The sequence below is a fragment of the Providencia burhodogranariea DSM 19968 genome, assembly GCF_000314855.2.
Lineage (GTDB): Bacteria > Pseudomonadota > Gammaproteobacteria > Enterobacterales > Enterobacteriaceae > Providencia > Providencia burhodogranariea.
This window is the reverse complement of the sequence record NZ_KB233224.1, coordinates 351,097-454,908: the sequence shown is the minus strand read 5'-3', so window position 1 is coordinate 454,908 and position 103,812 is coordinate 351,097. Positions and strand designations below refer to the sequence as shown.

The 103,812-nt window shown below is 38.4% G+C and carries 87 protein-coding genes, 1 tRNA gene and 3 pseudogenes (1 of these 91 only partly in view); 57 read left to right on the top strand and 34 right to left on the bottom strand.

Annotated elements, in window-relative coordinates:
• Positions 1-953 precede the first annotated feature (953 nt).
• On the top strand, positions 954-1,382 hold the full coding sequence (locus tag OOA_RS15975; RefSeq protein WP_008913203.1) for a hypothetical protein: 429 nt from the start codon (positions 954-956) through the stop codon (positions 1,380-1,382).
• A 393-nt stretch (positions 1,383-1,775) separates the two neighbouring features.
• Here OOA_RS15975 and actP read toward each other — a convergent pair whose 3' ends face one another.
• The 3 genes from actP to acs form a co-directional block, all read right to left on the bottom strand.
• A complete protein-coding gene (actP, locus tag OOA_RS15970; protein ID WP_008913202.1) occupies positions 1,776-3,425 on the bottom strand; it encodes a cation/acetate symporter ActP in 1,650 nt (549 codons plus the stop codon).
• Complete coding sequence (locus tag OOA_RS15965; protein ID WP_008913201.1) at positions 3,422-3,733, bottom strand: DUF485 domain-containing protein; 312 nt, start codon at positions 3,731-3,733, stop codon at positions 3,422-3,424. The genes actP and OOA_RS15965 overlap by 4 nt, the downstream gene beginning before the upstream one ends.
• 192 nt (positions 3,734-3,925) lie before the next feature.
• Positions 3,926-5,881 carry an acetate--CoA ligase gene (gene acs / locus OOA_RS15960; RefSeq protein ID WP_008913200.1) on the bottom strand — a complete coding sequence of 652 codons (1,956 nt, stop codon included), beginning with the start codon at positions 5,879-5,881 and terminating at the stop codon, positions 3,926-3,928.
• Between the two features lie 686 nt (positions 5,882-6,567).
• Between acs and sodA the strand changes: the two genes are divergently transcribed.
• Complete coding sequence (gene sodA, locus OOA_RS15955; protein WP_008913199.1) at positions 6,568-7,194, top strand: superoxide dismutase [Mn]; 627 nt, start codon at positions 6,568-6,570, stop codon at positions 7,192-7,194.
• Positions 7,195-7,460: 266 nt separating this feature from the next.
• Positions 7,461-8,141, top strand: coding sequence for a 6-hydroxyaminopurine reductase (yiiM, locus tag OOA_RS15950; protein ID WP_008913198.1), 681 nt, complete (start codon positions 7,461-7,463; stop codon positions 8,139-8,141).
• Positions 8,142-8,148: 7 nt separating this feature from the next.
• Here yiiM and OOA_RS15945 read toward each other — a convergent pair whose 3' ends face one another.
• Complete coding sequence (locus OOA_RS15945) at positions 8,149-9,780, bottom strand: ATP-binding cassette domain-containing protein (RefSeq protein WP_008913197.1); 1,632 nt, start codon at positions 9,778-9,780, stop codon at positions 8,149-8,151.
• The gene (locus tag OOA_RS15940; RefSeq protein WP_008913196.1) at positions 9,777-11,459 is read right to left on the bottom strand and encodes an ABC transporter ATP-binding protein; all 1,683 of its coding nucleotides are present in this window, start codon (positions 11,457-11,459) and stop codon (positions 9,777-9,779) included. The genes OOA_RS15945 and OOA_RS15940 overlap by 4 nt, the downstream gene beginning before the upstream one ends.
• 345 nt (positions 11,460-11,804) lie before the next feature.
• On the opposite strand from OOA_RS15940, the gene OOA_RS15935 reads away from it, so the two are divergent.
• Together OOA_RS15935 and OOA_RS15930 are read left to right on the top strand one after the other, a co-directional pair.
• Entirely contained in the window at positions 11,805-12,710 is a 906-nt protein-coding gene (locus tag OOA_RS15935; protein ID WP_008913195.1) for a LysR substrate-binding domain-containing protein, read from the top strand.
• Between the two features lie 88 nt (positions 12,711-12,798).
• Positions 12,799-13,137: a nuclear transport factor 2 family protein gene (locus OOA_RS15930; RefSeq protein WP_008913194.1), complete on the top strand. Its 339-nt coding sequence runs from the start codon at positions 12,799-12,801 to the stop codon at positions 13,135-13,137.
• 59 nt (positions 13,138-13,196) lie between these two features.
• Here the strand turns inward: OOA_RS15930 and OOA_RS15925 are convergent, their stop codons facing one another.
• Positions 13,197-14,072: a pirin family protein gene (locus OOA_RS15925; protein ID WP_008913193.1), complete on the bottom strand. Its 876-nt coding sequence runs from the start codon at positions 14,070-14,072 to the stop codon at positions 13,197-13,199.
• 268 nt (positions 14,073-14,340) lie between these two features.
• Between OOA_RS15925 and OOA_RS15920 the strand changes: the two genes are divergently transcribed.
• Positions 14,341-15,018 carry a hydrolase gene (locus tag OOA_RS15920; protein WP_008913192.1) on the top strand — a complete coding sequence of 226 codons (678 nt, stop codon included), beginning with the start codon at positions 14,341-14,343 and terminating at the stop codon, positions 15,016-15,018.
• Between the two features lie 179 nt (positions 15,019-15,197).
• Here OOA_RS15920 and trpS read toward each other — a convergent pair whose 3' ends face one another.
• The 11 genes from trpS to pilM all read right to left on the bottom strand — a co-directional run bounded on the left by trpS (position 15,198) and on the right by pilM (position 25,199).
• Positions 15,198-16,235 (bottom strand): tryptophan--tRNA ligase, encoded by a 1,038-nt coding sequence (gene trpS / locus OOA_RS15915; RefSeq protein ID WP_008913191.1) that lies wholly within the window; start codon positions 16,233-16,235, stop codon positions 15,198-15,200.
• Between the two features lie 19 nt (positions 16,236-16,254).
• Entirely contained in the window at positions 16,255-16,947 is a 693-nt protein-coding gene (locus OOA_RS15910) for a phosphoglycolate phosphatase (protein ID WP_008913190.1), read from the bottom strand.
• Positions 16,944-17,618: a ribulose-phosphate 3-epimerase gene (gene rpe / locus OOA_RS15905; protein ID WP_008913189.1), complete on the bottom strand. Its 675-nt coding sequence runs from the start codon at positions 17,616-17,618 to the stop codon at positions 16,944-16,946. The genes OOA_RS15910 and rpe overlap by 4 nt, the downstream gene beginning before the upstream one ends.
• 34 nt (positions 17,619-17,652) lie before the next feature.
• Positions 17,653-18,537: an adenine-specific DNA-methyltransferase gene (dam, locus tag OOA_RS15900; protein WP_008913188.1), complete on the bottom strand. Its 885-nt coding sequence runs from the start codon at positions 18,535-18,537 to the stop codon at positions 17,653-17,655.
• 81 nt (positions 18,538-18,618) lie between these two features.
• Complete coding sequence (locus OOA_RS15895) at positions 18,619-19,515, bottom strand: SPOR domain-containing protein (RefSeq protein ID WP_008913187.1); 897 nt, start codon at positions 19,513-19,515, stop codon at positions 18,619-18,621.
• 317 nt (positions 19,516-19,832) lie between these two features.
• Positions 19,833-20,927, bottom strand: a complete 1,095-nt coding sequence (aroB, locus tag OOA_RS15890; protein WP_008913186.1) for a 3-dehydroquinate synthase — start codon at positions 20,925-20,927, stop codon at positions 19,833-19,835.
• Between the two features lie 305 nt (positions 20,928-21,232).
• Complete coding sequence (gene aroK, locus OOA_RS15885) at positions 21,233-21,754, bottom strand: shikimate kinase AroK (RefSeq protein WP_008913185.1); 522 nt, start codon at positions 21,752-21,754, stop codon at positions 21,233-21,235.
• Positions 21,755-22,259: 505 nt separating this feature from the next.
• Positions 22,260-23,297 (bottom strand): secretin N-terminal domain-containing protein, encoded by a 1,038-nt coding sequence (locus tag OOA_RS15880; protein ID WP_008913184.1) that lies wholly within the window; start codon positions 23,295-23,297, stop codon positions 22,260-22,262.
• Positions 23,287-23,838: a hypothetical protein gene (locus OOA_RS15875; RefSeq protein WP_008913183.1), complete on the bottom strand. Its 552-nt coding sequence runs from the start codon at positions 23,836-23,838 to the stop codon at positions 23,287-23,289. Before OOA_RS15875 ends, OOA_RS15880 begins: the two co-directional genes overlap by 11 nt.
• Complete coding sequence (locus OOA_RS15870) at positions 23,831-24,370, bottom strand: PilN domain-containing protein (protein ID WP_008913182.1); 540 nt, start codon at positions 24,368-24,370, stop codon at positions 23,831-23,833. Before OOA_RS15870 ends, OOA_RS15875 begins: the two co-directional genes overlap by 8 nt.
• Position 24,371: 1 nt before the next feature.
• Positions 24,372-25,199, bottom strand: coding sequence for a pilus assembly protein PilM (pilM, locus tag OOA_RS15865; protein WP_008913181.1), 828 nt, complete (start codon positions 25,197-25,199; stop codon positions 24,372-24,374).
• Between the two features lie 116 nt (positions 25,200-25,315).
• On the opposite strand from pilM, the gene mrcA reads away from it, so the two are divergent.
• Positions 25,316-27,847 carry a peptidoglycan glycosyltransferase/peptidoglycan DD-transpeptidase MrcA gene (mrcA, locus tag OOA_RS15860; protein WP_008913180.1) on the top strand — a complete coding sequence of 844 codons (2,532 nt, stop codon included), beginning with the start codon at positions 25,316-25,318 and terminating at the stop codon, positions 27,845-27,847.
• A gap of 80 nt (positions 27,848-27,927) precedes the next feature.
• Here the strand turns inward: mrcA and nudE are convergent, their stop codons facing one another.
• Positions 27,928-28,479, bottom strand: coding sequence for an ADP compounds hydrolase NudE (gene nudE, locus OOA_RS15855; protein ID WP_008913179.1), 552 nt, complete (start codon positions 28,477-28,479; stop codon positions 27,928-27,930).
• 304 nt (positions 28,480-28,783) lie between these two features.
• On the opposite strand from nudE, the gene OOA_RS15850 reads away from it, so the two are divergent.
• From OOA_RS15850 to OOA_RS15825, 6 genes are all read left to right on the top strand, one after another.
• A complete protein-coding gene (locus tag OOA_RS15850; RefSeq protein ID WP_040691702.1) occupies positions 28,784-30,877 on the top strand; it encodes an IgaA/UmoB family intracellular growth attenuator in 2,094 nt (697 codons plus the stop codon).
• A 54-nt stretch (positions 30,878-30,931) separates the two neighbouring features.
• Complete coding sequence (gene hslR, locus OOA_RS15845) at positions 30,932-31,330, top strand: ribosome-associated heat shock protein Hsp15 (RefSeq protein ID WP_008913177.1); 399 nt, start codon at positions 30,932-30,934, stop codon at positions 31,328-31,330.
• Between the two features lie 275 nt (positions 31,331-31,605).
• Complete coding sequence (gene hslO / locus OOA_RS15840) at positions 31,606-32,478, top strand: Hsp33 family molecular chaperone HslO (protein ID WP_008913176.1); 873 nt, start codon at positions 31,606-31,608, stop codon at positions 32,476-32,478.
• Between the two features lie 205 nt (positions 32,479-32,683).
• Positions 32,684-34,303 (top strand): phosphoenolpyruvate carboxykinase (ATP), encoded by a 1,620-nt coding sequence (pckA, locus tag OOA_RS15835; RefSeq protein ID WP_008913175.1) that lies wholly within the window; start codon positions 32,684-32,686, stop codon positions 34,301-34,303.
• 271 nt (positions 34,304-34,574) lie between these two features.
• Complete coding sequence (locus tag OOA_RS15830; protein WP_008913174.1) at positions 34,575-34,991, top strand: hypothetical protein; 417 nt, start codon at positions 34,575-34,577, stop codon at positions 34,989-34,991.
• A 318-nt stretch (positions 34,992-35,309) separates the two neighbouring features.
• Entirely contained in the window at positions 35,310-35,777 is a 468-nt protein-coding gene (locus OOA_RS15825) for a hypothetical protein (RefSeq protein WP_008913173.1), read from the top strand.
• A 501-nt stretch (positions 35,778-36,278) separates the two neighbouring features.
• On the opposite strand, the gene OOA_RS20925 is transcribed toward OOA_RS15825, so the two are convergent.
• From OOA_RS20925 to OOA_RS15800, 5 genes are all read right to left on the bottom strand, one after another.
• Positions 36,279-36,485: a hypothetical protein gene (locus OOA_RS20925; protein WP_236611250.1), complete on the bottom strand. Its 207-nt coding sequence runs from the start codon at positions 36,483-36,485 to the stop codon at positions 36,279-36,281.
• A 94-nt stretch (positions 36,486-36,579) separates the two neighbouring features.
• A complete protein-coding gene (locus OOA_RS20920) occupies positions 36,580-36,846 on the bottom strand; it encodes a hypothetical protein (RefSeq protein WP_008913171.1) in 267 nt (88 codons plus the stop codon).
• A gap of 13 nt (positions 36,847-36,859) precedes the next feature.
• Positions 36,860-37,333, bottom strand: coding sequence for an Hcp family type VI secretion system effector (locus OOA_RS15810; protein WP_040691771.1), 474 nt, complete (start codon positions 37,331-37,333; stop codon positions 36,860-36,862).
• A gap of 278 nt (positions 37,334-37,611) precedes the next feature.
• Positions 37,612-38,310, bottom strand: coding sequence for a pirin family protein (locus tag OOA_RS15805; RefSeq protein ID WP_008913169.1), 699 nt, complete (start codon positions 38,308-38,310; stop codon positions 37,612-37,614).
• Positions 38,311-38,742: 432 nt separating this feature from the next.
• Positions 38,743-39,939: a BaiN/RdsA family NAD(P)/FAD-dependent oxidoreductase gene (locus OOA_RS15800; RefSeq protein ID WP_008913168.1), complete on the bottom strand. Its 1,197-nt coding sequence runs from the start codon at positions 39,937-39,939 to the stop codon at positions 38,743-38,745.
• A gap of 378 nt (positions 39,940-40,317) precedes the next feature.
• Here OOA_RS15800 and pitA point away from each other — a divergent pair, with 378 nt between their 5' ends.
• On the top strand, positions 40,318-41,805 hold the full coding sequence (pitA, locus tag OOA_RS15795) for an inorganic phosphate transporter PitA (RefSeq protein ID WP_008913167.1): 1,488 nt from the start codon (positions 40,318-40,320) through the stop codon (positions 41,803-41,805).
• 154 nt (positions 41,806-41,959) lie between these two features.
• Here the strand turns inward: pitA and uspB are convergent, their stop codons facing one another.
• The gene (uspB, locus tag OOA_RS15790) at positions 41,960-42,295 is read right to left on the bottom strand and encodes a universal stress protein UspB (RefSeq protein WP_008913166.1); all 336 of its coding nucleotides are present in this window, start codon (positions 42,293-42,295) and stop codon (positions 41,960-41,962) included.
• Between the two features lie 567 nt (positions 42,296-42,862).
• Between uspB and uspA the strand changes: the two genes are divergently transcribed.
• Both uspA and gdhA read left to right on the top strand, forming a co-directional pair.
• On the top strand, positions 42,863-43,297 hold the full coding sequence (gene uspA, locus OOA_RS15785) for a universal stress protein UspA (protein WP_006657449.1): 435 nt from the start codon (positions 42,863-42,865) through the stop codon (positions 43,295-43,297).
• 265 nt (positions 43,298-43,562) lie between these two features.
• Positions 43,563-44,894: an NADP-specific glutamate dehydrogenase gene (gdhA, locus tag OOA_RS15780; RefSeq protein ID WP_008913165.1), complete on the top strand. Its 1,332-nt coding sequence runs from the start codon at positions 43,563-43,565 to the stop codon at positions 44,892-44,894.
• 71 nt (positions 44,895-44,965) lie between these two features.
• Here the strand turns inward: gdhA and rsmJ are convergent, their stop codons facing one another.
• Complete coding sequence (rsmJ, locus tag OOA_RS15775) at positions 44,966-45,730, bottom strand: 16S rRNA (guanine(1516)-N(2))-methyltransferase RsmJ (protein WP_008913164.1); 765 nt, start codon at positions 45,728-45,730, stop codon at positions 44,966-44,968.
• Positions 45,723-47,765, bottom strand: coding sequence for an oligopeptidase A (gene prlC / locus OOA_RS15770; RefSeq protein ID WP_008913163.1), 2,043 nt, complete (start codon positions 47,763-47,765; stop codon positions 45,723-45,725). Before prlC ends, rsmJ begins: the two co-directional genes overlap by 8 nt.
• A gap of 950 nt (positions 47,766-48,715) precedes the next feature.
• Here prlC and OOA_RS15765 point away from each other — a divergent pair.
• From OOA_RS15765 to OOA_RS20150, 13 genes and pseudogenes are all read left to right on the top strand, one after another.
• Positions 48,716-48,810, top strand: a tRNA-Sec gene (locus OOA_RS15765).
• Positions 48,811-48,954: 144 nt separating this feature from the next.
• Positions 48,955-49,136 (top strand): annotated as a pseudogene (locus OOA_RS15760) (Arm DNA-binding domain-containing protein); the annotation flags it as partial.
• A gap of 215 nt (positions 49,137-49,351) precedes the next feature.
• Positions 49,352-50,377, top strand: coding sequence for a virulence RhuM family protein (locus OOA_RS15755; RefSeq protein ID WP_008913161.1), 1,026 nt, complete (start codon positions 49,352-49,354; stop codon positions 50,375-50,377).
• Positions 50,378-50,387: 10 nt separating this feature from the next.
• Complete coding sequence (locus OOA_RS21405) at positions 50,388-50,624, top strand: DUF7079 family protein (RefSeq protein WP_419177171.1); 237 nt, start codon at positions 50,388-50,390, stop codon at positions 50,622-50,624.
• A gap of 161 nt (positions 50,625-50,785) precedes the next feature.
• Complete coding sequence (locus OOA_RS15750) at positions 50,786-51,169, top strand: hypothetical protein (RefSeq protein WP_008913160.1); 384 nt, start codon at positions 50,786-50,788, stop codon at positions 51,167-51,169.
• 17 nt (positions 51,170-51,186) lie between these two features.
• A complete protein-coding gene (locus tag OOA_RS15745) occupies positions 51,187-51,417 on the top strand; it encodes a hypothetical protein (protein ID WP_008913159.1) in 231 nt (76 codons plus the stop codon).
• Between the two features lie 915 nt (positions 51,418-52,332).
• Positions 52,333-52,644, top strand: a complete 312-nt coding sequence (locus OOA_RS15740) for a helix-turn-helix domain-containing protein (RefSeq protein WP_008913158.1) — start codon at positions 52,333-52,335, stop codon at positions 52,642-52,644.
• Positions 52,645-52,755: 111 nt separating this feature from the next.
• Complete coding sequence (gene ecpA, locus OOA_RS15735; RefSeq protein WP_008913157.1) at positions 52,756-53,376, top strand: common pilus major fimbrillin subunit EcpA; 621 nt, start codon at positions 52,756-52,758, stop codon at positions 53,374-53,376.
• 99 nt (positions 53,377-53,475) lie between these two features.
• Positions 53,476-54,159 carry an EcpB family pilus assembly chaperone gene (locus OOA_RS15730; protein WP_008913156.1) on the top strand — a complete coding sequence of 228 codons (684 nt, stop codon included), beginning with the start codon at positions 53,476-53,478 and terminating at the stop codon, positions 54,157-54,159.
• Between the two features lie 19 nt (positions 54,160-54,178).
• A complete protein-coding gene (locus tag OOA_RS15725; RefSeq protein WP_008913155.1) occupies positions 54,179-56,674 on the top strand; it encodes a TcfC E-set like domain-containing protein in 2,496 nt (831 codons plus the stop codon).
• A gap of 25 nt (positions 56,675-56,699) precedes the next feature.
• Entirely contained in the window at positions 56,700-58,289 is a 1,590-nt protein-coding gene (locus OOA_RS15720) for a hypothetical protein (protein ID WP_008913154.1), read from the top strand.
• 74 nt (positions 58,290-58,363) lie between these two features.
• Positions 58,364-59,041, top strand: a complete 678-nt coding sequence (locus tag OOA_RS15715) for a hypothetical protein (RefSeq protein ID WP_008913153.1) — start codon at positions 58,364-58,366, stop codon at positions 59,039-59,041.
• Between the two features lie 500 nt (positions 59,042-59,541).
• Positions 59,542-59,850: pseudogene (locus tag OOA_RS20150) on the top strand (integrase core domain-containing protein); the annotation flags it as partial.
• Between the two features lie 107 nt (positions 59,851-59,957).
• On the opposite strand, the gene OOA_RS15710 reads toward OOA_RS20150, so the two are convergent.
• Entirely contained in the window at positions 59,958-60,992 is a 1,035-nt protein-coding gene (locus tag OOA_RS15710; protein WP_008913152.1) for a methionine synthase, read from the bottom strand.
• A gap of 27 nt (positions 60,993-61,019) precedes the next feature.
• The gene (locus OOA_RS15705; protein WP_008913151.1) at positions 61,020-61,997 is read right to left on the bottom strand and encodes a DUF1852 domain-containing protein; all 978 of its coding nucleotides are present in this window, start codon (positions 61,995-61,997) and stop codon (positions 61,020-61,022) included.
• Between the two features lie 971 nt (positions 61,998-62,968).
• Between OOA_RS15705 and OOA_RS15700 the strand changes: the two genes are divergently transcribed.
• From OOA_RS15700 to OOA_RS15640, 13 genes are all read left to right on the top strand, one after another.
• Positions 62,969-63,826, top strand: a complete 858-nt coding sequence (locus OOA_RS15700) for a winged helix-turn-helix domain-containing protein (RefSeq protein ID WP_008913150.1) — start codon at positions 62,969-62,971, stop codon at positions 63,824-63,826.
• A 3-nt stretch (positions 63,827-63,829) separates the two neighbouring features.
• Positions 63,830-64,309: a FidL-like protein gene (locus OOA_RS21315; protein ID WP_083880298.1), complete on the top strand. Its 480-nt coding sequence runs from the start codon at positions 63,830-63,832 to the stop codon at positions 64,307-64,309.
• 752 nt (positions 64,310-65,061) lie between these two features.
• Positions 65,062-65,322 carry a helix-turn-helix domain-containing protein gene (locus tag OOA_RS15690; RefSeq protein ID WP_008913148.1) on the top strand — a complete coding sequence of 87 codons (261 nt, stop codon included), beginning with the start codon at positions 65,062-65,064 and terminating at the stop codon, positions 65,320-65,322.
• Positions 65,323-66,186: 864 nt separating this feature from the next.
• On the top strand, positions 66,187-66,531 hold the full coding sequence (locus tag OOA_RS15685) for a helix-turn-helix domain-containing protein (protein WP_008913147.1): 345 nt from the start codon (positions 66,187-66,189) through the stop codon (positions 66,529-66,531).
• A 146-nt stretch (positions 66,532-66,677) separates the two neighbouring features.
• Entirely contained in the window at positions 66,678-67,286 is a 609-nt protein-coding gene (gene ecpA, locus OOA_RS15680; protein WP_008913146.1) for a common pilus major fimbrillin subunit EcpA, read from the top strand.
• A 95-nt stretch (positions 67,287-67,381) separates the two neighbouring features.
• The gene (locus OOA_RS15675) at positions 67,382-68,062 is read left to right on the top strand and encodes an EcpB family pilus assembly chaperone (RefSeq protein ID WP_008913145.1); all 681 of its coding nucleotides are present in this window, start codon (positions 67,382-67,384) and stop codon (positions 68,060-68,062) included.
• Positions 68,063-68,081: 19 nt separating this feature from the next.
• Complete coding sequence (locus OOA_RS15670; protein ID WP_008913144.1) at positions 68,082-70,577, top strand: TcfC E-set like domain-containing protein; 2,496 nt, start codon at positions 68,082-68,084, stop codon at positions 70,575-70,577.
• A gap of 25 nt (positions 70,578-70,602) precedes the next feature.
• Positions 70,603-72,219, top strand: a complete 1,617-nt coding sequence (locus OOA_RS15665) for a hypothetical protein (RefSeq protein WP_040691692.1) — start codon at positions 70,603-70,605, stop codon at positions 72,217-72,219.
• Between the two features lie 35 nt (positions 72,220-72,254).
• Positions 72,255-72,932 carry a hypothetical protein gene (locus OOA_RS15660; protein ID WP_040691690.1) on the top strand — a complete coding sequence of 226 codons (678 nt, stop codon included), beginning with the start codon at positions 72,255-72,257 and terminating at the stop codon, positions 72,930-72,932.
• A gap of 1,018 nt (positions 72,933-73,950) precedes the next feature.
• Positions 73,951-74,934, top strand: coding sequence for an autoinducer 2 ABC transporter substrate-binding protein (locus tag OOA_RS15655; protein ID WP_008913141.1), 984 nt, complete (start codon positions 73,951-73,953; stop codon positions 74,932-74,934).
• A 91-nt stretch (positions 74,935-75,025) separates the two neighbouring features.
• Positions 75,026-76,507, top strand: a complete 1,482-nt coding sequence (locus OOA_RS15650; protein WP_008913140.1) for a sugar ABC transporter ATP-binding protein — start codon at positions 75,026-75,028, stop codon at positions 76,505-76,507.
• The gene (locus tag OOA_RS15645) at positions 76,500-77,474 is read left to right on the top strand and encodes an ABC transporter permease (protein WP_008913139.1); all 975 of its coding nucleotides are present in this window, start codon (positions 76,500-76,502) and stop codon (positions 77,472-77,474) included. Before OOA_RS15650 ends, OOA_RS15645 begins: the two co-directional genes overlap by 8 nt.
• A gap of 2 nt (positions 77,475-77,476) precedes the next feature.
• Positions 77,477-78,442, top strand: coding sequence for an ABC transporter permease (locus OOA_RS15640; protein ID WP_008913138.1), 966 nt, complete (start codon positions 77,477-77,479; stop codon positions 78,440-78,442).
• A gap of 81 nt (positions 78,443-78,523) precedes the next feature.
• On the opposite strand, the gene araC is transcribed toward OOA_RS15640, so the two are convergent.
• The gene (gene araC / locus OOA_RS15635) at positions 78,524-79,414 is read right to left on the bottom strand and encodes an arabinose operon transcriptional regulator AraC (RefSeq protein ID WP_008913137.1); all 891 of its coding nucleotides are present in this window, start codon (positions 79,412-79,414) and stop codon (positions 78,524-78,526) included.
• A gap of 318 nt (positions 79,415-79,732) precedes the next feature.
• On the opposite strand from araC, the gene OOA_RS15630 reads away from it, so the two are divergent.
• The 3 genes from OOA_RS15630 (at position 79,733) to araD (ending at position 83,791) form a co-directional block, all read left to right on the top strand.
• Entirely contained in the window at positions 79,733-81,409 is a 1,677-nt protein-coding gene (locus OOA_RS15630) for a ribulokinase (protein ID WP_008913136.1), read from the top strand.
• Positions 81,410-81,472: 63 nt separating this feature from the next.
• Positions 81,473-82,981: an L-arabinose isomerase gene (araA, locus tag OOA_RS15625; RefSeq protein WP_008913135.1), complete on the top strand. Its 1,509-nt coding sequence runs from the start codon at positions 81,473-81,475 to the stop codon at positions 82,979-82,981.
• A 114-nt stretch (positions 82,982-83,095) separates the two neighbouring features.
• Complete coding sequence (gene araD, locus OOA_RS15620; protein ID WP_008913134.1) at positions 83,096-83,791, top strand: L-ribulose-5-phosphate 4-epimerase; 696 nt, start codon at positions 83,096-83,098, stop codon at positions 83,789-83,791.
• Between the two features lie 382 nt (positions 83,792-84,173).
• On the opposite strand, the gene torD is transcribed toward araD, so the two are convergent.
• The 3 genes from torD to torC are packed head-to-tail and all read right to left on the bottom strand — an operon-like array spanning position 84,174 to position 88,500.
• Positions 84,174-84,791, bottom strand: coding sequence for a molecular chaperone TorD (torD, locus tag OOA_RS15615; RefSeq protein WP_008913133.1), 618 nt, complete (start codon positions 84,789-84,791; stop codon positions 84,174-84,176).
• A complete protein-coding gene (torA, locus tag OOA_RS15610) occupies positions 84,792-87,332 on the bottom strand; it encodes a trimethylamine-N-oxide reductase TorA (RefSeq protein ID WP_008913132.1) in 2,541 nt (846 codons plus the stop codon).
• Positions 87,322-88,500, bottom strand: a complete 1,179-nt coding sequence (torC, locus tag OOA_RS15605) for a pentaheme c-type cytochrome TorC (protein ID WP_008913131.1) — start codon at positions 88,498-88,500, stop codon at positions 87,322-87,324. Before torC ends, torA begins: the two co-directional genes overlap by 11 nt.
• 127 nt (positions 88,501-88,627) lie before the next feature.
• On the opposite strand from torC, the gene torR reads away from it, so the two are divergent.
• A complete protein-coding gene (gene torR, locus OOA_RS15600; RefSeq protein ID WP_040691688.1) occupies positions 88,628-89,329 on the top strand; it encodes a two-component system response regulator TorR in 702 nt (233 codons plus the stop codon).
• On the opposite strand, the gene torT is transcribed toward torR, so the two are convergent.
• Complete coding sequence (gene torT / locus OOA_RS15595) at positions 89,302-90,333, bottom strand: TMAO reductase system periplasmic protein TorT (protein ID WP_008913129.1); 1,032 nt, start codon at positions 90,331-90,333, stop codon at positions 89,302-89,304. The two genes, torR and torT, sit on opposite strands and share 28 nt — an antisense overlap.
• An 83-nt stretch (positions 90,334-90,416) precedes the next feature.
• Between torT and torS the strand changes: the two genes are divergently transcribed.
• Both torS and OOA_RS15585 read left to right on the top strand, forming a co-directional pair.
• Positions 90,417-93,173 carry a TMAO reductase system sensor histidine kinase/response regulator TorS gene (gene torS / locus OOA_RS15590; protein WP_071524245.1) on the top strand — a complete coding sequence of 919 codons (2,757 nt, stop codon included), beginning with the start codon at positions 90,417-90,419 and terminating at the stop codon, positions 93,171-93,173.
• A 172-nt stretch (positions 93,174-93,345) separates the two neighbouring features.
• Entirely contained in the window at positions 93,346-93,885 is a 540-nt protein-coding gene (locus tag OOA_RS15585; RefSeq protein WP_008913127.1) for a DUF2058 domain-containing protein, read from the top strand.
• Positions 93,886-93,911: 26 nt separating this feature from the next.
• On the opposite strand, the gene OOA_RS15580 is transcribed toward OOA_RS15585, so the two are convergent.
• The gene (locus OOA_RS15580; protein WP_008913126.1) at positions 93,912-94,610 is read right to left on the bottom strand and encodes an RluA family pseudouridine synthase; all 699 of its coding nucleotides are present in this window, start codon (positions 94,608-94,610) and stop codon (positions 93,912-93,914) included.
• 191 nt (positions 94,611-94,801) lie between these two features.
• Here OOA_RS15580 and OOA_RS15575 point away from each other — a divergent pair.
• The 9 genes and pseudogenes from OOA_RS15575 to OOA_RS21305 form a co-directional block, all read left to right on the top strand.
• Positions 94,802-95,168, top strand: a pseudogene (locus OOA_RS15575) (cold-shock protein).
• Between the two features lie 941 nt (positions 95,169-96,109).
• Complete coding sequence (rfbC, locus tag OOA_RS15570) at positions 96,110-96,643, top strand: dTDP-4-dehydrorhamnose 3,5-epimerase (RefSeq protein WP_008913123.1); 534 nt, start codon at positions 96,110-96,112, stop codon at positions 96,641-96,643.
• The gene (gene rfbD, locus OOA_RS15565; RefSeq protein WP_008913122.1) at positions 96,644-97,525 is read left to right on the top strand and encodes a dTDP-4-dehydrorhamnose reductase; all 882 of its coding nucleotides are present in this window, start codon (positions 96,644-96,646) and stop codon (positions 97,523-97,525) included.
• 1 nt (position 97,526) lies between these two features.
• Positions 97,527-98,306: an ABC transporter permease gene (locus OOA_RS15560; protein ID WP_008913121.1), complete on the top strand. Its 780-nt coding sequence runs from the start codon at positions 97,527-97,529 to the stop codon at positions 98,304-98,306.
• Positions 98,296-99,513 carry an ABC transporter ATP-binding protein gene (locus OOA_RS15555; protein WP_008913120.1) on the top strand — a complete coding sequence of 406 codons (1,218 nt, stop codon included), beginning with the start codon at positions 98,296-98,298 and terminating at the stop codon, positions 99,511-99,513. Before OOA_RS15560 ends, OOA_RS15555 begins: the two co-directional genes overlap by 11 nt.
• 2 nt (positions 99,514-99,515) lie before the next feature.
• Complete coding sequence (locus tag OOA_RS15550) at positions 99,516-100,469, top strand: class I SAM-dependent methyltransferase (RefSeq protein WP_008913119.1); 954 nt, start codon at positions 99,516-99,518, stop codon at positions 100,467-100,469.
• A 45-nt stretch (positions 100,470-100,514) separates the two neighbouring features.
• The gene (locus tag OOA_RS15545) at positions 100,515-102,479 is read left to right on the top strand and encodes an HAD family hydrolase (RefSeq protein ID WP_008913118.1); all 1,965 of its coding nucleotides are present in this window, start codon (positions 100,515-100,517) and stop codon (positions 102,477-102,479) included.
• Entirely contained in the window at positions 102,479-103,714 is a 1,236-nt protein-coding gene (locus tag OOA_RS21310; protein ID WP_008913117.1) for a glycosyltransferase family 4 protein, read from the top strand. Before OOA_RS15545 ends, OOA_RS21310 begins: the two co-directional genes overlap by 1 nt.
• A protein-coding gene (locus OOA_RS21305; RefSeq protein WP_008913116.1) for a glycosyltransferase family 2 protein crosses the window boundary here: on the top strand, positions 103,715-103,812 show its 5' portion. Its footprint extends 817 nt past the window's final position; the window shows 98 of its 915 coding nt (coding positions 1-98); it begins with the start codon at positions 103,715-103,717; the stop codon falls past the right edge of the window. It abuts the gene before it with no gap.

The window sequence follows — 103,812 nt, the reverse complement described above, 5'->3', positions numbered from 1 at the left end:
CTCTTATCCCTTATCCCTCATTCTGACTTATCTTTAATCCGTCATCCTATTTACCCGTGAATATTTAGCGTGTTACCCTGCTCGAATTAACAGCATGAATGGATTATCACGATGTAAACTAGTGAGTAACAGCTCACTTGTTTTGTTTTATCTATCGCGTGAGATTAATACGTTAGAAAAATCAAAACTAGCCCCATACTCAAGCTGAATTGGCGATATAAATGCATCATCATGACTCAAACTAGTGAGTAACAGCTCACTTATTTTCAGGTACTAATGCGTAGAGTTGTGGATTTGTGTAATTTGTATTGCCAATATATCGTTTGGTATGCTCGATAATAATAGTTTAGAGAGCCAAAGCTAGCATCCATACTCAGGTGAAATAGCTATGCCAATATGTATGCATCACTGTTATTCAAGCTAGCTAGTAACAGCTGACTTATTTTAGTTGATAGATTTTTATTTTTGAGTAAATAATAATTGATTAGCAAATTTGATGATTTTAACAATATATCTTTGTTAAGCAAATAAAGTTGAATATGTTATTTCATAGTCTGAATATGCCTTCTTTACGCTTACCATTTCTATCGCTAAAATAAATTATATCAATAAGATCAACTTATAAAGTAATAGCGTTAACAATCATCGACAAAAGATTTTCCTCCTTCTTTATTTCTTTTTCCTATTTTCTTTCTTATTTTCAAGCTATTTACGCATTTAAATAGATTACAAATGTTAAATTGATGTTGAAAAAAGTTAAATATATACTACTAATAAGTAATCTTGTTAAGGCTGGTAAGCTGGTTATTACAAGATTTAGATTTACAGAAAAATGGGCGCAGAAAGTAGTGTATGCAGTCTTCACTTTTTTTAGAAAATAAAAGCATATGAGTAAATCAATTTAATGCATTGTTTTACTAGAAAACACAATCTTGTTTATCAAGGTGGATAAAATGAAAAATAAAAAAATGATTAATAGCCAAGTGTTTAGCAAAATAATTTCAGTTAATGGGCAAAAAGAAGATGAATTTAATAATGGGCAAGATGGTGCAATCATTCTTTCGTTATTAGTCATGTTTTTTGTGCCATTCCTTTTTCTTAACTCAGTACGTCAATGGCTTCATATTGACTACAACCTAGCATCAGTGATTGGTATGCTTGTTATTAGTATTGTATTGGCATTTACTCTTTATAAAAAACTTAATCTGAATGAACGTTTTGCTAATAAAACAACGTCATTGAATGAACTTTTATCGAGTTATGTTCCTAATAATAAAGCTGAATTTGACAATTTAAAGGCTGAATCAAAAAATAATCCAGTTAAATTTCTCGATTTAGTCGACGAATGGGTAAAAGCAGAAAAAGTAACTTATGCCAAGTAAAGGTGGAAGGCCAATACTTAACAACAGCCATTTTGTTATAGCAAGATGGCTTTTTTATAGCCCAATTTATTAATTATTGCTATTTTAATTTTTATTTAATAACTTAATGTTTTATATGTAATAAAATGAAAATTGTGACATGTCACGTTGGTGTGATTTATATTGAAACTGATATTGTCTTCTTGTCTTCTTGTCTTCTTGTCTTCTTGTCTTCTTGTCTTCTTGTCTTCTTGTCTTCTTGTCTTCTTGTCTTCTTGTCTTCTTGTCTTCTTTAGTGATGAATGTCTAATATATTATTAGGTGGGTTAATTGCATTCGCTATAAGTATATTAAAAAAGCGGTTCATCCTAAAACGAACCGCTCTATTTATTGGCTATTTAGATAGCCTAATAACTAATGTGACTTACCTTTTTCGATACCCAAACCAATTTGAGAACGAACAAATTGTTCTCTAAAGCGTTCTATTTCCATTTTGCCTTGTGCTGAATTATCTGTGATTGAGAATAACCATGAAGCAACGAAAGCAACGATCATAGAGAAGAGTGCAGGGTATTCATAAGGGAAGATAGCCTTCTCATGATGAAGAATACCAACCCAAATGGTTGGGCCTAAGATCATCAGTATCACAGCGGTTGAAAGACCTAACCAACCACCAGCTAAAGCACCTCGTGTTGTTAGCTTTTTCCAATACATAGATAATAGAATGATTGGGAAGTTACAACTTGCTGCGATAGAGAAGGCTAAACCAACCATGAAGGCAATATTTTGGTTTTCGAATAAAATACCCAATCCAATCGCGACAAGCCCTAAAACAACCACTGTAATTTTAGATACGCGAAGCTCATCTTTCTCGTTAGCCTTACCATTCTTCACTGCCATAGCGTAAAGGTCATGAGAAACAGCAGAAGCGCCTGCTAGTGTTAACCCAGCAACAACCGCGAGTATGGTTGCGAATGCGACAGCAGAAATAAATCCTAGGAAGAAGTTCCCTCCAACAGCATCAGCAAGATGTACTGCTGCCATATTAGTTCCGCCGAGCAATTTTCCTGCTGCATCTTTAAAATCAGGATTTACACTGACGAGAACAATTGCACCGAAACCGATAATGAAGGTTAGGATATAGAAGTAACCAATAAACCCAGTGGCATAGAAAACACTTTTACGGGCTTCTTTTGCATCACTAACGGTGAAGAAACGCATGATGATATGAGGAAGACCCGCTGTACCAAACATCAATGCTAATCCGAGAGAGAGTGCGGATATTGGATCAGAGACTAATCCTCCTGGACTCATGATAGCGATGCCATTTTTATGGACTTCGACGGCTTCTTTAAAGAGTGTATTGAAATTGAATCCGACATGTTTCATGACCATAACGGCCATAAATGTTGCGCCGGATAGTAGCAGAATCGCTTTGATAATCTGTACCCATGTTGTTGCTAACATGCCACCAAAAAGGACATATAACACCATCAGGAGACCGACAATAATAACCGCTACATGGTAATCAAGACCAAAGAGTAACTGGATGAGCTTCCCTGCACCGACCATTTGAGCAATAAGGTATAGCGCGACGACAACTAAAGAGCCAACAGCTGAAAGTATTCTTATTGGTCTTTGTTTTAATCGATAAGAGGCAACATCAGCGAAGGTATAGCGGCCTAGATTACGTAATCGTTCTGCAATCAAGAAGAGGATTATTGGCCAGCCAATCAGGAAGCCGATGGAGTAGATGAGGCCATCATAACCCGACGTGTAAACTAGCGCGGAAATCCCAAGAAATGATGCCGCAGACATAAAGTCACCCGCGATCGCCATTCCGTTTTGAAAACCGGTTATTTTACCGCCAGCGGTATAATAATCAGAGCGAGAACGTGTTTTTTTAGATGCCCAATAAGTGATATAGAGGGTGAATCCAACGAATAACAAGAACATGATAATCGCTTCAATATTGACAGGTTGCCGCTCTACATCACCTGTCAGTGCATCTGAAAATGCCATTGAAGAGGCAAAAAATAAGATAATAGGAAGGAGTTTTATCATTGTTCAACCTCTTTCAAAATTTCAGCCGTTAAACGATCATATTCTCCGTTTGCTCTAATAACATATATGCCAGTGAGTACAAAAGAGATGACAATAAGCCCTACACCAACGGGAATACCGCGAGTGATATACGAGCCTTCAGTGATAGGCGTGCCAAGCCAGCTTGGGTCGAAAGCAATAAGAAAGATAAAACCGACATACAGTATTAATGTAATAGCTGATAGAAACCATGAAAATCGACCGCGTTTCCTTACCAATTCTTTAAAGCGAGGGTTATTCTCTACCTTTTCGTAAGCAGTAGCATTCATCAGAGTTCTCCTCTGTTATACTCGTCATACTTCAAGTTGCAGCTTTGTTGACTGCGCTCACTCACACTAGTCACATACTTATGTATGCTCCTTGTGATTCGTTTGCTTGTCGCCTAGCTGCACCTCGAATTATTTAGAGTAAACCATCTTGTTGGGATGTATGTAAGGTCGCCATTAAGGCGACCTTTTGAGTTATGACATACTCATTGATTGTTTTTCTTCGAGTAGTTTTTCGACAACACCTGGATCTGCTAGTGTGGAGGTATCACCAAAGTTACTAGTATCACCTGATGCAATTTTACGAAGGATACGGCGCATGATCTTGCCGGAGCGAGTTTTAGGAAGTGAATCCGTCCAATGTAAAATATCTGGCGTTGCAATTGGGCCAATTTCTTTACGTACCCAATTACGAACATCTGTATACAGCTCTGGTGAAGGTTCTTCCCCTGAAATTAGGGTCACATAAGCATAGATAGCCTGACCTTTAATATTATGAGGAATACCGACAACGGCAGCTTCTGCAATTTTTGGATGGGAAACCAATGCCGACTCTATTTCTGCGGTACCTAAGCGGTGGCCAGAAATGTTTAAAACATCATCAACACGGCCTGTTATCCAGAAATAACCGTCTTCATCTCTGCGGGCACCATCACCACTGAAATACATACCTTTAAAGGTAGAGAAGTAAGTTTGTTCAAATCTATCATGATCACCAAATAAAGTGCGTGCTTGACCCGGCCATGAATCCACAATCACGAGGTTACCTTCATTGATCCCTTCTAAAGGTTCACCTAGGTTATCAACGAGAGCTGGACGCACCCCAAAGAATGGTAATGTTGCTGAGCCAGGTTTCAACATGGTTGCACCAGGAAGTGGCGTGATCATGAAGCCGCCTGTTTCAGTTTGCCACCATGTATCGACCACTGGGCAACGACTATTACCAATTTTTTTGTAAAACCATTCCCATGCCTCAGGGTTGATTGGTTCACCGACTGACCCAAGGATGCGTAATGAGCTACGATCTGTTCCTTCAATCGCTTTATCACCTTCAGCCATTAAGGCTCGGATTGCTGTTGGAGCAGTATAAAGAATATTGACTTGGTGCTTATCAACCACTTGGCTCATACGATTAACTGCAGGGTAGTTAGGAACACCTTCAAACATCAATGTCTTCGCACCATTCGATAATGGGCCATAAAGAAGATAACTATGACCAGTTACCCAACCCACATCAGCGGTACACCAGTAAATCTCACCAGGATGGTAGTCGAAGGTATATTTAAATGTTAGCGTTGCGTAGACCAAATAACCACCAGTGGTATGCACCACGCCTTTAGGTTTACCCGTTGAGCCTGAGGTATATAGAATAAATAGTGGATCTTCTGCATTCATTTCTTCAGGCGGGCAATCATCACTGATACCTTCAATAACATCATGCCACCATAAGTCACGTCCTTCGACCCAACTTGGCACATTGCCTGTACGGCGGTAGACAATGACATTTGAGACGGTAGTGACATTCGGATTTTTTAATGCATCATCAACATTTTTCTTCAGAGGAATAGCGCGGCCAGCACGCAAGCCTTCATCGGCCGTAATGATGAGTTTCGCTTTACAGTCGATCACGCGGCCAGATACAGCCTCTGGCGAGAAACCAGCAAAAATGACGGTATGAATCGCACCAATGCGAGCACAGGCTAGCATTGCGACGGCTGCTTCAACCACCATCGGCATGTAAATTGCGACAACATCACCTTTACGAATACCTTGTTGCTTTAATACGTTAGCAAACTGACTCACATCATGATGCAGTTCACGGTAAGTAACCTGTTTTGATTGTGAAGGGTCATCGCCTTCCCAAATAATCGCGGTTTCATTGCCTCTTTCAGTTAGATGGCGATCTAAACAGTTAGCACTTAAATTAAGGGTACCATCTTCAAACCAGCGAATACTGACATGACCGGGGTCGAAGGAAGTATTTTTTATTTTGGTATATGGTTTAATCCAATCGATAATTTTCCCTTTCTCGCCCCAAAATCTTTCTGGGTCTTGAATAGAGAGTTGGTACTCATTGTTATATTCTTGTTCGTTTATTAGCGCATTTTCTGCAATTTCAGCAGGAACGGGGTGCTTAGTTATTTGAGTCATATTATTATCTCCTTGCAGATGTTAATACTATGTCAAAAAATAGTTAACTAAAGAGGGTGGTGTGAATTTGTTTTTCTTTTGCGCGGAAGATCACGTATTAACTGTAATGGATTTAACAGAATTATCATTTGATGCGAAATGCAAGCTTAGATTAATTATCTAACTATATTTAAAATTATAATATTAAAGAAAATCAAAGGTGTTAATATTAGTATTAGTTGCTAAATTAACTATCAATGATAGCTAATGAAAAAAGCCACACAAATCACATGGGTTTGATAATGATTTTCATTAACAGTAAAATAACTATAATGTAAATATTAATGAATGTATTTTTATAAAGTTTGACGTTACTGAAGTCTATACCTTATGTCTTTTTGTTATAGAATTTAGAGGCATAGCGTTAAATACCCTAAATAATTCAAGGTGTATGTAGGGGGCAAACGAAACTAGCTAGTAAACATACATAGGTATGTGACTCGGATAGCTGAAAGTCGCCAACAGTCATGCAATTTGAACTATTGTGGGGTAGACTAAATAATTCGAGTTGTATCTAGGTGAATAGCGATGCTATCCGGATATCATAGAAATTATAGTGAGTTGGATAGCAGGTTTAACTTATATACGCAGCCGAAGGCAACTTGAAGTATGATGGGTGTAAATTAATAGTCACTGGAGACAACACAATGAGCTACACATTACCTGCTTTACCTTATGCTTATGATGCGCTGGAACCTCATTTCGACAAGCAAACCATGGAAATCCATCACACCAAGCATCACCAAACTTACGTTAATAACACTAACACTGCGTTAGAAAAATTACCTGAATTAGCCGGTCTTGATATTGATGTGCTGGTTCAACAGCTGGATAAAGTTCCTGCTGACCAACGTACTTTTGTTCGCAACAATGCCGGTGGGCACTCAAACCATAGCCTATTCTGGAAAGGTCTGAAGTTAGATACAGAACTGAGTGGTGATCTAAAAGCGGCTATCGAACGCGATTTCGGCAGCGTTGACGCATTCAAAGACTTATTTGAAAAAGCGGCGGCTACACGTTTCGGTTCTGGCTGGGCTTGGCTGGTTCTGAAAGATGACGGTAAATTAGCTGTTGTTTCTACCGCTAACCAAGATAGCCCGCTGATGGGTGAAGCTATCTCTGGTGCATCTGGCTACCCAATTTTGGGTCTAGATGTGTGGGAACATGCTTATTACTTGAAATACCAAAACCGTCGCCCTGACTACATCAAAGCATTCTGGTCAGTGGTTAACTGGGATGAAGCGGCAAAACGCTTCGCAGAAAAAACCAAATAATCACCTTATTTGAAGAATGACTTAACAGGTGTTACCCTTTGGGGACACCTGTTTTTTATTGCGGATATCGCAACTCACTAGAATCCCTCTCTATTTCCGCCACTAACAGCTTAATTTTTGAATATCAAACACATCTATTCTACTTATCATGCCTACTTTAGCGGCTGAAGTTTTTTCTGAATTGGTCAAAATAAGATTATGATATTAACGTTGAATGGCTATTATGAATTAACTAAATTTAAAGCTCTTATTAAGGTATGTTATCAATGAAAATTCATCCCCAAGTCTATATTGGTAAAGTTGAACCCACGTTAGCATGCGGCAACAGTGCTATCTATAAACGTCAAGTTGATGGCTTATTGTCGTTAGGGCAATTAGGACTTGAGGGTGATGAACAAGCAGAGACACGCTTTCATGGTGGCTCTGACCGTGCTCTGTGCCATTATCCTGCGGAGCATTATCAATTTTGGGCCAATGCTTACCCTGAAATCGAGACATTATTCACGCCACCGGCATTCGGTGAAAATATCTCAACCCTCGGTATGACGGAAGATAATGTCTTTATAGGTGATATTTTTGCGTGGGGAGATACGCGTATCCAAGTGACTCAACCTCGTTCCCCTTGCTACAAACTTAATGGCTTAACTGGCGTTGAAAATTTTGCCCAAATGATGCAAGAAAACGGCCGTTGCGGTTGGTTATATCGAGTGATAAAAACGGGTTCTGTTAGCGCTGAAATACCAATCAAGTTATTGAGTCGTAATAGTGATGTGTCAGTCCAAGAGGCAATTATGATTGCTTTTCACGCACCATTTGATGAAGAACTTTATCAGCGTTTGCTAGGAGCAGCAGGTTTATCGGCAAGCTGGAGCCTGACGATGCAAAACCGTCTTGAGCATCGTCATATTGAAGAATTCAGCCATCGTCTGTTTGGTAAGCGTGGCTGATATCAAACTAAAAATTTCCATTGATAAACTGCTGATACCAAGGCGTCCGAGCCATTAGTTCATCATGTGAACCTTGGTCGATAACATCACCTCTAACCATGACAATAATATGGTCAGCTTGACGAGCTAACATCGGTTGATGTGTCACCACAATCCGTGTTTGCTCAATTGCTTTTCTCAGTACTTCAATCACGGCTGCTGTATTGATATGGTCAAGATTAGCGGTTGGTTCATCCATGAAAATAATATCAGGATGGCTCAATAGTAACCGAGCAATACATAAACGCTGCCGCTGACCGCCAGAAAAAATCTGCCCGTCTGAGCCGACATCCGCATCAAGTAATGCATTATCCGCGTTAATATTCAGCTCATTCAGTTGCTCGATAATCTCTCGGTCATCAATATTATTTGAGCCAGCCATTAAATTTTGGCGTAGGCTTCCTCGAAACAAATGACTATCTTGAAATAAAATTCCTCGTTTTCGGCAAAGCACTTCTTGTGATAACTGAGCAATATTTTTATCGCCATAATAAACAGCACCTTGAGTGGGATCTTGCAAGCGAGCAAGTAGGTTTAATAAGGTACTTTTGCCAGCACCGGACTCCCCAACAATTACCGTTAGCTTTTTTTCATCAAAGGTTAAATTGAGCGATTTTAATAACTGTTTTCCATCCTTCGTAAAGTGCGATAATTCTGCACAATTGACGATATTGTTGGATGGTGACTGTGAGCTACGCATAAATATGAGTTCAGGTGTGGATAATGCATCTATGAGTTGATTAAGCGATTTTTTTGCTTGGCGCAATGCTTGGTCCAAGTGGGACAGTAGCCACAATGGTTCTATAAAACGTGCGAGAAGCAGCATACCCGCTAACCACATATTGAGTGTGATCCCATTATGATTAACAGAGAAAAGACCCGCAGCAAGTAACCCAATAAAAGTGACTTGGATAGATAATGAGAAAAGAAGATGAAAAGGCAAGCTACGGCGTTGTAGTTGCTTTTGAGTTTGGTACTGCTGAGTCAAGTTTTGCTTGAGGCTCTGCTGCTCTTGATGGCTGATACCTGCTCGACGAATCAATGGCTGGTGGACGGCAAAGTGACCTAATGAATCCACCACCTGTTGTTGAGAAAGATGCATTTGTTTTTCAGCGAGTGAAACTTGGTTGGCAGAAAAACGTAAAATAACCAGTAAAGCTAACCCAATAACTAGCAATAATCCCCCCAACCAAAAATCATAAAGCAATGCGCCCATTATCACGGTTAAAGGTGTCACGACACCGCGAATAATCGGAGAAAGTAAGTGGGCAGGTATTGCCATCATATGCGTTACAGGTCCAGAAACTAGGCTACTTGCGGATGAAATGGGCCTTAGTGAGATGGGTAAATGGTGAATGAGTGCATTGGTCAAATAGCGCATCACAATGCCTCCAGCTAAATAGCCTTTTTGCGTGGCAATAAAGGTGACAGTCAATGAAACTAAACTACACACGATAAGCCAGAGTAATGGAGTTAACTCCCCTGATCCCCAATTGATAATTACAGGCACCAGCAGTAGCCCGCTTATACCCTCTAATATGGCAGCCAATAGCATCCATGAGAGAGCACCGCGAACGGTACTCAACAACAACCTCATCATACTATTTCCTCTAATGAGCCCAGTAACTGTTGATACTGTGGAACTCGTTCGGATAATTGGTGGTGTTTCCCTTGAGCAATCACTTTTCCGTTATCCATTAAGACCACTGAGTCTGATCGTGATAAACAAGTAAGATCGTGTGTGATCAAGATGCGTGTTCGTTTTTCATTTTCCAATAATTCAAAAAATAGCTCAGCATTTTGCGGATCAAGGGCTGAAGTGGGTTCATCGAGTAATAGTATGGGGGCTGTGGAGAGTAGGGCGCGTGCAATAGCTAATCTTTGAGCTTCCCCACCGGATAAGGTGATATCGTGGCCTACAATGCTATCTAATCGTTTTGGCAGCTGTTGAATGCGGGCTAAGAGATTCAATTTTTCGAGATAATCGATTATTTCGGCTTCTGTTGAATCTGGTGCGAACAATTGAAGGTTTTCTTTGAGTGAACAAGGCATAGGTTGAGTATTTTGCATCACAATCGCCACTTGTTGATTTAGCCCTATTAGCGATAACTCGGTAAGATTGATGGTATCCAACGATAAACTGCCGCTTGTTGGATCAAGAAATCGCGCCATCAGCTGTAGTAATGTGCTTTTACCTGCACCCGAAGCCCCGACAATAGCGATAAACTGGCCTTGTGGAATGGTGAGATTAATATCTGATAACAAGGTTTTATCTTGCAGTTGGAAACCCACATTTTTGATGTTCAGTGAACAATATGCACCTTGCAGTGACTTATCACCGTATTGCATTTCAGGTTGATTAAGAAAATGGCGAATACGTTCTGAGGCAGCCACAGCGTGATTTAATGCATCTGCGCCATGTCCCATTGCGGCAATAGGTGCTGTAATTGTGTGCATTAGTAGGATAAATAGCACTATCTGAGGCAACGAAACAGAGATAGGTAACACAAAAGTGCCTATGATCACCCACAGAGTGAGCAACGTCGTGCTAATCCCTATTTGAGTGAGTGAGCTGAATGCACCAATTTTATTTATCCAGCGATTAAATGCTTGCAAACAAGCTGATAGCGCTTGTGTCACTGAGCGCTCAATCGATCTACCTGGATATTGCCTTGCTAGAAGGGGATTATCCGCAAACTCAGTAAACTGTTGATATAAATGCCCCATGGTTTGATCGCGAGCGGTAAAAAGTGGCTGATAACGTTTAGCGCGTAGCTGGTGGAATAGATAAAACGTAATGGCTAGAGGTAGTAGACAAAAAAGCAGTAATAACCCATTCGACCACAGTAAAATCAATGACGCAGTGATAGGAACGACAATCAGTTGAGCTATATCAGCAGGCGCATGGGCGGTGAGCTGATGTAACAAACGCACATCGCGATCGACAATCTGTTGAATACCCTCTTTACCTGAATGTGTAAACTCGCTCAATGGCAGATTGTTAAGCTTATCGAGAATCTTGATTCGTAAATGGTAGCAAAGTTGGTTATCTGTTTGATGAGTCAGATGTAGTGCAAGGGTTTGGCAAATAAGCCAAATTGCTCCACCAAGAAACGCCATTATCACCCAAGTATTACTGTTCTCTGTGGGTGAAATCGCTATTTGGCTAATGGCAATCCATGGGACGAGTGAGCTAATGCCTGCAACCGTTTGTAGAATCAATGCTAAAGCTAAAACAAATTGATAAGGGCGAAGTAAAGCCCATAATGCGCGGTACATAGAAACCTCCATTGCCGAATAGCTACTGTAGTTGATTTTCCAGCTGAGCAGGCAACGAGTTGTTTCGATGGCGAGACTATTTGTTTGGTTAACGGGTAAGTGGCATCAAAACAATCAAAACAAAATGCAACGACCCTTATTCAAGTGATTTTTAACTGAGCATTGATTTAATCATCATGAAAATTATTCCGTAACGTAAATAAGCCTAATCACTTTTTTAGCGATGTTGCTTTATTTGGATGTTATCATTGATGTTATTAACTTATGTGATTGGTTTTATTTGTTTCATTTTCAGTGAGATAGCTGTTTTTTTGAGAAGTGTAGCTAAAATAAAGGATAATAATGATGCGATATGATCTCAATAACTTCTATTATTATGTCAAAGTGGTTGAACACGGTGGCTTTTCGCAAGCAAGCCACGCGCTTGGAATACCAAAATCTAAGCTCAGTCGTCGTATTGCTGACCTTGAACAAAAGCTCAATGTTTCATTGATTTACCGCTCGACCCGACAATTTCATGTCACTGAAATTGGGCAAATCTTCTATAAACAGTGCAAAAACGTGATTGAAGAAGCTGAAATTGCGGAAGAGTTGATTTGCTCTGTTCAAGTACACCCAAAAGGTACGATTAAATTATCTTGCCCAGTCGCCTTACTGCAAGTGTACATACAAGATTTGCTGGTGGATTTCATGGTGAAATATCCTGATGTCAAGATACACATTTTAGCGGTCAATCGCTCAGTTGATGTGATTAGTGAAGGGTTAGATTTGGCATTACGTGTTCGTTCATTACCATTAGATGATTCAGGGCTAACCATGAAAGTATTGGGTTATTCGCGGCGTATGTTAGTCGCTAGCCCATTATTGTTTAAACAACATGGGCAACCTCAACATCCTGAAGATTTAATGGATTACCCGATATTAGCGAATGCTGAACATTCAGAAAATTATACACTGACATTGAAAAATAGTGAGGAATTAACTTTTACACATCATTTTGAGCCTAAATTAGTCACAACGGATATATTGACCTTGTACAAGGCTGCATTGAAAGGATTAGGGATTACGCGTTTACCATTTGGTGTGGTTGAAGATGGGTTAAAATCGGGTGAGCTTATTGCTCTCTTGCCGCAATGGTATTTCCCTGAAGATATTATTCATGCGGTTTATCCATCACGCAAAGGATTACTACCCGCTGTTCAATTATTCCTAAATTATTTAGCTGATAATATTTCCTCTACGGTGAAATAGCGGCATCTATATTTGTCGAGATTAAATAGTTCGACAGCAGAATTTAAATGCTATATAAGTGAATAAAAACTCACTGGTGAGGTTCGGCATGTCTGTAGCGTTACCCGTTCAAGCACAGTTTGAAGCCTATAATGCCCATGATATCGACACCTTTATGGCATGTTTTAGTGAAGATTTTAAAGCCTATAGAATGCCAACTGAAATCGCGACAATGGTTGGTAAAGTGCCACTCAAAGAGTTTTATACGCAACACCGCTTTAATAACCCAAAGCTAAAGGCTGAATTAATCTCAAGAATGGTGTTAGGCAATAAAGTCTTTGATTATGAAAGGATTTATGGATTATCCTCTGAACCAATAGAGAGCGTTGCCGTTTTTGAAGTTGAAAATAATCTTATTAAAACAGCGTGGTTTTATTTTCCGTCTTAATAATGATTGAGTTATTAGCGAATGAGACTGACCCTAATTTCTTAGGGTCAGTGCTGAGGCTAATGAGTTTCTGCTATACGGCCAAACTTACCGCTATTGAAGTCATCGATAGCATCTTTAATATCTTGATGGCTATTCATGACAAAAGGTCCATGACCAACCACTGGCTCATCAATCGGGTCACCACTTAACAGCAGCACTAAAGCATCATCCGTGGCTTCTAGAATAATATTACTTTCACTATCATCTAGAATAATTAATTCACCTTCATTCAAATTCGCTCTTCCATCGACAATTATAGATCCTCGTAAGATGACCAGACCAATATGACGACCCACTTTGGTCTGTAATCCAACCGTTTTTCCTTTATTTAATTGCAGATCCCAAACATCAAGAGGTGTAAAGGTATGAGCAGCGCCTTGATGGCCTAAATAGTCACCTGCGATAACGCGCAATGTGCCAGCTTCATTTGGTAATGCAATATTCGGAATATCATTACTTTTCAGTAATTGATACCCCGGTGATGCTGATTTATCTTTTGCAGGTAAGTTAACCCACAATTGCACCATATCCAATGTTCCACCCGTTTTCATAAAGTCATCAGAATGGTACTCCTGATGCAAAATACCGGATGCTGCTGTCATCCATTGCACATCACCAGAGCCAATCACACCACCTTTACCGGTTGAGTCATGGTGTGCAACTTCACCGCTATAGACAATCGTTACTGTCTCAAAACCACGGTGTGGGTGCTCACCAACACCTCTATTTTTTTCAGTTGAAGGCGGGAAATCAGTTGGACCCGCTCGATCTAGCAGTAAAAATGGATTCAGATATTTCCCGTGGTTGCTGTAGCTAAACATTGAACTAACAGGGAAGCCATCACCTACCCAATGACCACGAGGTGCTTGATAAATACCAATGATTTTTTTCATGGTTATGCTCCGATAATCTGTTTTGATGAATGCAGAATAATCGAATAAAGCAATCAGCAGTAGTGTCAAAAGCAGGTTTTATTGTTTCATTAATAGAACAATGGTGGTTATTTTGATTATTCTATTTATAGAACAATGTTTCTTGAAATCCAGACTAATCAGCAATGAATCTATGCGTTACTATCAGTGGACAGAAAGCAGTCAGTTATTATTGTTCTATTATTATCTTTATCAATCGCTGTTTTTTAATTAATGAAGAGGTTTAATTATGAGTGCTCCTGCAAATTTTAATGGACAACGTCCTGTTATTAATCCTGATGACGCGGTAATGCTATTGATTGATCACCAAAGTGGTTTGTTCCAGACTGTTGGTGATATACCCACGATTGAACTTCGTACTAGAGCGGCAGTATTGGCGAAAGTGGCATCCTTGGCGAATATTCCTGTGATCACAACCGCTTCTGTACCACAAGGCCCTAATGGCCCATTAATCCCAGAGATTCATCAGAATGCTCCACACGCACAATATATTGCGCGTCGTGGTGAAATCAATGCATGGGATAATCCAGAGTTTGTTGCAGCTGTTAAAGCAACAGGTAAGAAACAGGTTATTATTGCTGGAACTCTCACCAGTATTTGTATGGCATTTCCAGCGATTAGTGCCGTTGCTGATGGTTACCAAGTGTTTGTAGTGGTTGATGCATCAGGTACTTACAGTAAAATGGCACAAGAAATCACCTTAGCTCGTGTTGTACAGGTGGGTGTAGTTCCTATGGATACTGGTGCTGTTGTTTCTGAACTGCAACAAACATGGAAAAATGGAGATCCTGCTGAGTGGGCGCAGGTTTATACGCAAGTTTTCCCTGCTTACCAATTGTTGATTGAAAGCCATAGCAAGGCGCAGGAAGTCTTAAAAAATAATGAACAATTAGATACACAACGTTGATTATTGAAATCTCGCTAGATTGGCTTATTTTATCTATTTTGAATTTAGCATAAGTTTTATATGCCCCATTCACTGAATGCGGGTGGATATATAAAGTATAGAACTGAAATGCTAAAAAAGACTGGCTATTTAATTGAAAAAGCAGGGGAGAAAGCTACCCCTGCTTTTAAATATTACAATTATGGGCGTTTAACAAAGCCGATAGCGTCGTAGACTTTATCCAATGTTTCTTGTGCACGAGCGCCTGCTTTAGTTGCACCTTCATGCATAATTTTATTGAGCAATGCTTCATCATTACGGAAGTGATGATAGCGCTCTTGTAACGTAGTCAGCATGTCAGAAACGGCATCAGCCACTGCACCCTTTAAATGGCCATACATCTGACCTTCAAATTCAGCTTCCAGCTCTGGAATAGCTTTGCCCTTGATAGCAGACAGAATATCTAACAGGTTTGAAACGCCTGGTTTGTTTTCGATATCATAAATAACACGAGGCGGCTCTTCTGAATCAGTCATTGCACGCTTGATTTTTTTTGCTGCAGATTTTGGATCTTCTAATAAGGCAATTCGGTTATTGCTATTTTCATCTGATTTAGACATTTTCTTCGTAGGGTCTTGTAATGCCATCACACGAGCACTACCACCAGTTGGGATGAAAGGGTCTGGTACAGTGAAAATATCACCATAAATAGCGTTAAAGCGTTGTGCAATATCACGGCTCAATTCAAGGTGTTGTTTTTGGTCAAAACCAACAGGTACTTTATTAGTTTGGTAGATCAGAATATCCGCAACCATCAACACTGGATAATCAAATAAACCTGCGTTAATGTTTTCTGAGTGGCGTGCTGATTTATCTTTAAACTGCGTCATGCGGCTCAGTTCGCCGAAATAGGTGTAGCAGTTTAATGCCCAACTCAGTTGTGCGTGTTGTGGTACATGTGACTGAACAAAGATAGTACTTTTTTCGTGGTCAATTCCGCAAGCAAGGTATAGAGCGAGAGTATCGAGAGTTCTTTTGCGCAGTTCTTGCGGATCTTGACGAACCGTAATCGCATGTTGGTCAACGATACAGTAGATGCAGTCATAATCATCTTGCATCTGTACCCACTGACGCAGCGCACCCATATAGTTACCGATGGTTAATTCACCGGAAGGCTGTGCGCCGCTGAATACGATAGGTTTCTGGGATTGCTTTTGTTTTTCAGTGGGTTTACTCATTTCTGTCTCGATCCTTTAATTATTTTGAGTCAGATAAGCCGATGATCGGCAGGATATCTGAAAATTGTGTTAATACACAGTCAGGCTCACTTAACGCGATGGACTCGCCATAGTTATAACCATAGGTCAGACCAACGCAGGGGCATTGTGCACTTTGTGCTGCGATAATATCATTACGGGAATCACCGACAAAAAGTAATTCCTCTTTACGCAAACCAAATTTACCCATAGTGAGATACAAAGGGGCTGGATGCGGTTTTTTTTCTTTAACGTCATCACCACCAAGCACGAGCGAAAAATAGTTTTCGATGCCTAATTTTTTAAGTAGAGGGGCGATAAACGGTGTTGGCTTATTTGTAACAATTGCCATAGGTAAGTCATGCTGAGCAAGCTTATCGAGGGTTTCTTTGACCTCAGGGAATAGTTCACTACCCGTTGTCACAGAGACTGCATAGAATTTATCAAAGCTTTGACGTGTTGCTTGGCGTAACTCAGGGGTAATAGTGGCACCTGCCCATGTTAGGGCACGTTCAACCATCACATCGGCACCATTTCCAACCCAAATGGAAACTCGCTCTTTACCAGCGGGAGAGAAACCTTGTTCTTCCAACGCCTTATCTAGTGCCTCAGCTAGCCCGCCCACACTATCTATAAGGGTGCCATCTAAATCAAAAGCGATAGCTTTAATGTTTTCTAAATTTGGTTGTGTCATTGAGATACCTTTTGTAATTCTTTACGCATTTTATCAATGACGGTCTTGTAATCTGGGTGACCAAAAATAGCTGATCCTGCAACGAAGGTATCTGCACCTGCTGCTGCAATTTCCGCAATGTTATCAATCTTAACGCCGCCATCAATTTCCAAGCGAATATCATAACCGCTCTCGTCAATCAATTTACGGACTTGGCGCAATTTATTTAGCGTCTCAGGAATAAATGATTGTCCACCAAAGCCCGGGTTAACCGACATGAGTAGGATCATATCGAGTTTATCCATTACATGCTCAAGATGGATAAGCGGTGTGGCAGGGTTAAAGACTAAGCCTGCGGTACAACCATGCTCTTTAATCAGCTGTAAGGTTCTGTCGACGTGTTCACTCGCTTCAACATGGAAGCTGATATGGTTTGCGCCTGCTTTAGCAAAATCAGGAATAATTCTGTCTACGGGTTTCACCATCAAGTGCACATCAATCGGTGCGGTAATACCATAGTCACGTAATGCTTTACAAATAGGCGCACCGAAGGTGAGGTTAGGGACATAATGATTGTCCATAACGTCAAAATGCACAATATCTGCGCCTGCAGCTAACACTTTTGCGGTATCTTCGCCTAAACGGGCAAAATCTGCAGATAAAATAGATGGGGCAATGAGAAAATCTTTCATTATTGTCTCCGATTATTTAAACGTTACCTGAGAGTCATTCCACACCGGACGATAGGCGCTTGGTGCTTGTCTTTTCAGTTTTTTTAGTCAGCTTATTAATGGGTTCTTCATTGTATAAAGCGAGTAATTCATTGACTTTATTACGGTTAAGTATATTCCGACTGATAGTTCGACGCACTTTGACTATATGTAATTTGGCTTGATGATACCATTCCCGTGTCGCGGGAGTATCATGATTTGAAATCAGAACTGGAATTTTGCGATCTGATGACAAATAGTGAGCCAATTTAGCGAGATTTTGTTGTTCTTGTGCACTAAATGAGTTTGTATGATACGCCGTAAAGTTTGCTGTTTCCGATAGTGGAGCATACGGAGGATCACAGTAAATAACGGAGCCTGACTCTGCTGATAACAGTGTGTTTTCATAGTTTTGAGTAACGAATGTGGCTTTTTGCGCTTTATCCGCAAACCATAATAACTCTTCTTCAGGAAAGTAAGGCTTTTTATAACGGCCAAAAGGGACGTTAAATTCACCTTTTGAGTTATAGCGACATAACCCATTATAACAATGTCGATTCAGGTATAGAAACAATACGCTGCGCTTGATAGGGTCAGAGGACAAGTTAAATTCGGTACGCCTAAGGTAATAATGTTCTGAGGTATTAAATTCAGGCGTAAAGAGTTGACGTACTTCTTCAATAAAGGGATCAGTACGGTATTTTACAGTGTTGTAGAGATTAATAAGGTCACTGTTGATATCAGCTAGGATATAAGAATCATAGCTGGTGTTCAGGAAAACAGAACCTGCTCCAACAAAAGGCTCGATCAGGCAATCACCTTGTGGAAGATGTTTTTTAATATCTTCCACAAGTGGGTATTTACCGCCAGCCCATTTCAAAAAAGCGCGTGTTTTTTTCATGCCGTCTTATTGTTACAAACGTTTAGAGAACCCATTGAGCTCTCTGTCAGGACAGCATAATGCGCCCGCGATAAAACGTTATTATTTTTGATCCTGTTGAACTTGCTTCATATTTCTTACCCATGGTTTTTTCGCTTGAATGTCTGCTGGAAGAGCAGATATTGCACTTTTAGCATCATTCACAGAGCGATAGTTACCGTGTATCAGAACATACCAAGTTTGCCCATTTCGGACTGTTTTATAAACTTTATAATTATTCAGTTTATGCTGTTTAGCGAAAGCTTCTAGTGTATCTGAGCGGCTTGCACTGCTTAATTGTAATGTGTAGCTACCTGCAGGAGCTACCATTAAATTTCCACTTTGATTATTTGTCGCATTAGTTGTTTTTGCCGGTTGCTTAGTTTGCACCGGTTGTTTTGTTTCTACAGGTTTTGTTGGTATTTTTTCCGGTTTCACAGGCGCTGTTTGTGGTTTTTGCACAGGTTGCGACGATGTTATCGGTGGTGGTGCGATATTCTGCTCTTGTGAGGTGCTTGCTACACCTTGGCTAGCCGATTGGCCTTGGTTCAGAGCATCTGCTACATCACCCGGAATTTCAATCCGTTCACCATAATTCTGTTGCGGTAGTGGTTCGCTTTGCGTTGGCGTTGAACTCACTGGAGGCATATTTATTTCTTGGGTTTGGCCTTGATTAGAGCTTAGCGATGAAGAACCTGATAAATCGATGTTACGTTCGGTGGATGACGTATCGATTTGTTGTTTTTCATGTTCTGTAGGAGCTTTTAAGGCAGAGCTAATGGCAATAATCAATAACAGTAATACCAGTACACCGACCCCAATCATAATATGTTGGCGTGAGAGTGTTAGCTTAGGTTTTACTGAAGGTGATGGACGGCTCCGACCTGTTGGTCTGTCGGATGTATCAGGCCGTAAATCATTTTGCGCTTTAGGCTGATTATCTGGTTTAAATTCGTCCATTTTGCCCTCCCGAATAAATATTGCCTTGTAATTGAGATAAAATATCTCTTTTCATTACAGTCTCTTCACGAGTAAATAGTGTATACCTGCAATCTAGTAAAGGATAGTTCCTTTAGCCATATCGTTTTTACGTGATTAACATCTTCTCGACATTGCAAGCTTAAAAGTCTAAGTGTTTGAGCGAATGTTGTAACTCGAAACTTTAGACGCGACCTATAATTTAACGATTTTAAGACATATCTGCCAGAAACATTTTAAAACATCAGATTATCTTAATGTTTTTATCTGTTTCCGGCAGTCAAATTATACAAATACGATTAGTTTTGAGGTAAGCAGGAAGATATCGCGTCCTTAACAGTTTGCATTTCAATATCTGAACGAATTTCTGAATGACCGATAGTAGTAGGTAAAATCAAATGCAGTTTGCCACCGATGACTTTTTTATCTCGCATCATGTGGGGTAAATAGTCATCGGGTTTCATTTGTGCTGGACCTGTGACAGGTAATCCCGCACGAACAAGTAGATCAATAATGCGTTGTGTTTGTTGTGTCGTGAATGTACCGATAAGTTCAGCTGTTTTTGCTGCCATGACCATACCCGCAGCAACGGCTTCACCATGGAGCCAAACGCCATAACCCATATGTGCTTCAATCGCATGGCCAAAAGTATGGCCGAGGTTAAGTAGTGCTCGTAAGCCACTGGTTTCTTTTTCATCCGCAGCAACAACTTGCGCTTTTAATTCACAACAACGACGAATACAGTATGCCATTGCCTGATTATCCAATGCCATCAACGCATCTATGTTCTCTTCTAGCCAGTTAAAAAATTCGCCATCAAGGATGATGCCATATTTGATAACCTCAGCAAGTCCTGAAGAGAGTTCTCTTTTAGGTAAAGTTCTTAGACAATCAAGGTCAATAATGACTGATGCGGGTTGATAAAAAGCCCCGATCATATTTTTGCCTAAAGGATGGTTAACGGCTGTTTTTCCACCGACGGAGGAGTCGACTTGCGACAATAAGGTGGTAGGTACTTGGATAAAACGAACACCACGTTGATAGCTTGCTGCCGCAAAGCCAGTCAAGTCGCCAATAACACCACCACCAAGAGCGATGAGAGTGGTATCACGATTATGGTGCTTTTCAAGTAAAGCGGTAAAAACATCGTTCATAATGAACAAGGATTTGTACTGCTCACCGTCCGGCAAAATGATTGAATCTACCTTTACCCCTAATGCTTCAAGGGCATGAGTAAATTTATCGAGATAGATAGGCGCAAGTGTTTCATTGGTTACAACCAGAGCTCGTTGACCCGCTTTTAGCGGCCAAAAAGCATCAGGTTGGCTATAAAGACCCGGAGCAATGGTGATTGGATAACTGCGTTCATCCAGAGTAACAGTGACTTTTTCCATGTTGCTTTACCTTATAGCCATTACTGATAACACAATGTTTAATTAAGGTTTGTTAACCTTTTGAGCCGATTTAAAGCGATTTGTAGCGCTAGCATTTAATAAAAAAATACATATGAATACAGGGTCGATTCAACATACTTTTTTAACGCTAAACATCTGACAAAATCTGCCCTAAGGGTTCAATTAAAAAAACGTTTTGTTCTGTGGTGAGAGGCGTGATGCCTTAATTACTCAGAGGCAAACCTCTCACCTTGATTAAAACGCTTTATTTAGAACAATAATTGACCCTGAAAGATCAACAGTCCCTAGCTTTTTTCTAACAACTCGATGATTTGGCTAGCAACTACTTTAGCGCTTTGCTCATCTGTATGAATCGTGATGTCAGCAATTTCCTCATACATCGGGTTACGTTCTGATGCTAATTTCTCAAGAACTTCACGTGCAGGTTCATCCACTTGCAATAATGGACGTTTTTTATCACGTTGAGTTCGAGTCAGCTGTTTCTCTATGTTAGTTTCGAGATACACAACAACACCACGAGCTGAAAGGCGATTGCGAGTTTCTTTCGATTTTACTGAACCGCCACCCGTTGCAAGTATGATGCCTTGTTTTTCAGTAAGCTCATTGATGATTTTCTCTTCCCGATCGCGGAAGCCTTCCTCGCCTTCTAGGTCAAAGACCCAGCCTACATCTGCGCCTGTACGTTTTTCAATCTCGTGATCAGAGTCGAAAAACTCCATATTAAGCTGTTGAGCCAATTGACGACCAATAGTGCTTTTGCCGGCACCCATAGGTCCAACTAGAAAGATATTTCGTTTCTCTGCCATGTTTTTTGGTATTACTACGATTAATCGTTAATGATAACCCGCCCCGCCAATCAAATTAGCGACGGGACCTAAACTGAAACCTCATGGTGATAAGTGAGATCAGATAAGAAAATTATCTCAATACATCAACCTGAATTGCAACTATATAAATATGGCACTAAGCGAACAAAGTGCCACATTCGATGTTACTGGTTTCTTTAATTATGCTGTCTATGCTGCCTAACGCTTTGTTCAATATAAGTTTTAACGGAAAAGCAGTACCAATAAAGGAGCTGTTTACCTGTTAATTAATAGTGCAAATATATTGCGACTATTTTATAAGCGGCTGATAGCTTGTTCTTTAATCTACCGATAGCTAGAACACTCAATGGATAACCTTGTATGCTAAAACGGCGTCAGCGTCAAATTTATCCGGCAGGTTTATGACATAAAAAATAATTTTATCTGCTTATATTCGCATTATATTCATTTAACTAGTTGAAGTATATATATTATTTTTTTTGACCTAAATATTGACCAGCTTAGGGGTGATAAAAACCACAAGAACTCTACGATCAATGTGTTCGCTTGAGTTTATAAATAATTTACCTAAAAAAGGAATATCAGAAAGGAAAGGTAAGCCTGTTTCCGTTTTCTCTTGCTTTTGTTGAAAAATTCCACCGAGGATTAGGGTCTCGTTATTTCGAATAGTTACAGATGTCGCTATTTCTTGTTTATTTATAGCTAAATGATGACTTTCGCTAGTTGTTAATGCGGTATCAGGTGAGTTATGACTAATTTTAAGTCGTAATTCGACTTGTTCACCTCGTGAAATAGTGGGTGTCACCTCCATGCCGAGTACGGCGTCTTTGAATTGTACATGCGTTTTTTTTTCTGTACTGGTGACATAGGGAATTTCAGTCCCTTGTTGAATGCTAGCCGGGTGTTTATGAGAGGCCATAAGCCGTGGACTAGCAATAATCGAGAGTAAATTAGCTTTTTCTAGTGCATTAAGCTTCAGTTCTAATAGCCCCTCGCCGAGTCGAAGCAAATTGAAGTTAAATTGGCCTGATGCACCGTCGTAACGATTATAGCGTTGATAACGGCCATTACTTGGACTTCCCGATAACATTCCCCATTCTAGGCCTAGTTGTTGAAGTGCAGTGCGACTGCTACTAATAATATGGGCAGTAATCTGGACTTGTTGTCTAGGAACATCCAATTGTTTCAACCATTCTTCAATCAAATCTAATCGTGTTTTAGTTTCCTTGATAATTAAGCTATTTGTCGCGGAGTGACTGCTGGCAATACCCTCATTGGATAATAAAGAAGAACCCATTTGTTTTAATTGTTGCAGAGCATCGTCAGCGTTCATTGAAATTAACTTAATAATTTTTTCGGTGATTGGGTTTTCGGGGGCTTTATGGATGACACTTGGATTAACCAAAATTGGCTCGTTACTAGTTTCTGTTAGTGGGATAAAAGGATCGCGTATCTCTTGCGCCAACGTCTGGAAGGTAATAAGAAAGATAACGGCAGCGGTAAGAATTAATTTATTGTTCATTTTTAATATCATCCTTGATAAATGAAATGGCAAGTGTCGCAGTTAAATATCCATTATTGGTTTTAAACATAACACCTGAAAAAAGCCCTGTTTGATGGGATGAGGGTGATATGAGCGCATGAATGAATCGATAAATTTGTGTGTAATTACCTTGCACCTCAATGGTGTAGTATTTTTCATTGTTGGTGTCATTTATTGAGGGGTGTAATCGATGAAGAACAACATCAGCATTAGCAATAATATGTTGTAAATGGGCGATAAATTTTGATGAGCTTTGTGTCGATAAACTCAATTTTTGTTTGATTTCTTCTATTTGCAATTGAAGCTGATGCAGCGATGATGATTGACGCAATGTGCTGTTGCTCTGCTGTACGTCAATGGCGATACGTTGAATATCGTTTTGTAATGTAATTAATTGTTGATTAGTCTCTTGCCAATAAAATTGAAAGTAAGCGATTAAACTCAATATTGCTATTATCCAAATAGGTAATATTCGTTGCCAGAATGAGCGATACCAAAAGGTAGAAGAAATTTCATTCATCGCTACTCTCCTGGTAATTTGCACTTAAATGTAAATAGTTAATCTCTTTTATTTTTCCCATTTTGACGAGCTGTATTTTATTCAATAACTGACTATTTTCTAATTGAACAACCAATTGACTAATATCCCGAAAATCATAGCTATTGGCTTTTATTTCCACTTGATTATCTTTGAGTGAAAACCCAGATAACCAACTTTTTTTCGGTGTGAGCTCTGGAAGTTGCTGGAAGAAATTTAATAGTGAAAGATTGCTTTCAGTTTGTTTATCAAATAGTTGCTGCCTAGCAACTAACTCTTTGAGTTGAGTTTGTTTTTTCGTTATTGACTGGATTAATTGCTGATTTTGCGTAGCCTGTTGCTGAAGCTGGGCTTTGCTGAATTGCAATCGTTGGTATTCTGATTGTTGATATGAGATGAAATAGGCAAGTACCATAATCACAACACAGCTCGCAGCTAGGAATAAAATCAAAAATTGCCGTTTTTTACGGGCAATCAGCTGATGTCGCCAAGATAAAAAATTTACTTGATACATATTAAATATCCTTATGGCGTAGTGCTAAACCCGCAGCAATGACAAACTCACCGAGTTGGCGAGGAATTTTCACCGTGTAATGATGAAAAGCTTGTAGTAGGTGCCATGAATGAATTGCCTGAGGCTCATGGCGGTCACTGATATAATAAAGGGGAATTTTTAATGGAACATTTTCATCAGTGAGCAACGGAATAAGTTGCGAGAGAGATGTGATTTCACCTTCTTGGATTTGATTATAGTTAGCAGGTTGGCTTACAGGGCCAGCCCACAGCCATTCTCCTTGGCGATAGTGTACAAGCCAGCTTTCATCAGGTAACCCAGCATATCTTGCGATATAGCGTAAAACACAAGGTGCCACATCAATCGCGGTAAGTAAGAAGCCACTTTGATGAAGTAAGTCTTGCCAAAAGGTTATTTCTGTCTTGCGTACGCCGTTTAAGTAAGCGTGATTATTTATAATTCGATAATCAACGACCATCTCTTCCGAACTGAGAGGAAAAAGCTTTTCAGCACGACTATGTAAGTACCAACCCAATTCTGGCTGCTGCAAGGGGACTTGTGCAGGTAATACAAATTGTTGTTTTAATGTTCTTAAAGAAGAAAACGCAATAGAGACCTGACAATTTTTAGGTAATTTCTGACGCCATTGTTTTAGAATTTTCAGTAGTATGAGGTGTTTGTTATTTTCAGATTGGCTGGCGATTTCGTTTGGAATATTTTGTTGCCAACATTCACACAGATACCAGCGTTTACGGCTTTGTTTTGCGGCAACGAGTTGAATCGTTGTTTGGCAAAGGTCGATTCCAATGTGCCATTTTTGTGAATACATAGATAATTTCCTTATCATCAACACATAAATTACGATTTCTATTGAGCTGTATAAGCTTTATACTACGTGCCAGTTATATCTAAACCCTCCTGCCTGTTGAGTATGGGAATTATCCGGTGAAGTTCGTAAAATATTTTTTCATTTTTGTTATTTGTTGCATTTTTTTGGGAACCGCTTCGATTTTTGGCATGTACAAATATGTCGAAGGTGAATTACCTGATGTTGCAGCAATGAAAGACATCCGCTTACAAACGCCGATGCAAGTCTTCAGTTCTGATGGGGAGTTAATCGCACAATATGGTGAAAAACGCCGTATTCCATTGCCATTGGCTGATATTCCACCTCTTATGGTTAAGGCTTTTATTGCGACTGAAGATAGTCGTTTCTATGAACATCATGGTATTGACCCGATTGGTATTTTCCGAGCTGTAACTGTTATGGCATCATCGGGACATGCTTCTCAGGGGGCGAGTACTATCACGCAGCAACTAGCAAGAAACTTCTATCTAAGTCCAGAAAAAACGCTGATGCGTAAGGCAAAAGAAGCCTTTCTTGCTATACGAATTGAGCAGATCTTCACTAAAGACGAGATCATGGAGCTGTACCTCAATAAAATTTATCTTGGTAACCGTGCTTATGGTGTCGGTGCCGCTGCTTATGTTTATTTTGGAAAAACAGTTAATGAGTTGACGCTGAGTGAAATTGCAATGATTGCAGGTTTACCGAAAGCGCCTTCTACGTTTAACCCGCTTTATTCGTATGACCGTGCAGTTAATCGACGTAATGTAGTACTTGGGCGCATGTTAGATGAAAAATACATTACTCAAGAACAGTATGACCAAGCGAGAAGTGAAAAAATTGAGGCATCCTATCATGCCCCTAAAATTGACTTTTCAGCGCCTTATCTTGCCGAAATGGCACGTAATACACTGTATACACAATATGGTGAGGATGCTTATACCGACGGCTATAAAGTGTATACCACTGTTATTCGTAAAGACCAGCTAGCTGCAACCGATGCTGTACGTAATAACCTGATTGATTATGATGTTCGACATGGTTATCGCGGCGCGACAGAGGTTCTATGGACACCTCCAGAGCCAGCTTGGGATACTGAAAAAATCATTGAAAAACTTAAGAAATCACCGGTGTATGGGCCTTTATTGCCAGCAGTTGTGCTTTCTGCTACTGATAATGATGCCACGGTTCAATTGGCGGATGGCTCAACAGAGCAAATTCCATTAGCGGGTGTTCGTTGGGCTCGTAAATTCATTTCAGATACTCAACAAGGCGCAACACCTAGGACGGTTAACTCTGTTGTTAAAGCTGGTGAGCAAATCTGGATCCGCCAGGTAAAAGATATTTGGTGGTTAGGCCAAGTGCCTGATGTGAACGCAGCCTTTGTTGCTTTAAATCCAAATAATGGCGCTATTATTGCGTTAGTCGGTGGTTTTGATTTCAATATGAGTGAGTTTAACCGAGTGACTCAGTCACTACGTCAGGTTGGCTCAAACATTAAACCTTTCTTATATACAGCCGCAATGGATAAAGGATTAACACTTTCTTCATTACTCAATGACGTGCCTATTAGCCGTTGGGATGCAGGTGCTGGTGCAGACTGGCGTCCTAAAAACTCACCAGCTCGTTATGATGGCCCTATTCGTTTAAGACAAGGATTAGGTGAGTCTAAAAACGTGGTGATGGTGCGTGCAATGAGAGCGATGGGCGTTGATTATGCGGCTGATTATCTGACACGCTTTGGTTTCCCAGCTGAAAATATAAATCGTACAGAAGCACTTGCGTTAGGAGCTCCATCCTTTACTCCAATGCAAATGGTACGAGGATATGCGGTGATGGTAAATGGTGGCTATTTAATTGACCCTTACTACATTGAAAAAATTGAAGATCATGATGGTAAAGTGATTTTTGAAGCACAACCAAGGATCGCGTGCCCTGATTGTACCGATATTCCGGTGATATATGGCGATACTGAGCGGACTATAGGGCTCAAAGGGTTGGATGATGAGTCTACTGAGGAAGTTACCCAATCTGGCAGTACAGGTGCTGTGCAGGAACCGACAATGGAAGTAACAACTACTCCACCAGAAGATATTGCTCCTGAAGATAAATATGCGCCTCATGTGATCAGTACTCCGCTAGCGTTCTTAATTCGTGATGCAATGACAACTAATATCTACGGAGAGCCAGGTTGGTCTGGTACAGGTTGGCGTGCAGGAAGGGACTTAGGTGGCCGCCGTGATATTGGTGGAAAAACAGGGACAACAAATAGTTCGAAAGATGCTTGGTTCTCGGGTTACGGTCCTGATGTGGTTGCATCAACTTGGATAGGATTTGATGACAATAAACGTTCATTAGGTCGAACAGCAGCAAGTGGCGGTGAAGCCGGTGCTAAAAGTGCTCAACCAATGTGGGATGACTTTATGAAATCCATCTTAGAAGGTGTTCCTGTCACCATGATGAAGCCACCTAAAGGCGTGATTGCTGTTTCCATAGATAGCAAAACTGGGAAGCTGGGTAATTCACGTAAAGAATACTTTATTGAAGGCACTGAGCCTAAAGATCAAGCTATTCAAGAAGTGGGGACAACCATTTTCGAAGAGGGTGGTGGAAGCCAAGAGTTATTCTAATAAAAATGCCGCCTCATTATTTAGGCGGCTTTTTTTCGAATAGTACTAACAGGTCAAGTAGTTCTATTTGAACAATAGCACTAACCGAGATTTTTTAAAAAACGCTCAAGGTAAAATAGTGCGCTAATATTACGAGCTTCATTGAAATCTGGGTGGTCAAGCAGTTCCATCATACGAGCAATTGGCCATCTGACTTGTTGCAAAGGTTCTGGTTCATCACCTTCTAGTTTTTCAGCGTAGAGGTCTCTGGCAACAAGAATATTCATCTTGCTCGAAAAATAAGACGGTGACATGGTGAGTTTGGCAACGGGTATAATTTGATGAGCACCAAAGCCGACCTCTTCTTTTAGTTCCCGCTGTGCAGCCTCAAGAGAGGTCTCACCAGGGTCTATTGCTCCCTTCGGAAAACCTAATTCATAGTCTTCAATACCGACAGCATATTCTCGTATAAGGATTAAACTATCATTAATGATAGGAATGATAAGAACCGCTTCACGTTTCGCTGGGCGCATTCTTTCATAGACGCGCTTTTCACCATTGCTAAACTCGAGGTCAACAGATTGGATGCTGAATAGTTTGGAATGAGCAACATCCTGAATATTCAATATTTTTGGCTTTTTAAGCTCTGTCATAACGATTCCCGAACAGGGTAAATGAAAATTCTGTATTAAAAAATACCGGTAGCGGACAAAAGTCGCTTTTTATACAGATGTTAACTATGACCCATATCAAAAAAAAATGATAGAGATTATCGGGTAGATAAAATACTGTTAGTATATCAGCCGGATAAAAATAGCATTAATTAATAAATATAATAGTTTAATTGCAACATATTGTAAAATAACATAAAAATAAGAAATAGAATAGGAATTGACTTATATAGAGGCAGCGTAGTGATTGCTATGCTTTTCTTGATATTATTTCATTGGGGATAAAATGAGTATTTACGTCATTATATCGGCTATATTAATAATTAGCTTAACTATAATGGCTTCCTTTCTGTTTTTCAGGCGGGGGCGGAATTCTGGTATCTATCAGATCCCAACCCAAGCTGAACCTTCTTTTCGGAAAATGATTGATTCCGATTATCAAACTATCTCCCAATATTTACGTACTAGTCATTCTTATCCTCTAGATACTGACCAAGCACAGTGGCAACTGAAAAAAAATTCGGTTATCGCAACAGTCTGCAATTCAGTGACGCGTTTTAATTTACGTCAAGAGCACTCAAATACTTGGCGTTATTTTATTGATACCGTTGAAGTCAGGCTTCCCTCGCAGCTGGAGCCATATTTACAGCAACAAAATGTCATGGAACTGGTCGAGACCAACCAGTTGCCGCTTATTATTTCGCTAAATAATTTTTCACTGAAAGATTTTAGTTATGAATGGTCTTCTGAACCGATTGTTGAAATAGCTCCCCCTGAAGCAGCTATCTACGAACGGGGTGAGCCTAATGTTCAACTGTTGCGTGTACGAAAAGAAACGCCAGAAGAACATCGATTACATAACTCATCGGGTTGGCTTGGCGCTATCCTGATTAGCTTGAGTTTTCTATTAGGTTACTTAGCATTAATCACAATCCCATTTTTACAATCATGGGGATTTGTCGGTGCATTTATCTGCTTTATTGTTGGTCTTTTGTTGTTATTCCGTGGGCGGGTATTTCCAAAGCAACCTCAAAATGTTCAGTGTATTTTTGGGCAACCTCAGCGCTGGGAATTATATGGTGAACTTGATAAAAGGCAATCTTCAACTGTGTCAATCGGTGGGACTGACCTTTACTACCCAGCTCACTGGGAACCGTATGTTCATAATGAATTAAATAAAGCAACCAACATCGATATGTATGCGTCAGGGGAAGTTCTTCGGCATGGGCAATATCTCTCATTACATGAAGAAGAGCGTTACTATCCTTATCGACGATATAAAAAAAATCTACTAATACTGATAACAGGGCTATTAGTTTTGATTTTTATGTTTTCCTATCAGCCAATTAGTTTGCCCGTAAAATTAGGTTTTGCTTGGCTTGAAGGGGTAGAAAAAGTCAAAGTCACCAACGTAGAAGAGTTAGAAACTCGCAAGCTCAAAGTTGGTGATAGCTTGAGCGCAAAAGGGGCTGGGATGTGTTATCGCCCTCCAAATTTGTCGGATTCTAATCGAGCGCAATTTGCTCCCTTTGATTGTTCTGGAATTTATTGGAACAATACGAATTTAGTGCCTGACCCAGAATCCGAAATTGTTGAGCGTGCCATTCAATTACTGCATACCGTTAAAAGTCAGTTACATCCTGAAAATGGCGGCACAGGTGTTAACCCTCGATTACAACGAGATATTATGAAATCAGGGATGAATATTATTTTTGATTTTTCTGAAATAATATTAAAAACCAATGAATTGTGCGGTGATGGGGATCCTTGCTCGAAACTAAAAAATGCATTAATTAATTTAGGAAGTACTGATGATTGGAACGCATTAGTTGCCAAAGCATCAGCAGGTAAATTAAGTGGTGCACATGTTTTATTACGTGCAGGAAGCGCAGAGGCCTTGGAAAAGCTAGTTGAAGGCACCACATATGATTTTATCAAGGACGAAGTTGAAAAAGAAACGGCCAAACTGAATAGCCCTTCACCGGGTGGTGTTCTGCTAGTCAGTGATGAAAATAAGGCATTAGTGGATTTCATCGCAGGAACTGTATTTAGTGATATGACGCCGTTACAACGTTGGTTAGAGCTTAAGCGTATATCCAACCTACTGATCAACACACCATTTGATATAGAAGGTATTATCACAAATTTATCGACGGATGCTAATGGCACCTTGCACATTGCGTTACATAGCAACCCCAGTGAACAACTGCTATTTCAATATGTCAGCAGTGCTCTATTTGTACTTTTTTTGGGCATCTGTGTGATATTAAATGGCACGTTAGTGATATCCCGTATCATGAACAACAAAAAGCATTTACGTAATATCAAGCAATACTATGATAAATGCTTTGAGGCAGACAATCCTTCCAACCAAAGATAGTCTTACCCAAAATGATGGGGCCTCATTTTAAAGACAGGCATTGAGGATGACATCATGAAACAACCACCTGTAGAACAGGTTCGCCTTGATAAATGGCTATGGGCAGCGCGTTTTTATAAAACACGCTCAATGGCTCGCGATATGATTGATGGTGGGAAAGTTCATTATAATGGGCAAAGAACTAAGCCGGGCAAGATTGTTGAACTAAATGCGTTAGTGAGACTTAGGCAAGGTAATGACGAACGAACGGTCGAAGTTTTAGAAGTTAATGGTCAACGTCGAGGTGCGCCTGAAGCTCAGCTACTTTATCGTGAGACATCTGAGAGTCTTGAACAGCGTGAAAAAGTGGCGCAAGCACGTAAAATGAATGCGTTAACCATGCCTCATCCAGAACGACGTCCAGATAAAAAAGAACGTCGTACCCTGCTAAAATTTAAACAAACGAAGATTTAATGATCTTTATATGGTTGGTTTTTATTTAAATTAAAAGCGTTTTAATCAAGGTGAGTGATTTAATCCTTAACAGTTTAGGAAAATACCACTTTGTGCTACATAAAGCGGCTTTATCTGATGTTCACTTGAAAGTGATTTTGAGTCGACCCCATATTAATTATTGTTATTTCATTAAAAGCTTACTCTTCAAATTGCCGCAATATAAGCTCAAAAGTAAGCAGATCGCAATTCCCATGAGTCGTCGTAATCGACGTACTAAGTAATAGAGAGAAATTATGGCTAAACAAGACCTACTCCACCGCTTCCTGTTCGAACAGCATGCTGTACGTGGAGAGATGATTACTGTCGATGAAACGTTTCAACAAATTCTAGATAATCACGATTACCCAGACGCGGTGAAAGGGCTATTAGGTGAACTGCTCGTTGCAACTAGTTTACTTACCGCAACCTTAAAGTTTGATGGTGATATTACGGTCCAAATCCAAGGTGATGGCCCTGTAAACTTAGCAGTAATCAACGGTAATAACCTACAGCAAATGCGCGGTGTTGCCCGCATTGATGGCCCTGTTGTTGCTGGAAGCACGTTAAAACAGATGATCGGTAATGGTTTTATGGTGATAACCATTACACCAACCCAAGGTGAGCGTTACCAAGGTATCGTCGCAATGGAAGGTGAAACCATAGAAGAGTGCATTGATGCTTATTTTATGCAATCAGAACAACTGCCAACACGCTTATTTATCCGTGTGGGTGAATCAGATGGCAAAGCAATTGCGGGTGGCATGCTATTACAAGTATTGCCTGCGGCAGAAGAGGGCAGTCATGACCTATTTGACCATTTAATTCAGCTGACTGCGACGATTAAAGGTGAAGAGCTGAGTCAACTTGAGGTTAAAGAGGTTTTACACCGCTTATATCATGAAGAAGATGTGACGTTATATGCGCCTCAAACCGTGGAATTTCGTTGTACTTGTTCGCGTGAACGTTGCGAAAGTACTTTAGCGACTTTGCCGGAAGAGGATGTTGTCGATATATTGCAGAAAGATGGCAAAATTGATATGGAGTGTGAATATTGTGGATCGCACTACGTATTTATTGAATCCGATATTCAAGGGTTAAAAAAGGAACTAAATCAGCAACTTCACTGATACGATTTAGCAACCTAATTATGTGACGAGGGTGCAATTCTGCACCCTTTTTTTGTATTTTTAAAGGATTATTACGTGCTCCAAGTCTCATTATCGATTAAAAAAAATTATACATTTTCAATTCTTTGATAGCTATCGCTGTTAATTAGTCGTAAAGAATTATGATCATCTGTAGATTAATTATGATTACCCAGGAGCAATAATAATGAGCGCTAAAAGTATTACACTTAAAGAACTTGAGCAGTATGGCATTCATGATGTGACAGAAGTTGTCTATAACCCAAGTTATGAGCTGCTTTTCACGGAAGAAACTAAACCTGGATTAGAAGGTTATGAGCGTGGCACAGTTACCACTTTAGGTGCTGTCGCGGTTGATACCGGTATTTTTACGGGGCGTTCACCAAAAGATAAATATATCGTCCGAGATGACGTCACTCGTAATACTGTTTGGTGGGCTGATCAGGGTAAAGGTAAAAACGACAATAAACCAATGACCCAAGAAATATGGGGTGAATTAAAACATTTAGTTACTGAGCAATTGTCAGGCAAACGTCTGTTTATCATTGATGCATTCTGTGGTGCTAACGCAGACACTCGACTGAAAGTTCGTTTTATTACCGAAGTAGCTTGGCAGGCGCATTTCGTCAAAAACATGTTCATCCGCCCGACAGATGCAGAGCTAGTTGGTTTTGAACCTGATTTTATTGTGATGAACGGTGCAAAATGCACTAACCCTAATTGGAAAGAGCAAGGTCTGAACTCTGAAAACTTTGTTGCTTTCAACCTGACAGAGCGTATGCAATTAATTGGTGGTTCTTGGTATGGCGGTGAAATGAAGAAAGGAATGTTCTCAATGATGAACTACCTACTGCCGCTCAAAGGTATCGCATCAATGCATTGTTCTGCTAACGTCGGTGAAGATGGCGATGTAGCCATCTTCTTTGGCCTGTCTGGCACAGGTAAAACAACACTGTCTACGGATCCAAAACGTAAGTTGATTGGTGATGATGAGCATGGTTGGGATGATGATGGTGTATTTAACTTTGAAGGTGGTTGCTATGCAAAAACTATCCATCTTTCTAAAGAAGCCGAGCCAGACATCTACGGAGCGATTAAGCGTGATGCACTATTAGAAAACGTGACTGTTCTAGCAGATGGCACGGTTGATTTCGATGATGGTTCAAAAACAGAAAACACACGGGTTTCTTACCCTATCTACCATATCGAAAATATCGTTAAGCCTGTTTCAAAAGCAGGTCATGCCACAAAAGTCATTTTCTTAACAGCAGATGCATTTGGTGTATTACCACCAGTGTCTCGTTTAACCCCAGAACAAACACAGTACCACTTCCTATCAGGCTTTACGGCTAAACTGGCGGGGACAGAGCGTGGTGTTACAGAGCCAACTCCAACGTTTTCTGCGTGCTTTGGCGCGGCATTCCTATCACTGCACCCAACGCAATACGCTGAAGTATTGGTAAAACGTATGGAAGCAGCAGGTGCGAAAGCTTACTTAGTCAATACTGGTTGGAATGGAACAGGTAAGCGTATTTCTATCAAAGACACGCGCGCTATCATTGATGCTATTTTAAGTGGTGACATTGAAAAAGCAGATACAATCAAGTTGCCAATCTTTGATCTTGAAGTTCCAACGGCATTACCAGGCGTTGAAACCAATATTCTTGATCCACGTAATACTTATGCAGATAAGTCGCAGTGGGATGAGAAAGCGAAAGACTTGGCTGACCGCTTCGTGAATAACTTTGACAAGTATACAGACACCCCAGCGGGTGAAGCTCTGGTCAAAGTGGGTCCTAAGAAGTAAGCAATTTGCATAAACTAAATGATAAGGCTCTGAATTCAGAGCCTTATCAGATATATGGGGTTTTTCTTCGTTGGGTTCAGAATGAAGCTCTGCGTTACAAGAAAAAGAAAACCTTCTTTTTCCTTTTTAGCTAAGCCTAGTTAGCTTTGGGAAGGTTATACTTATAAAACGCCTCAAACATACAAGAACAAATTTTGTCCGTTCTCAGCATTACCTGTGTTAGTATTTGCCTTATGTTGATATCATGTTTTGGTAATATAAGGAAATTCATATGGCTAGTAGAGATGATATAGAGCGGGAGAAACTAATTTATTCGGATGAGATCGGATGGATTGATGAAAATCATGCCCAAGCCCAAGGAACTGATGCAATTAACTTAAAAGCTCAGATGGAAGGCGAGAACGTATCTCGTGACCTTTTTAATCAATTTCCTTCACTTATGTCAACCCCATTATTTAAAACGCATTTTGTTGTTGAGTATAAGCAAAACATGGAAAGGTATGGGTATACGGCGGGGGGAAAAACTCAATGGTTAGTTAGGAGAGGGTTAAATTCAGAGGATAAAAAATCGATTGCTTTGGCTATTATGTTAGATATGACTATGCATTTTGAGGGGTTGCAAGATAATTGGTTCTATCATGGGATTTTAAGAAGTGATAGTGGATTTAGTGGTGAAGATATTATTTAAAATTTATTTGGTTTCTATAAAATATACGAACCAAGGAATTATAAACCTTTACTTAAAATAGCTTCAAAAGATAAAGCCCTCCGAATTTGGGAACACTATGGTTCAATTGGAAATTTTAAAAATAGAGAGCTACGTCCTTGGATATTCCCTGATCCTTTAATTTACCCTAATTCTAAGCCATACAAAAAAGAGCTACCTTACTTTTTAAAAACAATCACACCTATTAATCTTCGATTAAACAATGGAAAAGTAGAGCCTTTTTCGCCAGTTGAATACATACATTCTTACCATTTGAGCCGCTTCATTCCGTTTAGATAAATGAGTTATCATGAAAAAGAGAAAAATTTGCTATTTTTTGATTTTCTTTGTTTTTTCCTATTTATTTATTTATTTATCTTATTTTCTCCTGGAGGGAATATCGGATTATATAATTACGTCTATTCTTATGTGTTGGTTGACAAAGTCATCAGAAATGCACCCTTCAAAGAATATGCTTCAGGTTATTCTCATTACCAATTTGATAGATTTACTGAAGGGGGATCTGAAATTTATTATTGTAAGATCCCATTATCTGAAATTGAGTCAGTCAGAAACGGATTAAAATCTTATTTAATGACCTCTTTAGAAGTAAAGAGAGCCCCGGCTGAATCGTATGATAGCGAAGATTTATATCGATATAGATCTGTAGAGAACGAAAAAAAATCATTTATAATCAATGTGTATGAAAGTAAAGGTGTAAAATGCGTTTCATTATCTGAGGATACAGAACCTACTTTCATTGATTAATATTTAAGGTGCTAAGCACCTTAAATAGCGTTCGTTAAATATTTACCACTCTAGTTTTTCTTCATAAATATATTCAATACTAAATCACATATTGATGCAATAATCGTAATGAAGAAAGTCATCCCTACTAGATATGATTGTGATATAAAATATAGAAAATGATCCAATTTAGAAGTGGTTACGTTATAAACCTTCAATGGCAATTGAAGACTAATATCAAAGTACCACATGACCATTGAGAAAATGCTAGGAATTAAAAAATATATTAATACGCGATAAATGATATTTAGATGGTTTTTTAGATAAAAAATAAATATAGGAGCCAGGATAGCTAAGTAACCTAAAAAGTAGAAACTCATTGACTTATGGTAAGCAAACAAAATAGGCGAAAAATTACTTCCCGGTTTATACAGTGTAAAAAACAATTGATTGCCGACCTCTAGATAATAAAACACAACTCCTATAATGATTGATATATAAGAGAACAGTGCTTTTTTAACATTAGTAGGCATTCGGTGAGAAAAGACCATAAGGAAGAAAACCTTTTTTTTGATGAAATTCAATTAATTCATACTTCAATCCAATGGGTGTTCTAAAACCAACGCCTAAATTTTTAAATATTCCGCCACTTTGTTGTAAAACTGTAGCAACTTGAGAAGCGCAATCAGCTATACCTCCTCCACCGTGGTCTAATATAATATCTTTCAAGCGTTCAGCATGTTCTCTAGGGATAATGAATTCTATAACAACAACGCTTTCACCATCCCCTCGATGATATGACAGCTAATCATCCCAATTAAAATCAGGATATCCAAAAAAAATCACCTGACCCCCTAGTGGTGATAACACCTTTCGGGCATTGGTTGTCTTTACACCCTGTATAGCTTCCTGCTGGGTCATATAAAAAGGCGTCTTCTCCCTCTCCTATAACTAAACCAATATGACCGATAAAAACAGTATTAGCCATTACGTAGATCTTAACAGGGTCTTCCATCAGCGTTTCGTAAATAGGCTCAAGCGAATGATATACAGGGATATCGAAACGATTGTTGTACACGTCATTTCTCATAACTACATCACCTTTAGATATTATTAGATATGCTATAACCCGATGTGCTGGCTGCTATATGATTAACCGTGATGCTTTCATATCTCAGCGATACTGTCTCTAAAGGGTAAGACTCATTCTCTATCAGTGAATTAGGATGAATATTTTTTATTCGAACAATTGATGATTTGGTGAGTCTTATTGTTTTGTAATGAAGCAAACCGCCACTTTTGTCAATCCGATGATATTTGAATTCACAATCTAATATCTCGTTATTTGTAATGGCAGAAAGCAACAAGGGTGATGATTTGTCATCAGCTTTGATAAAGATGAAATCTGCATGAGAGACGTTTTGGTTACGTGCGATGTCATAATCCGTTGAGTAAACTAATATTTCATCTGTGTGCTCTGACTGATATCTATTACCCACCGAGTCATAGGTAGAGCATCCAGCAGAAATCAATCCCTGTTTACCACCTTTTAATGTTAAGTAAATTATATCTGACATTATGCTCTCTTTATAATTCATTAAATTTGCCTTAATTAATGCAGATAATGTTGATATTTACAATAGGAAGGTATTTAATTTTGAAGATCAAATCTCGATAAAACCCCCAATCAAACAATTAAATGCTATCCGTAGAGGTGAGCTGAAACTTAGGCTATTTGAGTCTAGTTAATTTGGCTAGGGATGTCGGATTTGTAAGTAAGTACACACTAATATACATAGAAAAACCCCGCATAAGCCTTATATACGGGGTGATGGGATATCATTTAACGCGTTGGTTAATCAGCAGCGGGTAGATCAAACAATAAAATTTCGCTATTTTCATCAGATTTAATGGTTAGACTATTTTCCTGCCAAATCGCTAAACCATCACTGGTTGTGGCTGCTTGACCATTGACTTCAATATTACCTTTGACAACTTGGATCCAGACAACACGTTTATCTTCGATAGTATAAGTCTGCGTTTCATTGGTTGGTAATGCCCAGCGCGATAGTGTCATATCCTGATAGACCTTTAACGAGCCGTCTCTTGCATCAGGTGATAGAACTAACTGTTTGCCACTAGTTGAATCAAAGCGTTTTTGCTCATAACGTGGTTTTACGCCAGCTCTTTCTGGCATAATCCAAATCTGATACAGATGAAGCGTTTGTTTATCATCAGGGTTAAATTCTGAGTGACTAATACCTGTACCTGCACTCATTATTTGGAACTCGCCTGCGGGAATTTGCTCTATGTTACCCATGCTATCTTTATGTGCTACAGCGCCCTCAAGAACATAGGTCAGAATTTCCATATCTTTATGGGGATGAGTACCAAAGCCTTGCCCAGCATCGATAAAATCTTCGTTGATGACACGAAGTGCTGAAAATCCCATAAATTGCTCATCATAATAATTTGCAAATGAAAAGGTATGCCAGCTATCTAACCAACCATGATTGGCATGGCCGCGTTCGTTTGCTTTGCGTAGGTAGATCATTGTGTTATCTCCTTAATAGCTGGCCTCCGATCAAGGTTGGAGCAGCTCTAAATTTGTTGATAACAGTTTAATCAAATTGAGGGGAGAGAGAAGTAGCTAGGATTGACCGTAGAGTCCAAAAATTTTGAACAACATTCTAGATAAAAAAATAGCCAGCACGAGGCTGGCTAAACTAAACACTGGAAGCAATGTGAGCAATGTCGTACTGCCAAAACAGTTGCTGAGTAAGCTATGTCGTGGGAGTAATTTAATGATAATAGTTATCACTATCGTTTGTAAAGCCTTTTTTTTAATCAAAAAGGCATAATTTATAATAAAAAATGCAATTATATGATTTCTATAAAAATTAATAATATCCATTATTTTTCAATGGATTAAGTTATTTATTAGATCTGCGAGTTTTTTGAATGATTCACATAAACAGTAAGGTCATTATTTATTTAAAGGTAAATTTTCTGCACAAGCCGATGCTGAGCTCCATGCCCATTGGAAATTATATCCTCCAAGCCAACCCGTCACATCGACAACTTCACCAATAAAATATAATCCTGTGGTTTTGAGGGATTCCATGGTTTTTGAAGAGATCTCATTGGTATCAACACCCCCTAATGTCACTTCAGCAGTTCGATAACCTTCGGTTCCATTTGGTTGTACTTGCCATTCATGTAAGGTGTTATGTAAGGTTTCTATTTGTGCATGGTTAAGCTGCTTGATTGCACAGTCAGGTATCTGACCTAATTCCTGTAAAACCTCAATTAATCGCTTAGGCAGTAATTTGGTGAGTGTTGTCTTCAGCGATTGATTAGGATGTGATTGCTTCTCTTCGTTTAAATACTGCTCAAGCGAAATTTCAGGAAGTAAGTTGATACTTACAAACTCACCAGGTGCCCAGTAATTGGAGATCTGTAAAATGGCAGGGCCTGATAAGCCTCGATGAGTAAATAAAATATTTTCTTTAAATATTGTGCCATCAGCGGCAGTAACAGTGGCGGCAACAGAGATACCCGAAAGCACTTGCAGTGCCTCTAATAGCGGCTTATGCAGTGTAAAAGGCACTAAAGCGGCGCGAGTGGGTAAAATACGATGCTCGAATTGTTCTGCGAGGCGATAACCAAAGGGAGTTGCACCTAAGCCGGGCATGGATAATCCACCAGTAGCGACAACAAGTGAGTGTGCACTTACTTCATCACCATTAGCGCTGACTACAAAACCTTGATCTGTTTTCTCAACTCTAGTGACTTCGCTACGTAATTTGATGGTGATATTGGGAGAACGACACTCTTCTTGAAGCATATCAACAATATCTTGTGCGCTGTTATCACAGAATAACTGACCCAAGGTTTTTTCATGGTATGGGATGTTGTATTTGTTGACTAATCCAATGAAATCCCATTGTGTGTAGCGAGCGAGTGCTGACTTACAAAAGTGAGGATTTGCCGATAAGTAATTAGTATGATCTGCATAGATGTTCGTAAAATTACAACGTCCACCACCAGACATGAGAATTTTTCTGCCGAGTTTTTTTCCGTTATCTAATACCAGTGTATTAAGACCGCGTTTTCCTGCCAGTGATGCACAGAACAGGCCAGCGGCACCTGCACCAAGAATAATAACGTCATATTTTTTCACAATAAAAATTCTCTATATATATTTGATTCTAAGCACAATAACCACGATGAGAAAGAGTATATTACGTGATAAGGCAGAGGTTGTAATGCCGAGCATCGTTTAACAAGTAATGAAAAGTCCTGAATACATATTATAATTAGAAAAATTCGCCAAAAAAGATGAATTAACTTTTATTTGTGTGGAATTTTATCGAAAAAGTTTCGAAAAATCAGAACAAATTAAATTTATATAATTTATTGATAAATATAAGGTAATTACTATGCGCTACTTTTTAATCAGGTAATTAAATCAAAAAAAGGTTAGATTTTGCTTCCACCGCTAGCGTTTGTCACTGATAATGCGCCGCGTTCATGACCAACATAAAATGGCTTAACGTCTATGCTACATCTTTTTACAGGTTTAGAATTTTACACTGGCCTATTGTTAGTGCTTGCACTGTTATTTGTGCTGGCCTATGAGGCTATCAATGGTTTTCATGATACCGCTAATGCGGTAGCAACAGTTATTTATACCCGGGCAATGCGAGCTGAATTCGCGGTTGTTATGGCGGGTGTATTTAACTTCTTTGGTGTTCTGCTCGGAGGGTTGAGTGTTGCTTACGCAATTGTTCATCTGTTACCGACAGATCTCTTGCTTAATGTGAGTTCAGCTCACGGCCTTGCGATGGTTTTCTCATTGCTATTGGCTGCAATCATCTGGAACCTTGGAACCTGGTATTTTGGTATTCCGGCATCAAGTTCTCATACCTTGATCGGAGCCATTATTGGTGTTGGTTTAACCAATGCAATAGTGACTGATTCATCCATCGTTGATGCGTTGAACGTACCGAAAATGATCAGTATCTTCCTGTCCTTAATTCTTTCTCCTGCTATCGGTTTTGTGGTTGCTGGGCTAATGATTTTTGTACTACGCCGTTATTGGAGTGGAACAAAAAAACGCCGCCGTATCCACTTAACACCAGCAGAACGTGAGAAAAAAGATGGTAAGCGCAAGCCACCATTTTGGACTCGTACCGCATTAATTATTTCCGCGATTGGTGTCAGTTTCTCTCATGGTGCAAACGATGGGCAGAAGGGCATTGGTCTTATTATGCTAGTGTTGATTGGTGTTGCACCTGCTGGCTTTGTCGTGAATATGAATTCAAGCGGTTACGATATCGCGAAAACTCACGATGCCGTTGTTCACTTGCAGCAGTACTATGAAACTCATAAGCCGGCATTAAACCACGCAATTGAAGCTGCACCAGTTTCGTCTCAAATCAACGAAATCAATGAAGAATTCCATTGTGATAGCACTCGTACATCAGCCGTTCTGAATCAAGCTCAAACAATGCTCAGTGGTATTCAAAGCTATGATGAATTAACACCTGATCAACGTAACCATATGCGTCGTCTGTTAATGTGTATTTCTGATACAGCTAACGCCGTGGCTAAGTTGCCAGAGACTAGCTCACAAGATGCAAGCTTACTGAAAAAATTGAGCAAAGACCTACTGTATACCGTTGAGTATGCGCCTATTTGGATCATCATTGCAGTGGCACTTGCGTTATCTATCGGTACTATGTTCGGATGGAAACGTGTTGCAGTCACTATTGGTGAAAAAATTGGTAAGAAAGGCATGACTTATGCTCAAGGCGTTTCTGCACAGGTAACAGCTGCGGTTTCGATTGGTGTAGCAAGCTATACTGGTATGCCAGTTTCCACAACCCAAGTATTGTCATCTGCTGTTGCAGGGACCGCGGTGGTTGATGGTGGTGGAGTACAGAGCAAAACAATTAAGAGTATTGCCTTGGCATGGGTATTAACCTTGCCTATCTCTATCGGGCTTGCTGGTGGTCTGTACTGGATTGCGTTGTTGTTTATCTAGTACTTAACGGATTTGCTCACGTACAGCTTTTGGTACAGCAAGAATAAATATAATAGTGATGACCTTTACGGTTCATCACTATTTTTTTGTCTTTAAAAAGCTAAATAAGATCATTTGAGAGTAGATAAGTGATTATTATTAATAAAATGACTAATTAAGACGCTATAAGCAGATAAGCTAAGCTGACCACAACTAATACACTTAGCTGGCTAATATGTAAAAACTGGTTACGGATCCGGTCACAACGACGTATCACTTCTGAGTCGAAGTGGTCGAGATATTGTTTATTATTGATGTAACGAATGAGTTTTAATTGCTTATTGAATTGCCCATGAGTGGTAAAAAAACCATTCCCATCGACAGATTGGTAAAGCAGTGGGTCTGTATCCCGAAGGATGTAAAGCAAAACTCGGAGCGAAGAAAAATAGCGCATCATATTTATGATGCAAAGAATGCATAAAGCCCAAAACAACGCAATCATACTGAACATACTCACCCCCTAAGATATCAGCCTGAGCTGTCGCTACTAAGGAAATAAAGCAAACACAGCAAACATAGTGTCAATTGAATTGACACTTTTAAGTGTAGGATAATATTTTGCTTAAAAAAAGCGCCAGTATGAGTATTTTTGGGCAATTTTCATTGAATTTTGCGCCTATAAAAAAGTGATCTTGGGCAAAATGGCGCCATAGCAGGATGATTGGCTGCTAAAATGTTTACTATTTGTTTATATTGAAAAAAACAAACACAATTCTCATTTATGGATTAATATTACTTAAGGTGAGCATATGGACATGCAACTTGAGTTGTCTAGAGCTGTTGATATTCGTCATTCTGCAAGTTGTATGACAGTTGATTACATGCAACTCGAATTATTTTTGAGATACGTGATATATTGTTTTCTAACATGTTATGTGGTTTAAGATAAATGTGGCTAATCTGCAGAGGTGTGATCAAAACGACAATCATCTGTCGTAATATGCAGGTATAGTATTCATAAGCTATTGGTGAGTTAAATGGACCACCACAAAATCAGCATTCGGAAGGAGTTTACTTTATGGCGTACAAACATATTCTCGTAGCGGTAGATTTATCACCTGAAAGTAAAGTATTACTGGATAAAGCCGTCTCTATGGCAAAACCGTACGGGGCTAAAGTATCCATGATCCATGTTGATGTAAATTACTCAGATCTCTACACCGGTCTTATCGATGTAAATTTGGGCGATATGCAACAGCGTATCACGGATGAAACCCGTAACTCGCTGAAAGATCTTTCTGCTGGCGCAGGTTATGATATTCAGGAAACATTGAGTGGTAGTGGTGATTTAGGTCAAGTTTTAGTCGATGCGATTAAAAAATATGATATGGACCTTGTTGTTTGTGGTCATCACCAAGATTTTTGGAGCAAGTTGATGTCATCAGCTCGCCAGCTAATCAATACAGTCCATGTGGATATGCTGATTGTTCCACTGAATGACGAAGAGGAATAATCAATTCAGTTAGAATTGAAATATTATTCGCTAAAAACGCTTGCTTATGCAGGCGTTTTTTTCGCCTAAAAAAATTTAAAATAAGTGAGTTATTGTCAGGTCAAGAAATTTTTTTTACTCTAGAATAAAAAAAAACCTTGAAACATGAATACAATCTAGTGATATATTCAATAAGCAAATACAAATCAAGCTCACATTTCCTAAAAAATAATCATAAGAAACGGTGAGAAACATCACAGCAAAATTTGAAAAAAGGAAGGTATAGATGAATTCACTATCGTCATTTTTGGAAACAGTTCAAAAAAGAGACCCTCAACAACCTGAATTCCTACAAGCCGTTCGCGAAGTTTTCACCTCACTTTGGCCATTCTTAGAAAATAACCCAAAATACCGCGACCAAGCGCTACTTGAGCGTTTCGTCGAACCTGAAAGAATCATTCAATTCCGTGTTTGTTGGGTTGATGATCAGGGCAAAGTTCAAGTGAACAGAGCTTGGCGTGTGCAGTTCAGCTCCGCGATTGGTCCATTCAAAGGCGGTATGCGTTTTCACCCTTCAGTAAACCTCTCTATCCTAAAATTCCTTGGTTTTGAACAAACATTGAAAAATGCACTGACAACATTACCGATGGGTGGTGGTAAAGGGGGTTCTGACTTTAACCCGAAAGGCAAAAGCTACGGTGAAGTGATGCGTTTTTGTCAGTCACTGATGACTGAGCTGTATCGTCATTTGGGTCCAGATACAGACGTACCTGCGGGTGACATCGGCGTTGGTGGTCGTGAAGTGGGCTTCATGGCAGGGATGATGAAAAAATTATCCAACGATACTTCATGCGTTTTCACGGGTAAGGGGCTTTCCTTTGGCGGTAGCTTAATTCGCCCAGAAGCAACCGGTTACGGTTTAGTCTATTTCACTAACGCGATGCTAAAACGCCATGGTTTAGGCTTTGATGGTATGCGTGTTGCTGTATCAGGCTCAGGTAACGTTGCTCAGTATACCATTGAAAAATGCATGGAATTGGGTGCAAAAGTGGTTACAGCTTCTGACTCTAACGGTACTGTGGTTGATGAAGCTGGTTTCACACCAGAAAAATTAGCACGCTTAGAAGAGATCAAAAATAACTATGGTCGCGTTGAAGCTTACGCAGAAGAGTTCGGCTTAACTTATTTGGCTGGCCAGCAACCATGGTGTGTTCCTGTTGATATCGCTCTACCATGTGCGACACAAAATGAATTAGATACAGACGCTGCTGAGCTGCTGATCAAAAATGGCGTTAAAGCCGTTGCTGAAGGTGCAAACATGCCAACGACTATCCCTGCAACTGAACTCTTCCTTGAAGCTGGCGTATTGTTTGCTCCAGGTAAAGCAGCTAACGCAGGTGGTGTTGCAACATCAGGTCTGGAAATGGCTCAGAATGCTGCACGTATGGGCTGGAAAGCTGAAAAAGTTGATGCTCGCTTGCATCACATCATGTTGGATATCCATAACCACTGTGTTGAGTATGGTGGCGAAGCTAAGCAAACCAACTATGTACAAGGCGCAAACATTGCAGGCTTTGTTAAAGTTGCCGATGCAATGTTCGCACAAGGTATTTTGTAATTATCTGATTTAACGTACGCGAAAGGGCTATTGTATTAATGGGTAATTTCATGAATACAAGCCCTTCGCCGTTACGTTTTAATACAGGGATAAATATCAAATCGGTGACTTTTAGTGGTTACAGCTGACGGCGCTTTTTGTCCCGCAAGAGGTTCCGCATAATCAGGTCGCTTTACCACAACACGACGCTTAGCTAATGCGAGAGCCGGTACCAATAAAGCATCAGCATCATCATCAGCCCCAACTAATGACTGAAATACTCTCATCTCTTTTTTAACCAAAGCGCTTTTTTGGCGATGTGGATACATTGGGTCAAGATAAATAACGTCGGGTGGTGACTCAATATCCGCTAATGCAGTAATACTGGAAGCATGGATAAGCGACATTCGTTGTTTAAGCCATTCACCAATTTCGACATCCTGATAACCACGTTGTAGACCATCATCCAAAAGTGCAGCTACGACCGGATGACGTTCAAGCATTCGGACATGACAACCCAGAGCAGCAAGTACAAAAGCATCGCGCCCAAGCCCTGCGGTTGCATCTATCACATCGGGTAAATAGTCTTTTTTAATGCCAACCGCTTTAGCGACGGCCTCACCGCGCCCACCACCAAATTTGCGTCGATGTGCCATCGCACCTGAGACAAAATCGACAAAGATGCCACCGAGTTTCGGTTCATCCATCTTGCGTAGTTGCAAATTTTCAGAGGTGAGAACTAATGCCATAATCGCATCAGGGTTATGAACAAGTTGCCATTTTTCAGCAAGTTGGGAGAGGGTGCCAGCATCGGCCCCCTCTTCACAGATCAACTGGATCTTGATGTGATCAGCCATTGATACCATAGCTCTTCAACATTGCATCCAATTCTGGTTTACGACCACGGAAACGTTCGAAAAGGACCATTGGCTCTTCTGAACCACCACGGCTTAAAATATTATCAAGGAATGATTGGCCTGTTTCACGGTTAAAGATACCTTCTTCTGCAAAGCGAGAATAAGCATCCGCTGCCAGTACATCCGCCCATAAGTAGCTGTAATAACCTGCCGCATAACCACCCGCAAAGATATGGCTAAATGCATGCGGGAAACGGCTCCATTCAGGTGATGGAACAACCGCGACTTTTTGTTTAATAGCATGAAGTGTTGGCATGACTTGCGCGCCTTTCGCTGGATCGAATTCAGCATGCAGGGTGAAATCAAACAGACCAAACTCGAGTTGACGCAGTACAAACATGGCAGATTGATAGTTTTTCGCTGCCAACATAGCATCTAACATTTCACGTGGTAATGGTTCACCAGTTTCATAGTGACCAGAGATAAATTCAAGCGCTTCAGGCTCCCAGCACCAGTTTTCCATAAACTGACTTGGCAATTCAACCGCATCCCATGGCACACCATTGATACCTGCTACATCGGCAACATCAATTTTTGTCATCATGTGGTGCAGGCCATGACCAAACTCATGGAACAGTGTAATCACTTCATCATGCGTAAACAGAGCAGGCTTATCACCCAGTGGTTTATTGAAGTTACACGTCAAGTAAGCAACTGGATTTTGCAATGAACCATCTTGATGAACCATTCTGCCTGCACAGTCATCCATCCAAGCCCCTCCACGTTTGTGTTCACGTGCATAAAGGTCAAGATAGAAGCTACCGCGTAATGCGTTGGTATCATCATATAGCTCAAAGAAACGGACATCAGGGTGCCATATTTCGACATCCTTGCGCTCTTTAGCGGTTAGGCCATAAATACGATGAACGACTTCAAACAGACCTTCTACAACACGCTGCTCTGGGAAGTAAGGGCGCAGTTGCTCATCACTGAGAGAAAATTTGTGCTGTTTTTGTTTTTCGCTGTAATAAGCTAGATCCCAAGATTCGAGCTTATCGACGCCATAATGTTCTTTAGCGAATGCAGTCAGTTCAGCTAATTCATCTTTACCTTGCTGGTGGGCGCGATCGGCTAAATTATTTAAGAAGTCTAATACTTGCTCAGGGGATTCCGCCATTTTAGTCGCGAGAGATTTCTCAGCATAATTTTTGAAACCCAGTAACTGAGCTAATTCATGGCGCAGAGCCATCAATTCATCAATCAGTTCGCTATTATCCCATTTGCCTGCATTTGGGCCTTGGTCTGATGCGCGGGTGCTAAAGGCATGGCTCATTTCACGACGTAGTTCGGCATTATCGGCATAAGTCATTACTGGTAAATAGCTTGGCATATCCAACGTCAGCATAAAGCCGTCTTCTTCTTTTGATTCTGCCATTGCTTTAGCGGCGGCAATAGCGCTTTCTGGCATACCCGCTAGCTCGCTTTCATCTTTAACCAGCTTGCTCCAGCCCATTGTCGCATCGAGGACGTTGTTGCTGAACTTAGAGCCGATTTCAGACAGACGCGCCACAATCTCACCATAGCGCTGTTGTTTTTCAGCAGGCAGGCCAATACCGGATAGCTCAAAGCTACGCAGGGTATTTTCGATAGATTTTTGTTGAGATTGGTTTAGCGATGCAAACTGAGGGCTGTCTTTAAGAGATTTATAAGCTTGATATAGTGGCTCATGTTGCCCCATCCAGGTACCGAATTCGGAAAGCAACGGCAGAGATTTCTCATAGGCTTCACGCAATTCTGGACTATTTTTGACTGAATGAAGGTGGCCAACAGGAGACCATACACGGGATAGTTTATTGCTTGCTTCTTCAAGCGGTAGGCAAAGATTATCCCAAGTATATTGATTGGTTGCCGACAAGAGACTTTCGACGGTTTCGCGATATTCATTGAGAACTTGCTCAACGGCAGGGAATACATGCTCAGGCTTAATCGCAGAAAAATGGGGTAGTACAGAATCGGTTAATAATGGGTTTGTCATATAAACATCCTGTGATAGCAGGCTTGCGCTCGTAGGCCAAGACTTACTGTATTGACAATAAGTTAAACGGCTGACCCGAGTTAACGAAAGCAGCACGCCACTGTGAACATGTAGAATTATATGGGGGCGAAAATGAAAACCTCAATATACGATAACGCTTTTTATTTTTTAGCTTTATCAATAAGTGTGAAGATATTCGCCCTATTTCAAGTTGTCATTAGTTACGTGTTTAAGTCTAGCGGATGGCTGTAGGGTGTTGAGCTTGTAGGATAAATTTTTGTTTGTTTACTTAAGATGAAAGAGACAAGGTGAAAAGCTTGCTGCTTACAGAGTCATGATAGGTCATTTAGCTAATCTGACGTCGGGATAATAGTGGGTAAGAAGGAATAAGAAAGGAATGAAACGTGGGTTCAGCATCTTAGATCAACAGAAATTAATGATACTGGAACCCTCAATAGGCTATCAGGTTAGGTGACCAATAGGTTTTGTAAGAATTGCAATTTGAATGATTCAATCATTATTTAATCGGGTACTAATTTGGAATGGGTTGCTAATGATGTGTAATGCAATGAAAAATAAAATTATTCACATTTTATCTTTGTAATAAAAAAGATTTTTTGGCAAAAAACGTGACATGTCACGCTACATATTTATTTATAAAATTGCTTTTTCTCATGTTCATAATGACGTAATAAATCACCATTCAACTTGAAATATGACTAGTTTCCTTGACGAATAGCAGACTAATAGTCGGATAGCAGATAACACAGTCTAAAGTTATGTTGAGAATATCATTGCTCATGGTTTAATTCGAATTCAGCTAAGTTATCTAAATTTCTCAGGTATTTTCGTGCGTTATTTACCAACAACCCGAATTATTTTGTATTTATTTGATTTGATCGACTTTAGAAAAGAATCTGAGAGGGCTATAATCGAACATCTACTGAAAAGGAAGATCGTCGTCTCTGGTGAGGCGGCTGGATTTCAAATCCAGTTGGGGCTGCCAGCAGTCCCGGGCAGGTTCGACTCCTGTGATCTTCCGCCAATTTTCCTCCCCTCTCGCCCGAGAACGTCTAAAAACCCTTTAAATTCAATATAAATAGCTAATGGCTCGTTCGTATACATCCGACACCATCTCCCTGAATCCAGAAAAAATATGTATAGTGTTATGTATAGAATTTTTATACACATGGCACTGACAGACATACAAATTAAGTGCGCAAAACCTCAGGATAAAGCCTATACATTGAACGATGGACAGGGCTTATCAACCCTGATAGCTCGAAAGGCTGGCGCTTTCGTTTCCGCTTTGCAGGTAAGGCTCGGTTGATGTCTTTTGGCAGCTACGACCTTGTAACCCTTGCAGAAGCGCATGCTACGATTAAATTGAATAAGGCGCTGTGGGTGATGACTGACAAGATGCACGAACATTTTTCTAGAAGAGAAAAAATTTCAAAAATGGTAGCACATTGTTTTTCATAAAATAATGTGCTTGCTATCTATTTGCTGATGGCCTTATTTTTTTGTTAAACATACTATATTGTTGTTCACAGTTTATTCATAGCACACAGAACGGAGGTAATTTGATGATCGATAATCTTCCTGAAGCACCACAGGGTGAATTTGTTTTGTTCCGCAGTGAAGATGGTCAAACTCACGTCGAATGCCGCTTTGAATCCGATACACTGTGGTTATCTCAGACTATGATTTGCGAGCTTTACGGTAAAGCTAAAGCCACGATTAGTGAGCATATCAGCAATATTTTTACTGAAGGCGAGTTAGTTGAAGATTCAGTTGTTCGGTTTTACCGAACAACTGCGGATGATGGTAAACAGTACAATGTGAAATACTTCAATCTCTCAATGATCCTTTCGATTGGTTACCGTGTCCGTTCAGTTCGCGGCACACAATTTCGCCAGTGGGCAACACAAACTTTAGAACAGTATCTGATCAAAGGGTTTGTGATGGATGATGAACGTCTGAAGAATCCGCCTATCGGTCAGTCAGTCGTGCCGGATTACTTTGATGAGATGCTCGAACGCATCCGTGATATTCGTGCCAGTGAGCGGCGAGTATATTTACGGGTGAAAGAGATCTTCACCATGGCAGCGGACTATGAGCCTTCCAATAAAGAAACCACTCGTTTCTTCCAATCCATTCAAAACAAACTGCATTTTGCTTGTACGGGAATGACTGCCGCTGAGCTTATAGCTAGTCGCGCAGATGCCAGTCAGCCAGATATGGTCTTAACTAGTTATAAGTCGGGCGAAGTGCGTAAAACGGATGTAACGGTTGCGAAGAATTATCTACGTGAAAATGAGCTGAAAGAATTAAACCGTATCGTCAATATGTGGCTCGATTTTGCTGAAGACCAAGCACTGCGCCGTAAGCAGGTTTTTTTACAGGATTGGGATACTAAGCTGGATCAGTTTTTAAGTTTCAATGACCGAAACGTATTACAAGGTGCTGGTGGAATCAGTAAGAAAGCGGCTGATGAAAAAGCCAAAGAGATATTTGATACCTACGCGAAAAAGCGTCGTCAGTTAAAAGAAGCCGAGGGGGCGAGGGCGAATATAGCAGCACTAAAAGACTTACTGAAAACAAGTAAATAAAAGAAATGATGTGGTGAATACAAGTAAACTGTTTACAGACAAAGATCTCTGCTTTGCGCTATCCGATATATTTGTGGATAATTTGGTGAATGTCGAATATATAGCCTCAGTCGCAAAACATTTTCCCGTTGAATATGTTCAAGTCATGCTGTGTCGGTATGTTGCTCCTATCTGCTACTGTAATATGTTACTCCAGTATGGACTTACTTTGATGCAGATGAATTATGGGAAGATATTGCTATATTGAAAAATAAAGAACAAAGCGTATTTGGAAAATTTAAACGTGATATCTGTGAGCTATATTTCAAAAATAAGCTTAATCAAGAGTGGCAAAAATTAGTGTATTTTTTGCAAAATTAGCTGATTTCTTTCTATAACATTAAATGGTTGGAATAATGGGAACCGAATATGCAATCAAGACGACTTATGGGGGATGGCTATGAACCTATCGTTGAACGTATTGGTAAAAGTTTAACCTACTCGCTGCCTGTTGATTCGGGTTTTGTTAGTTTCAGTTTTACATTTGATATATACCAAAATGATCTGGATATCTTACTTTCTGATGATTACAGGCGTTCAGTCCTTGAAATCATAGCGCATACATTACTACAGCGTTCTACGATAAAAGGGAATGACCATTTTACTCAAGAAAACTTTGATAACCTTGTTTTAGACACGCTTCATTCTAAGCATGATCATCTTAGAGTGTTTATTGAGCGTATAAGTCGGGAAAATAACATCGTTATTAAACACTATGTGAAAGAAGCCGTGAGCCGACGTACGAGATGTTAACTGAGAAGGGAAATTGAATGAAATATAAGATTATGAATAAAGATAAAGTCATCGGTTTCACTGAATTAAAGGGAAGTGATCCTTCTATGGAATTTGTGTTTGGTTCTTTAGAACCAACTCAGTTTTATACATTAGATATCAATAAAACTAATTGTAAAATATACGCCTGCAAAACAAAGGAAGAAATTGCCAGCGAATCGATCACTATCAACGATCATTCAGATGAATTGGACGAGCAATACATATAGGTAATCGTTTTAGTCAAATCAGCCGAAGAATATGAGAAATTTTTTAAGTATCATCTAGACGCTTATGAAAAACAATTTATTTAGTCAATAGATAATAAACAAGATCAATTGACTTCAAAACTGTTGGTTTATCCTAATCCTAATCCTAATCCTAATCCTAATCCTAATCCTAATCCTAATCCTAATCCTAATCCTAATCCTAATCCTAATTTGTATCGTGCTATGCCGTATTGTACTTTTCTCCATCATTATTTTCCTGCTTACTTTTCACCCAAAAAACAAATTTTGGGGCATTGCTATTTATCCAACTCAATACAATTACTCATCAAAAACGACTCGTGTGATCTTAAGTAAACTCGAATTATTTCGAGGTTAGAGTGGATGCTTTTATTATTATAAAAATAACTAATATTTATAATAATTGTGAAATATAATTTAAGTATATTATGGAGGAGGGTGACCAGTTAGATTAAATAGAGTATTGTTTTTTGTATTTAATAAATAAGAATATTATTAAAATTAAAATGTTATATCTAATTAGCATGCTTATTTTATATATTTGATGTTTTGTTTTCCAATTTTACTACGTTAAATTGTAATTAAATGTAACCATTATTAGTTGTATTTTTTTTAAATCACGCAGATTTAATTTTAATGTTTATTTTTTTTAAAAAAACATTGACTTTTTATTGCACTTAAAAATCAACTGGTTGTTAATTTTACTGCAAACACATACTCTTTATGTGTGTATTATGCGATCAATATCTCGATCAATAAAACATTATTGATAGCTTACGCCTATTGTGATTCGTGTTTTTGAACGGTATAAACGCTTTTACTCTTATTTTAATATAATTATGATTAGATTATTAAAAATTGATTGTATTAATAGTCATATTATATTCTGGTGATCTAATGATTAAAAATAATGTAATTAGTAGTCGTATTGGATTATTTTTGCGTAGTGCTCGTAAAGAAAAGAAATTAACAGGAAAGAAACTAGCTAAATTAATGAATGTTAGCCAACAACAAATATCTCGTTATGAAACTGGTATTACATCTATCACACTAGAACAATTGAATGAACTATTAATTATTTTAGATAAAAGCTGGTTTGATGCTGTTTCTTATATTGAAAGAGAAAATGAATCTGGAGTTAGAGGAAAATCAGAAAAAAACAAATGTTTATCATCGAGTTTTCATTTATATAATAAATCATTAAGGTGATAATTTAATTAGAATTATTTTATTGATTATTTTTTATAAAAAGCACAGTTAAAAGTGTTTTTTATACTATGTAATTAATATTTGTTATAAATTTAAATTAGAGAGAATAATATGTTAAATAAAAAAATGGCATCTATTTTGCTATCTACGGTTATTGCTGCGTCTTTGACTTCCGCTGCTAATGCTGAAACACGTACAGCGCAAGCAACAGCGACTTGGCAAGCAACGGCAATTAAAGACACAACAAGTATGTTAGTTGTTACCCCACTAAAAAGTTTAACTTTCAACTATGCTGAAGGTCAAAAAAGTTTTAACCAACAAAATGGTGCATTTGATATTGCAATTCAAGGTCAATCAGGTGCAACAGACTTCAAACTCGCATCAAAAATTGTTTCTAACACATTAGCAAGAACAACTGATGATTCTAAATTAACGGTTGGTGTTAAATGGAATGGTACAGATTTAACTAAAAATACAGATACTGTATTAATTGATACATCAACAGGTATTACCTCTGGTTTAGATAATTTAGCCGCCGATGGTATTTATAATGGATCGGAGCGTGCTACAGATCGTGGTGAATTTACTTTTGTAATTGCTAGTGCAGAAACTGCAGGTGCGGCAACGGACTTTAAATCACTCACTGATGGTACATGGGATGGCGATGTTAAAGTACAGTTTACAGCAACTTGGGATGGTACTTTTACTCCAGCTCCAGCACCAGACGCTTAATTAATTATCTCGTTATTGTGTAACTGAATAAATATCACGATAAAGATACTATAGGGAAGTAATATCTTTATCGTTGTTCCATTTTGGAATCGTATAATCATGAAAAAAATAACATTAGCATTAATTTTATTGTCATTTATACCTTTTAAAAATAGTTTTGCAGTTAATGTGGGAAATATTACTGAAATAATATCTTCTGATGAGGATTCGTTGGCCAAAGAAATTGAAAATACGGTTGATACAGCAAGACTAGTTAATTTAACAATCGAAAAAATAGACTCGCCATTAGATAACGGTGAGGTTATTCCTATTAGCGATCATAATGAAATACTATCGACACCGGCTAATTTAATTTTGCCAGGAAAAGCAAAGGATGTGTTTAAAATTATTTATCAAGGACCCAGAGATGATAAAGAACGATATTACCGACTAAATTGGAAAGATGATCCAATTGGTGAAAGTGGTGTTACACAGAGTTCGAAATCGGCATCGGCTACGACATCAGCAACAATTAGTACTATTTTAGTCGTTACGCCTAGAATTGAAAAATTTAATTATCAATATGTTAATTCCCAAGTATCGAATATCGGAAATAGCTCTTTTCGTGTTGTAGCATCCGGTCCTTGCTTACCTGATAAACAAAAATATGGTGTAGAAGGTCTTTGTCGTGAGCGTTATTACCTCATGCCTCATTTAGCCGTTAAATTACAATTTGTTGACCTGACAAATAAAAAATCTAGCGTAGGTATTTGGCACAAAGGAGAGTTCATTGTTGTCAAATAATTAGGAATGGACTGTAATCATGCGTAAGAGTGTTATTGCTTTATCAATACTAAGTGTTATTTTTTCAAACACAATTAATGCCAATGAAATGAAAAGCATTAAAATTGGTGGATATATTATTCCTCCTGCATTTGCTAATGCCTTGGAAGAAGGAATGTCTGTACCAGTTTTCTTACGATTAAATGATGATACAAAAATAAATCAGACTGAAAATAAAATTGCAGATGCGATTATTGTCATTGATAAAGGGAAAATGAAATTAGCTAGCCTTCATCTTGTTGATAATTCTCAAGGGCCAAAACTCAATAATCTATTGGTTGATAAGTTGGAAAATCAGAAAAATGCGATTTTCAATGAAAATAATAGTATCATAATTGATACTGGAGCTGTACTTCAATTAAACATTTCCTCATTTAACTTATCAATAAATGTTGATAAAGCTGCCTTTGCCCCGAAAGAACATGCGAGACAGTCTGTATTAGGAATCTCTTCTGTTAATTCGCTCTCAGCTGTTGCAAATTACGATTTGGGTGTATTTCAGAGCCAAGTTAAAAATGCAAAGAATTCATCAAGTAGCTATTTTAACCTAGACACCTTATTTGCTGCTGCAGAGCATCATTTTAATGTTAATGCCTCGGCTTATAGTATTGGAAAGTCGAATTCGAATATTGAGTTATATCGTGCAATGTATGAGCGTGACTTTAATGGATTTCGTTTCGCATTGGGCTTGATGAGTACTTGGAACTTACAGTCAATAGCCAGTTTAACTGCATTAAGTAGCAGTAAAATTTATGCGGCATCCATTGGGAATAACTCTTCCAGTTTAGTTAATAATAACCAACAATCGTTAACACCTATCTATGTATTTTTAAATAGTCCAGGAGAAGTTCGTATTTATCGTCAAGGTAAGCTATTAAATATTCAAAATTTTCCGATGGGTAATTATGAAATTGATACCAGCGTTTTACCGTACGGAATATATGAGGTAACGATCGAAACCGTTGTTGATGGCACAGTTGTAACAACCCAGAACCAAACGATTAATAAATCCTTTGGTGCAATAACCGGTAATTTTGAAAAGTTAAACTGGGAAATTTATGGAGGGTATGTTGATTTCGATAAGCGAACTTATGTCAGAGGTGAAGGTTCACAGAGTCAGGCACCCGAGAAAAGTTATTTAGCAGGCGCTTCTTTTGCTTATAACTTTCCGGTGTTATCTGGGATCCGTTTTCAGATGTCAAATTATGGTTTTGATAAATTTGTTGTTCAAGAAACAAGTGTGAGTGCGTCTTTAAATAATTATATTTCTGTTTCTTGGCAAGGAATGCTGGAAAATCATGGTAGCCACCGTAACATTGCAACAATTTCTATTAGCATTCCTGAAGGATATGGCTCTTTATGGGCATCAAAAGAAAAAACGAGCATTAAGGGTGATTTGCCACTTTATGATGCTGATAGTTATTCCTATGGCGGGACATTCAATTTTGACAAGATTATTGATAGAGCCGGTTCGTTTACTATCAGTAATACGAAAGACCGTCGTGTTGGTAGCGATTCAATAAACTATGAATATGCCAACACGTTATTTTCGGGTCGTTATGGCACGGTTGGATTAAGGACTGGTGTACAGCGTTATCATTATGATAATCAAAACAGTACGAACGAAAAATATATTAATCTTGATTTTTCTTTACCTCTTTCTACGTGGCTAAGCACAGGCGTTTCATCCACTAATGGAAATATTAAAGCCAATATTTATGCAAATAAGAGTTTTGAAAACTCTACAATCACTAATGCAGGTGCTTCAGTTTCTAAATTAGTACGCGATAAAGATAATGGTGAATCAGATTTCTCAACATTAGCCTATGCCTCTTATGACATGAAATATAATTCAGGCACAGTGACGATTAATCGGCCAGATAATAATCGAATTAATGGCAACTTAACCTCTAGGGGTTCGATTGCTTACAGTGATGGCATGATCACACCGAGTGGACAGCAAGGCAAATCAGGAGTCATTATTAATTCGGATATTAAAGGTAGTGGAAGTATGGTTGCTAAAGTAAATGGACAAAATTATCCAATTAGTGGCAGAAATACATTTATTCCGTTATCACCTTATTCGGATTATGAGATTCAATTAATGAATGACGGTAAATCAAAAGATAGTTTTGATATTGTTTCGGGGCGGAGTAAGTCGGTGACATTATATCCTGGGAATATTGCACTTTATCAACCGGAGGTCAGGCAGTTAGTGACGGTGTTTGGTCGCTTGAAATCACCTGATGGCGAATACATAAAATATGCTTCAATTCGAAATCATATTGGTCGCACAAAAACAGATGGAAATGGTGAGTTTTCGATGGATGTTGATGTTCGATATCCAGTGATATCGTTATTGCAAGACGATCAAAAAACAATTTGTGAAGCAGATTTGAATCTTCAGGGTGCTCGTGGTGCGTTATGGGTTGGTGAGGTGACTTGCGATCCTCAAGTGGCATTTGCAAAACGCTAACTATCAATTTTAAGGCTTATATATTATGAGGACTATTATTAGTTTCTTTGTTTTATTTTTCTATTTTAATTCTATTTCTATAGCTGATGTAAATTATTTGATTATAGAAAACCAAATTGATGACGAGTATTTTATTGCACCCGATGGATTAACACCTAGATTTTCTGGCGCCAATAAATTCACAAAGTATGATACAAACCAAGATAGTTTAGGGTATATGGGAAGTATAAGTGGTGCATTTACAGGAAGTTATAATACAGGAGATTTGTGGATTGATAATAGTCCTGTGCCACAACCATTTAGAGGTAATCGATGCAGAAATGGTTCATCGAATTGTCCTTCAAATGGAATGTGGGAAGCTAAAAGTATTAGAAGTAATGGCGCTTATCGTATTAATCAGTCATCAACAACAGGTGAGTCAGGAAATGGCAGACCAATACTGAGTGATACTTTTTATCAATATTTAATTAGTTTACCTGTTAATGCAAATAACATATTTAAAATTAATTCGTGTACTGCCTATGAGCAAGATTATTCAAATGATGATATAGATTGTTCATCTCTATCTCGAAATCGAGTTAGATCTTATGATGTAAATGTAACAAAATTAGGTAATTTACTTTTAAAATCAACAGGGGCTTTGCAAGAAATCTTTGTTGATAGTAATGGAAATCCTACATTAGGATTGGGTTCAACATTTTGTACTATAGGTTTCGATAACACGGGTAAACAAGGAATTATTTGTAAAATAGTTGAGTATGAGTTGAAAGGGGAAATTATTAGTCAACTCAGGCTAAGTTTAAAAATAAATACAGCTATGTTAGGTATTAGTTCTGTGGCAGCGGCTGAAGCAAAAATAAGTGGAGATGGTTCTAATTGGGCATTAAATTATGGTTCTGAGATTGCCATGAATAATATATTTAAATCAGGTAACAATGGAGTTTATATTTTTTTGAGCAATAGTTTATTACTTAAAATAGTATCAAGTAATAGTAATGGTTCTGTTGATAACTCTGCATTTACATTCGCATTTAGAAATACAGCTGCACCTCAATCGGGATTTTATGAATTTACACCATCAAACTATATGATAATTAAACCACGCGATTATGGGATAAGTATTATTCCTGCTGATTTTAATCCAAACCAATCTAAAACAGGTAAAGTAGGTAATGAAGAGCCTCCAATAGAATTTAATTATATTATTACAACTAGTGGGCCTCGACAAGCGGACTCGATAACAGCTAAGGTAGAAGGGCCGATGACAACGCTAAGAGGTCAGCCATATTGTTTATTTACCTCAAATGATGACACACTTAAAGTACCTTTTTCTGCTTATCTTTCATTTAAAAATAATGATGGTACTAATGCTAAATATAGAGCTAGTTGTGATAATAATGAAATTTCATTGAAAAATGCATTATGGGCAGAGACTCCTTGGGATAAGCCAAATGAAGATTTAGGATCATACTATAGAACAAATTTAGACTTATCTTTCCCCATGAATGAATCAAATTCATATTTTACCTTAGATGGAATTGATTGGTTAGGAACTGTTTCTGCAAGTGGAAGTGTGACAGTTAAGGCTATTTGGACAGGGCCTGATATTCACTAGCTAAGCGGTTAATTAAATTATTATTTTTAATAATAATGAATGGTTTTACTCAATCTAATTTAGGATTGCTGAATATGAAAGTAATTTTTGGACTAAAGGCTTTGTTGTTAGTAGCATTACTTGCATGTTATGGAAATGCTTACGCGTTATATTTAGACTCTGATATTTCATCTATAGAATCTGCGCAACAGTTTTTCTCTAAATCCTATATTAATGACACGAAAAGAACTAATTTATACAACTTTAGTGTTTATAAAATTGATAAGCCAGGAAGCAATGAACAGGCAAAAGTAATTGAAGACGGTGAAGTAATATTCACACCTCTTAAAAAGATCTTGTTACCAGGAGAGCATGAGTTTTTTAAGATTTTTTATCGTGGAAAAGAAGATGATACTGAACGATATTATAAAATAATTATTAGTGAAACACCGTTTGAAATGAAAAAAGATGGTCAAAAAAATAAGCAGCCACTATTTTATCCAACGCTGAGTTTAGAAACATATTTTGTGGTGAGACCTGTTAGCCCAAAATTCAAGTATGAGCTTAATCAAGATAAAGGAATACTTGAGAATGCGGGGAATACTTATTTTAGAGTATTACTCCATGATAATTGTGAGGAAGATACGGATTCAATACCATACATGCTTTATTTACTGCCCAATCAAGTATTTCAAGATGCACGTTTAAAGAAAAAGAGCCGTAAGTATATTATCATTTTTGATAAATATCACTCTATAGGTAATTGTGAATAGTTGATTCTATTATTAATCTAGATGAGTAGCTATTCTGATAGTAAAATAATTAAGATAAGCTAGTTTTAGAATTTTCAAGGATCCAATTCATCTAGAGAATTAGATTTTCCTGATTAATGTAGAGAAATATGGTGAGTGGAATCAACGAGTTTTTAACCTTGTCATTATAATAGCTTAATTATTAATATTAGATAGACTAAAATTGATTTTATCATAAAGCCGCGTGAGGGCTAATTTGTCGAAGATGATCAAACTAATATCGAATGCCTGATACGCTGTGATTTTCTCTGGCTGAAATTGCCAATTTTAGGGAGTTAATGGGAGCATTGATATTTATTCAGATTAATAAACTTATTTAATATCAATGTTTTTACCCATTAAATGTGACTCCTGAGAGACCTTAATTTAGATGCTCCTATTTATAGAGTGCATTGATGATAACACCGCTTTGCTGGCAGCCTATAATAAATTGCGCTTTCACCGGAAGCTGCTTTCCCGTCCAAGGAAGTCATTATACAAGCGGTCAATATCGTCAATTATTATGGCGTTATCAGATAAAGCAAAGTTTATCTCGGCGAGGTAATTGCTGGGATAATGCGCCGATGGAGCGATTTTTTCGAAGTTTAAAGACAGAATGAGTACCCATTTTAGGCTACCGTAATTTTATAGAAGTACAGCAAGAAATAACACGATATATCATTGGGTATTATAGTCAGCTTAGACCCCATCAATATAACGGTGGCTTAACGCCCAATGAACCAGAACGATTATATTGGGAAAACGCTAAAACTGTGACCAAATTTTGTTGACCACTACAGGCTTACTTATCTATCGGTTAAAATAAAGATATTTGGCGATTGGTTAGATCGCCAAATAAGATCTCAATTTATTGGAAACATTCTAATACCTGGCGAGATTATTTACCGGAGAGTTCTCTGCGAATGATCTCTGCACCTGCGCTTAACGCTTTGAGTTTCCCCGTGGCGACTCGACGAGATAATGGAGCCATACCACAGTTGGTTGAAGGATAGAGTTTGTCAGCATCAACGAACTGAAGTGCTTTACGTAATGTATCGGCAACTTCCTCTGGTGTCTCTATAGTATTGCTTGCCACGTCAATGGCGCCTACCATCACTTTTTTACCACGGATCAGTTCAATCAGATCCATTGGAACATGCGAGTTGTGACATTCCAGTGAAATGATATCAATATTAGAAGTTTGTAGTTTAGGAAACGCTTCTTCATATTGTCTCCACTCTGATCCGAGAGTTTTCTTCCAGTCGGTATTAGCTTTGATGCCATATCCATAACAGATATGTACAGCCGTTTCGCATTTAAGGCCTTCAATAGCTCTTTCTAAAGCAGCGATACCCCAATCATTCACCTCATCAAAAAAGACATTAAACGCAGGCTCGTCAAACTGAATAATATCGACACCAGCAGCCTCTAATTCTCTAGCTTCTTGATTGAGTATCTTTGCGAATTCCCAAGCGAGTTTTTCACGGCTTTTATAATGGTTATCATAGAGTGTATCTATCATCGTCATAGGACCTGGTAAAGCCCATTTAATAGGTTGCTTGGTTAGTTGACGTAAAAATTTAGCATCCTCTACAAAAACGGGTTTTTGACGGGTGACGGCATCGACAACTGTCGGCACGCTCGCGTCATAGCGATCACGAATTTTAACGACCTGACGTTTCTCAAAATCAACGCCGCTGAGGTGCTCAATAAACGTAGTGACAAAGTGTTGGCGTGTCTGCTCACCATCGCTGACAATATCAATACCTGCTCGTAGTTGATCATCCAGAGACAAACGAAGAGCATCTTTTTTGCCTTCTATTAATTCCTCATTTTCCAATTTCCATGGAGACCAAAGTTGTTCAGGTTGTGCAAGCCAAGAAGGTTTAGGCAAACTGCCAGCAGTCGAAGTCGGTAGTAATATTTTTTTCATAATAGATGACCTTTTATTTTTCGTTAATCAAAGAGTGTAGTTAGCAGACCATTGTTCAAGAATACTTTTGTAGGGTTTAATGAAGTGCTCTTCAGTAAATTTTCCTTGCTCAATAGCCAACTGGCTACGTTCTTCTCGGTCATAAACAATTTTCGTTAATGAATGATCCTGCTGATTCAGGCTTGGTTGATAGCATTGGCCTGCGGCAGAGTTAGCATTGTAAATCTCAGGTCGGTAAATCTTTTGGAATGTTTCCATCGTACTGATAGTACTGATAAGCTCAATATTCGTATAATCACTCAGCAAATCACCAGTAAAATAAAAAGCCAAAGGTGCAACACTATTTTGAGGCATAAAATAGCGAACCTGTAACCCCATTTTTTTGAAATATTGCTCAGTTAAGGAAGAGCCATTTTGCTGGTATTCTAGACCTAATACAGGATGCTGGTTTCCAGTCCGATGATACGTATCTTTATTTGAGACGCTTAAGCATATTATCGGTGATTTGTTAAAGCTCTCTTTATACTCATTTGAGTTAACGAAATATTTGAATATATTTCCATGCAAATCGCCAAAGTTAGCTGGAACGCTAAATTCCGATTGATTTTTGTTATGATCTAACAGCAATACACTAAAGTCATAATCTCGAACGTAAGAAGAGAAATTATTCCCTACAACACCTTCAATACGTTGGTGAGTTTTTTTATCAATAATATTTGTTTTTAATATTTCAATCACTGGGAAGGTATTGCTATTACCTTCAATACTCATCTCAACAGAAATGATTTCAAGTTCGACAGAATAACGGTCACCTTTAGGATTATCCCAATGTGCTAGTGAATTGAAACGATTATCAATCATCGTTAAAGTGTTGCGTAAGTTTTCCTGGCGAGCTTTTCCTCTGGCCAAATTAGCAAAATTAGTCGTGATACGCGTATTTTCTGAGGGGTTATAATGTTCATCAAAAAGACTGTGCTTTATCGTAAATGTAAATTCTTTATTCATGTTGAGTTTGCATCCTATGCTCTGATATGAAAACTGTATTCACTTCTTGATTGCAGAGAAGTTACTCGTTTTCTCATTCATCAGTCTTCATGTTGCCAATAAGTTAATATGCTTTATTTTATGCCAGAGCCATTAGATGAGTGAAAGCGACTTAATTTCATTACAATATGAGCGATGTTCATGATCAGGGGGAAAGAACTAATAGAAAAATGAGTAAAAAAACGCCTAATTCATAGAATTTATTGCGAAGATCCTAGCTATGATGAGGCTTGATGAGTTGGCGTTTGAAGAGAAAGTCAAATACACGTAAAGACGTCCAGATGGCTTTCGATGGCTCAACTTGAGCTTTATTCATGTTGTATTAACCTATTTAGTCATGTAAACGAAATTTAGCAATATCCATTGCTTACGCATAAGTTGATACTAACCGTTTCAGGTCTAACCTGATTGTTAGGTTCATTATTAAATCTTTATTTGGTGATTACTTATACAATTCAACATATTGTTATTGTGTGATTTTTGCTATCTATCCCATATGTTTTCTATGACCCTACCCCGTAGCCAGCTAACGCCGTTAAATTTAATCATGATGAGTTTGCTAATCTAACATTGCTTTAAAAGTTATGAGATGGGAGTGGACAAGAAAATAGAGGTCTTCGTTGAGATAATCATGTATTTATTTAAACTTAACCTAAATTTTCTGGTAAAATAGGTCATGCTAACAACGAAGAAAGTAAAATAATGATTAGGTATAACTGTTTCAATTTATAATATATTTTATTTGCTTCGCTTTTTTTCATTAAAACGTGGTGCTATAGTTGCAGAGACTCTTTTTAGTAGTAAGCGTATGAGGGTTCTAAAAAAAGATTAAAGGTTGGTGATCCTCTATCGAGTCAATTTAACTTGCATTAATCAGAAATAAATAGATATGTATTATGCATTATAACGGTGTTATAGGATAAGGTCCTTTAATGATATATATATTGAATAATGTAATAAAATATAACTCTGACTCTGGTGAGATTTTCAGATTGGACTCTGATGTTGAAGTGACAAAATTAACCACTAACTTAAATTATATTTTTATTGTATTAATCGAAAATAATCTAACTGCCACCTCAAGAGAAGAGTTATTAAAAAAAATTTTTGAGAGCTATGATTTAAATGTATCTATTAATACATTAAATCAGTATATAAGTGTATTGAGAAAGTTATTACACCAGCTACTTAATATTGATAATCCTATACTTAATATATCTAAACAAGGGATTATTCTTTCTTCTGAAATAATTATTACCTGTGCTGATGAATTTAACGGCAATGATAATATTATCAGTAATAAAAGTAATAAAAGTAATAAAAGTAATAAAAGTAATAAAAGTAATATAATAGAGGAGGGTAACAAACCAATAAAGTTAGAATTAAGTAAACTTGAAGAGGAAAATTCAGTAATAAAAAAATCAAAAAATAACTACTACATGATAGTATTAAAATCAATCCTTGTAATACTGGTTTTTATTTCCATTTATCTTTTATTTGTTTTAAATAAAAGTGGTTACTCTTATAAACCAATTAATTATTTTAAAATAAGTAATATTGATGGCTGCCCTGTTTATTCATTTCAAAACACCTCATCAGATTTTACTAGCTCAATAATGGATACTAATATAAAGGAATTTGATTTAACATGTAATAATAACGATGCTTATTATTATTATAATAATACCTTAAACTCTGGGCGCAACAAACAAATTTTATTGGTTAAATGTGAAAAAAACAAAACCTGTATTTCTACTAGAATAAACTGGATAGATAGTTATGAAAAATAAAAAATATTAATTACTATTGTTTTTTTTATTATAGTAATATTCTCATTATTATTTCTTTTAAATCAACATAATAATGAGAATCAATATTGTGCTGCTACGATTGACTCTAGGTTTAAAATACCAAATCAAGAAGCTTCATATAAAGTCGATATAAAGCTCGTAAGGAATTCAAATACTACTGGTTATGTTAAAATATTAGGTACAATTACAGCCGATAAAACGTATTCAATCAATAGGGTTGTCCATTTTGATATGCTAGCTAGCGAGCAGGTTAATTATCTAAAATTATCAGTTGATTTTGAATTGAAAGCAAAAAATGATGATGTCAGTGATGAAATATTCAATAAATACTTTAGGATGTTTAGTTTAAACTCAGTTGGATTTGTTGAAATTAATGAAATTAATCCTGCTCTATATCTTTTTTCTAGTTCTTTAGGCCCATACTTTGTATGTATGGTGCATGATGAACTATCTGCTTTTTAAGTTAAGAAGGTTGCTATTTTACTTTCTATTAACGGTATAGCATATAGTTATGCCTAGCATTCATGTTTCTGCATTAAATCACTATTCACTCAATCTTCTCTATATCTTCTAAACATGCTGATTTTTTTAAAGAAATTTAATGGGTATCAAGTTAATAAATACAAGTGAAAAAATAATTTAGTATTTTCATTTAGATAAAAAAATGTTTTTTCTGCATAAAATTCATTTTTATCTATAGTTTTATTAAATAATTCATGTCAACAGTGAAATTATACCTGTATTGAAATTCTTTTTGTGTATGAAGATAAAAAACATATCCTTTTTAAACTGAGCATAATGCACTTAAACAACAGTAAAGTGTAAGAATTTGTTTGGTCAGGTTTCTATATATATTTCCCTATATTCATAGTTTGATTTTTTTAAAGAATAGCACTAAAAATCACAGCGTATGCGTGCTTTTAACTGTTTGATTTTTATTGATATATAAACCTATATTTCATTTTAATAGTTTATATTATAAGTTTCTATATTTATTGATAGGCAAAAGCTATTGTGAGCAAGGGGTTTAATTGACTAAAACAGTTGTACTTGATGGTAATTTAAATTTAAATTACTCACATCTAAGGTAAACACAGTAATGTGATATATTAATAGCTAAGAGATGATATTAACCTTATCAAGTCAATAATTAACTTGATATATGTATCATTATTACTAAGCCTTAAAATATCTATATATTAAGGACTTTATAAATGAAAATGGCAAATGATAATAATATAAATGAAAACAGTGTTGTAATGAGAACGGCTAAATATTTAAGATTATCAAGAGTAGAAAAATCATTAACTGGAACTGATTTGGGTAAGTTATTAAACTTAAGTCAACAGCAAATATCTAGATATGAAAATGGGCAATCTGCAATTTCGATTAATAGTCTTGAAGCCTATTTAAAAGTGTTAGGAAAAAACTGGATGGATTATTTTGATTCTGTAATCTTAGGCAATGAAAATTAAATTTTGGTTAAATCTATCTTTCTATTTTATTACCTATAAATAAAGAGAGATAGATATCCAGTTATACGTGTGGTTTAAATAAGTTTTATATTCACTTAGTAAAACCATGATGGTTTTAACTTTGTAGAAATATTTTTATTTTTAATGGCTTAGACATTAATTAATGTAAATATTTTCTTAATGAGTGAAGGATCCTGTAATACATTTTTAGTTAACTCTCAGCTTTTTTAGTAGTTTTAAGCGTTATAACTTTTTTATCGCAGGAAAATGGTTATGTATAAATCTGTCGCACTACATAAAAGAAAGAACGGGAGATTATTGTGTATAGCTGGAAATTTTAGGGACTATGATTTAATTTTTTTGATGGCTCTACTTAGGGTGAGATTATGGGTTAAGATAATTTTCACTAATTAAATGTGTTATACGTGAAAATATTTTAATTTTTAAAAAAATAATAGTGCATTTTTAGTTAATAAATACCAGTATAACTAGTATTTATTAAAAAAGCTAAATTTGTTTTATTATAAGTTGTAATGAATTGTAATATTAAGTATTTGCATCTTATGATTGTAATATGAATTTACAATTATAGAATAAATGTAATAAAAATGATTTTTTACGCCTAAAAACTGTAAATAGTATTAGTTATCAGCATTTTAGTATGTGCAACGTACCAATTACACTTGTACGGAGTATTTTTCCCGCTCTTTGGGTATGGTTTAAACTACCTTTTGATAGTTTATGTCTATTGAATGTGTTGTTTTAATTAATTTAACGCTATTTACTCTTTTTTTAATACTCTTATTATTACACTAAATTGAATTACAGCAATGAATAATGGTATTTATGTTGGAGTTTTAGTTTATGAAATATAATTTAATTAGTAGTAGCGTAGGTCTTTTTCTGAAAGAAATGAGAAAAGAAAAAAATTTAACGGGAAAGCAGTTAGCTAAACTAATAAATATCAGCCAACAACAGATATCGCGTTATGAAACAGGAGCGAGTTCTTTATCCTTAGATCAGTTGAATGATATATTGGCTGTACTGGATAAAAGATGGATTGAACTAATTTATTATATAGATGATGTTTCAGAGAAAGAGAAAGAGAAAGAGAAAGAGAAAGAGAAAGATAAAGAGAAAGATAAAGAGATTAAATCAAAAAAATATTTGAGTTATATAAATAATTCAACTAATGATATTTTCAAGTAATGATTAAATTAATGTGATCATTAAATTAATATAATCATTAAATTAACCAGCGACAATAAATTCATGTAATGCTATGAAAATATGATGCTTATATATTTTTAGTATTACTAGTAATTCTTGTCATTAAAATAAATAGAGAGAGTTATATGTTAAATAATAAAATCAAAACTGTTTTGTTATCAACCATCATTGCTGCTTCTTTTGCTTCAGTTGCTAATGCTGATACTCGTACTGCGCAAGCAACAGCAACATGGCAAGCTACTGCAATTAAAGATACTACAAGTATGTTAGTTGTTACCCCATTAAAAAGCTTAACTTTTAATTATGCGGAAGGTCAAAAAAGCTTTAACCAACAAAATGGCGCATTTGATGTTGCTATCCAAGGCCAATCTGGTGCAACAGATTTTAAATTAGAATCAAAAATCATTTCTAATACATTAGCAAGAACTACAGATGATTCTAAATTAACTGTTGGTATTAAATGGAATGGTGAAGATTTAACTAAAACTACAGATACTGTTTTAATTGATACATCTAAGGGCTTAACTTCTGGTTTAGATAACTTAGCTGCCGATGGTGTCTATAACAGTTCTGACCGCTCTACAGATCGTGGAGAATTCACATTTGTGATTGCGAGTGCAGAATCTGCTGGTGCAGCGACTGATTTTAAATCATTGGCTGATGGTACATGGGATGGTGATGTAAAAGTTCAGTTTACAGCATCTTGGGATGGCGATTTCACTCCAGCACCTTAATTAACGAATTATTTATTATTAATTAAATAATTATCACGATAGAGATATTGTAAGGAAATAATATCTTTATCGTTATTCTTTTTGAAAATATGCTTATGAAAAATATAATATTATTTTTGGCTTTATTGCTAATTCCTTTAAAAAATAGCGTTGCTGTAAATGTAGGTAATATTACTGAAATAATGTCAACAGATGAAGATTTTTTAGCAAAAGAAATTGAAAATACAGTTGATACTGCTAGGTTAGTTAATTTAACCGTTGATAAGATTGATTCACCTCTTGAAAATGGCAATATAATTTCAGCTGGTGATCCTAATGAAATTTTAACAACACCAGCGAATTTAATTCTTCCAGGTAAAGCAAAAGATATATTTAGAATTATTTATAAAGGACCAAAAGATGATAAAGAACGTTATTATCGATTAAATTGGAAAGATGATCCCATTGGGGAAAGCGGTGTAACAAAAAGCTCAAAATCGGCATCAGCGACAACATCTGCAACAATTAGCACTATTCTCGTTGTTGCGCCAAGAATTGAAAAATTCGATTATCAATATAAAAATTCTCAAGTATCTAATATTGGAAATAGTTCATTTCGTGTTGTTGCATCAGGACCTTGTTTACCTGAAAAACAAAAAAGCGGTGTAGACGGTATTTGCCGTGAACGTTATTACCTCATGCCAAATTTAGCCGTAAAATTACAATTTGTCGATCTCGCAAATAAAAAATCTAGTGTAGGTATTTGGCACAAAGGAGAGTTCATTGTCGTCAAATAATTAAGAATGGACTTAAATCATGCGCAAGAGTGCTATTGCTTTATCAATACTAGCTATTATTTTTTCAAATGCTATTCATGCCAATGAAATAAAAAGTATTAAAATTGGTGGATATATTATTCCTCCTGCTTTTGTCAGTGCATTGGAGGAAGGAATGTCTGTTCCTGTTTTCTTACGATTAAGTGATGAAGATAAAAAAAATCAGAGCGAAAGCAAAATTGCTGATGCAGTTATTGTAATTGATCAAAATAAAATTAAATTATCAAGCATTCATCTCATTGATAGTAATCAGGGGCCGAAGTTAAATAACTTATTGATGGATAAGCTAGAAAATAAAAATAACGTTATTTTTGATGAGCATAACGATATAGTTATTGATTCTAATGCTGTTCTTCAATTAAACATTTCATCGTTTAATTTATCATTAGATGTTGATAAAACAGCTTTTGCGGCAAAAGAACATGCTAGACAGTCGGTATTAGGTGATTCGTCAGTTAATTCATTTTCAGCTGTAGCAAACTACGATTTAGGTGTATTTCAAAGTCGTGTTAAAAATGCAAAAGACTCGTCCAGTAGTTATTTTAATTTAGATGCTTTATTTGCAGCAGCAGAGCATCATTTTAATGTTAATGCTTCAGTATATAGTATTGGAAAATCTAACTCGAATATTGAAATTTATCGTGCGATGTATGAACGTGATTTTAATGGATACCGTTTCGCATTCGGGTTGATGAGTACATGGAATTTACAGTCAATAGCCAGTTTAACAGCACTTAGTAGTAGTAAGATTTATGCTGCATCGATTGGAAATAATTCATCCAGCGTGGTAGCCAACAAGCAACAGTCATTAACACCAATTTATGCTTTTCTAAATAGCCCTGGTGAAGTACGTATCTATCGACAAGGAAAGTTATTAAATATTCAAAACTTCCCAATGGGAAACTATGAAGTAGACACAAGCATTCTCCCTTATGGTATTTATGAAGTAACAATTGAAACAGTTGTTGATGGAAGGGTTGTCACGACGCAGAATCAAACTATTAATAAATCTTTCGGTGCAATAACAGGGAATTTCAACAAGCTGAACTGGGAGGTTTATGGTGGATATGTGGATTTCGATAAACGTCATTATATAAGAGACGAGAATTCACACACAAACACACCGGAGAAAAGCTATTTAGCAGGCGTTTCTTTTGCTTATAACTTTCCTGTGTTATCTGGTGTTCGTTTTCAAATGTCAAATTATGGGTTCGATAAATTCCTTGTCCAAGAAACTAGTGTAAATGTGGCATTAAATAATTATGTTTCAGCGTCTTGGCAGGGGATGTTGGAAAATCACGGTAGTTATCGCAACATTGCAACAATTTCTATTAATATCCCTGAAGGCTATGGCTCTTTATGGGCATCAAAAGAAAAAACAGTCATTACTGGTGATTTACCCGTTTATGATGCTAATAACTATTCGTATGGGGCAACTATTAATTTCGATAGAATAATTGATAGAACTGGCTCATTTACGATTAGCAATACTAAAGACCTACGTGTTGGGAGTAATTCAATTAACTATGAATATGCGAATACGTTATTTTCAGGCCGTTACGGTACTGTGGGGTTAAGGGCGGGGGTTCAGCGATATCATTATGATAACCAAAATAGCACTAATGAAAAATATGTTAATTTAGATTTTTCATTACCACTTTCTTCGTGGATAAGTACCGGTATGTCTTCCACTAATGGAAATATCAAAGCAAATATTTATGCGAATAAAAACTTTGATAACTCTGTTATTACCAATGCCGGAGTTTCAGTTTCTAAATTAGTGCGTGATAAAGATAATGGTGAGTCAGATTTTTCGACACTGGGTTACGCTTCTTATGATATGAAATATAATTCGGGTACAGTGACAATAAATCGGCCTGATAATAATCGAATTAATGGTAATTTAACATCACGCGGCTCGGTTGCTTATAGCGACGGTATGGTAACGCCAAGCGGGCAGCAAGGTAAATCGGGAGTTATTATTAATTCTGATATTAAAGGTAGTGGCAGTATGATCGCTAAAGTAAATGGGCAAAACTATCCAATTAGTGGAAAAAATACGTTTATTCCATTATCTCCCTATTCAGATTATGAAATCCAATTAATGAATAATGGCAAGTCAAAAGACAGCTTTGACATTATCTCAGGTCGAAATAAATCAGTGACTTTATATCCAGGAAATATTGCTCTTTATCAACCAGAAGTGAGGCAATTAGTGACGGTATTTGGTCGTCTGAAATCACCAGATGGAGAATATATCAAATATGCTTCAATTCGAAATCATATTGGTCGAACAAAAACGGATCAAAATGGCGAATTCTCAATGGATGTTGACGTTAGGTACCCAGTGATATCGTTATTACAAGATGACCAACAAACAATTTGCGAAGCAGACTTAAACCTTCAAGGTGCTCAAGGAGCATTGTGGGTAGGTGAAGTGACATGTGAACCTCAATCAGCTTTAGCAAAACGTTAATTATTTATTTAAAGGTTTATATAATATGCGATTCTTCTCGATATCAGGATTAATTTATTCATTAATGGCTTTGGCTCCTAATACGTTTGCAGCAACAGCAGCATTACAGGAATATGTTATTGTTGAGAACCAAGTTGATAATGAATTCTTTATTGTTGCTAATAGAATCGATCCTCGTTTTTCGGGTTCGAATGTATTCACTAAATATCAAAGAAATAGTCAAATAAGTCTGGGTTATATGGGATATACAGGTACACCTTTTAGCTCTGCTTATAATATTGGTGATATTTGGTTAGAAAATTCACCAGTAAACCAGCCCTTTTTAGGGAATAGATGTATGACAAGTAGCCGAAATTGCCCTGCGACATCTTATTGGCCAGCACAACAATTACGCGATAATGGGGTCTATAAGGTTCAACAAACAGGAACACCGGGTGAATCACAATACTCAAGGCCGATTTTTTCGGAAGCATTTTATCGTTGGTTGGCAGAAATACCTCCAGGGACAGCATATACATTTGATTTAAGAACCTGCACTAGCCGCGATGATTACGACCTTAACACCACGACCTGTATGACTAGTAGCGGGCGAAAAGACACGCAACAACACTATATTCCCACAAATAAAAGAGGGCATATTATTCTTAAAGGGACGGATGCATTACAGGAGGTTTTTGTTGATAGTAATGGTAACCCGACCATTGGTCTAGGCTCTAATTTTTGTTCTACAGCGATCGTTGGGAGAGATTCCGGTATTATTTGTAAATTGGTTGAGCTAGAAACCAAAGGGGCATCGATTAGTGGCACCTTTACTGTTCGTATGTATATCGATCACCAAAAATTAGGCTTAACGAGAGCGCCAACGGCTTCAAGGATCCAATATAAAGGGAGCAATAGTGCTCGTTGGACAAATTGGTCTTCAACGACGAATATGTCTGAAATATTTACGAACGGTTCCAAAAGCATTGATGTTTTCCTCACAAATACGTATTTAAAGTCAATTGTTGATGCTTCTCCAAATTCAACAGTGACACTCGCTGATAGTGTGTATACCTTTGGGTTCGAATCATCATTACCACAATCAGGGTATTATGAGTTTACTCCCTCAAATTACCTTGTTATTAAACCAAGAGATTATGGGATTAGTATAATTCCTGCGGATTTTAATCCACACCAATCGAAAACGGGAAAAGTTGGTGGTAATGAGCCGCCGATTGAATTTAATTATATCGTTACGACGAGTGGTCCAAGACAAGCCGATTCTATTACTGCTAAAGTTGATGGCCCCAAGACAACTTTAAAAAACCAATCTTATTGTTTATTTAGTTCAGATGATAATAAGTTTAATGTGCCATTTTCTGCTTACCTTTCATTCAAAAATAATAATGGCTCAAAGGAATCACATCGAGCAAGCTGTGATAGTAATGAAATTTCGCTGAAAAATGCGTTATGGGAGGAAACTCCATGGGATAGGCCAAACGAAGATTTAGGTTCATTTTATAGAACAAATCTGGATTTATTATTTCCGATGAATGAGGCTAATTCATTATTTACTTTGGATGGTATTGATTGGCTAGGAACTGTATCGGCGAGCGGCACTGTGACCGTTAAGGCAATTTGGACAGGGCCGGATATCCAATAAGTATTTCCCTTAAGTCTAGTTTTGGATTTGTAAATATGAAGCTAATTTCCTTATTGAAAGTTCTATTACTGATGGTATTGTTTTTGTCCAGAAGTAATGCGTTCGCTCTATACATTGACTCTGATATCTCGTCAATGGAGCCAGGGATGCAGTTTTTTTCTAAGCCGTATCTTAATAATACAAAAAAAACTAATTTATATAATTTTAGCGCCTATCAAATTGATAAACCAGGCAGTAATGAACAAGGGCGCTCAATTCAAGATGGAGAAATTATATTTACTCCACTTAAAAAAATATTATTACCGAGAGAACAAGAATTCTTTAAGATTTTTTATCGAGGGCCAGAAGATAATAGAGAGCGTTACTATAAAATTATTATTAGTGAAACACCTCTTGACATGCGAGATGAGGATGAAAATAGGAAACAACCTTTATTTTACCCAACGGTTAGTTTAGAAACCTATTTTGTTGTGAGGCCAAAAAATCCAGATTTTAAATATGATATCAATCAAAGTGAGGGCGTACTTAAAAATACGGGAAATACCTATTTTAGAGTATTAGTTCATGAAAATTGTGATATGGATGATGACTCACAGCCTTATGTGCTTTATTTATTGCCTAATCAGGAGTTTAAAGACATTCGTTTAAAAAAGAAAAGTCGAAAGTATATTGTTATTTTTGATAAATATTATCCTATTGGTAATTGTGGTTAACCTGATGGATGTTGTCGAAATTTCCGAGAACTAGTCATGAGATGGAAGGATATCGATGACCTTAGACATCAAGCTATCCGGTTTATAGGCCCCGACTAACGCAAGTCGGGTTTTTCATTTAACAGTTAGTTTTTATCATATCCCACGACATAGGGCACTATCAGCCTAATATTTATTATGTTGTTGGCAAATCTACCCTATGCTATACGATATTTTTTGTTTTAAATATATTTCTAGCATATCAATTTCAATACATAGTTATATTAGTGATTTAATTAATGAATAGGCTATGTGCTAATTATTAATTTTCATTTTTCTCTTATTTAATATTTTCATTGTTTTTAACTCTATGATGTTAAATTGATTTTTATTTTTTGATTTTAAACTATTAGTTTGTATTAAACATTAAATAATTCGTTAATTTAAATATATCAGCTAAGGATTAAGTAATTAAAAAAATAGATGTAATAAGGATGTTTTAACCGTTATTTATTACGATATAAATACCCAACAAGTGAGGAAGCTTAATTATTCTTACTGTACTAAATCATCTTGATATCAGCATGAAGAAATCGCGAATTTAGCTATCATAATATTTGTGATCTTGCTCTCAAACTAGAAGGTAGGCGCAAATATCCATATAAACAACCAATAATTACATAACTGTTTGAGCATTAAAGCTCTACATTTCTACAACGAGTAAACCATTATTAATGGAATGTTAAAATAAGCTTTATTGCCAGATAGATACACAACATCGTTTATAACGATATTTTTATCCATCGTATTGATGTGCAGTGATAGGTTGTACAACTAGCATCGTAGAGAATAAAGAGTTATTAAGGGTAACCCCTTTGTTTTAACACGAATGTTTCCTCAATAATCGTAATAAAAACATTCTTTTTTAGCTGATGCGAACTCAGTATTACAATGAAAAAAAAGAAAACGCTAAATGTTTATCTAAAGATAAATAATGAAATGATTACCCGTTATTTTGACCACCGGACAGAGGTATGAGATGAATAAAATAAATTTAGGGAAACTATTATCTGCCAGTTTACTGGGGTTAATTATGTGCTCTACAGCGGCAATCGCACAAGAAGTTGAAGTGGTAAATATTTCAAAAATTGGCGGAATGCCTTGGTTTAATCGCATGGGTGATGGTGTGACTGAAGCAGGGAAAGAATTGGGAATTAATGCTTATCAAGTTGGTCCATCCAGTACTGATGCCCCTCAGCAGGTTAAAATTATTGAAGATTTAATTGCTAAAAAAGTATCTGCTATCTCTATCGTACCGAATGATGCCAACGTGTTGGAGCCTGTCTTCAAGAAAGCACGTGAAGCAGGGATCGTGGTATTAACTAACGAGTCGCCGGGACAACCAAGTGCTAACTGGGACGTAGAGATTATCGATAATGAAAAATTTGCAGCTGATAATGTCGAGGAAATGGCGAAAGTAATGGGCGGTAAAGGCGGTTATGTTATTTATGTCGGGGGCTTGACAGTGCCTCAGCATAATTTATGGGCCGATTTGTTTGTTAAATACCAAAAAGAACATTATCCAGAAATGTATGAAGTTACTAGCCGAATGCCTGTAGCGGAAAATATTGATGATGCACGTCGCACTACATTAGACCTGATGAAAGCTCATCCAACGATGAAAGGGGTAGTGGCATTTGGGTCACAGGGCCCAATTGGAGCTGGCCGTGCAGTGAAAGAGAAACGTGCACGCGATAAAGTTTTCGTCTTTGGCATGATGATCCCATCTCAAGCCGCATCTCTCGTTAAGAGTGGCGATATCACAATGGGCGTAACTTATGATCCAGCTTCTGCGGGTTATGCATTAACTGCAGTTGCAGACAAAATTCTTAAAGGCGAAGAGATCACTCAAGATTTAGAAATTCCTAATCTTGGTAAAGCCGATGTTGATATGGATAAACGCATCATCAAATTCCATAAAGTTTTACGCGTTACAAAAGATAATGTAGATAGTTTGTACTAAGAATTATCGTTCCAAATACGTCCTTGCCGAACGTGAATGGCAAGGACGTATGTATTTGAATATAAAAATTATCAGCCTATAAGAGGTCGAAATGGAACCATTTATTTCACTGGGTAATATCAGCAAAACCTTCTACGGTGTGAAGGCGCTCGATAATATGGCATTGACGCTACTTCCTGGAGAGGTTCACTGTTTAGCTGGACAGAATGGTTGTGGTAAATCAACGCTAATTAAGATTATATCGGGTGTTTATCAACCGGATACGGGCGCAGACATTGTTATTGCAGGAAAATCGTATTCACAGCTATCACCGATAGACTCAGTTAAAGCGGGTATTCAGGTTATTTATCAAGATTTATCATTATTCCCTAATTTAACCGTTGCCGAAAATATTGGTATTCATCAATACCATCATAAATTTCTCGTCAATAAACGAGAAATACGTCGAATAGCCGAACAAACATTGAAAAGCATTGATACGCAGCTAGATCTCGATGCGACAGTTGAATCTCTACCCATTGCTCAGCGGCAAATAGTCGCCATTTGTCGTGCGCTTTCACAAGAAGCCAAACTGATTATTATGGATGAACCTACAGCCTCTTTAACTATGCAAGAAGTAAAAGGGCTATTACGGGTAGTGCATGATCTTAAGAAAAAAAATATCTGTGTCGTTTTCGTTAGTCATCGCCTTGATGAAGTGATGGAAATTTCCGATCGCATTACGGTATTAAAAGATGGGAAATGGATTGGTACTTATCCTGCCGCAGACATTGATAATAAAAAGCTCGCATTTCTAATGACTGGCAAAGAGTTTTCTTATGCCGTATTACCGCCAATTCACCAAAAAAATAACATTGCATTAGAAGTGAAAAACCTTAGTCGTGGGCAAGAATATCGCAATATTTCTTTTCAGATACATCAAGGTGAAATCGTCGCAATTACCGGATTGTTAGGAGCTGGAAGAACTGAGCTTTGCCTTAGTCTATTTGGGCTGACTAAGCCTGATAGCGGGGAAATTCATCTTGCAGGTCATCCTGTGCATTTTTCGAGTAACCGAGATGCCATTAAAGCAGGGATCGGTTATGTATCGGAAGACCGTATGAGCACAGGCTTAGTAATGGAGCAATCAATTAACGATAATATAATTTCAACAATTTTAAATCGATTGAAAACACCATTACAACTGCTAAATAAACCGAAAGCCGACAAGGTTGTCGTTGATTTAATTGAGCAACTCACGATTAAAATTGGCAGTGTAAACCTACCCGTCAACACGTTATCAGGAGGTAATGCTCAACGTGTAGCGATTGCCAAATGGCTCGCGATTAATCCAAAAGTTTTGATTCTTGATGCGCCCACAGTGGGGGTGGATATTGCGAATAAAGCGGGGATTTATCAGATAATTTCAGCGCTAGCGCAAAAAGGTATCGCTGTGTTGATGATTACCGATGAAATTGATGAAGCTTTCTTTAACAGTCATCGGATTTTAGTGATGCGTAAAGGTGAAATAACATCTTCCTACTTACCTGGGGAAATAACAGAAAATATTCTGTCTGAGGTGGTTAATGGTTAACAAATTCGGTATTAAAGGCCACGAATTATTTCTAGGTTTAATCATTATTATCATCGGTGGCTATCTATCGTTTGCCAGCGATGACTTTATGACACTAAGTAATATGTACGATTTATTAAATAACTACGCAATGCTAACAATCTTAGCGTGTGGGTTATTTATTGTACTGATATCCGGCGGGATTGATATTTCGTTTCCGGCGATGGTTATTATTTCTCAATATATTATGGTGACCTTAATTCAAGGCACTACTGGCAACTTTGCGATTGCATTTGCTCTGTCTGGAGGCGTTGGCTTGCTATTGGGATTAGTTAACGCGGCGTTAGTTAATCGACTAAAAGTACCTTCAATCATTATTACCATCTCAACGCTGAATATATTTTATGGATTACTCCTTTATCTGACTAAAGGTGTTTGGCTATATAGCTATCCTGAATGGTTTGAACACGGGGTAATGCTCTTTCAATTTACTGCAGCAGATGGCTACGACTATGGTTTAAGTTTGCAAATTATTACTTTAGTCGCTGTTGTGGCGTTAACTGCAGTCATTATGAATAAAACCAGTGTGGGTCGCATGATATATGCGATGGGTGGAAATAAAGAAGCCGCTTCTCGTATGGGATTTGGCATATTTAAACTGCAATTATTTGTTTATGGTTATATGGGGCTAATGTCCGGTATTGCGGGTGTTGTTCAATCAGCAACTGTCTTGACTGTTGCCCCAGACTCTTTGCTAGGCTATGAGCTGACAGTATTAGCCGCAGTTGTATTGGGCGGCACTAGCATTATTGGTGGAAAGGGCACATTGCTAGGTACGTTACTCGGGGTAACACTACTCGCCGTACTACAAAATGGTCTTAATTTGTTAGGTATCTCTTCATATTGGCATACCGTGGTAACTGGCTTAGTCATCGTAATCAGTATTAGCATGACTGCATGGAGCCAGCGTAAGAGTCAGGGGGTTTAATCATGAGCGCAAAAAAAGTAAAAGATAATGTTGAGATTTACCTGAGTTTATTAATTGCAGCGGTAGTGGTTGCCTTCAGCTTTTTGATTCCAAACATTTTTTGGTCTTCAGCTAACTTTCAATCTATTGCCACTCAGATACCAGTGCTTGGTGTATTAGCATTAGCAATGGCGGTTACTATGCTTACCGGTGGGATTAACCTATCGATTATTGCCACGATGAACGCCTGTGGTTTAGTGATGGCATGGGTTGCAACTCATTATCCGCCGACGATCAGTAGCTTTGTCCTGGTGATACTTTCTGGTTTAGCCATGGCGCTAGTCATTGGGTCAATTAATGGTTTTCTGATAGCGGTAGTGAGAGTATCACCTATTCTTGCGACGCTGGGTATTATGACTCTGCTTAATGGTATCAATATTTTGATATCCAAGGGCTCGGCTATTTCTAATTTCCCTGAATATATCTTAGGGATTAATAGCGCAAACATCCTAGGAATTCCTGCTCCACTGCTCGTGTTTTTGGTTGTTGTGGCGGTTGTGTGGGTTATTTTAGAGAAAACAACTTTTGGTCGAACTCTTTATTTGGTTGGTTCAAATGAACGAGCTGCTTATTATTCAGGTATTAATACACGTAAAACGCTGGTTTGGGTTTATATTTTGTCTTCAGTTTTATGCGTTATTGCTGCGCTATTAATGATGTCAAAGCTTAACTCTGCTAAAGCCTCTTATGGTGAGTCTTATCTGTTAGTTTCTATTCTGGCGGTAGTCTTAGGCGGTATTAATCCTGATGGTGGTTTTGGGCGAGTATTTGGTATCGTAATGGCGCTAATTTTGCTGCAAATGCTAGAAAGTGGCTTAAATATTCTCGGTGTTAGCAGTTATATTACAATGGCGCTATGGGGCAGCTTACTATTAGCCTTCATTTTTTTGAAAGGGATTAATATTCCCCAGCTGTTTTCTAAAAGCTAATATTTTACATCTTTGATAGGCAACCTATCTTGTTGTGAATGGGGCACTCATCAGTGCCCCATTTTTATTTCAAGAGGTAAACTAGCCTTCAGAATCGGGATAAATCATCAACTCTATATTACGGCGGCGGAAATCACTTGGGCTAACGCCAACTCGTTTACGAAATACTCGTGAAAAATACAATTGGTCATCATAGCCAACAATTCGGCCAATTCTGGCTATCGATTCTTGGGTTGTTTGTAGCAATAATTTAGCTCGAATGACTCTCTGGTCTTCGCGCCAACGTAACATATTGATGCCAATCTCCTCGCGGAAAAGGTGCGCAAGCCGAGAGGGTGAAAGACAGACATGATTAGCAATATCTTCGATACGAATATCATCCGCTAAATTGCTGGTCATATACTGACACGCTTCGATAATTCGCGGATCCATCATTGTATGCGCTGACTGCGGTTCTTCTTCAATACTACGCAACAATAAACGTTCGAGTAAGTTCATGGCGAACTCTTCTGACAGGCGCCGTCTTGACTGATGAATTTGATCAATTGAAATAAATAATTGCTCGAATTCGTCTTGTAGCTCAGCCGTTTTCAGTGTTAAACGCCCCACCTTCTTTGTCTGGTTGCTCCATTCTAACCAATCGGCCCAATACGCTCTAGGGCGAAAATAAATCCAACGGTGATACCAGCAATCACTATGCGGCGATCGGCCGTAATAGTGTGGTTCTTTAGGTTGAAACAGCAACATATCTCCAGGGTTACAATAAAAGGTCTCTTCCCCGTCAAATATTTGCCCTTGCCCCTTAATTGTAAGATTTAAAATATAGCCTTTCATGCCGAAGGCGCGGTCGATAAAAAAATCAAGAGGCCCATCTATAACAATAGGTGTTAGGCCCGCTACTAGATAAGCATTGAAAGAGTATCCCGGCAGTAAGGGATCTGGCTGTGAGTCAGGTATAGTTCGTTGATACACACTTTTTCCTCGCAACTGACAATATAACAAGTAACAGGCTATGCGGCATCATAACGCAATAGTATGGATATTTGACATTATCTTTTGGCTAAATTTTAATTTTCTAGACTGATTAAATTATCATCATTCATAGTGTTAAACGAAGCCAAATCTACACATTTAGTCCGCACCTAACCACCTGTAATTTTGAACTAAGTCACAATTTATTTGAAGAAAGCAGGATCGTACATATTTCTAGCTAACCGCTCCTCGCTGATTGAGTAAATTTTTTTTATGGTACGGATCTAATTATTATTACTGTTGAATTTGAGGTTTTTTATGTCAAAAGATGCGATCGCTCTCGGTCTGGATTTTGGTAGTGATTCTGTACGTGCTCTGGCCGTTGACTGCATAGAAGGCTCTGAAATTGCAACAGAAGTTATTTATTATCCGCGTTGGCACCAGGGATTATTTTGTCATCCATCAAATAACCAATTTCGTCATCATCCATTGGATTATATTGAATCCATGGAGCAAGCAATTAAAGCTGTCGTTGCTATGTTAACACCTGAGCAACGACAAAATATTATTGGCATTGGTATTGATACGACGGGATCAACACCAGCACCTATTGATAACAATGGGCAAGTTTTGGCTTTGCGTCCAGAATTTGCTAATAACCCCAATGCAATGTTCGTTTTATGGAAAGATCACACCGCTATTGAAGAAGCAGAGGAAATCAATCGGTTATGTCGTAGTGGCCGTTTTAACGACTATAGCAGCTATATTGGTGGCGTGTATTCATCCGAATGGTTTTGGGCCAAAATCCTCCATATCTCGCGCATCGATAATGCCGTACGTGATGCTGCGGTATCTTGGATTGAGTTGTGTGATTGGGTTCCTGCGTTATTAAGTGGTACTCAAGCACCTAATAGTATTAAGCGTAGCCGTTGTGCTGCAGGACATAAAGCGTTATGGCATGCAGATTGGAATGGCTTACCACCCAGAGACTTTCTTCAAACGTTAGATCCTATTTTAGTTAACGATCTCGATTACCCTCTTTTTACGGATACTTATACAGCAGAAAAACCAGTAGGGCGTATCACCCAAGAATGGGCCGAACGGCTTGGTATCCCTGATAAAGTTATGATTGCTGGTGGTGCATTTGATTGCCATATGGGTGCAGTTGGTGCGGGAGCTCAGCCTTATACGTTAGTAAAGGTGATTGGCACATCAACCTGTGACATTTTATTGACTGAGCATCAGCATGTGGGTGATCGCGCTATTGCAGGTATTTGCGGCCAAGTCGATGGCAGTGTTGTTCCAGGACTCATTGGCATGGAAGCTGGGCAGTCTGCATTTGGTGATATGTATGCGTGGTTTGGTAGCTTATTAAGCTGGCCATTACAGCATGCATCTCAACAAAATCCAGAGCTTGCGGCAACTCTCAAACAGATAGAATCAACATTATTACCTGCATTAACCGATGCATGGGCTCAACAAACCTCATTAGATAAGTTACCCGTTGTACTTGACTGGTTTAACGGCCGTCGAACGCCATTCGCCAATCAGCGCTTAAAAGGTGTGATCACTGATTTAAATTTAGGAACTGATGCACCAGCTTTATTTGGCGGATTTATTGCTTCAACAGCATTTGGTGCCCGCGCGATTATGGAGTGTTTTGTTGAACAAGATATTCCGGTTGAAAATGTACTTGCCCTCGGTGGGATCGCACGTAAATCACCCGTAATTATGCAGGTTTGTGCAGATGTTATGAATCGTCCCTTGCAGATTGTTGCATCTGACCAATGTTGTGCATTAGGTGCTGCAATTTTTGCCGCTGTTGCCGCGGGGGTACACCCTACAATTCAAGAAGCTCAACAGCATATGGCTAGTCCAATTGAACGCTCAATGCTGCCGGATCCAATCCGTTCAGCTCAATATGAAAAAATTTATCAACGCTATCAAAAATGGAGTCAGGTTGCTGAACCTTGCTATGCCGCCAATGTTGAGTAGTGTAGAGTTATTGTACTTATAACTATTGCACTAAACAGGCAGGCTTACACTATGAAAGTTGAGATGAACATCTTTGAAAAGTCAGAAGTTTGGTTTGTTATTGGTAGTCAACATCTGTATGGACAACAGACTCTGAAGCAGGTCGCACAGCAAGCCGAAGAGGTTGTAAAAGGGCTAAATAAAGATGCAGGATTGCCAGTTAAATTAGTCATGAAACCATTGGCGACCACTCCCGATGAAATTGCAACGCTGTGCCGTGAAGCCAACTATGCAAATAATTGTGTGGGGATAGTGACTTGGCTACATACGTTTTCTCCGGCAAAAATGTGGATATTAGGCCTCAATTTGTTGGAAAAGCCATTACTGCAATTACATACGCAATATAGCAATGCTATTCCATGGGAGTCCATGGATATGGACTTCATGAATTTAAATCAGACCGCTCATGGTGGGCGAGAATTTGGCTTTATTGGCGCACGTATGCGTAATGAATACACCGCCATTGTTGGCTCTTGGAAAGATAAAGATGTTCATCAAAAGTTGAACCGTTGGATACGTGTTGCGGTGGGTATTCACGAGAGCAAACAGCTGAAAGTAGCCCGTTTTGGCGACAATATGCGTGAAGTGGCGGTGACCGAAGGCAATAAAGTCTCAGCTCAAATTAAGTTTGGTTATGCCGTTAATGGCTATGGATTAGGTGACTTAGTATCTGTCGTGGATAGCATTTCGCAAGGCGAAGTGAATGCGTTAATTGATGAATATGAAGCCTCTTATCGGCTTACAGATGCAGTGAAAGTCAATGGCTCTAAACGCAATAATTTAGTTGATGCTGCACGCATTGAGCTCGGTATGAAGAAATTTCTTGAGCAAGGTAATTTTGGTGCGTTTACCACAACGTTTGAAAACTTATATGGTTTAAAGCAACTACCAGGTTTAGCGGTACAACGTTTAATGCAGCAAGGTTATGGTTTTGGTGCTGAGGGTGATTGGAAAACGGCTGCATTATTACGCATCACAAAAGTCATGGCTCAAGGCTTGAAAGGCGGAACCTCATTTATGGAGGACTACACTTATCACTTTGATCCTGAAGCAGGTAAGGACTTAGTGTTGGGCGCTCATATGTTGGAGGTTTGCCCTTCTATTGCCTGTGAAGAAAAACTGTTGCTCGATGCGCAATATCTTGGTATTGGCGGTAAAGACGATCCTGCTCGCTTGATTTTTTCGGCTAATTCAGGCGTAGCATTAAATATCAGCTTGATTGATATGGGAGATCGTTTTCGTTTGATAGTGAATACGGTGGATACCATTGTACCTCCTCATACGTTACCTAAATTACCTGTTGCTCATGCAGTTTGGAAATCACGGCCTTCTCTGCCGGTTGCTGCTGAAGCATGGATTTTAGCGGGTGGTGCACATCACACCGTATTTACTCAAGCATTGGATATTGAATACCTGCGTATCTATGCCGAAATGTGCGGCATTGAAATGCTAGTGATAGATGAGGAAACCCGAATTCCTGCATTTAAAAACGAAATTCGCTGGAATGAGGTTTACTACAAATTATGTGGTTAACTGACTGATGGTATTATTGTTTTTTTGCCACAGATTGCGCGATCGATAAGTCGATAACGCTATTGGTGAGGAATGTTTTACCGTTAACAGTCTAAAAATAAAAGGTTAAGTGATATGTACCAACAACTTAAAAAACAGGTTTTAGACGCTAACTTAGCATTACCTCGCCATAATTTAGTGACATTTACTTGGGGAAATGTCAGTGGAGTTGATCGCGAGAACAATATTTTTGTCATCAAGCCATCTGGTATTGAATATGAACACATGACTTTGGAGGATATGGTTGTTGTGAGTTTAGATTCAGGAAGAGTGGTTGAAGGTACTAAAAAACCATCTTCAGATACAGATACGCACTTAGCGTTATACCGTGCATTTCCTGATATTGGGGGCATTGTACATACACATTCGCGACATGCGACGATTTGGGCTCAGGCTGGGCGAGATTTATCTGCATGGGGTACGACGCATGCTGATTATTTTTATGGTTCGATTCCCTGTACTCGACCTATGACTGCACAGGAAATTGATGGGCAATATGAGCTAGAAACTGGGCGTGTGATCGTCGAAACGTTCACATCGCGCGGAATTATGCCAAAAGATGTCCCCGCAGTACTGGTTCATTCTCATGGGCCTTTTGCATGGGGAACTGATGCAAATAACGCAGTGCATAACGCTGTTGTACTCGAAGAAATTGCGTATATGAACCTATTTACTCGTCAGCTTTCGTCAGAACTCTCGGACATGCAGAAAGAGCTGTTGGATAAGCATTATTTACGCAAACATGGTAAAAATGCATATTACGGTCAGTAAGTTAACGAAATTGTCGGGATAAGAATCTGCTCAGAATTAATAAGTAATCGAGCAGGTTTATCGTCATTCAAAATAAACGACAATTTGATTATGCCAGTATAAATATTGCTGAGCTTATTATTAGTTAATCCGATATGGTTATTAGGATTACCTATTGTTAATCAATTTGGCAGGCACCGGTATTTTAACGTATTATTGACTGCCATCTCTGAGTAAATTACTTATTCTTATTGTTCTATATGATCCCTACTTTGGCTATTTTAAAATAACCTTACCAAATCCGAACTGATCAAAATCTAAGAAAATAAATTAGGCTAATTTATCCCACACTTAGCGGGTAGGATAAATCGGCCAGAGATATTTTTAACGTTGAAATACTGTTTTATTCATCTTGTTCATCTAACTGAACAAGAGCTAATAACAACTGACTTAATGCACTATAAAAACCAAACTCATCATATTGATGACAATTTTTGCAAAACTCAGGGAGCCATTGCAATAAGATGGATAATGTTTGCTTGCGTAATTCATCAATTTCTTCATGAATCATATCCTCTTCACCTAATGAAAAATGTAGATGGCTGAGTAATTCAAGAAATATAGATAAATGGTCGGTTGGTTCATGAAAAACTTCATCTGTTTCCATACCAGCCTCAAACAATAACCGTTTTATCTTCTCATTTGTCTGTTCATCTTTTAGATAAACAGAAGCATAAGGCAACGCAGATTGCTTGTCTGACATTAAAAACAAACTACAGAAATCAGCTGCTAACTCAAGTTGAGCATCGTTACGCACTTTAAGTGCCGCTATTTTCGATGTTAATCCGGTTATTGCGTCTGATAATGACGGTTGATTTTGTAACATTGAAAACCAGTCCGCCATTTCGTCGGACTGGATTTGTATCAATTTTTCATTATCTAACTCACGCAAAAATAATTGAGCTAGCCATGCATAAACACAGGCTATCTGTTCTGAGGTTAACGCTGTTTGTTTGGTCATTTATTTAACCTGTTGAGCTGGCACATATTCACATTGTGCCACCATTTCGATAGGTCCACCAAACGCGGTTACGTTCTCCAATTGCCCAGTATATTTTTCGATTTCAACTAAGGTTGTATGTGCACTGGTTGCTTGTGCGAGTTGTGAGCTACCTATATCCAGAGTTAATACGTTTGGATTGCCGTATTTACATAATGAATTTATCTCACCGCCTTTGGCCGGATCGTACCATGCGCCTTCGTGAATACGTGCAACGCCAGAGGTATAAAGGTCAGATACCACAGCAGCAGCTAACACCTGACCACGGTCATTAAACACTCTGACAATATCACCATTGTGAATACCTCTAGCGTTAGCATCCTGTGGGCTAATGAATACGGGTTCTTTTCCATTAACGGAATAATATTGACGTAGTGCCGGTGACTCACACAGCTGAGAATGTAAGCGAAAATCAGGGTGAGCAGATTGTAAGTGTAGCGGCCAACGTGTTGAACCTGGGCCACCATGAGAACGTTCAACTTTTTCAAACCACATAGGGTATCCCTGACAATCATCATATTGCATGTCAGCGATGGTTTTTGAGAATATTTCAATTAATCCACTTGGTGTACCTAGTGGCTCAAGATCTGGGTCTTCCCTAAATGCTTGATGGCGAATAAACATCTGTGGATGTTCAAATTCCACATAGCCTTCATTTTCCCAAAAAACATCAAAAGCAGGAAGATGGATACCGCGTCCTTTACCTTGTTGGCTACCTTCTTTCCAAATACGTTTTAGCCAACCCGTTTCGTCTAAGCCTTCAGTAAATGCCTGCTCACGGTTAAAACGGCGGCACAGGTCACGGAAAATATCAAAGTCATTCCGTGATTCAAACTGTGGCGGTACTAATTGTTTCATGGCAATAATGCCACGATTAGAATGGTTACCGTATTGGTCAAGGTCATTACGTTCAAACTGTGTTGTTGCAGGTAACACAATGTCGGCAAAGCGACAGGTTGATGTCCATTGGTTATCAATAGAAACAACGGTTTCGAGTTTACGCCATCCTTCAATAATACGATTGATCTGCTGATGACGGTGGAATGGATTAGTACCTGCAAATACGCACATCTTGAGTGGCGGTAATTTAACTTTTTTACCATTCCAATTGATGACTTTTCCCGGCTCTAAAATAGCATCAATAAAACGAGCAATAGGGATAGTACTACTATAGCCTTTATAGTCAGTGCTTTCGTGGACTGGTGGTACTTTAGTTGAGCCAGAGAAACCACTTAGAATAACACCTTGGCGACTTGGAGTACCTGCACCATTATAATGCCAACCAAATCCAAAACCTCCGCCCGGTAAACCAATTTGGCCTAACATTGCGGCTAAAACGACAACCATCCATGACCATTGCTCACCATGTTGCATACGCTGGACACACCAACCTGCAATAATTTGGGTTCTATCCGCCGCCATTTGTTGTGCTAATGTGCGGATAGTTTTAGCATCGATGCCACTGATTTTCTCAGCCCATTCAGCATCTTTAGGTTGCCCATCTGTTTCGCCCATTAAATAAGGCACGAACTGCTCGAACCCAACACAATATTCTTTGAGGAAGTTTTTGTCGTATAAATTTTCTGTATAAAGCGTATGTGCGATAGCTAATTGTAGCGGTACATCACCTTGAGGGTTAACTGCAATGTGTTGAACGTTGTCGCGGCCTAAATAATCGTGAGTTGAAGTGATTACAGGGTCAATACTAATCACTTTAATTTCACCGCTTGCGGCTTTCTCTTTGAGTTGTTCATAATAGGCGTAAACATCATGATCAGGGCACCACCAGTTAGCTTGCTGGTTTTTAATAAGATCAGAGCCCCACAGCACAATTGTTTTGCTATTTTGTAACACGAGTGGCCAAGAAGTTTGCTGTTCATAGACTTCCATTGAGCCAACAACACGAGGCAAAATAACTTGTGCCGCTCCCGTCGAGTAGTCACCACCCGTACTGACACTATTACCATGCAGCGCAATAGCACGAGCTAACATACCGGATGCATTATGAAACATTCCTGTAGATTGCCAACCACTTGCGGTTAACAATGAACTCGGTCCATAGGTAGTTTGAACACGCTCTAATTCTTGATAAATAAGATCTAGCGCTTCATCCCAAGAAACACGCACAAAGCGGTTATCTCCACGTTCAGAGGTATCGCTTAAATGACGTTTACGCATCCAATCAACACGTACCATTGGATAACGAATACGTGCGGTTCCATGAACATGATCAGGCAAACCAGCAATCATTTTCGATGGGTATTTATCATGCTCAAAAGGTTTTGCTTCGATAAAACGCCCATCAACGATAGTGGCTCGAATCGCTCCCCAGTGAGACCCTGTTAATATCCCTTCTTGTACTACTGCGCTTTGTTCTGCTGTCGTGGCACTGGCTTTACGTGGTGTTAATAAGGATGGGCCTAACATACCCGCAACTGCCAATCCACCTAATTGAGTTAGGAAGCGCCTACGAGAAGCTTGAAATGTATGATTATTTTTCATTATGTTCTCCATTATCGTGGTGCGGATTGCCTGCGGTATCTGATGCATTCATTTGTAGATATTTCAATAAAGTACGTTCTTCGCGTTTATCTAAACTGGTAAAGCCAATCATGCCGTTTAATGTGCCTATCCAACCATTGGCATCAAAGTGTAATTTATCTGGTGCACCATGGCATTGATTACAAGAACCGTTATAAAGGGAGTCTGCGTAAGCCCAAATAGGTTTAATATCGTCGACCATATCGCCTTTTTGCATCCAAGCTGTGGCTTGTAACTTGCTCCATTTGGTATCTGTAGCTGCAACAGTAGTCGTTTCTAATGTTTTAACATTTTCTTGTACATCACCACGGATAGAAGCAACAAAAATACGTTTTCCTGGTAATGCAGATAGCACACGTTGACGACCATCACTCTCAGTCCAACCTGTGATTTCTACTTGTAGCCAGTCACCATCACGTTTTAATACTTTGACTTCAGATGCAGGTAATAATGAACCTGCTGGCTCTTTATCGCCTTTTTCTGCATAAAGAGGTTTAATATCAAGAGAGTAGAGTATATCGCCATCGCTATTTGCTTTAGCACGTAATTCATCAAATTGTTTACGGAAACCGCTGCTCATATCCGGTAATTGGTGAGCAATGCCTTTATGGCAATCAATACAAGACTGGTTATCTTTGGCGGCAATTTCCATTTGGCGCGCTGCTTCAGGATTTTGTTTTGCGTGATCCATCGCATCATAATTGTGGCAAGAGCGGCAGGTTGCGGAGTTATTTTCTTTCATGCGAGTCCACTCGCGTTCTGCAAGTTCTGCGCGTTTAGCTTCAAATTTTTCTGGGGTATCTATCGAGTGAGCAATAAATTCTTGATACATATCATTGCTTGCTTCTAATTTCCGTTTAATCATGCCTGGTAGGTCAGGTGGAATATGGCAATCATGACATTCTGCACGGACTCCAGAGGCATTTTGGAAATGAACAGATTGTTTATATTCTTCATAAACTGGCGTCATACTATGACAACTTACACAGAACTCTGTTGAGCTGGTGACTTTTATTCCTACGTGAGGTAAGACAATCAGAGCAATACCGACAACAATACCAATAACAACTAGCGTTAATACTGACCAACGAGCACTAGGCCTAAACAACGCTCTCCAGAGTTTCCGCATAATAGTCTCTATAAATATAAGGTTAATAATAGAAGATCTTATGCAGTAAATATGAATGGCGGTACTGGTCATGATGAACAGCTTACGGCAATATATGAACAGATATGAACAGAAAGAGATCAAGCAGATGACATCACACCACATTGTTATTGTTGAAGACGAACTCGTTACCCAGACTCGGTTACAGGCTTATTTTGAGCAGGAAGGGTATCAAGTTTCTGTTACTGATAGTGGTACAGGTTTGCGTGATATCATGGAACAGCAGCATGTTGACCTGATTTTATTGGATATTAACTTACCGGATGAAAATGGTTTAATGTTAACCAGAGCGCTACGTGAGCGTTTTACCGTTGGAATTATCCTAGTGACGGGACGAAGCGATCAAATTGACCGTATTGTTGGGTTAGAAATGGGGGCGGACGATTATGTTACTAAGCCTTTGGAGCTCCGCGAGCTGGTGGTTAGAGTAAAAAATCTTTTATGGCGCATAGACTTAGCAAATCAAGTACAGTCGCAGCCAATATCACAAGAGAATTGCTATCAATTTGCCGATTATTGCCTAAATGTATCTATGCACACGCTAGAATGTAATGGTGAGGCAATCAAGCTAACCCGTGCGGAATATGAAATTTTAGTCGCATTTGTCACTAACCCTAGAGAAATTCTCAGTCGTGAGCGCTTATTACGTAGACTTTCAGCACGACGAGTAGATAACCCTGATTTACGAACAATTGACGTGCTGATACGTCGTTTACGACATAAATTGAATGGTGATTTATTGGTGACCCAGCATGGTGAAGGTTACTTTTTAGCCGCAGATGTATATTGATAAACTGGTCGGAAGCCACCCGGAGATAACGAAGAATGCAAGTGTTCTTTATTTGTATTTTCTTCTGTCAGCACTAAGATAGGTGGGCTAATATTATCGAGTACCGGCTGGCCTTGTAATACCTTAATTGCTTGTTCAATAGCTAACTCACCTTGCCAAACCATTTGGTCACTTGTTGCCATAATGATCCGTCCTCTTTTTAAGCCTCGATAAACTTGATGTGAAAGATAAAAAGAGACAATTTTCAAGGGCTTTTTGAGATTGCGACCTTCCCCCATCGCAGCTTCCGCAGCGATAGCCGTTCCGGCAACAACGTCGATATCAGGATGGTCTTCTAAGGCCTCTTGTAATAAATTACGTTGCACCTCAAGATCATTATCGCCAAGGGCAATATCGATGATTTGGACTTGGCTTCCTGCAATTGCCTCGCGAAAACCTGCTTCCATTTCACGGCTGCCGCCTGCGTTATCAGGACCGGGCATGAGTAAGACTTTCAATGGGTTACCATTACTCCATTGCACTAAGTAACGGCCGGGCTGATATCCCATTTGGAACCAAGGAACGCCAACTCGTGTTTTCACCGTTTTATCATGAATGGCATTGATCACTTCAATAACCGGTAAATCACCGACTTGCTGTGTCAGATTTGGAAACGTGGTTGTACTGCTGCCAAGTAAGATGGCATCTGCTCCCCACTGTTTACATTGTGTTATCTGTTTTTGTTGAATTGCCAGTTGATTATAGCCACCGGCTTCTAACACCTTTAGGTCGATACCATAGGTATGTGCTGCTTTTTGCATACCATAATTAACTGACAGCCAATAGGAGTCTTTCAGGCTGGGATATAATGCGCACAGTTTCCAAACATTTGTGGCCTCTGTGGAGGATTGTTTTTGGCTATCAAATCGCAGCTCATCACGCCAATGCAGTAACGCATTATTTTTACTTGCTGCTAAACCAAGCATCGAGTAAAAAGTGATAAAGAATAAAATAAATATGCGCATGATAGCCTCATAGACGATAAACCGTTATCGTAAATGCTTTCTTATTGCGAACTCAACCTTTTTAATTTGTAGGCTATCAAACTGTGAATTTATCGCTGACTCGACGATTGTGGATGGGCTTTGCATTAATGGCCGCTCTGACTTTCATCAGCACCCTTGTTGGGTGGTATAACCTACGCTTTGTGAGTCAGGTTGAAAAGGATAATACTCAAGCAGTTATCCCTACCATGAATATGGCTCGCCAACTTAGCGAGGCAAGTGCATGGGAACTATTCTCTGCGCAAAACTTAACTAATGCAGATAGTGAAGGTATCTGGTTAGCTCAAGGGCGGATGTTAGCTGCACAGAGTTTAAAAATAACGAACTTACTGAAAATACTACGCCAACAAGGTTTTGATACGAATGCTATTGAGCAACAAGAACAAGAAATAGCACGTTCGTTAAGTCAGCAAGGTACATTAGTGGGGCAGAGGTTACAACTACGTAATGAGCAACAACAACTCAGACTGAATATTATTTCAGCCGCGGGTGATATTGCCAAAATGGCACATGGTCAAGCCAATAACGCTGCCACCTCAGCGGGAGCAACTCAAGTCAGTATTTATGATTTTATTGAGAGAAACCAAGCAGAGCAGGCGGAAAATGCACTAGATCGATTAATTGATATCGATTTAGAATATATTAGCCAAATGAATGAACTACGCTTAAATGCAATACGCGTGCAGCAAATGGTATTAAATCTAGGCTCCAACCCATTGCATCATAATGCCGCGGAATTAGATAATCAGCTCAATGCGACAGTAAAGATTTTACATCGTCGCCAAAAATACATCGAAGATCCTGTCGTGCAGAGCCAAGTGGAAATGTCATTAGCTATTGTGGCTCGATATGTCGAGCTTATTGCCCTTTATCGGCAAGATAATGATATTACAACGCGTTTACAGATATTATCACAAAATAATATTGACCAATTTGCTCGCTTTAGTAGTGAAGTGACGCAGTTGGTGGATACGATTGAATTACGCAACCAATCTGCTTTAACGCAATTAGAACAAGCAAGTGAACGTGGGCAAAATTGGTTGTTAGTACTTAGTGCAGTTTCCCTTTTTTCACTGATCCTCATTTTGTGGCGAGTAGTTTATCGTTTAGTGACTAAGCCATTAGCACAGCAAACACAAGCGCTACAACGCCTATTAGAAGGTGATATCGATTCCGCTTTTCCAGAAACGGCAGGGGTTAAAGAACTGGATACCATTGGCCGCTTAATGGATGCATTTCGCGCGAATGTTCATGCCCTTAATAGTCAACGGGAACAGTTAGCAGACCAAGTGAAATCGCGTACCGCAGAGCTTCGTGTGCTAGTTGTTGAGCATCGTCAAGCGCGCGCTGAAGCGGAGAAAGCCAACCAAGCTAAGTCGGCATTTTTGGCTGCAATGAGCCATGAAATACGTACGCCATTGTATGGTGTTTTAGGAACAGCTCAGCTACTTTCTGAAAACCCAGCACTCTCTCAGTATTCGGAGGATCTTCATGCAATTACTGACTCAGGGGAGTCATTACTTGCCATCCTCAATGATATTTTGGACTATTCTGCCATTGAAGCGGGAGGGAAAAACGTATCGATTAGCGATGAGCCTTTTGAACCTAAACCACTATTAGAAAGTACACTCTACTTAATGAATGCCAGTAAGAAAAACCGTGCAGTGAATATTGTCGCGGATTTTGCTGACAATCTGCCAGTAGCTCTTCAAGGGGACCCTCGCCGTATCCGACAAATTATTACCAATTTATTGAGTAACGCACTGCGCTTTACTCAGCAAGGGCAAATTATTTTACGCAGTTGCAGTTACGGTAAATACTGGTTTATCGAAGTGGAAGATTCCGGTTGTGGTATTGATGAAGCGCGTTTAGTCGATATTTTTCAACCCTTTGTACAAGTAGATAGTACCCAAGGCGGAACAGGGCTAGGACTTACGATTAGTGCCAGCCTTGCTCAAGCAATGGGAGGAGAGTTAACCGTCAATAGCCAAGTTGGTGTTGGGAGTTGTTTTCGTTTAACCTTGCCATTGTGTATTGCTAAGCAAACAGTGAGTAAATCCTTAGATCACCCCATTGACTTACGTGGCGTACGTTTATTATTAATTGAAGATAATCCATTAACACAAAAAATAAGTCGAGAAATGTTAACTGTGAGTGGCGCTCAAGTTACGGTTGCCGACTCAGCGGGTGATGCGTTAAACATATTGCAAAATGACCAGCAATTTACCGCGGCATTAGTCGATTTTGGCTTGCCAGATATTGACGGTATTACATTAGCCAAACAATTGGCAAAGCAATACCCATCACTTATCTTGATTGGTTTTAGTGCACATGTTATTGATGAAACACTTCGCTTACGTACTAGCCAGCTTTTTCGGGGCATTATCCAAAAACCAATCCCAAGGGATACGCTTAACCAATTAATCACGCATTATATTTCAGGTGGTGGAGAGACCTTGGGTGTTACCTTTTCGCAAAAACAACGAGTAGACATACAACAGTTAAAAAATGATGCTCAGCTGATGGGGTACCCAAAAATTCGTGAGTGGTTAGCTATTTTTAAACAACATTCACTGCCGCTATTAGATGAGATTGATATAGCCCGTGTGCAGCAAAACAGTGAGCTCATCAAACGCCTTGCTCACCAATTAAAAAGCAGTTGTGCTAGCCTTGGAATGCAAGCGGGGACAGAAGCATGCGCAGCGTTAGAGCAAGATCCTCAAGCTACACCCGTATTAAGAGAAGATGTTCAATATGCTTTGCAGGTGATAGAAGAGTGGTTAGATAAGGTTGAAAGCTAATTGGATCGGTCGGCTTTGTATTTGAAATAGGTCGTTGTGTCAAAATCCTGAGAGCGGCTTACCCCATTTCCTGTAAACTTAAGTTACACCGTGTTCAGGACTTGCAATTGGGTACAGCCTCAAAAATTACAGGTATAATCCCACAAATTATTCAACTGATTTAGAGACGAAGATGACAAAACTCACCTTACAAGAGCAGATGCTAAAAGCTGGATTAGTGACCAGTAAAAAAATGGCGAAAGTCCAAAGAACAGCTAAAAAGTCACGAGTTCAGGCTCGTGAGGCAAGAGAAGCTGTGGAAGAGAATAAAAAAGCCCAACTTGAACGCGATAAACAGCTAAACGAACAACAAAAACAAGCTGCTTTATTTAAAGAATATAAAGCTCAGGTGAAGCAGCTTATTGAAATGAATAGAATCGATATTTCGAAAGGCAATATTGGTTTTAACTTTACGGATAATAATTTAATTAAACAGATAGAAGTGGATAAGGTGACTCAAGCTCAGCTGATCAGTGGTCGCCTCGCCATTGCTCGTTTAGTTATTGATAACAGTGACGAGTGTAAATACGCGATTATCCCCGCAAGCGTAGCCGATAAAATAGCTCAGCGAGACGAGAGCAGCATTGTATTAAATAATGCGCTTAGTCAGGAAGAGCATGATGAAGAAGATCCATATGCAGACTTTAAAGTACCCGATGATTTAATGTGGTAATTAACGTTTTGCAGCTGCTTTTGTGTTTAGAACGGACTGGCATTATAAGCATTAATCCGTTCTTTACTTATGGGATGATCAAAACACAGCTCACTAGCATGTAGCATCAACCTTGGAGTCTGTTCAGTTCCTGGCAGCAGGCGGCCGCCATATAAGTCACAACCCAAAATAGGGTGGCCTAATAGCTGACAGTGGATTCGAAGTTGATGAGTCCGTCCAGTTTCTGGTGTCAGCTGTACGCGAGTCAATGGTAATGACGTCCCATCTTCCAACGCCAGATAAAAGCGCTCAATAACCTGATAGTTGGAGCGAGCCGGCTTACCGTGGATTGCACAAATTGACATCAACGGAAACAATGCAGGGTCTTTGGCTATTGCGGCATCTATCACGCCTTCGTTGTTATCCAAATGTCCACAGAGTAGTGCGCTGTAGACTTTGGTCACTGTGCGCTGACTGAACTGTTGGCAGAGGACAGCATTTATTGCTTTATTACGCGCAATCACCATCAGCCCAGAAGTACCGAAATCTAGGCGGTGCACTAGTGTGCAGCCGGGAAAGATCTTTGCTAGACGATGATGTACCGAATCGAGATTTTGTGGGTTTTTTCCTGAAAGACTTAACAGGCCAGCAGGTTTATTGATAAGGACTAAATGGTCATCCTGATAGAGGGTTTCGATCTTGTCATGGCAGGGCGGAGCAATAAAGGTATCGATAATCTTAGACATCAGGCTATCCAAACGAAGAGTGGGAGTGGATGATAACCAATTTTAAGTCGACAGGCGAATCTGACCATTCGTATCATATTCTCGTTCACACATCAAAAATTTATCATATTTAAATCAATGAATTAGAATATTCAGACATTGTGCTTTATAGTACATATTGCCAAAGCTAGCAGATAATTAAGTAAGCGGTAATAGCGATGAATGGAACGATCACAACGTGGTTTGACGATAAAGGTTTTGGATTTATCAAAGATGAAAACGGTGATAACCGTTATTTTCATGTGATTAAGGTCGCTAGCTTTGATCTGATTAAGAAAGATGTAACAGTGACTTTTGAACCAATCGATGCCCATATTGATAAAGAAAATACCGTACTATATGTATGTCGATGTCGGCTCTTTGATGAGCAGTATTAGACTGAAATCAACCACTGAATCAAGTAAAATGCGTTCATTAAAAAAACTGGCAATAACAATTTTTCAAGAAACAACATTAGCTTTCTCGGAAGATGAGATAGATATCAAAGTGGCATTTAAAAAACACCAAAAATTAAAATAATTTTGGCTAGCTGTGAGCCTTTCATAATAAGTCTACTATCACATCGCTTACTGACTGCTTTATGCCGTGCTATAGGCATTTTTCACCAACTCTCTAGTTATTAGCCTTATAAAATATAGGCGATATCTCTTTCTTATTCTTAGTTGATTAATAGATAAAATGTATCGACCATTTACGAATAATTAGAGCGTAATTAAGATAACTTCACTCTCTACTATTTTGTAATGCCCTTGTATTCTGGGCATTATTTAACTATTTGAGCGCCACTCAACAATCAATGTGGGGTGCCGAATAGTTATTCAATCTAATGAATTTATTTAATATCGATGGCATTCATCACGGGGTACAGTTTAAATTTTCAATCAGCATGATATTCCATTAAAACCACTTAAGGCATTAATTTTGCGGTTTATCTAAGTTAATTAATAAGTATTTTTCATGTTTACTTGTTTCTTTAATGTATATTTAGTAAATTTAGCTCACTAAGTATTTGTACTAAGTTTATGGAAAATTTAATTATATTTTCTATAAACTTATTCTCTTACATTTAGCAAAATTTGAGTAAGTGCTTAAATATGTGTCTATATATTGACTTAATAAAAGTATGAACTGCTGAGGAAACTACGGGGATAACAAAACCGATAAAACGGTTCTTCAGAAGCCTAAAAAATGAATGGCTATGACTGTCGGTTATTACGCGATAAATCAGAACGATGGTTCAGAGCAATTCTAAAGCAGTGGCCAATTTTGTTGATAACACCAACACCACCAATAACAACTAAACCATACTATCTAGTCGCACGAACTAGTTGGCATTGATTTAGAGCATGCTTAGCTGCATGTCAATAATATCAATGACGGCGTTCTGAAATTATCCAAATAACGGTAGTGCTAGGGAATATCCTGACTAGATAGAAAATTTTGAGTAAGTGAGTAATCAAATGAATGTTATTGATACAGAGATCGCAGGCGTCAAGATTATTGAACCCAAGATTTTCGGTGATGGGCGAGGTTTCTTTTTTGAAACATTTCAAATGCAGCGTTACAAAGAATTTCTTGATATTGAAAATAACTTTGTTCAGGATAATTATTCTCATTCGGTTCGTGGCGTGCTTAGAGGATTACACTTTCAGAGTGTTCGCCCTCAAGGGAAGTTGGTTTACGCGCTAAGGGGTGAGGTTTATGATGTCGTGGTTGACATTCGCCCGAACTCACCTTCTTTCAAGAAATGGTTAGGAGTTCACCTGTCGGAAGACAACAAAAAGCAACTTTGGATTCCTCCTGGTCTTGCCCATGGTTTCTTGGTACTAAGTGATGAGGTTGATTTCGCCTATAAATGTACTGATTATTATGATCCCAATAACGAGCATTGTTTGAGATGGGACGATCCTGAACTCGCGATTGAATGGCCTATAAAGCACCCTTTACTTTCTGAGAAAGATCTTAACGGCAAATTATTCAGTGAGCTTTTTTAAATGCGTATATTGTTAACTGGTGGCAATAGCCAGCTGGCTCATTGTCTAGTTGATGCTTTGCCAGAAAACTGGCAGGTTATTCGCCTAGATCACAAACAGCTTGATATTACTGATTGTCCTGCCGTTCAGGCTACGGTCTCTGAATTGAATGTAGATTTTATTGTAAATACCGCGGCTTATACCTTGGTCGATAAAGCTGAAGAAGAACTCTTAGCGGCAGAGGCTACAAATGCTATCGGTCCTAGGAATTTAGCTATTGCTGCGGAGATTAATAGTATTCCACTCATTCATATATCAACAGATTATGTTTTTAGCGGTATAGAAGGTGGTGCACCTTTGTGTGAAAAGGCATCAACGAGACCGTTAAACGTTTATGGTCAAACCAAGTTGCTTGGCGAGAATGCAGCGATGCTAGCGTGTTCTCGCACCGTTGTTATTCGTACCTCTTGGTTATTTAGCGAATATGGTTGTTCTTTTGTGCATACGATGCTGAAGCTGGGGATAACACGTAAATCACTTGCTGTTATTAATGACCAATTTGGTTGCCCTACGTACGCTGGTGATTTGGCTAAATGTATTCTTACGATCATTGGCCAAGGTGTGAATGAATCTGAGTTATACCATTTTTGTGGTGACAGATCTGTTTCATGGTATGAATTTGCTGCAGAAATTTTTGCTATTGCCAAAATTTTTGATGAAAAATACAACTCATTGACACTATCTTCAATTAGTAGTGAAGAATATAAATGCGCAGCTAAAAGGCCTAAAAATGCGATACTTGACTGTGAAAAAATATACCGAGAACGCGGAATATCTAGTAGTGACTGGCTGCGTAGTTTAGGTAAAGTGATTCCCAAAATTATTTCTCAGATGAATAATTAATATGATAACTTTGTTAAGAAATACTGGTTTGATTTATAATCTTACCAAGCGAGATGTTGAAAGTCGTTATCGGGGGACTAGCCTGGGTATTGTATGGTCTTTGCTTAACCCTGTGATTATGCTCTCTATTTATAGCTTTATTTTTGGTTTTGTTTTTAAAGCTAAGTGGGGACTAACGTCGACAGAAAATTACACATTAATTATGTTTACTGGGCTTCTAGCTCATGGTTTCATGGCTGAGTGCCTCGGTAAAGCAACAACCATATATGTAAACAATGTTAGTTATGTAAAAAAAATATTGTTTCCTCTTGAGTCTTTATGTTGGGTGTCTGTTTTAGGCGCATTATTTCAATTCTTAATGGGATGTATTGTTTTTGCAGTATTTTGTATTTTCTTAAAGCAGCCTGTTAGCTTTATGGTGTTGTTAGTACCAATTGTCATGCTCCCTTTAATTTTATTATCGTATAGCATTTCATTATTCTTATCCTCTTTAGGTGTTTATCTTCGCGATATGGGGCAGGTTGTTTCTGTTTTAATTGCCTTAATGTTATTTATGTCGCCTATTTTCTATCCAATCACTTCGGTGCCAGAACAATATCGAGTGCTGATATATATCAATCCATTAACCTTTATCATTGAGTCCCTACGCGATGTTGTACTTTATGGCAAGCTATTTAGCCTAGAAGGGTATGCAATTTATTGGGGAGTCAGTATCGTGCTGTATGGCTTATCCATGGCTTGGTTCAAAAAGGTAAGGAGAGGCTTTGCTGATGTCCTCTGATATTGTTGTTTCTGCTCAAAATTTACGTAAGGTTTATAAGATTTATTCTAGCCCTATGCAACGCTTGGGGAGCTTATTGGGATTTCCGGGAGCCAAGGGTAAAGAATTTGTAGCATTAGAATCTGTTAACTTTGAAATCAAGAAAGGTGAAACAGTCGGAATTATTGGTGTCAATGGCTCGGGTAAGTCAACCTTGCTACAAATGATCTGCGGAACTCTGTCACCGACAAGTGGTTCTGTGTTTACTAAAGGTCGCATTGCACCTTTACTTGAACTTGGCGCTGGATTTAATCCAGAGTTTACGGGGCGCGAAAACGTTTATTTGAATGCATCTCTTATGGGATTGACTCATAAAGAGATCACAGAGCGTTTCGATAAAATAGCTGGTTTCGCTGATATTGGTGAATTTCTCGAACGCCCAGTTAAAACATACTCAAGCGGCATGTTTGCTCGTTTAGCCTTTGCAACAGCAATTCATGTTGACCCAGAAATTTTAATTGTTGATGAAATTCTTGCTGTAGGGGATTCCCGTTTCCAGAGAAAGTGCGTAAAAAAATTCAACGAAATTAGAAATCATGGATGCACAATCTTATTTGTTTCCCATGATGATTATCAAGTTCGTAACATTTGTAACAGTGCATTATATCTTGAGAAGGGAGTTCAGCGTTATTTTGGTAATGCTGATGTTGCCGTTCAACATTACTTGTCTGATATGCAAAAAAATGCATTAGAAACACAAGAAAGTGAACAGAAAGCTATTGAAAATGAAATAAACAGTCGTTTGATAAAAATAATCAATCTTTCTCTTACCGACCAAGCTGGCAATTCAGTTGTGGAGATTGCCAGCGGTGACAATATTAAATTATCTTTCGATTATAAATATGAGGGGAAAGATGGTGAGTTTGATGGGTTGACTTTCGTCTTTAATTTGTACCGTAAGGATGGGGTTTATATCTGTGGAACAACCACTGCAATGCGTGGTTTAGATGCATTTCCTTTGAATAATGAAGGGCAGGTCATTATTGATTTTCCTGCATTGAAATTGTTGTCAGGTATTTATAATTGGCGAGTGGCTGTAAATGATCAGGATGGCATCCAGATCATAAATGAAGCTGTACCAGTTTGTGAGTTTTCTGTAACTGATAATTTCAGTGCAGTTGGAATTTATGATATTGAACATAGCTGGTCTGTGGTGGCCAAGGGGTAATTATGGAGCGAATTGAGAACGACCTTCTTAAATTACGTTTTTTAAAAGAAGAACATAATCAACGTTATCAATATGTTGCAAATTTCGCCAAGGGGTTTGTGGTTGATTGTGCATGTGGCATCGGATATTCGGCCCCTATTTTCTTAGCTAACCCAGCGGTGACAAGCTATACAGGGCTTGATGTTGATCGAGAAGCGATAGCTTACGCACAGCAACATGATACAAGTAACTCTCATTTTGAGTTTGGCTCTATTCTATCGTTACCGTTTGATGATTGTAGCGTCGACACATTTATTTCGTTGGAAACGTTGGAACATTTAGAACAACCTGAACTAGCGATTGCAGAGATTAAGCGGGTATTAAAGCCTGATGGTGTGTTCATTTGTTCTGTGCCAACTAAAGATTACGAAAATTTTTGTTCTAGTTTGTATGGCCCAAACCCGTATCATCTTCAAGCATTTTCTTTAGAGGCGCTGAAAACACTTTTGCATTCCCAATTCGCGTATGTTGATGTTGCTGTAATCGCTCAAGAGCTGGTTTCTATTGTTCATACGTTGAAAGATCAACAATCGGTACCTGTAGTATTCAAAGCAAAAGATAAAAATATAATGAACGGCTCTTTTATAGCGATTTCATCTAATTCAGCGCCTATCGATAACAAAGCAACCTTATTCACTGGTATGAGCCGTATAGATTACGACCAAGAGTTGGTGTATCCATTGCGTCAAAGTTTAGCATTTTCTGAGCGTTTAGCTGAGCAACGCTGGCAATTGTTGCTTGAAGCCGAGCAACGAATCAACGAAGTGACGTATTATAAGGAGCAGGCCGAGCGTATTTCTGAAGAAAGAATGCAGGCTTTTCAGAATACAGAGCAGCTGCTTTGCACGCGCGATCAGTCTTTGGCCGAGGCCGAAATGTTGATTCAAAAACTTCAGGAAAAATTGAAGAATGTGTAAGGCAAGGATCAGAAACAATAATTCAGTTAATGGACTATAACTATAATGACTATCACGATTTCGGATAATATCGAAACTATTCTAGTTGATTTTTTTGACACGATAGTTCAACGTAATTGTCACCCAGAAGTTGTAAAACGTAAATGGGTAGCTGCACTTATAGATTTATACCGAGTGCGCTTATCTATAGATGAGTTGTACACGCTGCGCTTAAGGATTGAAGCGGGATTATGTGCCAGCAGCCAAATGCAAGGTGATGATGCTGAATTTCGTTACGATGATATGTCGCTCGCTTTGTACTACGAACTGGAGCGAGGGCAGTTTGTTACCAAACTGCCAGAATCAGATGTATTCATCTCTTATTGTAGAGATTTAGAATTAGCCCTTGAATTATCCGTGCAAAAACCGATAGCAGCAATGTTGGACATTCTGCGTGCTGAAAAAGCAAAAGGTAAAAATATTTATCTGGTTTCTGACTTTTATCTAGATAAACAGTCAATTATCTATTTTGCTAACCATCACGGATTTGCTGATATTTTTGATGATTTCTTTGTTTCTAGTGAAAATAAGCGAACCAAGAAAGAAGGACGAGCCTATGATGTGGTTATCGCTGAATTAGGTTTGGATGTTAAAAAAACGATTATGCTAGGTGATAATGCACATAGTGATGTAGCCATGTCTACTGCTCGAGGGTTATTTGCGCATTTATTGCCAGCGGATCAACGTCGATATGATGAGAGTTTACAGGCAGACCGTCAACGACTTGCTATTCAGAAAAAAGTTGATTTGGTCATCGCAGAGGATAAATTCAGCTTTAATTGGATAAGCGGTGCTATTTATCTATTTGTTCGTCGACTTTATTGGGCTTTGGTAGCAAAGCAAGCTAAAAATGTTTATTTTTTTGCTAGAGAAGGCGAATTTTTGCAAAAGGCCTTTGATAAGTATCAAGCTAATTTGCCGAAAAATTTTTCACGTGTGACCAGTCATTACATGTATGTATCCCGCCGATCCACCTATCTACCGTCATTGGGATCTCTAAGTAGTAGCGGATTCAACAAGTTATTATATCAGTATGGTTCTTGTAGTCTGGCTGCATTTTTGAAAAGCATCAACCTTGATGATTATTTACCTCAGCTTAAGAAACGTTTTCCTCAAGTAAATTTTGAAGAGCTGCACCTGAATATTGCTGCGTTACCTGCATTTTCGATGTTAATGGAAGATGATGTGTTTAGAACTATCTATGAGCGCGAACGCAATCAGCAAAATGCTTATCTCAAAGACTATTGCGACTCGCTAATGATGGAAAAGCATGATGAATGGGTAAATGTTGTTGATGTTGGATGGAAGGGCAGTATCCAAGATAATTTGGCGAAAGTGACCCAACGCAATATGTTTGGTTACTATTTTGGCATATTGGATGGGGCTGAAAGTGATAAAAGTAATATTAAAGAAGGCTTACTATTTGACCATCAATGGGGGCAGCGCCTTGGTGATGATATGTTCAATGAGTTCCGTGCTGGTTTTGAAGTGTTCATGGGAGCTTCTCATGGAAGTTTGAAAATGTATGGCGATGGCATTAAAAATTTTGTTTTCGACCATAATGATGCTGAACTCTCTCTCTATTATGAACAAATCGTTCCGTTCCAAGAGCGTGCATTGTCCCAATTTAGTTGTTTTGCCAAGGTTGAACAGGCCTATTCAATATCTGATCATGAGATTAGCAAGGCAGTTAAAAAATTTTACTGCCGTGGTGTGATGCTACCGAGTCAGAACGAACTGGAAAAATTTTCTTCTATAAAACATTATGAAAACTTTGGGGTATTTAATTTTAGTTCTTTTGGTCAGAAAAAACGTTCTGCCCTGTCTTACTTTAAGCGTTTAGTGAAAAATCCGAGACACACTATCGGTTCCGCTTGGTGGAAGCCCCTCGACTTTCATGCGAATGGGGTGAAATATTTGAAATATCCCTATTTCCTGATCAAAAAAATAAAATTTAACTGGTTGAAATAATGAATAAGATAGCTTTTTTACTGTGGAGCCCTGATATCAGCGGTGGGACTAATGTTATTTTTGAGCATGCAACACGTATGCAGCAGAATGGCCAAGATATCACGATTATTACCGATGACAAGCCAAATACGACTCGACTAAAATGGTTTCCAGGTGCAGAGAAACTGACTTGGATGAATTATGATGAAGCTGCTGAACAGTCATTTGATCTGGTTATCGCTACATGGTGGCGCACAGTATTTTATCTGAATAAAGTTAAAGCTAATAAATATGCATTCTTTGTTCAATCTATCGAGTCACGCTTTTATCCGGAAGATGAAGTCACTTTACGCACGTTGGTTGACCTGACTTATAGTCTGCAAGTTAACTTTATTACTGAGGCAACATGGATTAAAGAACACTTGAAAGAGCATTTTGGTCAAGATGCTATATTAGTTCGTAATGGAATTAGCAAAGCTTATTTCAACAATAGCATTCAACCTAAAAGCCCTCGAATACCTGAAAAGTTACGCGTATTAGTTGAAGGGCCTCTAAACGTTAGTTTCAAGAATACGGAACTTGCGGCGACGTTATGTCGTAAGTCTCGTGCTGATGAGGTGTGGTTTGTCACATCGACTGAAATTGGTGCTTATCCCAATGTGGATCGGTTATTTAGCCGAGTACCGATTTCTGAGATTGGCAGTATTTATGCATCATGCGATGTCTTGGTTAAACTTTCTACGGTAGAGGGTATGTTTGGCCCACCGCTGGAAATGTATCATACTGGTGGAACCTCTATCAGTTATGACGTGACTGGTTATGATGAATATATTGATCATGGTGTTAACGGTTTAGTCTCGTTTAGTCGTCAAGATCAAGAAATTGTTGAATTCATCAATCGTCTTAAAGACAATCCAAGTGAGCTAGCACAACTAAAAGCGAATGCATTGGTTACCGCCGAAAAATGGCCTGATTGGGGAAGTAGCTCAAAAGAGTTCGCCGCAGCATGTGATCAGATTATAACATCAGGTGTGGATACTTCCGTCACTTTACTTAAGGCACAGACAGATCGTTTTTGGCTGTTTTATGATGAGTCTTTGCGTCATGTTAAACAGGGTATTCAGGCTCCAGTAAATCGTTATACACATTTTCGACAGCGCGTAATTAACAAATTGTATCGTGACTATCCGGCAATCTTCTCTTTGTTACGGAAAATAAAGTGGACGGTAAAATCTTATCTACCGGGAGCTCGATGAGTGTTTAACTATGAAGTTGTAGTATGTACCTACAATGGTGAGCCTTATATTGTCGAGCAGCTGGCTTCTATAGTTGGTCAAACAATACCCCCTCAGAG

Excerpts from the sequence above, each read along its gene's own strand:
- OOA_RS15975 (WP_008913203.1), top strand. The coding sequence starts at position 954 with ATGAAAAATAAAAAAATGATTAATAGCCAAGTGTTTAGCAAAATAATT.
- actP (WP_008913202.1), bottom strand. The coding sequence starts at position 3,425 with ATGATAAAACTCCTTCCTATTATCTTATTTTTTGCCTCTTCAATGGCA.
- OOA_RS15965 (WP_008913201.1), bottom strand. The coding sequence starts at position 3,733 with ATGAATGCTACTGCTTACGAAAAGGTAGAGAATAACCCTCGCTTTAAA.
- acs (WP_008913200.1), bottom strand. The coding sequence starts at position 5,881 with ATGACTCAAATAACTAAGCACCCCGTTCCTGCTGAAATTGCAGAAAAT.
- sodA (WP_008913199.1), top strand. The coding sequence starts at position 6,568 with ATGAGCTACACATTACCTGCTTTACCTTATGCTTATGATGCGCTGGAA.
- yiiM (WP_008913198.1), top strand. The coding sequence starts at position 7,461 with ATGAAAATTCATCCCCAAGTCTATATTGGTAAAGTTGAACCCACGTTA.
- OOA_RS15945 (WP_008913197.1), bottom strand. The coding sequence starts at position 9,780 with ATGATGAGGTTGTTGTTGAGTACCGTTCGCGGTGCTCTCTCATGGATG.
- OOA_RS15940 (WP_008913196.1), bottom strand. The coding sequence starts at position 11,459 with ATGTACCGCGCATTATGGGCTTTACTTCGCCCTTATCAATTTGTTTTA.
- OOA_RS15935 (WP_008913195.1), top strand. The coding sequence starts at position 11,805 with ATGCGATATGATCTCAATAACTTCTATTATTATGTCAAAGTGGTTGAA.
- OOA_RS15930 (WP_008913194.1), top strand. The coding sequence starts at position 12,799 with ATGTCTGTAGCGTTACCCGTTCAAGCACAGTTTGAAGCCTATAATGCC.
- OOA_RS15925 (WP_008913193.1), bottom strand. The coding sequence starts at position 14,072 with ATGAAAAAAATCATTGGTATTTATCAAGCACCTCGTGGTCATTGGGTA.
- OOA_RS15920 (WP_008913192.1), top strand. The coding sequence starts at position 14,341 with ATGAGTGCTCCTGCAAATTTTAATGGACAACGTCCTGTTATTAATCCT.
- trpS (WP_008913191.1), bottom strand. The coding sequence starts at position 16,235 with ATGAGTAAACCCACTGAAAAACAAAAGCAATCCCAGAAACCTATCGTA.
- OOA_RS15910 (WP_008913190.1), bottom strand. The coding sequence starts at position 16,947 with ATGACACAACCAAATTTAGAAAACATTAAAGCTATCGCTTTTGATTTA.
- rpe (WP_008913189.1), bottom strand. The coding sequence starts at position 17,618 with ATGAAAGATTTTCTCATTGCCCCATCTATTTTATCTGCAGATTTTGCC.
- dam (WP_008913188.1), bottom strand. The coding sequence starts at position 18,537 with ATGAAAAAAACACGCGCTTTTTTGAAATGGGCTGGCGGTAAATACCCA.
- OOA_RS15895 (WP_008913187.1), bottom strand. The coding sequence starts at position 19,515 with ATGGACGAATTTAAACCAGATAATCAGCCTAAAGCGCAAAATGATTTA.
- aroB (WP_008913186.1), bottom strand. The coding sequence starts at position 20,927 with ATGGAAAAAGTCACTGTTACTCTGGATGAACGCAGTTATCCAATCACC.
- aroK (WP_008913185.1), bottom strand. The coding sequence starts at position 21,754 with ATGGCAGAGAAACGAAATATCTTTCTAGTTGGACCTATGGGTGCCGGC.
- OOA_RS15880 (WP_008913184.1), bottom strand. The coding sequence starts at position 23,297 with ATGAACAATAAATTAATTCTTACCGCTGCCGTTATCTTTCTTATTACC.
- OOA_RS15875 (WP_008913183.1), bottom strand. The coding sequence starts at position 23,838 with ATGAATGAAATTTCTTCTACCTTTTGGTATCGCTCATTCTGGCAACGA.
- OOA_RS15870 (WP_008913182.1), bottom strand. The coding sequence starts at position 24,370 with ATGTATCAAGTAAATTTTTTATCTTGGCGACATCAGCTGATTGCCCGT.
- pilM (WP_008913181.1), bottom strand. The coding sequence starts at position 25,199 with ATGTATTCACAAAAATGGCACATTGGAATCGACCTTTGCCAAACAACG.
- nudE (WP_008913179.1), bottom strand. The coding sequence starts at position 28,479 with ATGACAGAGCTTAAAAAGCCAAAAATATTGAATATTCAGGATGTTGCT.
- OOA_RS15850 (WP_040691702.1), top strand. The coding sequence starts at position 28,784 with ATGAGTATTTACGTCATTATATCGGCTATATTAATAATTAGCTTAACT.
- hslR (WP_008913177.1), top strand. The coding sequence starts at position 30,932 with ATGAAACAACCACCTGTAGAACAGGTTCGCCTTGATAAATGGCTATGG.
- hslO (WP_008913176.1), top strand. The coding sequence starts at position 31,606 with ATGGCTAAACAAGACCTACTCCACCGCTTCCTGTTCGAACAGCATGCT.
- pckA (WP_008913175.1), top strand. The coding sequence starts at position 32,684 with ATGAGCGCTAAAAGTATTACACTTAAAGAACTTGAGCAGTATGGCATT.
- OOA_RS15830 (WP_008913174.1), top strand. The coding sequence starts at position 34,575 with ATGGCTAGTAGAGATGATATAGAGCGGGAGAAACTAATTTATTCGGAT.
- OOA_RS15825 (WP_008913173.1), top strand. The coding sequence starts at position 35,310 with ATGAGTTATCATGAAAAAGAGAAAAATTTGCTATTTTTTGATTTTCTT.
- OOA_RS20920 (WP_008913171.1), bottom strand. The coding sequence starts at position 36,846 with ATGAGAAATGACGTGTACAACAATCGTTTCGATATCCCTGTATATCAT.
- OOA_RS15810 (WP_040691771.1), bottom strand. The coding sequence starts at position 37,333 with ATGTCAGATATAATTTACTTAACATTAAAAGGTGGTAAACAGGGATTG.
- OOA_RS15805 (WP_008913169.1), bottom strand. The coding sequence starts at position 38,310 with ATGATCTACCTACGCAAAGCAAACGAACGCGGCCATGCCAATCATGGT.
- pitA (WP_008913167.1), top strand. The coding sequence starts at position 40,318 with ATGCTACATCTTTTTACAGGTTTAGAATTTTACACTGGCCTATTGTTA.
- uspB (WP_008913166.1), bottom strand. The coding sequence starts at position 42,295 with ATGTTCAGTATGATTGCGTTGTTTTGGGCTTTATGCATTCTTTGCATC.
- uspA (WP_006657449.1), top strand. The coding sequence starts at position 42,863 with ATGGCGTACAAACATATTCTCGTAGCGGTAGATTTATCACCTGAAAGT.
- gdhA (WP_008913165.1), top strand. The coding sequence starts at position 43,563 with ATGAATTCACTATCGTCATTTTTGGAAACAGTTCAAAAAAGAGACCCT.
- rsmJ (WP_008913164.1), bottom strand. The coding sequence starts at position 45,730 with ATGGCTGATCACATCAAGATCCAGTTGATCTGTGAAGAGGGGGCCGAT.
- prlC (WP_008913163.1), bottom strand. The coding sequence starts at position 47,765 with ATGACAAACCCATTATTAACCGATTCTGTACTACCCCATTTTTCTGCG.
- OOA_RS15755 (WP_008913161.1), top strand. The coding sequence starts at position 49,352 with ATGATCGATAATCTTCCTGAAGCACCACAGGGTGAATTTGTTTTGTTC.
- OOA_RS15750 (WP_008913160.1), top strand. The coding sequence starts at position 50,786 with ATGCAATCAAGACGACTTATGGGGGATGGCTATGAACCTATCGTTGAA.
- OOA_RS15745 (WP_008913159.1), top strand. The coding sequence starts at position 51,187 with ATGAAATATAAGATTATGAATAAAGATAAAGTCATCGGTTTCACTGAA.
- OOA_RS15740 (WP_008913158.1), top strand. The coding sequence starts at position 52,333 with ATGATTAAAAATAATGTAATTAGTAGTCGTATTGGATTATTTTTGCGT.
- ecpA (WP_008913157.1), top strand. The coding sequence starts at position 52,756 with ATGTTAAATAAAAAAATGGCATCTATTTTGCTATCTACGGTTATTGCT.
- OOA_RS15730 (WP_008913156.1), top strand. The coding sequence starts at position 53,476 with ATGAAAAAAATAACATTAGCATTAATTTTATTGTCATTTATACCTTTT.
- OOA_RS15725 (WP_008913155.1), top strand. The coding sequence starts at position 54,179 with ATGCGTAAGAGTGTTATTGCTTTATCAATACTAAGTGTTATTTTTTCA.
- OOA_RS15720 (WP_008913154.1), top strand. The coding sequence starts at position 56,700 with ATGAGGACTATTATTAGTTTCTTTGTTTTATTTTTCTATTTTAATTCT.
- OOA_RS15715 (WP_008913153.1), top strand. The coding sequence starts at position 58,364 with ATGAAAGTAATTTTTGGACTAAAGGCTTTGTTGTTAGTAGCATTACTT.
- OOA_RS15710 (WP_008913152.1), bottom strand. The coding sequence starts at position 60,992 with ATGAAAAAAATATTACTACCGACTTCGACTGCTGGCAGTTTGCCTAAA.
- OOA_RS15705 (WP_008913151.1), bottom strand. The coding sequence starts at position 61,997 with ATGAATAAAGAATTTACATTTACGATAAAGCACAGTCTTTTTGATGAA.
- OOA_RS15700 (WP_008913150.1), top strand. The coding sequence starts at position 62,969 with ATGATATATATATTGAATAATGTAATAAAATATAACTCTGACTCTGGT.
- OOA_RS15690 (WP_008913148.1), top strand. The coding sequence starts at position 65,062 with ATGAAAATGGCAAATGATAATAATATAAATGAAAACAGTGTTGTAATG.
- OOA_RS15685 (WP_008913147.1), top strand. The coding sequence starts at position 66,187 with ATGAAATATAATTTAATTAGTAGTAGCGTAGGTCTTTTTCTGAAAGAA.
- ecpA (WP_008913146.1), top strand. The coding sequence starts at position 66,678 with ATGTTAAATAATAAAATCAAAACTGTTTTGTTATCAACCATCATTGCT.
- OOA_RS15675 (WP_008913145.1), top strand. The coding sequence starts at position 67,382 with ATGAAAAATATAATATTATTTTTGGCTTTATTGCTAATTCCTTTAAAA.
- OOA_RS15670 (WP_008913144.1), top strand. The coding sequence starts at position 68,082 with ATGCGCAAGAGTGCTATTGCTTTATCAATACTAGCTATTATTTTTTCA.
- OOA_RS15665 (WP_040691692.1), top strand. The coding sequence starts at position 70,603 with ATGCGATTCTTCTCGATATCAGGATTAATTTATTCATTAATGGCTTTG.
- OOA_RS15660 (WP_040691690.1), top strand. The coding sequence starts at position 72,255 with ATGAAGCTAATTTCCTTATTGAAAGTTCTATTACTGATGGTATTGTTT.
- OOA_RS15655 (WP_008913141.1), top strand. The coding sequence starts at position 73,951 with ATGAATAAAATAAATTTAGGGAAACTATTATCTGCCAGTTTACTGGGG.
- OOA_RS15650 (WP_008913140.1), top strand. The coding sequence starts at position 75,026 with ATGGAACCATTTATTTCACTGGGTAATATCAGCAAAACCTTCTACGGT.
- OOA_RS15645 (WP_008913139.1), top strand. The coding sequence starts at position 76,500 with ATGGTTAACAAATTCGGTATTAAAGGCCACGAATTATTTCTAGGTTTA.
- OOA_RS15640 (WP_008913138.1), top strand. The coding sequence starts at position 77,477 with ATGAGCGCAAAAAAAGTAAAAGATAATGTTGAGATTTACCTGAGTTTA.
- OOA_RS15630 (WP_008913136.1), top strand. The coding sequence starts at position 79,733 with ATGTCAAAAGATGCGATCGCTCTCGGTCTGGATTTTGGTAGTGATTCT.
- araA (WP_008913135.1), top strand. The coding sequence starts at position 81,473 with ATGAACATCTTTGAAAAGTCAGAAGTTTGGTTTGTTATTGGTAGTCAA.
- araD (WP_008913134.1), top strand. The coding sequence starts at position 83,096 with ATGTACCAACAACTTAAAAAACAGGTTTTAGACGCTAACTTAGCATTA.
- torD (WP_008913133.1), bottom strand. The coding sequence starts at position 84,791 with ATGACCAAACAAACAGCGTTAACCTCAGAACAGATAGCCTGTGTTTAT.
- torA (WP_008913132.1), bottom strand. The coding sequence starts at position 87,332 with ATGAAAAATAATCATACATTTCAAGCTTCTCGTAGGCGCTTCCTAACT.
- torC (WP_008913131.1), bottom strand. The coding sequence starts at position 88,500 with ATGCGGAAACTCTGGAGAGCGTTGTTTAGGCCTAGTGCTCGTTGGTCA.
- torR (WP_040691688.1), top strand. The coding sequence starts at position 88,628 with ATGACATCACACCACATTGTTATTGTTGAAGACGAACTCGTTACCCAG.
- torT (WP_008913129.1), bottom strand. The coding sequence starts at position 90,333 with ATGCGCATATTTATTTTATTCTTTATCACTTTTTACTCGATGCTTGGT.
- OOA_RS15585 (WP_008913127.1), top strand. The coding sequence starts at position 93,346 with ATGACAAAACTCACCTTACAAGAGCAGATGCTAAAAGCTGGATTAGTG.
- OOA_RS15580 (WP_008913126.1), bottom strand. The coding sequence starts at position 94,610 with ATGTCTAAGATTATCGATACCTTTATTGCTCCGCCCTGCCATGACAAG.
- rfbC (WP_008913123.1), top strand. The coding sequence starts at position 96,110 with ATGAATGTTATTGATACAGAGATCGCAGGCGTCAAGATTATTGAACCC.
- rfbD (WP_008913122.1), top strand. The coding sequence starts at position 96,644 with ATGCGTATATTGTTAACTGGTGGCAATAGCCAGCTGGCTCATTGTCTA.
- OOA_RS15560 (WP_008913121.1), top strand. The coding sequence starts at position 97,527 with ATGATAACTTTGTTAAGAAATACTGGTTTGATTTATAATCTTACCAAG.
- OOA_RS15555 (WP_008913120.1), top strand. The coding sequence starts at position 98,296 with ATGTCCTCTGATATTGTTGTTTCTGCTCAAAATTTACGTAAGGTTTAT.
- OOA_RS15550 (WP_008913119.1), top strand. The coding sequence starts at position 99,516 with ATGGAGCGAATTGAGAACGACCTTCTTAAATTACGTTTTTTAAAAGAA.
- OOA_RS15545 (WP_008913118.1), top strand. The coding sequence starts at position 100,515 with ATGACTATCACGATTTCGGATAATATCGAAACTATTCTAGTTGATTTT.
- OOA_RS21310 (WP_008913117.1), top strand. The coding sequence starts at position 102,479 with ATGAATAAGATAGCTTTTTTACTGTGGAGCCCTGATATCAGCGGTGGG.